This window comes from Chitinophaga sp. 9-1-y, from assembly GCF_059511905.2.
The window spans coordinates 6685172-6800514 of record NZ_CM197955.1 but is presented as its reverse complement, the minus strand read 5'-3'; the positions used below and the strand labels follow the sequence as shown (position 1 = coordinate 6800514).

General features: G+C 45.4%; 89 protein-coding genes and 2 tRNA genes (1 of these 91 cut by a window edge). 48 read left to right on the top strand and 43 right to left on the bottom strand.

Annotated elements, in window-relative coordinates; genetic code table 11:
* From AC5ZC7_RS26900 to AC5ZC7_RS26885, 4 genes are all read left to right on the top strand, one after another.
* Nucleotides 1–11893: the 3' portion of a DUF8696 domain-containing protein gene (locus AC5ZC7_RS26900; RefSeq protein ID WP_511911280.1), read on the top strand. 7295 nt of this gene lie to the left of the window's left edge; the window shows 11893 of its 19188 coding nt (coding positions 7296–19188); its start codon lies beyond the left edge, outside the window; it ends in the stop codon at nucleotides 11891–11893.
* A gap of 142 nt (nucleotides 11894–12035) precedes the next feature.
* Nucleotides 12036–14192 (top strand): carboxypeptidase-like regulatory domain-containing protein, encoded by a 2157-nt coding sequence (locus tag AC5ZC7_RS26895; RefSeq protein ID WP_496162845.1) that lies wholly within the window; start codon nucleotides 12036–12038, stop codon nucleotides 14190–14192.
* An 11-nt stretch (nucleotides 14193–14203) separates the two neighbouring features.
* Nucleotides 14204–14854, top strand: coding sequence for a hypothetical protein (locus AC5ZC7_RS26890; RefSeq protein ID WP_496162846.1), 651 nt, complete (start codon nucleotides 14204–14206; stop codon nucleotides 14852–14854).
* 106 nt (nucleotides 14855–14960) lie between these two features.
* The gene (locus AC5ZC7_RS26885) at nucleotides 14961–15263 is read left to right on the top strand and encodes a transcriptional regulator (protein ID WP_496162847.1); all 303 of its coding nucleotides are present in this window, start codon (nucleotides 14961–14963) and stop codon (nucleotides 15261–15263) included.
* Between the two features lie 122 nt (nucleotides 15264–15385).
* Here the strand turns inward: AC5ZC7_RS26885 and pdxA are convergent, their stop codons facing one another.
* Nucleotides 15386–16447 (bottom strand): 4-hydroxythreonine-4-phosphate dehydrogenase PdxA, encoded by a 1062-nt coding sequence (pdxA, locus tag AC5ZC7_RS26880; protein WP_496162848.1) that lies wholly within the window; start codon nucleotides 16445–16447, stop codon nucleotides 15386–15388.
* Nucleotides 16448–16610: 163 nt separating this feature from the next.
* On the opposite strand from pdxA, the gene rsmA reads away from it, so the two are divergent.
* The 4 genes from rsmA (at nucleotide 16611) to AC5ZC7_RS26860 (ending at nucleotide 19432) form a co-directional block, all read left to right on the top strand.
* Nucleotides 16611–17366, top strand: coding sequence for a 16S rRNA (adenine(1518)-N(6)/adenine(1519)-N(6))-dimethyltransferase RsmA (gene rsmA / locus AC5ZC7_RS26875; protein WP_496162849.1), 756 nt, complete (start codon nucleotides 16611–16613; stop codon nucleotides 17364–17366).
* The gene (locus tag AC5ZC7_RS26870; protein WP_496162850.1) at nucleotides 17363–18292 is read left to right on the top strand and encodes an NAD(P)-dependent oxidoreductase; all 930 of its coding nucleotides are present in this window, start codon (nucleotides 17363–17365) and stop codon (nucleotides 18290–18292) included. Before rsmA ends, AC5ZC7_RS26870 begins: the two co-directional genes overlap by 4 nt.
* A gap of 186 nt (nucleotides 18293–18478) precedes the next feature.
* Nucleotides 18479–18952 carry a transcription elongation factor GreA gene (gene greA, locus AC5ZC7_RS26865; RefSeq protein WP_496162851.1) on the top strand — a complete coding sequence of 158 codons (474 nt, stop codon included), beginning with the start codon at nucleotides 18479–18481 and terminating at the stop codon, nucleotides 18950–18952.
* Nucleotides 18953–19042: 90 nt separating this feature from the next.
* On the top strand, nucleotides 19043–19432 hold the full coding sequence (locus tag AC5ZC7_RS26860) for an HIT domain-containing protein (protein ID WP_496162852.1): 390 nt from the start codon (nucleotides 19043–19045) through the stop codon (nucleotides 19430–19432).
* A gap of 5 nt (nucleotides 19433–19437) precedes the next feature.
* Here AC5ZC7_RS26860 and AC5ZC7_RS26855 read toward each other — a convergent pair whose 3' ends face one another.
* Together AC5ZC7_RS26855 and ruvC are read right to left on the bottom strand one after the other, a co-directional pair.
* A complete protein-coding gene (locus AC5ZC7_RS26855) occupies nucleotides 19438–20139 on the bottom strand; it encodes a response regulator (protein ID WP_496162853.1) in 702 nt (233 codons plus the stop codon).
* Between the two features lie 185 nt (nucleotides 20140–20324).
* Nucleotides 20325–20885 carry a crossover junction endodeoxyribonuclease RuvC gene (gene ruvC / locus AC5ZC7_RS26850; RefSeq protein ID WP_496162854.1) on the bottom strand — a complete coding sequence of 187 codons (561 nt, stop codon included), beginning with the start codon at nucleotides 20883–20885 and terminating at the stop codon, nucleotides 20325–20327.
* Nucleotides 20886–20898: 13 nt separating this feature from the next.
* Here ruvC and AC5ZC7_RS26845 point away from each other — a divergent pair, with 13 nt between their 5' ends.
* From AC5ZC7_RS26845 to AC5ZC7_RS26835, 3 genes are all read left to right on the top strand, one after another.
* Nucleotides 20899–21906, top strand: coding sequence for a lysylphosphatidylglycerol synthase domain-containing protein (locus tag AC5ZC7_RS26845; protein ID WP_496162855.1), 1008 nt, complete (start codon nucleotides 20899–20901; stop codon nucleotides 21904–21906).
* 9 nt (nucleotides 21907–21915) lie between these two features.
* Nucleotides 21916–22707, top strand: coding sequence for a DUF3108 domain-containing protein (locus AC5ZC7_RS26840; RefSeq protein ID WP_496162856.1), 792 nt, complete (start codon nucleotides 21916–21918; stop codon nucleotides 22705–22707).
* Nucleotides 22708–22831: 124 nt separating this feature from the next.
* Entirely contained in the window at nucleotides 22832–23536 is a 705-nt protein-coding gene (locus AC5ZC7_RS26835; protein ID WP_496162857.1) for a response regulator, read from the top strand.
* A gap of 133 nt (nucleotides 23537–23669) precedes the next feature.
* On the opposite strand, the gene ruvB is transcribed toward AC5ZC7_RS26835, so the two are convergent.
* Nucleotides 23670–24698, bottom strand: a complete 1029-nt coding sequence (gene ruvB / locus AC5ZC7_RS26830; protein ID WP_496162858.1) for a Holliday junction branch migration DNA helicase RuvB — start codon at nucleotides 24696–24698, stop codon at nucleotides 23670–23672.
* A gap of 94 nt (nucleotides 24699–24792) precedes the next feature.
* On the opposite strand from ruvB, the gene AC5ZC7_RS26825 reads away from it, so the two are divergent.
* The 3 genes from AC5ZC7_RS26825 (at nucleotide 24793) to AC5ZC7_RS26815 (ending at nucleotide 29433) form a co-directional block, all read left to right on the top strand.
* A complete protein-coding gene (locus tag AC5ZC7_RS26825) occupies nucleotides 24793–27189 on the top strand; it encodes a redoxin domain-containing protein (RefSeq protein WP_496162859.1) in 2397 nt (798 codons plus the stop codon).
* Between the two features lie 7 nt (nucleotides 27190–27196).
* Complete coding sequence (locus AC5ZC7_RS26820) at nucleotides 27197–28516, top strand: M20/M25/M40 family metallo-hydrolase (RefSeq protein WP_496162860.1); 1320 nt, start codon at nucleotides 27197–27199, stop codon at nucleotides 28514–28516.
* Between the two features lie 155 nt (nucleotides 28517–28671).
* Complete coding sequence (locus AC5ZC7_RS26815; RefSeq protein ID WP_496162861.1) at nucleotides 28672–29433, top strand: hypothetical protein; 762 nt, start codon at nucleotides 28672–28674, stop codon at nucleotides 29431–29433.
* 96 nt (nucleotides 29434–29529) lie between these two features.
* Here the strand turns inward: AC5ZC7_RS26815 and AC5ZC7_RS26810 are convergent, their stop codons facing one another.
* Entirely contained in the window at nucleotides 29530–30375 is an 846-nt protein-coding gene (locus AC5ZC7_RS26810) for an endonuclease/exonuclease/phosphatase family protein (RefSeq protein ID WP_496162863.1), read from the bottom strand.
* A gap of 59 nt (nucleotides 30376–30434) precedes the next feature.
* Entirely contained in the window at nucleotides 30435–31046 is a 612-nt protein-coding gene (locus AC5ZC7_RS26805) for a sigma-70 family RNA polymerase sigma factor (RefSeq protein ID WP_496162865.1), read from the bottom strand.
* A 265-nt stretch (nucleotides 31047–31311) separates the two neighbouring features.
* Here AC5ZC7_RS26805 and AC5ZC7_RS26800 point away from each other — a divergent pair, with 265 nt between their 5' ends.
* The 3 genes from AC5ZC7_RS26800 to AC5ZC7_RS26790 are packed head-to-tail and all read left to right on the top strand — an operon-like array spanning nucleotide 31312 to nucleotide 37352.
* Entirely contained in the window at nucleotides 31312–32328 is a 1017-nt protein-coding gene (locus AC5ZC7_RS26800; RefSeq protein WP_496162866.1) for a FecR domain-containing protein, read from the top strand.
* 26 nt (nucleotides 32329–32354) lie between these two features.
* The gene (locus AC5ZC7_RS26795; protein WP_496162867.1) at nucleotides 32355–35933 is read left to right on the top strand and encodes a SusC/RagA family TonB-linked outer membrane protein; all 3579 of its coding nucleotides are present in this window, start codon (nucleotides 32355–32357) and stop codon (nucleotides 35931–35933) included.
* A 24-nt stretch (nucleotides 35934–35957) separates the two neighbouring features.
* Nucleotides 35958–37352 (top strand): RagB/SusD family nutrient uptake outer membrane protein, encoded by a 1395-nt coding sequence (locus tag AC5ZC7_RS26790; RefSeq protein WP_496162868.1) that lies wholly within the window; start codon nucleotides 35958–35960, stop codon nucleotides 37350–37352.
* A gap of 82 nt (nucleotides 37353–37434) precedes the next feature.
* Here AC5ZC7_RS26790 and AC5ZC7_RS26785 read toward each other — a convergent pair whose 3' ends face one another.
* Nucleotides 37435–38121, bottom strand: coding sequence for a peptidoglycan DD-metalloendopeptidase family protein (locus AC5ZC7_RS26785; RefSeq protein ID WP_496162869.1), 687 nt, complete (start codon nucleotides 38119–38121; stop codon nucleotides 37435–37437).
* 64 nt (nucleotides 38122–38185) lie between these two features.
* On the opposite strand from AC5ZC7_RS26785, the gene AC5ZC7_RS26780 reads away from it, so the two are divergent.
* From AC5ZC7_RS26780 to AC5ZC7_RS26765, 4 genes are read left to right on the top strand one after another with little or no spacing between them, the layout of a single operon-like run.
* A complete protein-coding gene (locus AC5ZC7_RS26780; RefSeq protein WP_496162870.1) occupies nucleotides 38186–38944 on the top strand; it encodes a prolipoprotein diacylglyceryl transferase family protein in 759 nt (252 codons plus the stop codon).
* Entirely contained in the window at nucleotides 38937–40346 is a 1410-nt protein-coding gene (locus AC5ZC7_RS26775; protein ID WP_496162871.1) for a radical SAM protein, read from the top strand. The genes AC5ZC7_RS26780 and AC5ZC7_RS26775 overlap by 8 nt, the downstream gene beginning before the upstream one ends.
* 3 nt (nucleotides 40347–40349) lie before the next feature.
* A complete protein-coding gene (locus tag AC5ZC7_RS26770; RefSeq protein ID WP_496162872.1) occupies nucleotides 40350–40625 on the top strand; it encodes a hypothetical protein in 276 nt (91 codons plus the stop codon).
* A 31-nt stretch (nucleotides 40626–40656) separates the two neighbouring features.
* Complete coding sequence (locus AC5ZC7_RS26765; RefSeq protein WP_496162873.1) at nucleotides 40657–40899, top strand: hypothetical protein; 243 nt, start codon at nucleotides 40657–40659, stop codon at nucleotides 40897–40899.
* A 59-nt stretch (nucleotides 40900–40958) separates the two neighbouring features.
* Here the strand turns inward: AC5ZC7_RS26765 and leuS are convergent, their stop codons facing one another.
* A complete protein-coding gene (leuS, locus tag AC5ZC7_RS26760) occupies nucleotides 40959–43724 on the bottom strand; it encodes a leucine--tRNA ligase (RefSeq protein WP_496162874.1) in 2766 nt (921 codons plus the stop codon).
* A 333-nt stretch (nucleotides 43725–44057) separates the two neighbouring features.
* Between leuS and AC5ZC7_RS26755 the strand changes: the two genes are divergently transcribed.
* The 3 genes from AC5ZC7_RS26755 to AC5ZC7_RS26745 all read left to right on the top strand — a co-directional run bounded on the left by AC5ZC7_RS26755 (nucleotide 44058) and on the right by AC5ZC7_RS26745 (nucleotide 46122).
* The gene (locus AC5ZC7_RS26755) at nucleotides 44058–44930 is read left to right on the top strand and encodes a permease-like cell division protein FtsX (protein WP_496162875.1); all 873 of its coding nucleotides are present in this window, start codon (nucleotides 44058–44060) and stop codon (nucleotides 44928–44930) included.
* A gap of 39 nt (nucleotides 44931–44969) precedes the next feature.
* On the top strand, nucleotides 44970–45245 hold the full coding sequence (locus AC5ZC7_RS26750) for a DUF3098 domain-containing protein (protein ID WP_496162876.1): 276 nt from the start codon (nucleotides 44970–44972) through the stop codon (nucleotides 45243–45245).
* A 76-nt stretch (nucleotides 45246–45321) separates the two neighbouring features.
* Complete coding sequence (locus AC5ZC7_RS26745) at nucleotides 45322–46122, top strand: undecaprenyl-diphosphate phosphatase (protein ID WP_496162877.1); 801 nt, start codon at nucleotides 45322–45324, stop codon at nucleotides 46120–46122.
* Between the two features lie 188 nt (nucleotides 46123–46310).
* Here the strand turns inward: AC5ZC7_RS26745 and AC5ZC7_RS26740 are convergent, their stop codons facing one another.
* Nucleotides 46311–47528 (bottom strand): alanine dehydrogenase, encoded by a 1218-nt coding sequence (locus AC5ZC7_RS26740; protein ID WP_079473555.1) that lies wholly within the window; start codon nucleotides 47526–47528, stop codon nucleotides 46311–46313.
* 42 nt (nucleotides 47529–47570) lie between these two features.
* Entirely contained in the window at nucleotides 47571–48008 is a 438-nt protein-coding gene (gene tsaE, locus AC5ZC7_RS26735; RefSeq protein WP_496162878.1) for a tRNA (adenosine(37)-N6)-threonylcarbamoyltransferase complex ATPase subunit type 1 TsaE, read from the bottom strand.
* 191 nt (nucleotides 48009–48199) lie between these two features.
* Between tsaE and AC5ZC7_RS26730 the strand changes: the two genes are divergently transcribed.
* Both AC5ZC7_RS26730 and AC5ZC7_RS26725 read left to right on the top strand, forming a co-directional pair.
* Entirely contained in the window at nucleotides 48200–50305 is a 2106-nt protein-coding gene (locus AC5ZC7_RS26730) for a heavy metal translocating P-type ATPase (RefSeq protein ID WP_496162879.1), read from the top strand.
* A gap of 140 nt (nucleotides 50306–50445) precedes the next feature.
* Nucleotides 50446–52353, top strand: coding sequence for a RecQ family ATP-dependent DNA helicase (locus tag AC5ZC7_RS26725; RefSeq protein WP_496162880.1), 1908 nt, complete (start codon nucleotides 50446–50448; stop codon nucleotides 52351–52353).
* A 56-nt stretch (nucleotides 52354–52409) separates the two neighbouring features.
* Here the strand turns inward: AC5ZC7_RS26725 and AC5ZC7_RS26720 are convergent, their stop codons facing one another.
* Both AC5ZC7_RS26720 and AC5ZC7_RS26715 read right to left on the bottom strand, forming a co-directional pair.
* Nucleotides 52410–53456 carry a Gfo/Idh/MocA family oxidoreductase gene (locus AC5ZC7_RS26720; protein WP_496162881.1) on the bottom strand — a complete coding sequence of 349 codons (1047 nt, stop codon included), beginning with the start codon at nucleotides 53454–53456 and terminating at the stop codon, nucleotides 52410–52412.
* Between the two features lie 54 nt (nucleotides 53457–53510).
* Entirely contained in the window at nucleotides 53511–55061 is a 1551-nt protein-coding gene (locus tag AC5ZC7_RS26715) for a helicase HerA-like domain-containing protein (protein WP_496162882.1), read from the bottom strand.
* 164 nt (nucleotides 55062–55225) lie between these two features.
* On the opposite strand from AC5ZC7_RS26715, the gene AC5ZC7_RS26710 reads away from it, so the two are divergent.
* Nucleotides 55226–55675, top strand: coding sequence for a DUF2975 domain-containing protein (locus AC5ZC7_RS26710; RefSeq protein WP_496162883.1), 450 nt, complete (start codon nucleotides 55226–55228; stop codon nucleotides 55673–55675).
* Between the two features lie 9 nt (nucleotides 55676–55684).
* Nucleotides 55685–55891 (top strand): helix-turn-helix domain-containing protein, encoded by a 207-nt coding sequence (locus AC5ZC7_RS26705; RefSeq protein WP_496162884.1) that lies wholly within the window; start codon nucleotides 55685–55687, stop codon nucleotides 55889–55891.
* A gap of 69 nt (nucleotides 55892–55960) precedes the next feature.
* Here AC5ZC7_RS26705 and AC5ZC7_RS26700 read toward each other — a convergent pair whose 3' ends face one another.
* From AC5ZC7_RS26700 to AC5ZC7_RS26665, 8 genes are all read right to left on the bottom strand, one after another.
* The gene (locus tag AC5ZC7_RS26700) at nucleotides 55961–56341 is read right to left on the bottom strand and encodes a co-chaperone GroES (protein ID WP_496162885.1); all 381 of its coding nucleotides are present in this window, start codon (nucleotides 56339–56341) and stop codon (nucleotides 55961–55963) included.
* A 56-nt stretch (nucleotides 56342–56397) separates the two neighbouring features.
* On the bottom strand, nucleotides 56398–57237 hold the full coding sequence (locus tag AC5ZC7_RS26695; RefSeq protein WP_496162886.1) for an MBL fold metallo-hydrolase: 840 nt from the start codon (nucleotides 57235–57237) through the stop codon (nucleotides 56398–56400).
* Nucleotides 57238–57320: 83 nt separating this feature from the next.
* Nucleotides 57321–58595 (bottom strand): MFS transporter, encoded by a 1275-nt coding sequence (locus AC5ZC7_RS26690; protein ID WP_496162887.1) that lies wholly within the window; start codon nucleotides 58593–58595, stop codon nucleotides 57321–57323.
* A 291-nt stretch (nucleotides 58596–58886) separates the two neighbouring features.
* Nucleotides 58887–59513 (bottom strand): ATP-binding cassette domain-containing protein, encoded by a 627-nt coding sequence (locus tag AC5ZC7_RS26685; RefSeq protein ID WP_496162888.1) that lies wholly within the window; start codon nucleotides 59511–59513, stop codon nucleotides 58887–58889.
* Nucleotides 59497–60300 (bottom strand): acyl-ACP--UDP-N-acetylglucosamine O-acyltransferase, encoded by an 804-nt coding sequence (lpxA, locus tag AC5ZC7_RS26680; protein ID WP_496162889.1) that lies wholly within the window; start codon nucleotides 60298–60300, stop codon nucleotides 59497–59499. The genes AC5ZC7_RS26685 and lpxA overlap by 17 nt, the downstream gene beginning before the upstream one ends.
* A gap of 5 nt (nucleotides 60301–60305) precedes the next feature.
* Nucleotides 60306–61721 (bottom strand): bifunctional UDP-3-O-[3-hydroxymyristoyl] N-acetylglucosamine deacetylase/3-hydroxyacyl-ACP dehydratase, encoded by a 1416-nt coding sequence (locus AC5ZC7_RS26675; RefSeq protein ID WP_496162890.1) that lies wholly within the window; start codon nucleotides 61719–61721, stop codon nucleotides 60306–60308.
* A gap of 40 nt (nucleotides 61722–61761) precedes the next feature.
* Entirely contained in the window at nucleotides 61762–62811 is a 1050-nt protein-coding gene (lpxD, locus tag AC5ZC7_RS26670) for a UDP-3-O-(3-hydroxymyristoyl)glucosamine N-acyltransferase (RefSeq protein ID WP_496162891.1), read from the bottom strand.
* A 68-nt stretch (nucleotides 62812–62879) separates the two neighbouring features.
* Nucleotides 62880–64124 carry an HD domain-containing protein gene (locus tag AC5ZC7_RS26665; RefSeq protein WP_496162892.1) on the bottom strand — a complete coding sequence of 415 codons (1245 nt, stop codon included), beginning with the start codon at nucleotides 64122–64124 and terminating at the stop codon, nucleotides 62880–62882.
* Nucleotides 64125–64472: 348 nt separating this feature from the next.
* On the opposite strand from AC5ZC7_RS26665, the gene porX reads away from it, so the two are divergent.
* The 6 genes from porX to AC5ZC7_RS26635 all read left to right on the top strand — a co-directional run bounded on the left by porX (nucleotide 64473) and on the right by AC5ZC7_RS26635 (nucleotide 70860).
* Nucleotides 64473–66026 (top strand): T9SS response regulator signal transducer PorX, encoded by a 1554-nt coding sequence (porX, locus tag AC5ZC7_RS26660; protein WP_496162894.1) that lies wholly within the window; start codon nucleotides 64473–64475, stop codon nucleotides 66024–66026.
* Nucleotides 66027–66255: 229 nt separating this feature from the next.
* Complete coding sequence (locus tag AC5ZC7_RS26655; RefSeq protein ID WP_496162895.1) at nucleotides 66256–66582, top strand: hypothetical protein; 327 nt, start codon at nucleotides 66256–66258, stop codon at nucleotides 66580–66582.
* 24 nt (nucleotides 66583–66606) lie between these two features.
* Entirely contained in the window at nucleotides 66607–67368 is a 762-nt protein-coding gene (locus AC5ZC7_RS26650; RefSeq protein ID WP_496162896.1) for an MBL fold metallo-hydrolase, read from the top strand.
* Between the two features lie 71 nt (nucleotides 67369–67439).
* Nucleotides 67440–68408, top strand: coding sequence for a helix-hairpin-helix domain-containing protein (locus AC5ZC7_RS26645; protein WP_496162897.1), 969 nt, complete (start codon nucleotides 67440–67442; stop codon nucleotides 68406–68408).
* Between the two features lie 12 nt (nucleotides 68409–68420).
* Nucleotides 68421–69560 carry an acyl-CoA dehydrogenase family protein gene (locus AC5ZC7_RS26640; RefSeq protein ID WP_496162898.1) on the top strand — a complete coding sequence of 380 codons (1140 nt, stop codon included), beginning with the start codon at nucleotides 68421–68423 and terminating at the stop codon, nucleotides 69558–69560.
* Nucleotides 69561–69984: 424 nt separating this feature from the next.
* Nucleotides 69985–70860 (top strand): c-type cytochrome, encoded by an 876-nt coding sequence (locus AC5ZC7_RS26635; protein WP_496162899.1) that lies wholly within the window; start codon nucleotides 69985–69987, stop codon nucleotides 70858–70860.
* 69 nt (nucleotides 70861–70929) lie between these two features.
* Here the strand turns inward: AC5ZC7_RS26635 and AC5ZC7_RS26630 are convergent, their stop codons facing one another.
* The 11 genes from AC5ZC7_RS26630 to AC5ZC7_RS26580 form a co-directional block, all read right to left on the bottom strand.
* Nucleotides 70930–71217: a hypothetical protein gene (locus tag AC5ZC7_RS26630; protein WP_496162900.1), complete on the bottom strand. Its 288-nt coding sequence runs from the start codon at nucleotides 71215–71217 to the stop codon at nucleotides 70930–70932.
* Nucleotides 71218–71272: 55 nt separating this feature from the next.
* Nucleotides 71273–72517 carry an ATP-dependent Clp protease ATP-binding subunit ClpX gene (clpX, locus tag AC5ZC7_RS26625; RefSeq protein WP_496162901.1) on the bottom strand — a complete coding sequence of 415 codons (1245 nt, stop codon included), beginning with the start codon at nucleotides 72515–72517 and terminating at the stop codon, nucleotides 71273–71275.
* Between the two features lie 350 nt (nucleotides 72518–72867).
* Nucleotides 72868–73572 carry an ATP-dependent Clp endopeptidase proteolytic subunit ClpP gene (gene clpP, locus AC5ZC7_RS26620; protein WP_291928596.1) on the bottom strand — a complete coding sequence of 235 codons (705 nt, stop codon included), beginning with the start codon at nucleotides 73570–73572 and terminating at the stop codon, nucleotides 72868–72870.
* On the bottom strand, nucleotides 73562–74941 hold the full coding sequence (tig, locus tag AC5ZC7_RS26615) for a trigger factor (protein WP_496162902.1): 1380 nt from the start codon (nucleotides 74939–74941) through the stop codon (nucleotides 73562–73564). The genes clpP and tig overlap by 11 nt, the downstream gene beginning before the upstream one ends.
* Nucleotides 74942–75452: 511 nt before the next feature.
* Nucleotides 75453–76799 (bottom strand): right-handed parallel beta-helix repeat-containing protein, encoded by a 1347-nt coding sequence (locus AC5ZC7_RS26610; RefSeq protein WP_496162903.1) that lies wholly within the window; start codon nucleotides 76797–76799, stop codon nucleotides 75453–75455.
* Between the two features lie 72 nt (nucleotides 76800–76871).
* On the bottom strand, nucleotides 76872–78170 hold the full coding sequence (locus AC5ZC7_RS26605) for an IPT/TIG domain-containing protein (protein WP_496162904.1): 1299 nt from the start codon (nucleotides 78168–78170) through the stop codon (nucleotides 76872–76874).
* 31 nt (nucleotides 78171–78201) lie between these two features.
* Nucleotides 78202–80031, bottom strand: coding sequence for a RagB/SusD family nutrient uptake outer membrane protein (locus tag AC5ZC7_RS26600; protein ID WP_496162905.1), 1830 nt, complete (start codon nucleotides 80029–80031; stop codon nucleotides 78202–78204).
* A 28-nt stretch (nucleotides 80032–80059) separates the two neighbouring features.
* A complete protein-coding gene (locus tag AC5ZC7_RS26595; RefSeq protein ID WP_496162906.1) occupies nucleotides 80060–83434 on the bottom strand; it encodes a SusC/RagA family TonB-linked outer membrane protein in 3375 nt (1124 codons plus the stop codon).
* 282 nt (nucleotides 83435–83716) lie between these two features.
* Complete coding sequence (locus AC5ZC7_RS26590; protein ID WP_496162907.1) at nucleotides 83717–84712, bottom strand: FecR domain-containing protein; 996 nt, start codon at nucleotides 84710–84712, stop codon at nucleotides 83717–83719.
* A 70-nt stretch (nucleotides 84713–84782) separates the two neighbouring features.
* Complete coding sequence (locus AC5ZC7_RS26585) at nucleotides 84783–85328, bottom strand: sigma-70 family RNA polymerase sigma factor (protein WP_496162908.1); 546 nt, start codon at nucleotides 85326–85328, stop codon at nucleotides 84783–84785.
* 169 nt (nucleotides 85329–85497) lie between these two features.
* Nucleotides 85498–85579, bottom strand: a tRNA-Leu gene (locus tag AC5ZC7_RS26580).
* 205 nt (nucleotides 85580–85784) lie between these two features.
* Here AC5ZC7_RS26580 and AC5ZC7_RS26575 point away from each other — a divergent pair.
* Nucleotides 85785–87008, top strand: coding sequence for an ROK family protein (locus AC5ZC7_RS26575; protein WP_496162910.1), 1224 nt, complete (start codon nucleotides 85785–85787; stop codon nucleotides 87006–87008).
* Nucleotides 87009–87082: 74 nt separating this feature from the next.
* On the top strand, nucleotides 87083–87505 hold the full coding sequence (locus tag AC5ZC7_RS26570; protein WP_496162911.1) for a VOC family protein: 423 nt from the start codon (nucleotides 87083–87085) through the stop codon (nucleotides 87503–87505).
* An 89-nt stretch (nucleotides 87506–87594) separates the two neighbouring features.
* On the opposite strand, the gene AC5ZC7_RS26565 is transcribed toward AC5ZC7_RS26570, so the two are convergent.
* Entirely contained in the window at nucleotides 87595–89883 is a 2289-nt protein-coding gene (locus AC5ZC7_RS26565) for a tetratricopeptide repeat protein (RefSeq protein ID WP_496162912.1), read from the bottom strand.
* Between the two features lie 130 nt (nucleotides 89884–90013).
* On the opposite strand from AC5ZC7_RS26565, the gene AC5ZC7_RS26560 reads away from it, so the two are divergent.
* The gene (locus tag AC5ZC7_RS26560) at nucleotides 90014–91402 is read left to right on the top strand and encodes a S41 family peptidase (protein ID WP_496162913.1); all 1389 of its coding nucleotides are present in this window, start codon (nucleotides 90014–90016) and stop codon (nucleotides 91400–91402) included.
* A gap of 151 nt (nucleotides 91403–91553) precedes the next feature.
* On the opposite strand, the gene AC5ZC7_RS26555 is transcribed toward AC5ZC7_RS26560, so the two are convergent.
* Nucleotides 91554–91955 (bottom strand): response regulator, encoded by a 402-nt coding sequence (locus AC5ZC7_RS26555; protein ID WP_496162914.1) that lies wholly within the window; start codon nucleotides 91953–91955, stop codon nucleotides 91554–91556.
* Nucleotides 91956–92111: 156 nt separating this feature from the next.
* On the opposite strand from AC5ZC7_RS26555, the gene AC5ZC7_RS26550 reads away from it, so the two are divergent.
* From AC5ZC7_RS26550 to AC5ZC7_RS26530, 5 genes are read left to right on the top strand one after another with little or no spacing between them, the layout of a single operon-like run.
* The gene (locus tag AC5ZC7_RS26550; protein WP_496162915.1) at nucleotides 92112–96125 is read left to right on the top strand and encodes a response regulator; all 4014 of its coding nucleotides are present in this window, start codon (nucleotides 92112–92114) and stop codon (nucleotides 96123–96125) included.
* 4 nt (nucleotides 96126–96129) lie between these two features.
* Nucleotides 96130–96504 carry a response regulator gene (locus tag AC5ZC7_RS26545; RefSeq protein WP_496162916.1) on the top strand — a complete coding sequence of 125 codons (375 nt, stop codon included), beginning with the start codon at nucleotides 96130–96132 and terminating at the stop codon, nucleotides 96502–96504.
* A 3-nt stretch (nucleotides 96505–96507) separates the two neighbouring features.
* Nucleotides 96508–97335 (top strand): CheR family methyltransferase, encoded by an 828-nt coding sequence (locus AC5ZC7_RS26540; RefSeq protein ID WP_496162917.1) that lies wholly within the window; start codon nucleotides 96508–96510, stop codon nucleotides 97333–97335.
* A 19-nt stretch (nucleotides 97336–97354) separates the two neighbouring features.
* Nucleotides 97355–97927, top strand: coding sequence for a chemotaxis protein CheB (locus tag AC5ZC7_RS26535; RefSeq protein WP_496162918.1), 573 nt, complete (start codon nucleotides 97355–97357; stop codon nucleotides 97925–97927).
* Between the two features lie 36 nt (nucleotides 97928–97963).
* A complete protein-coding gene (locus AC5ZC7_RS26530; protein ID WP_496162919.1) occupies nucleotides 97964–99226 on the top strand; it encodes a response regulator in 1263 nt (420 codons plus the stop codon).
* Between the two features lie 40 nt (nucleotides 99227–99266).
* On the opposite strand, the gene AC5ZC7_RS26525 is transcribed toward AC5ZC7_RS26530, so the two are convergent.
* The 6 genes from AC5ZC7_RS26525 to AC5ZC7_RS26500 form a co-directional block, all read right to left on the bottom strand.
* Nucleotides 99267–99339, bottom strand: a tRNA-Ala gene (locus AC5ZC7_RS26525).
* A 62-nt stretch (nucleotides 99340–99401) separates the two neighbouring features.
* On the bottom strand, nucleotides 99402–99821 hold the full coding sequence (locus tag AC5ZC7_RS26520; protein ID WP_496162920.1) for a response regulator: 420 nt from the start codon (nucleotides 99819–99821) through the stop codon (nucleotides 99402–99404).
* Nucleotides 99805–100902, bottom strand: a complete 1098-nt coding sequence (locus AC5ZC7_RS26515; protein ID WP_496162921.1) for an ATP-binding protein — start codon at nucleotides 100900–100902, stop codon at nucleotides 99805–99807. Before AC5ZC7_RS26515 ends, AC5ZC7_RS26520 begins: the two co-directional genes overlap by 17 nt.
* 18 nt (nucleotides 100903–100920) lie before the next feature.
* Entirely contained in the window at nucleotides 100921–103050 is a 2130-nt protein-coding gene (locus AC5ZC7_RS26510; protein WP_496162922.1) for a 7TM diverse intracellular signaling domain-containing protein, read from the bottom strand.
* A 78-nt stretch (nucleotides 103051–103128) separates the two neighbouring features.
* Nucleotides 103129–103779, bottom strand: a complete 651-nt coding sequence (locus tag AC5ZC7_RS26505; protein WP_496162923.1) for a hypothetical protein — start codon at nucleotides 103777–103779, stop codon at nucleotides 103129–103131.
* Between the two features lie 86 nt (nucleotides 103780–103865).
* Nucleotides 103866–104963, bottom strand: coding sequence for a ThiF family adenylyltransferase (locus tag AC5ZC7_RS26500; protein ID WP_496162924.1), 1098 nt, complete (start codon nucleotides 104961–104963; stop codon nucleotides 103866–103868).
* Nucleotides 104964–105414: 451 nt separating this feature from the next.
* Here AC5ZC7_RS26500 and AC5ZC7_RS26495 point away from each other — a divergent pair, with 451 nt between their 5' ends.
* Nucleotides 105415–106146: a Fe-Mn family superoxide dismutase gene (locus AC5ZC7_RS26495; protein ID WP_496162925.1), complete on the top strand. Its 732-nt coding sequence runs from the start codon at nucleotides 105415–105417 to the stop codon at nucleotides 106144–106146.
* Between the two features lie 128 nt (nucleotides 106147–106274).
* On the opposite strand, the gene AC5ZC7_RS26490 is transcribed toward AC5ZC7_RS26495, so the two are convergent.
* From AC5ZC7_RS26490 to AC5ZC7_RS26480, 3 genes are all read right to left on the bottom strand, one after another.
* Nucleotides 106275–107897, bottom strand: a complete 1623-nt coding sequence (locus tag AC5ZC7_RS26490) for a glycosyltransferase family 39 protein (protein WP_496162926.1) — start codon at nucleotides 107895–107897, stop codon at nucleotides 106275–106277.
* Between the two features lie 133 nt (nucleotides 107898–108030).
* Entirely contained in the window at nucleotides 108031–108705 is a 675-nt protein-coding gene (locus AC5ZC7_RS26485; protein WP_496162927.1) for a phosphatase PAP2 family protein, read from the bottom strand.
* Nucleotides 108706–108716: 11 nt separating this feature from the next.
* A complete protein-coding gene (locus AC5ZC7_RS26480; protein WP_496162928.1) occupies nucleotides 108717–110147 on the bottom strand; it encodes an LptF/LptG family permease in 1431 nt (476 codons plus the stop codon).
* Nucleotides 110148–110280: 133 nt separating this feature from the next.
* On the opposite strand from AC5ZC7_RS26480, the gene AC5ZC7_RS26475 reads away from it, so the two are divergent.
* Nucleotides 110281–110898 carry a hypothetical protein gene (locus tag AC5ZC7_RS26475; protein ID WP_496162929.1) on the top strand — a complete coding sequence of 206 codons (618 nt, stop codon included), beginning with the start codon at nucleotides 110281–110283 and terminating at the stop codon, nucleotides 110896–110898.
* On the opposite strand, the gene AC5ZC7_RS26470 is transcribed toward AC5ZC7_RS26475, so the two are convergent.
* Entirely contained in the window at nucleotides 110895–111275 is a 381-nt protein-coding gene (locus AC5ZC7_RS26470) for an START-like domain-containing protein (protein WP_291928686.1), read from the bottom strand. The genes AC5ZC7_RS26475 and AC5ZC7_RS26470 overlap by 4 nt on opposite strands.
* 363 nt (nucleotides 111276–111638) lie before the next feature.
* On the opposite strand from AC5ZC7_RS26470, the gene AC5ZC7_RS26465 reads away from it, so the two are divergent.
* The 4 genes from AC5ZC7_RS26465 (at nucleotide 111639) to rimM (ending at nucleotide 115301) form a co-directional block, all read left to right on the top strand.
* Nucleotides 111639–112505, top strand: coding sequence for a sigma-70 family RNA polymerase sigma factor (locus AC5ZC7_RS26465; RefSeq protein ID WP_079473598.1), 867 nt, complete (start codon nucleotides 111639–111641; stop codon nucleotides 112503–112505).
* A gap of 217 nt (nucleotides 112506–112722) precedes the next feature.
* Complete coding sequence (ffh, locus tag AC5ZC7_RS26460) at nucleotides 112723–114048, top strand: signal recognition particle protein (protein WP_496162930.1); 1326 nt, start codon at nucleotides 112723–112725, stop codon at nucleotides 114046–114048.
* A gap of 109 nt (nucleotides 114049–114157) precedes the next feature.
* Nucleotides 114158–114619 carry a 30S ribosomal protein S16 gene (gene rpsP, locus AC5ZC7_RS26455; protein ID WP_145660373.1) on the top strand — a complete coding sequence of 154 codons (462 nt, stop codon included), beginning with the start codon at nucleotides 114158–114160 and terminating at the stop codon, nucleotides 114617–114619.
* A 157-nt stretch (nucleotides 114620–114776) separates the two neighbouring features.
* Nucleotides 114777–115301 (top strand): ribosome maturation factor RimM, encoded by a 525-nt coding sequence (gene rimM, locus AC5ZC7_RS26450; protein ID WP_496162931.1) that lies wholly within the window; start codon nucleotides 114777–114779, stop codon nucleotides 115299–115301.
* Nucleotides 115302–115343: the final 42 nt, after the last annotated feature.

The following is a 115343-nucleotide window of genomic DNA, read 5'->3' as shown; positions in this document are numbered from 1 at the left end:
TAACGTGGTGATACGTGCTGATTTGAACGCAGGCACTCAAAATCATTTATTCGTTACCGTTACCGGAACCATTGCTCCTGACTTTGCAGGTACCTTTATCAATAGTGCCCGTGCAGTGGTGAATAACAGGGACACTTCCCGGAGCGACACCATTGTTACATTGGTTGCCAATAAGCCAGGCATACAGCTAGTGAAAACGGCACCGGATACAGTGGCCGCCGGAGGTATTATTACTTATACACTTACTGCTACCAACATAGGGCCATCTGACGCACCAGTGTTAATGATTACAGATGCCTTACCTGTTTTCGTTAAAAATGTGAACTGGTCGGCAATAGCTGCTGGCAGTGCAACAGTACAAACGGGCGGCGGCACCGGTAATAACGTAGGTGTACAAGGTAGTATTCCTGCGGGCGCCGGTAATATGATTACTGTTACCATTACCGGTACGGTAGATCCGGCATTTACGGGAGATATTAATAACGTGGCGTTGGCTACTCCAGGCGGCCAACCCTCTATATCTTCAAATACTACGATCACTCATGTGGTGAAGAAAATAGCGCTGGCACTGTCTAAATCTGGCCCTTCCCAGGAAGCAGCCGGTCAGCAGATTATTTATCTCATGAACTTGAGTAATAATGGACCTTCTGATGCGCCGGGTGTCCATTTCTTTGATACAGTTCCTGCTGCTATCAGGAATGTTACATGGACGGCTGTTAAAACCGGGGCCGCTGCGGTACTCACCGGTGCCACAGGTACAGGTAACAACGTAGCCGTGACCGGAGATATTCCTGCCGGTGCATCTTCCAATAACATTATTATTGTGGTGAAAGGTGTGATTGACCCGGCATACACCGGGGCACTATTGCAGAACATTGCGTATACATCTTCTACAGACCAACCTATACCGGTAAAGGATACCGCAATTACCAAAGTGCTGAGCCAATCCTTACTGAAACTTAGTAAGAGTGGTCCGGCTGCGTTGTTTGCCGGTGATTCGATAACCTATACCATTCACCTAGAAAATGGCGGACCTTCCGATGCAGTGAATGTACATATCAGCGACGTGATAGATCCTGCTGTACAGAATCCGGCATGGACAGCGGCAGCTACTGGTACAGGTACCAGTATTAATGCCAACAGCGGCACAGGTAACATTAATTTGAATGGAAATATACCCGCTGGTACAGGACATAGCATTGACATAACAGTAACGGGTACATTAAATTCCAATTTTACAGGAGATACCATAGTCAATAATGCAGTGGCCACACTTGCCGGACAGAATCCAATTGTATCTACTGTAAATACATTGGTTAAACGGAGGGCTAATTTAGGCATAGTGAAGAGTGGACCAGGTAACGCTGCCGCCGGTGAAAAAATCAGCTATACTATTACTGTCAATAACTATGGTCCATCTGACGTAACAGGGCTTACTATTACAGATATTATTCCTGCCACTATATTGCAACCCGTGTGGACCGCTACAGCAACGGGTACAGGAAGTACAGTATCTGCCAACAATGGTACCGGTAATATTAATCTTACCGCCAGCTTGCATGCAGGCTCCGCTAATAACATCACCATCATTGTTACCGGCACTATTGATCCATCAGCAACAGATAGCAGTTTCATTTCCAATATAGCTACAGTCGTTCCACCATCTGATTTCGACAACAACGGTCCGGTAAACGCCACAGCTGTTACACTTGTTCGTAAGCAGGCAGATCTGGAAATTGTGAAATCCGGTCCTGCTAATATTGCTGCCGGGCAAAACATCCATTATCAATTGTTAGTCACCAACAGGGGAATTTCGGATGTTAGCAATGCCGTAATTAAAGATGCGGTACCTGCTGGCGTTACCATCAGTAACGTAACGGCTACAACGACCGGAAACGCCAGTGCCGGTAGCCCTGCTGTTGTAAGTAACAACATTACACTGAATGGCAATATTGCTGCTGGTACAGGCAATAGCATAGTAGTGAATATTGATGGTGTTGTAGATCCCGCCGCCACTGGTACTATTACCAACACTGGTACCGTAACACCACCGGCAGATGTGAAGGAAACGAATCCGGCTAATAATACCAGTAGTATTAGTACTGCTATTTCCACCAGTTTGGGACTGCAGATATCAAAATCAGGACCTGCCAGTGTGAATGTGTTGGATAAGATTACTTATACCATGGTATTAACTAACAACGGTATTTCTGACGCGAATGAAGTAACTGTGACGGACGTAGTACCGGCAGATATTACCGGGGTAACGTGGACCGCCACCGCCACTGGCAATGCGGGTGTTATATCTGCTGCTTCCGGAAGTGGTAACAATATTAATTTAACCACAAGAGTGGGAGGCAGCAACTCCGGTACCATCACTATCACGGTTACTGGTACCGTGAGTGCAACCGCTGCTGCTACTATTACAAATACAGTAACCGCCAGTGCTCAGGGCAGCAGTTCCAGTACGGTAGTGACTTCTGTGAATAATTCAGTAGATCTGCGGATTAATAAAACAGCACCTACTACTATCGCAGCTGGTGAGGAAATTACCTATGTAGTTACTGTCACCAATGCGGGTCCGGCAGATGCCATTGGCGCGGCTATTACAGATGCGATGCCTGCGGCAATAGATGTGCAAAATGTTACCTGGACGGCTACTGCTACCGGAGGTGCCAATGTTACGCCTACCAGTGGTACCGGTGCCGCGGGTATTTTCCTGGCAGCAGATATTCCTGCTCATACCGGTGTAGTGACTATCACGATAAAAGGTACGGTGAATCCGGCTACCACGGGCGTAATAGAAAACGCGGCAGCTACTGTTCCCGGTATGGGTCAGGTAGATCCAACACCTGCACAGGTGCTGGTAAGCACTACTGTGACCACCGTGCCAGGCTTGTCTGTCGTGAAATCAGGACCTACCCAGGTGATTGCCGGCGATACGATGAACTATACGCTGCTGATACGGAATAATGGTCCTTCTGATGCTACCGGGGCTACAATTAAAGATACTATACCAGGTGCGGTAACAGGTATCACCTGGTCGGCTACCGCCTCCAACGCTACTATCACAGATCCGGGTACCGGTGTAGGAAATATAGTGGCCATCGTCGGGGATATACCTGCCGGAGGATCGATTACAGTACACATAGCGGGAAAAACAAATCCTGCTTTTGAGGGTAATATGGCCAACCATGCAGTAGTGAGTGGTAATGGACAAACAGTAGTCAGCAATGATGTACGCACACTTGTGCAGAATAAGCCCGGGCTTACTATCCGCAAATCAGGACCAGTAAAGGCTACTGCCGGTGCGCAAATTTCATATGCGATTGCCATTGCCAATAACGGTTTATCTGCCGCTAATGGTATTACAATATCTGACCTGTTACCAGCAAATCTGAAGAATCCTGTTTGGTCAGCTACCGCGGGTGGCAGTGCAGCCATCATTGGTGGAGATATTAGTAATCGTCCGGGAGATGTGGGTTTCAGGGCCAATGTACCTGCCGGAAGTGGCAACACGATTGTAGTAAACATCAGCGGCACCATTGATGCCGCCGCCACGGGCAGCTTAACCAACGTGGCTACAGCTACACTGGCAAACGGCACGCCAATGGCGGATACCGTTGTAACCCAGTTGACTACTCAAACAGGGCTGCGCTTATTGAAAGCTGCTCCGGATACTGCTACTGCAGGAACTACCATTACTTACACCCTGGATGTGTATAACGATGGGCCATCCAATGCACTGAATGTGAATGTGGCGGATGTATTGCCAACACAACTGAAAAACAGTAAATGGTCTGCAACAGCTGCTGGTGCCGCTGTTGTACACGGTGGTAACCTGCAACAACAACCAGGTAATATTGCCTTTGTTGCAGATGTTCCGGCCGGCACCAGCAATGTAATACATGTGGTAATTACAGGTACCTTACAAGCCGATTACACAGGTCCGGTGAATAACCAGGCCACTGCAGCAGCAGGAGGAGTGAACTACCTTTCCAATAAGGTGGTAACACAAGTGGTGAGCAAACCGGGACTGCGCCTTGTTAAGTCGGGCCCGTCCACAGGTATTGCCGGTGATGTGATGAGCTATAGTATCATCTTAACAAACGACGGCCCATCTGATGCAGCTAACATTAAAGTCAGCGATGTATTACCTGCCCAATTACTACAACCTGTATGGTCCGCTACTGCAAGCGGAACCGCTGTTATTACGGGTGGTAATATCACTAATCAGAGTGGCGATGTAAACCTGGTGGCAAGTGTGCCGGCAGGTGCAGGAAATCGTGTAATGATTAACGTTAGTGGTACCATTATGCCTTCCTTCTCCGGAAATATTACTAACATCGCTACGTATTCACTGAATGGAAATACAGTGAATACCCCACCGGTTATTACGCAGGTCACTAAACAGGTGATGGTGAAAGTGAGCAAATCAGCTCCGGACACCGTATCCGCGGGTGGCAAAATCAACTACACGTTGCAGGTAACCAATGAAGGACTATCTGATGTAGATAATATCGTGATCAGTGACCTGGTGCCAGCTACCATTCAGCAGGTGAACTGGAATGCGGTAGCTACGGGCGCCGTTATTACCGGTACCAGCAGTGGCACAGGTAATAACATCAGTGTTCAGGCCAGTATACCGGCAGGTCCGCAACACAATGTACTGATCAATATTAGCGGTGTGGTAGCGCCTGGCACTACCGGTATTGTACAGAACAAGGTAACCGTTAATGATGGTGCAAAAGTAGTGGCCGGGGATTCCGTGAATACGCATATCATTAACAAACCAGGTGTACAATTTACCAAATCCGGTCCGCTTACGGCTGTTGCCGGAAGCGCCATTAATTATACCATCACGTTGGGCAATGCAGGTCCTTCTGATCTGGTAAATGCGAAGGTGACAGATCTTGTGCCGGTGCAGGTAACAAACGTCACCTGGAACATTACCATGAAGGGTAGCGCTACACTGGCAGTGGGCACACCTGTTTCCGGTGCAGATAATCAAATTGCATTCACCGCCAATGTGCCGGCTGGTACAGGTAACCAGGTAGATGTACTGGTATCGGGTATTATTGCACCAGGCTTCGCGGGTGATATTACCAATACTGCCCGGGCTACAGATAACGGTAACGTTTATACGTCGAATGTTAAAACAACCGTACAGAATTCCGCATTATTAACCATTGAAAAAGTTGGCCCTGACACGGTGAGTGCAGGTAGTAGCATCAGCTATGTTATTACTGCGATGAACCAGGGGCCGTCGGACGCCAGTGGCATTAATATTTCGGACCTGGTACCGGCAGACATTACTAATGCTACCTGGACAGCCACCACCTTCGGTAACGCGCAAATTAACGGACCGCTTTCCGGCACCGGTAACAATATTGCGTTGAGTGGAAACATCCCGGCGGGCGCACAAAATAAAATACAGATCGTTGTTGATGGACTGATACCACCGAACGCCATTGCGGAATCTGTAACGAATACGGCTACACTCCGGAAGCCGGATAATACAACGATCACCAGTACGGTGAATACGAAGATCCGTCAGCTTACAGCCCTGACTATCCGGAAAGTTGCACCCGCTACTGCTAATGCAGGCGACAGCCTTCGCTATAATATTACGATCGCTAACAACGGGCCTTCTGATGCGCGGAATATACAGATTACAGACCTGGTAAGCGATACCCTTATTGGAGTTAGCTGGACAGCTACTGCAACTGGTAACGCACAAATTGTGGGCGCTGCGCAGGGAACCGGCAAGAATGTATTACTGCATGCAAATATTGGTACTGACGCAACAGATGCTATCCAGGTGATGGTGGTAGGTAAAATTAACCCGGATTTTGTGGGTAAGATTACCAACACCGCTACGGTTGCCGATGCTACCGGAAAATCCAGCAGCGCTGCGGCCAGCACTACCGTAGGTAGCAAACCAACACTGCATATTACCAAAACCAGTGTGGGTAGTGTGAATGCAGGAGATACCATTCATTATCTCATCACTGCCGCCAATGACGGACCTTCCAACGCTGGAGGCGCATCTATTACAGATAATGTTCCGGCAGCTATCACTAATGTTACCTGGACTGCTACTGCTCATGGTACTTCCCAGGTAATAGGCGCCACCAGTGGCAGTGGAAATAATGTACTGGTGAAAGGTAATATCGCTGCGGGTACAGGCAACACGATTGTAGTCAATATCATGGGTGTGGTTCCTGCTAACACAACAGCAGCATCATTGTCGAACATTGCGAAATTGAATGATTCTATTCCAAGTGATTCTGTCATCACTAATGTAACGAAGAAGCCGAATGTGCATGTAGTGAAAACAGCCGCTGCTACCGCTATAGCAGGGGATAGCCTGAAATACACCATCACCGTAACCAACGATGGCCCATCAGATGCCACGGGCGTGAAGATTAACGATATTGTTTCTGATACGCTCAGTGGTGTTAGCTGGACAGTTACGACTACCGGCACTGCACAAATAGTGGGCAGCAACAGTGGTACCGGTAATGTAGTGCTGATAGGTAATATCTCCGCAGGTACCGGCAACGCTATCAACATACAAATAGCCGGTAAGATAAATCCAGACTTCACCGGTACTATTACCAATACCGTCAGTGCCACAGATGTAAATAACAATACCACTACCGGCACGGCTACCACGCAGGTAACCGGTAAATCAGCATTGAGCATCACCAAAACCAGTGCAGGCAGCGTAAATGCCGGCGATACCATCCGTTATGTGATCACTGCTTCCAACGCCGGTCCATCCGGCGCTAAGAATGTAAGCATTGCCGATGCGGTGCCATCCGCGATTACGAACGTTACCTGGACCGCTACGGCGAATGGTACTTCCCAGGTAATTGGTACGGCCAGTGGCAGTGGCAATAGTGTGTTGGTGAAAGGTAATATAGATGTGGGCGCAGGCAACACCATTGTAGTTAATATCATGGGTGTGGTTCCTGCTAACACAACAGCAGCATCATTGTCGAACATTGCGAAATTGAATGATTCTATTCCAAGTGATTCTGTCATCACCCATGTAACGAAGAAGCCGAATGTACATGTGGTGAAAACAGCCGCTGCTACCGCTATAGCAGGGGATAGCCTGAAGTACACCATCACTGTAACCAATGATGGCCCATCTGATGCCACCGGCGTGAAGATTAATGACATCGTTTCTGATACGCTCAGTGGTGTTAGCTGGACAGCTACGACTACCGGCACTGCACAAATAGTGGGCAGCAACAGCGGCACCGGTAATGTAGTGCTGACAGGTAATATCTCCGCAGGTACCGGCAACGCTATCAACATACAAATAGCCGGTAAGATAAATCCAGACTTCACCGGTACTATCACGAATACCGCCAGTGCCGCAGATGTAAATAACAATATCACTACCGGCACGGCTACCACACAGGTAACCGGTAAATCAGCATTGAGCATCACCAAAACCAGTGCGGGCAACGTAAATGCCGGCGATACCATCCGTTATGTGATCACTGCTACCAACGCCGGTCCATCCGGTGCTAAGAATGTAAGCATTGCCGATGCGGTGCCATCCGCGATTACGAACGTTACCTGGATCGCTACGGCGAATGGTACTTCCCAGGTAATTGGTACGGCCAGTGGTAGTGGCAATAGTGTGTTGGTGAAAGGTAATATAGATGCGGGCGCAGGCAACACGATTGTAGTTAATATCATGGGAGTAGTACCGGCTAACACAACAGCAGCATCATTGTCGAACATTGCGAAATTGAATGATTCTATTCCAAGTGATTCTGTCATCACCCATGTAACGAAGAAGCCGAATGTACATGTGGTGAAAACAGCCGCTGCTACCGCTATAGCAGGGGATAGCCTGAAGTACACCATCACTGTAACCAATGATGGCCCATCTGATGCCACCGGCGTGAAGATTAATGACATCGTTTCTGATACGCTCAGTGGTGTTAGCTGGACAGCTACGACTACCGGCACTGCACAAATAGTGGGCAGCAACAGTGGTACCGGTAATGTAGTGCTGACAGGTAATATCTCCGCAGGTACCGGCAACGCTATCAACATACAAATAGCCGGTAAGATAAATCCAGACTTCACCGGTACTATCACGAATACCGCCAGTGCCACAGATGTAAATAACAATACCACTACCGGCACGGCTACCACGCAGGTAACCGGTAAATCAGCATTGAGCATCACCAAAACCAGTGCGGTCAGCGTAAATGCCGGCGATACCATCCGTTATGTGATCACTGCTACCAACGCCGGTCCATCCGGTGCTAAGAATGTAAGCATTGCCGATGCGGTGCCATCTGCGATTACGAACGTTACCTGGACCGCTACGGCGAATGGTACTTCCCAGGTAATAGGCGCCACCAGTGGTAGTGGAAATAATGTACTGGTGAAAGGTAATATAGATGCGGGCGCAGGCAACACGATTGTAGTTAATATCATGGGAGTAGTACCGGCTAACACAACAGCAGCATCATTGTCGAACATTGCGAAATTGAATGATTCTATTCCAAGTGATTCTGTCATCACTCATGTAACGAAGAAACCGAATGTACATGTGGTGAAAACAGCCGCTGCTACCGCTATAGCAGGTGATAGCCTGAAATATACCATCACTGTAACCAACGATGGCCCATCTGATGCCACCGGCGTGAAGATTAACGATATTGTTTCTGATACGCTCAGTGGTGTTAGCTGGACAGCTACGACTACCGGCGCAGCTCAGATAGTGGGCAGCAACAGTGGCACCGGTAATGTAGTGCTGACAGGTAATATCTCCGCAGGTACCGGCAACGCTATCAACATACAAATAGCCGGTAAGATAAATCCAGACTTCACCGGTACTATCACGAATACCGCCAGTGCCACAGATGTAAATAACAATACCACTACCGGCACTGCTACCACGCAGGTAACCGGTAAATCAGCGTTGAGTATCACTAAAACCAGTGCGGGCAGCGTAAATGCCGGCGATACCATCCGTTATGTGATCACTGCTTCCAACGCCGGTCCATCCGGCGCTAAGAATGTAAGCATTGCCGATGCGGTGCCATCCGCGATTACGAACGTTACCTGGACCGCTACGGCGAATGGTACTTCCCAGGTAATTGGAACGGCCAGTGGCAGTGGTAATAGTGTGTTGGTGAAAGGTAATATAGATGCGGGCGCAGGCAACACCATTGTAGTTAATATCATGGGAGTAGTACCGGCTAACACAACAGCAGCATCATTGTCGAACATTGCGAAATTGAATGATTCTATTCCAAGTGATTCTGTCATCACTCATGTAACGAAGAAACCGAATGTACATGTGGTAAAAACAGCCGCAGCGACAGCTATAGCAGGGGATAGCCTGAAATACACCATCACTGTAACCAACGATGGCCCGTCTGATGCCACCGGCGTGAAGATTAACGATATTGTTTCTGATACGCTCAGTGGTGTTAGCTGGACCGCTACGACTACCGGCACTGCACAAATAGTGGGCAGCAACAGTGGCACCGGTAATGTAGCGCTGACAGGTAATATCTCCGCAGGTACCGGCAACGCTATCAACATACAAATAGCTGGTAAGATAAATCCAGACTTCACCGGTACTATCACGAATACCGCCAGTGCCACAGATGTAAATAACAATACCACTATCGGCACTGCTACCACACAGGTAACCGGTAAATCAGCGTTGAGTATCACTAAAACCAGTGCGGGCAGCGTAAATGCCGGCGATACCATCCGTTATGTGATCACTGCTACCAACGCCGGTCCATCCGGCGCTAAGAATGTAAGCATTGCCGATGCGGTGCCATCCGCGATTACGAACGTTACCTGGACCGCTACGGCGAATGGTACTTCCCAGGTAATTGGAACGGCCAGTGGCAGTGGCAATAGTGTGTTGGTGAAAGGTAATATAGATGCGGGCGCAGGCAACACCATAGTAGTTAATATCATGGGAGTAGTACCGGCTAACGCAACAGCAGCATCATTGTCGAACATTGCGAAATTGAATGATTCTATTCCAAGTGATTCTGTCATCACTAGTGTAACGAAGAAACCGAATGTACATGTGGTGAAAACAGCCGCTGCTACCGCTATAGCAGGGGATAGTCTGAAATACACCATCACTGTAACCAATGATGGCCCGTCTGATGCCACCGGCGTGAAGATTAATGACATCGTTTCAGATACGCTCAGTGGTGTTAGCTGGACCGCTACGACTACCGGCACTGCACAAATAGTGGGCAGCACCAGTGGCACCGGTAATGTAGCGCTGACAGGTAATATCTCCGCAGGTACCGGCAACGCTATCAACATACAAATAGCTGGTAAGATAAATCCAGACTTCACCGGTACTATTACCAATACCGCCAGTGCCACAGATGTGAATAATAATACCACTACAGGTACTGCCACTACGCAGGTAACCGGTAAGTCAGCGTTAAGTATCACTAAAACCGGTAGTGTACGGGTGAATGCAGGCGATACTATCCGCTACGTAGTGACTGCTTCCAATGCGGGTCCGTCAACGGCCACCGGTATTACTATCACTGACCTGGTACCAGTTACGATAACAGGTGTTACATGGACAGCAGTGGCCAATGGTACTTCCCAGTTGACCGGTCCGGCCACGGGCAACGGTAACAATGTGTCTGTGAAAGGTAACCTGGCTGCGGGCAGCAATAATACAATACAGGTGACTATCAAAGGTGTCATTCCGGCGGATGCTACGATTACTTCGGTATCCAATACCGCTACTCTCAACCCGGGTACTGGTACGCCAATTCCATCTGATCCGGTAGAAACAGTAGTAGTGCCTGCAGTGAAAACACTGGATCTCTCTATTACGAAGTCTGGTCCTGCCAGCCTGTTTGTCAATGATTCTATTACATATGAACTCATCGCGCAAAATGCGGGTCCTGCTGCCGGAGATGGTGCTGTTATTACAGATATCCTCCCGGTGGGTATAGAGGGTGCTTATGCAGTAGTGACATCACTTACCGGTGGCGCTGCCAACGTGCAGCTCACGAATACTGGTAATGTGCTGAAAGCCACCATCGGCAGCTTCCCTGCCGGCGCCGCTATCCGGATCATGATACGCGGCAAGGCCACTGGTACCGCGCCATTGCGCAACCAGGCAGTGATTGCAGCACCGGATGGTATAGGAGATAGTCGTCCGGAAAATAACACGAGCGCTACGGTAATAACCACGGTGAAACAGATAGCTATGGCAGATCTCCAGGTACAAAAAGAACTGCTGAACACCACGCCATTGCAGGTAGGTGGCAAGGCCGCATTTGTGATTACGTTGAACAATGCCGGACCAATTACTACCAGTGGTATTACAGTGAAGGATACCTTAAACAGTAACCTCGAAATCGTAAATGGATTTGATGCCAGCATTGGTAACGTTGATTACGATCCGAATACCAGGATAGTGATATGGACACTGGATAGTTTGCAACTCACGCAAACGGCTACACTGAAGTTTACCGCACGTGTCACCAATATTGGCGTAATCGCCAATCGTGCTACCGCCACCGCGCAGGTGCCGGATCCGAATCTGTCAAATAATACCGCCACCAGTAAGGAAGTGACGGTAACTGGCGACGATATCCTCATTCCAAACGTCATCACACCTAATGGAGATGGTAAGAATGATAAGCTCGTGATTATCGGTGTCACCAGGTATCCAAATTCTTCCTTATTCATCTATAACCGTTGGGGTAATATGGTATACCAATCAAAGAATTATCAGAATGAATGGGACGGAAAAGACCTGAATGAGGGTACTTATTACTATATCCTGAAACTAAATACACCTACTGGAGAAAGGTCCTATAAAGGATGGATTGAGTTACTGAGATAAATACTGTGCATAGCCTTTTTTGCCATAAATAAGGATCGTCCCACTGACTTAGTGGGACGATTCCTTTTTAATAGCGTGTTAACAGAATTTTTGGTTTATATAATAAACTAGTTTATATTTGATGGGAAATTAATCCCTGCACATGTCGAAATTCAACCTTTATCTATATTTATTAGTGCTATCGCCATTGTTATCATTTGCCCAGCATAAAGTCAGTGGTAAAGTAACAGATAATAAGAAGCATCCTTTACCAGGTGTAAACATCGCCATAAAAGGCTCCTATGATGGCGCAACTACTGCCGCCGACGGATCATTTTCCTTTACTACCACTGCCACAGGAGATCACCTGTTATCCGCCACGCTGACGGGATTCCAGGTATTGGAACTACAAATAAATACAGATACCGATCAGCAGCTGAATATTGTACTTAAAAGTGCTGTAAATGCGCTTCGGGTAGTAACGATATCTGCCGGTAGTTTTGAAGCCAGCGATGACAAGAAAGGAACGGTATTGAAACCACTGGATATCGTCACTACGGCAGGTGCCGGCGCCGATATTGTAAACGCCATCAAAACCTTGCCCGGTGCACAACAAACCAACGACCGTGAAGGGTTGTTCGTACGCGGGGGAACAGGGTATGAAACCCAAACGCTCATAGATGGTATGTTGGTAAGGAATCCTTTTTCCACGAGCTTACCTGACATCCCGGGCCGCGGCCGTTTTTCGCCTTTCCTTTTTAAAGGGACTACCTTCAGTAGCGGCGGATACTCTGCGCAATACGGGCAGGGATTGTCCTCTGCATTGATCCTGGAGTCGGTGGACTTACCAGAGCGTTCTTCTTCCTCTGTAGGATTATCTGTTATTGGCGCCAGCGCTGGTTTAGATAACCTGTCGAAGGACAAAAAAACTTCTTATGGGGTAGAAGCAGACTATACGAACCTGTCTCCCTATTTCAATATTTTTAAGCCTAAACAAACGCCCAACCTGGGACCAGAGATTATAGGAACCTCCGTTAACTTCCGCCATAAAACATCCAGGACCGGGATGCTTAAATTTTATGGCTATGGTAACTGGACCAAAATGGGATTTGACAAAAACAGCCTGGAGTATCCGGGATATATGGAATCTTTTAAGCTGCATAACCATAACTTTTACACGAATCTCACTTATCGTGAAAACATTGGGCACGACTGGCATCTGTACCTGGGCGCGTCTTTCAGTTCTAACCTGGATAACATAGAGGCGGATACCTTACACAAAAATCTGACGCCTACCCTGATCAGGGGACAGTCGGACCTGAGCCAGACAAAGGTGATGCTCTACAAGAACCTGGGACAATTTTCCGTGATTCGTTTTGGTGGAGAGTATCAGTATGCGATAGAAAAGTCAGCGTTTAATGGCAACAATGCCAATTATGTTGATAACTACACCGCTGCTTTTGCAGAAGGCGATGTCTATTTCACGCCCAGCTTTGTAGGTCGTGTAGGCGGACGTGCAGAGTACACTTCTGTATTGGGAAAAATGAATTTTGCCCCCCGCGTATCGCTGGCTTACAAGATGAATAACTATAGCCAGTTTTCTGTTGCCTATGGCGATTATTACCAGAAGCCGGAACCACAGTATGTTCGCTTTGATCACTATCTCGGCTATATGAAAGCCACGCACTATATTGTAAGCTATCAAAGAGTAGCCACTGATTACACCTTCCGTACAGAGGTGTTTTATAAGAAGTACAGTGACTTGCTGAAAACAGTGCCTGGCTATAACAATAATGGTAGCGGCTATGCACAGGGTATAGAAGTATTCTGGCGTGATCGCAAAACCTTTAAAAATGTGGACTACTGGATTTCTTATTCTTACCTGGATACCAAACGGGATTACCTGAATTACCCGTTCAGGGTGCAGCCCGATTTTGCTGCTACACACACCGCCAGCCTGGTATATAAGCATTACTTTCCGAAGATCACCACCAATCTTGGTTTAACTTACACCTTTGCTACTGGTCGTCCTTATTATGATCCGACCTTGCCGGTGGATAAGTTTATGTCTGAGAAAACGATGACGTATAACGCAGTAGGGGTAAGTGCCAGTTATCTGACCACCATCCGCAAAGCCTTTACCATCTTCGTTATATCAGTTAGCAACGCGCCGGGTAACAAGCAGGTATTTGGCTATCACTATTCTTCCGATGGGCTGCGCCGGGATGAGATTACGCCCAATGTGCCCCGGTTTATTTTCCTGGGTATGTTTATGAACTTTGGTATAGACAGAAGACAGGATGTTATTAATAACCTCTAATCACAATAAATATGAAACGTTTCTTTTTAGCTTTTTTAATTGCGGGTAGTTGTACTACCGCTGCCATGGCCCAAAGCGCCCAGTACGAGGATGCAATGGTTAAACAAACCGCTGACCTGGATAGCGCCAGCACGTTTACTCCTGATGGGTTGCAACAGAAGAGCAATACTTTTGAGCGCATTGCCGATGCAGAGAAAGTACAATGGCTGCCATATTACTATGCCGCTTATATGCAGGTAATGCAGGCTTTTACGCTGAAAGATAAAAGCCAGATAGACCCGCTGGCAGATAAGGCAGAAGCCAACCTGGATAAAGCAGATGCGTTGAGCCCCAAGAACTCAGAAATTGCCTGCATTCGTTCGCTGGTAGCTACTGCCAGACTTACCGTTGATCCCATGACCAGGGGTATGAAGTATGGTATGGAATCAGCTGCTCAGCTGGAAACTGCTAAGGCACTGAATCCTGAAAATCCCCGGGTATACATGTTACAGGGACAATCATTATTATTTACACCGGAACAATTTGGCGGTAGCAAGGCTAAAGCTAAAACTACCCTGGAACTGGCACTGACAAAGTTTGCCGCTTTCAAGCCGGAAACTAATATTGCTCCGCATTGGGGAGAAGCATATACCCGCAAGCTCCTGGATGCTAGTCAGAAATAATTGAAATTTTATTATACAGATATTTAGTTATTTTGTTTCCATTGCACGTAAGTCATTGAATCAAAATAGCTAAATACCTGGATAGGTATCTCAGAAAATCATGCGCATGGACTTTAAAGATCTGGATCCCGTACTACATTCACAATTGCGGCTGGCTATTATGTCGGTATTAATCAGCGAACAGGAAGCAGAGTTTACTTTGCTGAAGGAGAAAACGAATGCCACCGCAGGTAATTTAAGTGTACAGATTAATAAGTTACGTGATGCTGCCTATATTACTGTAGTGAAGCAGTTTAAGGAGAATTATCCTCAAACGATTTGTAAAATAACTGCCGCTGGCAAAAAAGCCTTTGAGAATTATGTGAGTTCTATTCAGGGGTATTTGAATGCCGGGAAGCGGAAAGCATAAAGTATAAAGCAAAAAGCAAAAAGCATAAAGCCATCGAAGCGAATGATCAAAGCGTATTAATTTAATACTCGCTAATGTCATTCGCTTCGATGGCTTTATGCTTTATGCTTTTTGCTTTCCGCTTATTCAGATGCCAATTCAGTTTTCTTTAAAGGGTTCCGCGTATTTTCTGCATAGCGGACCCGTTGTTCGAGTATTTCCAGGCAGGTAAAGATGGCTTGTCTGAAGGAATCAGGATCTGCCACATTTTTGCCGGCGATATCGAAGGCGGTGCCATGGTCTGGTGAAGTGCGTACAATGCCAAGACCTGCAGTATAGTTGATGCCATTGCCGCTGGCCAGTGATTTGAACGGAATGAGGCCCTGGTCGTGGTACATGGCCAGCACACCATCAAATTGTTTAAACATTTCACGGGCAAAAAATGCATCGGCGCTATAGGGTCCGAAACACAGGATGCCATTGCCTTTGGCATGACGGATGGCGGGAACAATCTGTTCTATTTCTTCGCGGCCTATCAGTCCGTCGTCGCCGGCGTGCGGGTTGAGTCCCAATACCGCGATGCGGGGTTGATCTATACCGAAATCTTTTACCAGGCTCTCTTTCATGAGTTGGAGCTTGCCCAGGATGTTTTCCTTGGTTACATATTTGGCCACCTCAGCTAAGGGTACGTGTTCGGTGAGCAGGCCTACACGCATGTTGTCGGCTGTCATGAACATAAGAACATCCTTTGCCTGGAAGGCATCCCGCAGGTAGGGCGTATGACCGGTATAGTTAAAGTTAGCGCTCTGGATATTGTTTTTATGGATAGGAGCGGTTACCAGTCCGCTGATATAGCCATCCTGCATACATTTGATGGCTACTTCGAGTGCACGGGCAGCATATTTACCCCCAGTTTCATTCAGTACCCCTGGAGTGATTTGTACCTCTTCTTCCCAACAGTTATACACATTTACCTGCTTATGATTGAGACGGGTAAAATCCTTGATACTCTGGTAATTGAAGTTGTTTTCATTCATCAGCTTCCGGTAAAAGTTGATGGTTTTGTTAGACGCAAAAATCACTGGTGTACAAAACTCCATCATACGCGTGTCCATAAACGTTTTGATGATAATTTCTGCGCCAATGCTGTTGATATCGCCAATGGTGATACCTATTACCGGTTTATTGATCTGGGTGGTACTCATGTGTATTGCCTCAATGAAGGGCAAATATACACAATTAGCTTTTAGCTTTTAGCAGTTAGCTTTTAGCAAATGCTGAGGAGAACATATTATGTTAATCTTCGCTGCATTTGCTAAAAGCTAACTGCTAAAAGCTAAAAGCTAAATCGCTATCTTTGCTTCCTCCATGTATACACTAAAAAAATCTCTCGGCCAGCATTTCCTGACAGATGAAAATATCTCCAGGAAAATTGTAGAGTCGTTACCTGTAACCGAAGGCCAGCAAGTGCTGGAAGTGGGCCCTGGTGGGGGCGCCATCACAAAATACCTGTTGCAGTTGCCAGGCATTCAATTTAAGGCTATTGAGCTGGACACTGAAAAGGTGCAGTTCCTGGAAAAAACTTACCCCGATATTAAGGGTAAGCTGATCAATGAAAGCATCCTGGATGCCGCATTGCCTTTTGAAGGTCCGTTCCGCCTCATCGGCAACTTCCCCTACAATATTTCTACCCAGATCATGTTCAAAGTGCTCGATTGGCGCAACCAGGTGGATGTGGTGGTAGGTATGTTCCAGAAGGAAGTAGCCCAGCGTATTGCAGCGCCTCATGGCAATAAGGAATATGGTATTCTGAGTGTGTTGTTACAGGCATATTACAAAATCGAATATTTATTTGAAGTACACGAAAACTGCTTCAATCCGCCTCCTAAAGTGAAATCTGCCGTTATTCGCCTCACCCGGCTGGAACAACCCGCAGATATTGCCTCTGAGCGAAAATTTTTTGTATTGGTGAAAACTGCCTTCGGACAACGGCGTAAGCAATTACGTAACCCGCTGAAGACAATGTTCGACAAGGAATTGTTAGCACAGGATCCCATTTTTACAAAAAGAGCGGAAGAGTTGAGTGTGGCTGATTTTGCAGCATTATCCCATAAGATGATATGAGCAGGAAAGTATTAGTTACGGCGAAAACGCACCCGTATTTGATTGATCAGCTGGAAAGTAAAGGATTTGATGTCATTTACCAGCCAGCCATTACCTATGATGAAGTATATAGTACCATTCGTGATTGTGTGGGACTGATTGTGACCACCCGTATCCGGGTAGACAAATACATCCTGGATCACGCCACCTCCCTGCAATGGATAGGGCGTTTGGGTTCCGGGATGGAATTAATAGATGTACCCTATGCTGAAAGTAAGGGTATTCACTGTGTGAGCAGTCCCGAAGGCAACCGGGATGCAGTAGGGGAGCAGGCCGTAGGCATGTTGCTTTGCCTGTTGAATAATGTGCTGAAAAGTAGCCTGGAACTGAGAAATGGTATTTGGGAGCGGGATGGCAACCGGGGTTACGAGCTGAATGGCAAAACCGTGGGGATCATCGGCTATGGTAATACCGGTAGCACCTTTGCGCATAAACTGCAGGGGTTTGATGTGAATATCCTGGCATACGATAAGTATAAAACGGGGTTTGGTACCGCTGCCGTGAAAGAGGCTACTATGGAGGAAATCTTCAGGCATGCCGATGTAGTAAGTGTACATTTGCCATTAACCGCGGAAACAAAGCACCTGGCCAATGCAGCCTTTTTTGCGGCTTTTGCCCGCCCGGTTTGGTTCATGAATACGGCCAGGGGCAAACTGGTGAATACACCAGACCTGATAGCGGCGCTGGAAAACGGTGTGGTAGCAGGGGCTTGCCTGGATGTGTTGGAAAACGAAAAACTCAATACATATACCGAAGTAGAAAAAGCAGAACTGGCGTGGCTGTTGAAGGCGCCTAATGTAGTGGTGACCCCGCATATTGCTGGTTATTCCCATCAGGCGAGTATTAAAATGGCCCGTATTGTATTAGAGAAATTAAACATTTTATAAACCTGTCAAGCAGGTGGTGATTTTCGGGATAAATAGTTGATTTTCAATTTATTTAATCCGGAAATAAGGCCCTTTTTTCTTTATAGGAAATTCATTATATTTGCGATAATACCAGTAAACAACGCTTCTGTGCAAATGGAGGCGTTGATTTTTTTTTCTTATAACCACAAAAAAACACAACAGGTTATGTCTGGCATAAATTACGTTACGAAGGAAACCCTGGATCAGATGATGAGTGAATTGACCCAACTTAAAACCAAGGGTCGGGCTGAAATTGCGCGTGCTATTTCAGAAGCAAGAGAAAAGGGAGACTTGAAGGAAAATGCCGAATATGATGCCGCCAAAGAAGCGCAGGGTTTGCATGAAGCCAAGATTGCCACATTGGAAGGGGCTATAGCCGCTTCACGTATTGTGAGTGCAGATGCGATTGATACCTCTAAAGTATCCATCCTGTGCAAGGTAACTATTACCAATGTAGCTAATAAAAAGACAGTTACTTACCAGATAGTTTCTGAAACAGAGGCCGATCTTAAAGCGGGCAAAATTTCCGTTACTTCCCCTATCGGAAAAGGCTTACTAGGAAAGCATGTAGGAGATGTGGCAGAGGTACAGGCGCCAAACGGGCAGATTAAATTTAAGATTGACAGCATTACTGCATAAGCGGTACTGGTACTTTTTAAGGATATTTGTATGGGTTGCATTCATTTGCAACCCTTTTTATTTTTACATTGGCAATAAGAAATAACGACTATGACCATCTTCACGAAAATCATCAGAGGTGAGATTCCGAGCTATAAAATAGCAGAGAATGAACATTTTTATGCCTTCCTGGATATTTTCCCCCTGGTAAAAGGGCATACCCTGGTAATTCCCAAAGTGGAAACGGATAAGTTTTTTGATGTGTCGGACGATCTGATGAAGGAGTGGCTGTTATTTGCCAAGCCTATTGCACAGGCCATCGAAAAAGTAGTGCCCTGCAATCGTATAGGCGTGAGTGTAGTAGGGCTGGAAGTGCCGCATGCACATATGCATCTCATCCCGATTAACTCGGCAGATGACATGAATTTTTCCCGTAGTAAGCTAAAGCTGTCTGTAGACGAATTTAAGGAGATACAGTCACTGATTGTTGCGGCGTTATAATTGTGTTACCGGGGCGGGGGAACGTTAAACCGGAAGCCCACCCCATGTACCGTTTCCAGTTTGATTTGTGGATCTGACTTGAAATGTTTCCGTAGTTTGGTAATGAAAACATCCATGCTACGTCCGAGGAAGTAGTCGTCCTTTCCCCATACATTGGAAAGAATATCTTCTCTTTTAAGTGTTTTATTGGGATTATTACAGAAGTATTTTAACAGATCCGCTTCTTTCTGTGTCACGGAAATAGACACATCTCCATTGGTAGTAAAGAGGCGAAGGTCGTCGTAATCGAAGGTCAGCAGGCCAATGGCAAACTGGTTAGATTTGTCTTTACTACTACGGCCCATGGTCCGCTTCAGAAACACTTCAATGCGGAGTATAAGCTCCTGCATACTGAAAGGTTTGCTGATATAGTCATCCGCTCCGGTTTGGAGACCGGCTATTCTGTCTTCTTTTTCATTCTTGGAAGTGAGGAATAATATAGGAACATGGTCATTGAGTTCGCGGATTTGCTGCGCCAATTGTAGTCCGTCTTTTTTGGGCATCATCACATCCAGTAAGCAAATATCGAAAGAGCGTAATTGAAACTGCTCCCATGCCGCCTGGCCGTCTATACTGTGCACTACATCATAACCCGCTTCTTCCAATCGTTTTTTCGTAACCGCACCAATATTTTGATCATCTTCCACCAATAGGATTCTTGCTTTCATATCTGCCTGATGCTGATTAATATAAAAAAGCTTGTTATATAACCTGTCAATTACAAATGATGGTCACTTTTCATAGTTAAGCTATGGTCCGGTCTCTGGCCGGTAGCTTTAAATGGGTTGTTGAATTTCAACCAAAGTAACTACAATTTACGGATTTATGAAATAACCTTTTCGCAGGTTTGTTTTTACCGGGTAACCCTTTCAGGGTGTTGTTGCAGGAATTGTTCCCAGCCTTTAGCTTTGCTGAGTCCTGCGAGCGGATTGGTTTCCTGGTAAAAATGACATACGGCTACAGCCAGCGCATCTGTAGCATCAAGGTAATCAGGGCGTTCTGATATACTGAGAATACGCTGCAGCATTAACCAGACTTGCTCTTTATCAGCATTACCATTGCCGGTAACGGATTGTTTTACTTTTTTGGGAGAATATTCAGTCACTGCCAGGCCTCCCTGGATGGCTGCCGCAATGGCTACGCCCTGGGCACGTCCGAGTTTGAGCATACTTTGTACGTTCTTTCCAAAAAAGGGGGCTTCAATAGCAAAACTGGTTGGTTTATGCTCCAAAATGAGTTCCTGTACCCTTGCGTGAATCAGTTGTAGTCTTTCGTAGTGATCTTTGAATTTGGATAGTTTCAGGACATCCATCTCCAGGAGACGGGCTTTTTTCCCTTCTATAAGTATAAGCCCATAGCCCATTACGAGGGTACCGGGGTCAATGCCGAGAATTATTTTTGACTTGTTTGCCAACCACAGTTTATTTTTGCCAAAATTTTACTATCTGAACAAAAGTACCAAAATAATTCTCAATTACTTATTAGGAGCAGGGCTTTTTACCTGGCTGGCCTATTCTATTTATTCACAGTTGAAGCACCGGGATAACCTGCAGGTTTCCGTTCATCATATGTGGGAAACCCTACAGGAGAAAGGCTGGGTGGGTGTTTTCCTCGTGGTGGTACTCATGCTTTTTAACTGGGGGCTGGAAGCCCGTAAATGGCAGAAGTTAGTGGCACCGCTGGAAGCCGTGTCCTTTCCAAGAGCCTTCAGCGCTATTCTTTCAGGGGTATCGTTATCCATTAATACCCCAAATCGTGTAGGCGAGTACGGTGGACGTATCCTTTACCTGCAGAACGATCATAAACTCAAAGCCATAGCAGCTACCATTGTGGGAAGTTTCAGCCAGTTGATTGTGACTATTATTTTTGGGTTAATTGGTTTGCTGTACTATATCAACAACTTCGCGCTGGCAAAGGAGAGTGCGTTCCTGAACCCTTCCCTGTGGCAGAAAATAATCCTCATTGGCGGTATACTTATTTGTGGCCTGACTATATTGTTATATTTTCGGTTACAAATTATTCTGTCTGTATTTGAGAAGGTGCCTTTTTTGCGGAAAGCAAAGCCATTTGTTCAAATTATAGCGCAATACTCATCCGGCGAATTGTGTTACCTGTTGCTGCTTTCAGCCTTCCGGTATATCGTCTTCTCGGCACAGTATTTGATTTTGTTGGACGCACTTGGCATGGAGTTCATGTGGTGGCAGGCCTTCTTACTGAACAGTGTAATTTACCTGGTAATGGCTGGCGTTCCTACTATCGCTATCGCAGAATTGGGGGTACGCGGAAAAGTGAGTATCTTTTTCCTTGGTTTGTTGAGCTCCAATACGATGGCCATTGTTGCTGCCACAGTAGGTATATGGCTGATTAACCTGGTAGTGCCTGCCGTTTTGGGGAGTGTGTTGTTATTAGGAGTAAAAATTTTTAAGGAAAAATAGCTTCCACCAATGAAGTATCTGCTACTATTTATCTTATGGCTCTCCTGTATTCAACGTGTTGAAGCGCAAAACGATTTCTGCTCCATTCGTAATACCAGCTTTAATGCCGGCGAAAGTATCACCCTGAAAGTTTTCTATAATCTTGGTAAAATGTATGTAGGCGCAGGAGAAGCTACTTTTAATGTTGCCCTCGAACGCTTCGCTAACCGCGATGTATACCATGTAGTCGGAGATGGTAAAACCTACCGGGCCTACGATTGGATCTTTAAAGTACGGGATAAATATGAAAGCTATATCGATACCGCTACCCTGCAACCCCTGAAGTTTGTCCGGAATGTAAATGAAGGCGGCTATAAAATCTTTAATAACGTTGTATTCAACCAGGCCGGCCATCAGGCCATCAGTACCAACGGCACCTTTACCGTACCTCCCTGCGTACAGGATGTAATCAGCGCCATTTATTACGCCCGTAATATTAACTTCGATAAATATGTGGCAGGTGATAAAATCCCTTTTGCCATGTTCCTGGATGACCAGGTGTATAATATCTATATCCGGTATATGGGTAAAGAAGAAATCAATACTAAATTCGGGAAGTTCCGCGCTATCAAGTTCAAACCACTCCTGATCAAAGGAACCATCTTCGAAGGCGGGGAAAAAATGACGGTTTGGGTAAGTGATGATGCCAATAAAGTGCCTTTACGCATAGAAAGCCCCATTTCTGTTGGTAACATTGTGGTGGATATGGTGAATTACGGTAACCTCCGTTACCCCTTTACATCGCTGCTGAGCAAGAAATAACCCCCATTCCGGACTTATCATAGTAATAGTTTTAACAATTCATTTGACCGCCGGCCCCTAAATTTTACCGACCTTTCGTGCCGCAGAAAAACTTTATATTTGTTATAATCAATCCTTTATGATTATGGAAGAACGTAAACCGAAAATATTACTGGCTGAGGATGATACCAATCTGGGTATGGTGTTGAAAAACTACCTGGAGCTGAATGACTACGATGTGGAATTGTGCCGCGATGGTATCCTGGCTCTGGCAGCCTTCCGCCGCGAAAAGTTTGACATCTGTCTGCTGGACATTATGATGCCCAATATGGACGGATTTAAGCTGGCGGAAGAAATCCGGGACGTAGATCCTGATATTCCGCTTTTCTTCCTCTCCGCCAAAACCATGAAGGAAGACATCATCCAGGGATATAAACTGGGTGCCGATGATTATATCTCCAAGCCATTCGACAGCGAATTACTGCTGCTGAAAATCAAAGCTATCCTGAAACGTAACCAGGAACTGAACAACAAAGAAGAAGAAGTACACGAGTTTGTAATTGGCTCCTACGCTTTTAACTCCCGCCTGCGTACCCTGGCTCATAACAGTGAAACACACACGCTCTCCCCTAAAGAGAACGAATTACTGCACATGTTATGCGAACATAAAAATGACCTGCTGCCAAGAGAACTGGCACTGAAAAAAATATGGGGTAGCGATACCTACTTCAACGGCCGTAGTATGGATGTATATATCGCCAAACTGCGTAAGTACCTGAAAGACGATCCCAACATCGAAATCGTGAATATCCACGGTAATGGGTTCCGTTTGGTGGTGAAAGAAGCATAAATAATGAAGCTGAAAGCATAAAGCCGAAAGCAAAAAGCTATTAAAGCGAATGACTAGGAGCGAATATTAAATTACTTAATCGCTTTTATCATTCGCTTTAATAGCTTTTTGCTTTCGGCTTTATGCTTTCAGCTCAAAAAAGCAAATTGCTGCCACCTCTGAAGGACGTTTTTCCCAGATGTACATATGCTTTCTCTGTGACTTCTCTTCCCCTTGGCGTACGCTTAATAAAGCCTTCCTGGATCAGGAAAGGCTCATATACTTCTTCCAGCGTACCCGCTTCTTCCCCTACTGCAGTAGCAATGGTGGTAATGCCCACTGGGCCACCCTTGAAGTTTTCGATAATCACATTCAGGATGCGGTTATCCATTTCATCAAGGCCGTATTCATCTACATTCAGGGCTTTTAAGCTGAGCTGGGCTATTTCCATATCAATAACACCAGTACCAATTACCTGGGCAAAGTCACGTACCCGCCGCAGCAGTCCGTTGGCAATACGGGGCGTACCCCTTGAACGCCGGGCTATTTCGTGGGCCGCATCAGAGGTGATTTTGGTATTCAGTAGTCCGGCAGCCCGCCACAGAATTTTTTGTAAGGTAGCCGCACTATAGTATTCCAGCCTGGATTTGATGCCAAAGCGCGACAATAATGGCGCCGTGAGCAACCCGGACCGGGTGGTAGCACCTATCAGGGTAAACGGCTGCAGGTTGATTTGTATAGAACGCGCACTGGGACCCGTATCAATCATAATATCGATACGATAATCTTCCATGGCGGAATACAGGTATTCTTCCACCACGGTACTGAGCCGGTGTATTTCGTCAATAAACAGTACATCTTTATCTTCCAGGTTGGTGAGCAAACCGGCCAGGTCGCCAGGTTTCTCAATCACCGGCCCGGAAGTTTCGCGGATATTTACCCCGAGTTCATTGGCCACAATACGCGACAGCGTGGTTTTCCCCAGCCCCGGAGGACCGTGAAACAACACGTGATCGAGGGCTTCGCCACGCATCTTCGCCGCTTTGATGAATATTTTCAGGTTCTCGATAATTTGATCCTGCCCCGAAAAATCCATGATCTCTTTGGGACGGATACTATTCTCAAACTCTTTGTCTGCGGCACTGAGCTTGGTATCTTCTGGTCTTAAAGGCTGATTGGACATAATTGTATAACCTCAAAAATACGCAAATATTCAAAGGTAGGAGGCAGGTGTTTGTTTATATCGTTATCTTGATCATACTAAATCTATCCCCTATATGTCCAGATTCCCATTGTTGCTTGCTCTGATAATATGGATGAGCAGCGTGCTTACATTAAATGCCCAATCACGGTTTATACCAAAAGAAAGTTGGTTGTACCAGGCAAACTTCGATCTAAATTTTCGTGGTTTCCGGCAGCAGAAGGACCGGGTGTATCGTATAAGAATAATACAGGTAAACAAAGACGGCTCGGCTGATGCAGAAGCGCAATTACTGAGCGTTGCAGGGAGCGGCAATGGCTATCAGTATAACAGTACGGATTCTGCTGCCTATTTAGTAAATATGCTGTCACTCCCCGATATGCAGTTATTGTATCAGCCGCTGAAATTCAAAATATTTCCGAACGACAGCATCGGAGAGCCGGCAAACGTGGATGCGGTGAGCGCGGTTACTTCAGCGGCATTGGGGCTGCCCCTGAATTGGCAGGCAGACAGGGCGAAAGAATGGAAGTCATTGCCATACTTTTTGACCGGTGCAATAGCGCCTTTCCCGGCAAAAGTAATGCCCCACTATAAATGGACCCGGGGGCAATGGACCTATGAAGTGGAGGCGGTGTCTCCGGAAACGGTTACTATTACGGGTGTGGAGAATACCGTTTTTTCCGGTCAATTGCAGCCATCTAGCTGTCTTTCGTATGTACTTTCCCGTAGTACCAAACGGGTAATTGCCTGCACTGGTCATATTGGTCCATCCACAGCAAGCGTAACTGACAGTATCAATAGCAGGTGGTTACCAGCCCCTGCCCAGCCGGCATTGGTGGATACCGCCTATTACAATACACTGGTGCGGCTGAATGAATTAAGCAATACACTCCATGTCAGGGGAGAACTGGATTCTGCCAGGGTGGCTGATTTTCTTGCGTTGAATCGTCCCCGTTATGGCAACCGTTTACCATTTAAACTGGCAATGCTGAATTTAAATGTTGTGCATTCGCAATATATCAGGGAAATATATGAAGATGTGCTGGACAGCATCCCTTCCTATGCTTTGGCCGTTGATCCGAGTGCTGTGTTTAACAAGTTGCAGCATGTTTCCTCTGTAGACGCAGATTCAGCAATGGTATTGATAAGGTTATTGTCCGCTAATAAATTGGTAGCCAATCAATGGGTGGATGAGGTATTTTATCAACACCTTATCGATAGTCCGTTTGATACTGTTGATGCCAGGAGGCAATTTACAGCCGCGGGGATGAGCGAAAAGGCCATTCAGCGGGTGTTTGGAGAAGCAAAAGGGAAATTAGCCACTGCACAAGACATTATTGACCAAATGGTAATGGAAAAAGACAGTGTAATGCAGGCCACCGTAAAACCAATGGCCTGGTGGAATAAAATGAATCATACTACGGATACGGCTATATTAAAAAAATTACTGGACGAAGCAGACAGTTTTGCATCAACAGAAATGATAGTAGGGAAAGCCGCCCGCTATAAACTACTGGTGTACGATATTTTGCGGAAAGCCCATTTACAAAAGGAGGCGGATACTTTGCTCAATAAAACAGTAGCAGACCTGGTGTATAACCAGTCAGATACCGTCGCCTGGGCTGCTTATCTGGATTTCCAGGAAAGGAAATATGCGAACCGGCAACTCCTTGCTCATGCGTATCACCTTAAATACGAACAACTCCTCCCGGGCAACAAGGAGGCCGCCTTGCAATATCTGGCATTAGCGGCGGCCAACGCCCCGAAGAATAACCAGGAGAAAGCGAAGGAGAGTTTTTATGACAGAGATTTCCTAAATGCAAAAGAAGATTACAGCCAGGAGTTCGCAGAAGCATTGGCTGGGATAGGGCGCCCGGAAGAAGCCATAAAAGCACTTTCCAGGCAATTGCTGTCGCAGCCTGCTATGCTGGATAATGCCAGGGTATTATTTGAAAAACAGTTCCCCGGTAAATCATTCCTCGAATATTTTCAAAAAGTGGTCATGAAGGAATGGGAACAGGCCCCTGATTTTGTGCTCAAAGGAGTAAGAGATGAAAAATCGTTCCGGTTGTCGGACTACAAAGGAAAATGGTTGTTGCTGGATTTCTGGGGAGCCTGGTGCATGCCTTGCCGGAGGGATTTACCTCACCTGAGCCAATTGGCTGAAGAAATGAACGCAGGCAAGTATCCGGGTGCTGCGCTGCTCACCATCGCCTGCAGGGAGCCACTGGAAACCACCAGGGATTTCCTGGCTGGAAACACCTACGCTTTCCCCGCCGCTCATTCAGATAATAAAGTAGAAAATTTATATAAAGTGCGCGGTTATCCTACCAAAGTGTTAGTTTCACCTGAAGGGAAAATGCTAGACTTGCAGTTTGGCACTGACTATGCAGCCATCCTTAAAATGTATAGCAATGCATATGAGAAAGCACCACCATCAACAATCAATATAAAAAATAAGAAAAAGGATTAACTGCTTTATGAGGAAATCACTGTTATTATGTTTCGTAGCCGGTACAATGGCAGTTACCGGTTATGCACAGGATATTAAAGAAAAAGAAGTTGCCCGCATCATAGGCACATTGGCAGCAGATGACATGGGTGGGCGCTTACCCGGCACTCCCGGAATTGAAAAAGCCGCGCAATTTATCAGCAGCGAGTTTACCAAATCAGGTCTGCAACCCTTACCTGGTGAAACAAATTTCTTCCAGGAGTTTGGAAAATACCGCATGGAACAAACCAGTGTAGCCCTGACCGTTAATGGACAAACAAAAGACTGGCCTGTTATTCCGGTAGGTGCCGGACGCAGTTTTGACTGGGAAAAAGATGGTAGCTATAATGAGATCCATACGAAAGATCCGGCAGCGCTGATGCAAATCATACGTCATCCGGAGAAACTGGAGAAAAATACGTTGGTATGGCTGGACCCTTCCATGGCGGGCTTTCTGAGCGATTTATCCGCTACTTTTTCAGAACGTAGTTACGATACCAAAGCGGCGCTTGAAGTAGCGGCCGATAAAGCATCAGAAGGGAAGCATATCATTATGGTATATGAGAAAGAACCTGTGGCAGCGGATGCCACCTGGCGTATACATCTCCAGAGAGATATTCATATACAACATTTTGCGAATGTTGCGGGCATGATTAAAGGCAGTGGCAAACCAGATGAATATGTGATCTTTTCCGGCCACTACGATCACCTGGGTACTTTACCCGCTGTAGCTGGTGATAGCATTGCCAATGGCGCAGATGATGATGCTTCCGGTACTACCGCAGTTATTATGTTGTCGAAATATTTTAAGAAACATCCGCCGGTACGCTCCATTATTTTCGTAGCGTTCACCGCTGAAGAAACCGGTGGACACGGCTCCCGCTATTTCTCTGAGAAACAGGATCCCGATAAAGTGGTAGCGATGTTTAATATTGAAATGATTGGGAAGGAATCCAAATTTGGTAGGAACAGCGCTTTCATCACCGGGTTCGAGCGTTCTGATTTCGGACCAATACTACAACGTAACCTCAAAGGCTCTACGTTTAGTTTCCACCCGGATCCATATCCTGAACAAGGTCTATTCTACCGGTCAGATAACGCCACGCTCGCCAGACAAGGGGTGCCCGCACATACTATTTCTACCACGCAGATTGATAAAGACCAGTACTACCATACCGTTGACGACGAGCTGTCTACGCTGGACGTAGGGAATATTACTGATATCATTAATGCGATAGCGATCAGTGCCGGAACTATAGTGAATGGAACGGATACGCCTACACGAATTGAGAAGGCATCCCTGAAGTAAAATAATGTTACCAGCATATAATATATTGATCCGATGGAACGTTGTTCCACCGGATCATTCTTTTTTAATTAACAATGAACTTATTTATTTTCACAAATTCTTTGTTAAATTTACCGGGAGAATTTCCCCATTAGTCATTAAAAACCATATCGATAATGAAAACCGGAATCCTACAATTCTGCGGTGCTGTGGGCATTGCATCCATCCTGCTGTCGTCCTGTTCTAACAAGGACATGGCTGGTCCAGACACACAACAACCAATCAACGACGCTGACGTAGCCAGTGTGAACTACGAAATTTCTGCTGTCAATCCAACTGCCACTTTATCACCTGATGCTTCAGGACGCTTATCTGCCATTACAGGCGATGCTTCTATGGCAAAAGCTGCTTCCGGCGGTTTCGACATCACCTGGGACACTGCTACGGCTCGTTTAAGAGAAATCCGCTTCGATGCCAAACGCGGAAAAGATGAATTGGAATTTAAATTGAAAACAGATCGGCAGATTGATCTGAAGAAAGTACCTACTTTCCTGGGTGCTATCAAAATTCCTAAAGGCACTTACCAACAGGTTAAAGTGTATGCCAGAGTAGAAGGGGATAAGAAAGATCCTGCTGTAAAACTCAAAGGCTTTATTACCTGGGATAGCAAAAAAATCCCGGTAGAAATCCTGCTTTCCGGCCAGATTGAATTAATGGCGAAAGGAAAAGATGTAGTAGTGACAGATACCAAAATCGATTGGAAAGGTTCGCTGAAAATTTCAATGGACCTGATTCTGACCAAACTGCAGATCGGCGACTTCACCGGATCCTTTAACAATGGTAAACTGCAAATCTCTGTTGACATCAATGGTAACCTCCATAACAAGGTGGTAGACGCATTGGAAAACAGTATGTCTGTTGAGCACACGCATGACTAACTGATAAGCAGATGAATGATGAATTTGTGTGAAGTGGTGAATGGAGCTTGCCACAGATCTTCTTCACACAAATTCATCTCCTGTTATCCTGTGCTGTTATTTTAAATCAATCTCCGCATATACCGCAAAGTGATCAGACGCATATCTTCCTTCCCACGCCTCTGATATCGTAGCATGTTTAAGTACATTGAATTTCCCTTTCAGAAAAATATAGTCGATTGGCTGATCTCCTTCTACGCGCCATCCATGAAATGTCCCTACCGGACCAAAGTGTGGCGTTTGGCTGATGGCTTTACTATCGGTTAAATGTAACGGGTCGTTCGCATTCAAAATGATTTGAATAGGCTCGTCAGCCGGGATCGCGTTGAAGTCGCCGGTAATAATAGCGGGGGTATTGCCAGCTAAATGATGCACCTGTTGCAACAGGAACTTAGCACTCTCTCTACGGGCAATTTTCCCCATATGATCAAAATGCGTGTTGAAGTGGAAAAATACTTTGTTTGTTTTTTTATCACGGAATTTACCCCAGGTTACAATGCGTGTACAAGCCCCATCCCAACCTATTTTTCCCGCCACAGTAGGGGTTTCAGATAACCAGAACGTTTCACTTTTTAACAGCTGTAAACGGGTAGTATCATAAAATATCGCGGAATATTCTCCTTTTGTTTTTCCATCGTCTCTACCTACACCAATGCTTTTATAAGCAGGCAGCCGCTGCTGCAAATCCTGCATCTGGTCGTGCAATGCTTCCTGTACGCCTAAGGTGGCAGCGCCGTAGAATAATACTTCAGAAGCTACTTTGTCTTTGCGGTGAGGCCAGGCATTCAGGCTGTCGTCGGGATTATTATACCGGATATTAAACGTCATCACCTTTAATGGCGTCTGTGCAGCCATGCTTCCCATGATCAGGCAGCAAAGGCCTGACAGCAATAGTTTTTTCATTCCCAATAAGTTTTACCGCATAAAAATAATACCTGTTGCGGGAAAACCGAATGAATTAACTATTTCATGATCTCCATACGGAAATTGGCCAGGAGGGTAAGCAATACGGCGGTGGATACCTGCAGGATATCGCGCATGTTCTGTAATGCGCGTGCAGAAAGCTTATAAGCGCCTTTTACAGATAAGTCCATGATGGTCGCAATGCTTTCGTAATCCAGTTCTTCGAAGTAACGCAGGTATAATATTTCTTTTTGCCGGGCATTCAATTGATTGAGTGCATCGAGCAATTGTTGTTGCTGGGCCTGTAATTGCTCTTTTTTTATATAAGCTGATTCGGCAGAGAAGTGTGCGAGAAAATCGTGTTGATCCTGGTCAAATGCTACCAGTGTCACGTTTTTCTTTGGGCGCAACCGGTTATAGATCGTACTGCGCAGGGATACGAGCAGGTATGGGCGTGGATTTACGGTAGTGCTGAGGGTTGCTTTATTCGTCCATAGTTTAATGAAAAGCTCTTGTATGGCGTCTTTTACCAGGTCTTCATTGGGATGTAAACGCATACCATACTCGTACAACCGTTGAAAGTGACGGTCGTAAATGGTGGCAAAGGCTTGCTGACTGCCTTGTTGTAGTGCTTCCCAAAGACTAGTATCGGTAGTTGCAGAAAAATCCATCTCGCTGGTTGATCGGCTAAATGTACAAAAAATAGTTTCCCTGCAAAGGTCAATGGGGGTGGACATATGGAGAATAACAAATATGAAAAATATCTCTGCATATAAAACCAATAAAATCAAGGCATCTATAAGTTGTAAATAAAAAATTATAAAATAATTCAAAAAAAGTGGGGTGTTTTGCGACTTCTTCGTGTTCTGTTCTGGAGCAGCGAGGTTGTTTTACTCTCCTGTGATGATTTTTTTGAGGCGCTAATGGTGATTTTAATTGGATAGCAACTATCAGTTATTTACGAAAGATGATTTCCTGGAAGATGCATTTTTCCTGGAATGGGTGAAGCATGCAACGCCGGCAGCAACGGTGTTCTGGACTGCCTACCGGGATAGTGTGCCTCCGAATTTGATGGAACTGGAACAGGCCATCGCTGCCATGAACGCCATTTTGAGTATGGAACGGATCGTTCCCCCGGCAGCAGTTAAAGCGGCCGTTTGGGCCGGCATTCAGCGTGAATTATCAAAAGAGAATGTAGTGCCGATGAAACGGAAAACGCGCTGGCATTGGGCGGCAGCAGCAGTGTTGGTACCATTGATGGCGGTTTCGGCCTGGTTCCTGTGGCGCCCGGAGAAAATGAATAAAGTAGTTAGCGCCTATGGACAGCAACTGCGTATCACCTTGCCAGATTCCACCGTGGTGGTACTTAATGCGCACTCCGAATTAAGTTATTATAAATGGAAAGATGGAATAAGAGAAGTGTGGTTAACAGGAGAAGCATTATTTGATGTACGCCATCGTACAACCCCGGTTGCCAGCAATTTTACCGTACATGCCGGAGCCGTGCGGGTGGAAGTATTAGGTACCATCTTTAATGTGAAAGAAAGGGACGCGAAAGTAGAAGTATTCCTGAAAGAAGGAAAGGTAAAAGTATCTGCTAAAAACAACGCAGAGGTGCTGGTGCTGCAGCCAGACGAAAAAGCAGAATACCGGGAGGAGAGTAGATTCTTACAAAAAACGCGTGCCAAAAAAGAAGTGGCGCTGGGATGGACAGAAAATAAAATGTCATTGCAACATACCGCTGTCAGCGATATTATTAACACACTACACGATACTTATGGATTTACCATTTTGCTGGAAGATCCTGCTGTAGCTAATCGTAGCATAGATGGCGTACTGCCGTTAAATAATGTGAACAATGTATTGTTTGAATTATCAGCCATCCTGAATGTAAAAATTGAGAAGAACAATGATACGCTGATCTTTAAGAGTACCGGTCAGCGCGGCTATTAAACATATATCATCAAAAACCAAGATCAATGAGGATTTGTATCAGACAAAGCCTGTATGGCTTCCTGTACCTATGTGTGCTGCTACTAACAAGCATCCATACCATTGCACAAGACCGCACCGGTAAGCATCCGGTGGTTGTTTCTGTGAAAGAAGCGTTGGATAAAGTAACCGCTTTGTATGGCACTACTTTTACCTATGAAAGCAGCTTACTGAAGAATAAAACAACACCTGTAGATGTGGCTGGCCTGAAAAACAAGCCCGTGGAAGATGTACTGAAAACTATTCTTTATCCCGGCGAATTGTTGTTTTTGTATGTTGATAAAAACCATTATACCATTGTTGCCCGTCAGAAGAAAGATATACAGATGAGCAACCTGGGAATGCCTGCCGTGATCATGGAAGGCGGCACACAGGTACCAGCCCGCACGGTGAGTGGCGCGGTAACAGATAACAATGGCAGTCCTTTGGCCGGGGTTACGGTGGTAGCAGACGGACAAAAGAGATGGGCTGTTACCGACAACAATGGCACTTTCGTGATTACCATTCCTGCGGATGCCGCCTCTCTGTTATTCTCTTTCGCAGGAATGGAACAGAAGAAAATAACATTGGGTAAACTTCCCGTGGTGAATGTAGTACTGGAAAGTAAAGTACTCAACGAAGTGGTTGTAACCGGTTATCAGACCTTATCTAAAGAGAGAGCTACCGGATCTTTTTCCACAGTGAAAGCCAGCGATCTGCAAAATCGCCGTATTGCCAGCCTATCCCAGGTCCTGGAAGGTAACCTACCCGGACTGGTAAGCTATAAAGGCAATATCAGTATCAGGGGTACCAGTACGTTTGTTGCGAATAGCAGTCCGTTGTATGTTATTGATGGATTCCCGGTCGAAAATCTTGCTTATAATGATGGAGGGACTTTGGTAGATAAAGTACCGGACATTAATCCGGAAGATATTGAAAGTATTACCACCCTTAAAGATGCTGCCGCAGCTTCTATTTACGGCGCCAGAGCTGCTAACGGCGTGATCGTTATTACTACCAAAAAAGCACGGGCAGGTGCTGCCAGGATCAACTTCTCCGGAGATTTTTCTTTTACACCCAAGTATGATCTTTCCTATCTGCATAAAGCAGATGCCAGCGAAATGATAGACCTTACCTATGATTTTTTTGATAACGATCCTAACTTTAAAACAGATCCACTTGGAGAAGCAGCCTATTTGCGCAACGGAAAAGGAATCATCACTCCCGCGTTGGACTACCTGTTGCAGTCGGTAGAAGGAAAAATTACCCGTGCAGAAGCAGATGCGAAGCTGAATGCCTTGCGTGGTAAAAATGGATACAATCAACAGGTACTGGATCACCTGATGCGTACCGCTGCCAATCAGCAATATAACCTGTCTGTATCCAAAGCCAGTGCAGGAAATGCTTTCAACTTTTCCGCCACCTTCAAAAATTCGCAGGGCTATAACCTGAACGACAATACGAAAAATCTGGGATTGAATTTCAGAAACGCGTTATCCGTTAATAAATGGCTGACCGCTGAAACAGGATTTTACCTGAACTATGGCGATGAAACCCGGCCTGGTTCAAGCTCCGGAAAAGAAGGTATTGCAGGTACCTACCTCATCAATAATCAGTTACCTTTTGAGCCGCTTTATGATGATAATGGTCATCCGCTTCCTTTAAGAGAGTCCATGACAGCACAGGAAAAACTCAATGCGCAGAAGTATGATCTTTTTTCTTCGGAAATTATCCCGGAGAAAGAAATGAATTATAACCTCATTAAAGCACGATCTATCAAAACGCGTGTGTATGGAAAGCTGAATGCAAAAATTACTTCCTGGATGAACTATGATATCATGTTCCAGTATGAGAAGAATAGTAGTAAAGCAGAGCAGTTGCTGGACAAAGATTCTTATTACATGCGGAATAAGTTCAACACCTTTTCTGCATTGGATGCAAATAAAAATAAGGTGTATAAATTACCTGTGGGCGACGCTTACCGGAATACAGCAGATTACCTGCGGGGATACACTTTCCGCCAACAGTTGAATATCAACAAAACATTTAATAATCGTCATGAATTGACGGCTATTGCCGGTTCAGAAACGAGAGAGGTGAAGAATAACCGCGATTTCAATGCTTATTTCGGTTATGATCCGTTGACCTTAAATTATCAGCCCATCAATGCGCAGGACCTTGGTAATGCCTTTAATGGCCTGAATCAGGCCCGGGCTCAGTTGTCTGCATCCGATCTGGGATACCAGAGAGAAACGACCAACCGCTATTTTTCTTTTTATGGAAATGCTGGCTATACCTATAATGAAAAGTATATGTTGAGCGGTAGTGTAAGGTACGATCTGTCTAACCTTTTTGGTACGAACCCGGCTTATCAGTACCGCCCATTATGGTCTGCCGGTGCAAGCTGGATCATGAGCAGGGAAAAATTCCTGGAAAATATTTCCTGGCTGGAAATCCTGAAACTACGTGCCTCTTATGGTATTAATGGTAACGTGGCCAGAGATGCAGGGCCATTTATGGTGGCCAATTACAGCAGGAATACACTCACCGGTAACAACAGCGCCAGTATTTATACGCCTCCTAATCCCAACCTGCGTTGGGAAAAAACAACGACAACCAATATCGGTGTTGATTTCAGCGTCATCAAAGGTCGTATATCCGGCTCCGTTGATGTGTATAATAAGACAAGTAATGACCTGCTGACAACGATCACCATCAACCCTGCGCTGGGCTTTGAAACAGCCATGGTGAATAACGGCGCTATGCAGAATAAAGGAGTAGAATTGGCTTTAAAAGCGCAGGTGATCCGGCAGCGTGATTTCGGATGGGATGTCACCATCAACAGTTCTTTCAATAAGAATGAAGTAACGAGGGTAGACTTCATCGCTCAAACTGCTTATGAACTCGTTAATAATTATGGAAGCCGTTATTATAAAGGAAAGCCGTTTAAGAGTTTGTATAGTTATGCCTATGCCGGTTTAAACAACCTTGGTAATCCAACTATCTACAATCAGCAGGGGAAAGCGATTGACGATTACCTGGATCTGCCGGAGCTGGCTCACTATAGCGGCACCTTTGTGCCGACCTTCAGCGGCGCCCTGATTAACAATATCCGGTATAAAAATTTCCTGTTCTCCTGCATGTTTGTGTATAACGCCGGACATGTGATGCGCATGGATGTACCTTATGAGATCTCCAGTTTTCCCAGTGGTTTAACTGGCGCCGGCATTTCAAATGCCTGGAAGAAACCGGGCGATGAACTGATCACCAATATACCGCGTATCTCCTGGAACTATGATGAAACATCTAATAAAAATAATACGGAGTACTACCTGTATGGGAATAATACCATTGTTAGCGCCGCCTATATTAAAGCAAGAAACCTGGCATTAAGCTATTCTTTACCGAAACGCTGGATACAGCATATTAAGCTGGCAGATGTGAAGGTACGTGTGCAGGCGGATAACCTGTTCTATATTGGATTTAACGGAAAGGGTATTGACCCGGAAGCCTCTGGTGTAGATGGTGTTAACCGCACTTTGCCTATTATGCCTACCTATAACGTCGGTTTCAATATTTCACTTTAATTCAACGGAAGAAAAGAATTGTATATGAAAAGAATTATTCAGTTTATACTATGTGGAGCAGTGGTAACGGGTGCAATCAGTTGCAAGAAATACCTGGATATTGTGCCGAAAGGTCAGAAGATTCCGCAAAGTTTTGAAGATTATAAAGCACTCGTGGAAAGCGCAGATGGACATATGTTTGAGTATGAGAGCCAGAACCGGGTAGCTAATGATTTTTATATTGTAAAAAGTCAGCAGGCAGCGGTGACGCTTGCTAACATCAACTACAACTGGCAGGAAGATAAAGACAGGATGCAGTTCCTGGCTGCAGACCGCGGATACAATAATGCCTATAGAGGAATCTTTTTGTACAATGTATTGATCAACAATGTACCAGCTGCCACTACCGGTACTCCAGCAGATAAAAACCGCCTGGTAGCGCAAGCCAGGATTGGCAGAAGTATGTTGTATTTCTACCTGGTGACCAGTTATGCTAAAATGTATAACGCTGCTACCGCTGAACAGGACAGAGGCGTATTGCTGAATACATCAGATAATATGGATGCGTCACTTAAGCAGTTATCAGTAAAAGAGATATACGATTTTATTTTAAACGATGTGAACCAGGCGCTTCCTGATTTGCCCGAAAAAGCAGAAGATGTTTTTTTCGCTAACAAAGCAAGCGGTTATGCTTTCCTGTCGAGAGTAAACCTGTTTATGCAGCGTTATGATCAGGCGGCTGCTTATGCTGATTCGGCGTTAAACAGGAATAACCAGCTTTTTGATTATGTAGACTACTACAACCAGAATAAAGTGGTAGCCGATGGCAACAGTCCTTCTATTAACGTTCCGCGTTTTGAATTTAAGAGTCCTGAAAATTACATTTTTCATTACGGCGGAGATGCGGTGAAGCGGCAGGGATTTTATATCAGCATGCTGCGTCCTGCAGACTCCACTCAGTATGATAAAGGAGACGCCCGCTTTAAAGTGAATTATGCATTGGTGAATTTTGGGGAACAGATATTAGCCTACCGCAGAATGGATGATGTAAATGGCGGTGGTATCCGTACTCCCGAAATGTACTATACTAAAGCAGAGTGTCTGGCACGGGCAGGTAAGTTGCCGGAAGCCATGGAGGTGCTGAATACGGTGCGCCGGAAGCGGATTATTCCTGAATTTTATGCAGATGTAACCGCAAAAACACCGACAGAGGCAATAGCATTGATACGCCGGGAATTAAGATGTGAATACAGAGGTACCGGGCTGGTATACCTGACACTCCGCAGATTTAACAATGATCCGCAATTCAGTGCCACTATTACTAAAACAGAAGGAAGTAAAACTTATAGTATCACGCCGGATTCACACATCTGGATCATGCCTTTTTCCACTACTGCTATTCGCTACAGTAATGGTTTGCTGGTACAAAATTCTAAATAACAAAGATCAAGAAACCAACTATTAATTGAGCGGTTGCCGGTTTATACCGGCAGCCTTTTTTTATGTTTTTATGGAGAGGTAATTAGTGCGTGTACTGGTTCAATTGTAGAATAACATCCGGATCAGGGCAGTTTTGCAGATACTTTTCTCTTTCACTATACCGGCATACACCCGGATAGTCGCCTCGGAAGCCCTGCATGTCTTCTATGAGCTGAAAGTGTAAATGTGGCGGCCAGCCCCCATTTTCGGAGGGTGTACCGAAATGTGCCAGCGCCTGACCTGCCGTAATCGGCATGTTTTCATATAATCCCTGTAGATTGGAGATACTGAGGTGGCCGTATAATGTATAAAAGAGATATCCTTCCAACTGGTGCTGCAGCACAATCGTTGCCCCATAATCCCCGAAATGATCATTGAACCGGAAACTATGTATATGGGCATTCAACGGGGCATAAATTTGGGTACCTACCTCTCCCCATACGTCAATGCCGAGGTGTAGCCTTCTGGGCTCTTCTCCGGCGTCAAAATGAGGACTTACTGCATAAATGGTGCGATGCTCTGCATAGCCGCCGATGCCCAGCCGGCAGCCGCTTTGTGCAAGGGTATTATCGATGTATCTGCTAAACTTATTAATGTCCTGCAGTATGTTCTTGGTGAGCGTAGTGTTATTGGCCGTAAAATCCATTACCAGCAGGGATTCATGATCTCCTAAAAGCGGGATAACCGGCTTGAAGGTGGATTGATGCTTCTTTAAAACCTCCTGTAACATATTTTTGATGCTTGACTTTCGTCTAAATATAAATATTAATTTGTGGATTAAATAATGATCGCCCTTGCAGTTCCCCGTATATATCCACCTGTTTTCCTTACATCTGCCACTGCACGCAGTCACAGAAACATTGGGCATGTTCATCGGTTTTCGCTATTTCCTGTACCTGCGCAAAAAACAGGGGGATCGTATCGAAAGCGGTAATCGCGTTTGGGCCATTATCGGGGCTATTTTCGGTGCATTATTCGGGAGCCGGCTGCTGGGCGTGCTGGAGAATCCGCCCGGTCTCCTGGAGGCGCATAACACGCTGTTATACATCTACCAAAATAAAACTATTGTAGGTGGACTGCTCGGCGGACTGGCAGGGGTAGAGCTGATCAAGAAAGCTATAGGAGAGCGGCATTCTACCGGTGATCTATTCGTTTATCCACTTATACTTGCCATGATCATAGGCCGCATTGGCTGCTTTTCGATGGGCGTGTATGAAGAAACCTATGGCCTTCCCACTTCTTTGCCATGGGGCATAAACCTCGGCGACGGCCTGCTCCGGCATCCCGTATCTCTCTATGAAATTATTTTCCTGGTTATACTCTGGCAACTGCTGGCTTTTACCAGCCAACGCCGGACACTGGTGAGTGGTGGTAAATTCAAACTTTTCATGATCGCCTACCTGTTGTTTCGCTTTCTGCTGGACTTTATCAAGCCAGGCTACCGCTTTTCCTTTGGCCTGGGATCCATACAGCTGGCCTGTTTAGCCGGATTGTGCTATTATTTACCTACTATTCTTTTTCCATCACGACTAATTCAAAAGCAATATGCCTGAAAAAAATTACACCTATTACGACTTCACACTGAGCATCTGTAGTACCTGTTTACGCCGTGTAGACGCCAAGGTGATATTTGAAGATGGAAAAGTATTCATGATCAAACATTGTCCGCATCATGGAAAAGAAAAAGTACTGATTGCCACAGATATCGATTACTATAAAAATACCCGTAACTATAACAAACCTTCTGAAGCTCCGCTTAAAACCAATACCAGTACACATTACGGCTGCCCGTATGATTGCGGTTTATGTGCAGATCATGAGCAACATTCCTGTTTAACCGTTATTGAAGTAACTGACCGTTGTAATCTGACCTGCCCTACCTGTTATGCGATGTCATCGCCACACTACGGCCGGCATCGTACTTTGGAAGAGATAGAGCAGATGCTGGATATCATCGTTGCCAACGAAGGACAACCAGATGTCATACAACTGAGCGGTGGAGAACCCACTATTCATCCCCAGTTTTTTGAAATACTGGATATCGCTAAGCGTAAGCCTATCCGGCATCTGATGATTAATACCAACGGCATACGCATTGCAAAAGACAAAGAGTTTACCGCTCGCCTGGCTACCTATATGCCCGACTTTGAAGTATATCTTCAGTTCGATTCCTTTAAGCCGGAAGTGTTGGAACGTATGCGGGGTAAGGATTTAACAGATGTCCGGCTGCAGGCAATCGCCAACCTGAATGAAGTGAATCTCAGCACCACGTTGGTAGTCACCCTGCAAAAAGGACTGAATGATGATGAAATGGGCGCTATCGTTGATTACGCGGTGAAGCAACCTTGTGTACGTGGCGTTACCTTTCAGCCCGTACAGGTAGCAGGCCGCACAGATGATTTTGATCCGGCCACCGACCGTATTACGCTTACCGAAGTGCGGCAGCGTATCCTGGAGCAATCACCTATCTGGAATGCGAACGACATCATCCCGGTGCCTTGTAATCCTGACGCACTGGCCATGGCTTACGCTTTGAAAATAGATGGGCAGGTATATCCGCTTACTCGTTACGTTGATCCTACGGTGTTATTGAACAACTCCAAAAATACCATCGTATATGAGCAGGACGAAAAACTGCACCAGCATGTGTTGAAGATATTCAGCACCGGTATTTCCACCGATGCGGCGGTGAACGACATGCAGTCTTTACTTTGCTGCCTGCCGCAGGTACAGGCTCCCGGACTCGACTATACGAATTTATTCCGTATTGTGATCATGCGCTTCCTGGATGCGTATGATTTTGATGTGCGTGCCATCAAAAAATCATGTGTGCATATTGTACATAAGGATGGCCGTATTATACCTTTTGAAACAATGAATTTATTTTATAGAGATGATAAAGAGGAGTATTTAAAGGAACTGCAGAAAGAACGTGCATTCACTTCAATTGTTTAGTTTATGAATAAGACATTTAAAGAAGTACTGCTATTTTCCGGCGTGCCGCTGGGAATTTTACTGATGATCTGTTTGGCTGGAGGAGAAGCTATTCTGGGTGCAGGTATACTTATGCTCATAATCGCAGGAGCTTATTTTGTGATTGGGTTAATCATGTTGATTGCTTCCAATCCTCACATGGGCAAAGTATTGTTGTTGTGTTCCGGGATCATTTTGCTGGTAGGGTTTTCCACCTGTGGGCTGATTATGAGCGGTATGGGTGGGATGCGGTTTAATTAAAGAACATCATTTACTGAAACCTATGCCTAAGATGTTTAAGCAAGCATTATTGCTTTCGTTGATTCCGTTGGTAATTATGCTGGTATTGATGTTTGCAGATTTTCAACATGCATTCCTACAGGCTGAAATGGTGGCGTATATTCCGCTTATGTATCTTGTAGCCGGTGGAGTACTATTGTTTAGCCAGTATCAGAAAACAGGTATCATGTTATGGCTGTCAGCAGGAATGACAGTGCTGTTAGCCAGAGTTATTATTTTTATAGTTATTGGATAAAAAAAGGCTGTTCTACTATCAGGTAGAACAGCCTTTATATTTTAAACGATCCGCAATGATTACACCACCACGTTGATCATTTTGCCTTTCACAATAATCACCTTTTTAGGTGCTTTGCCTTCCATCCACTTCTGTACGATCTCGTTAGCCAGTACCGCCTGCTCAATATCAGGAAGCGCTGCATCCAGCGGGAATCCCATTTCAGAGCGGGTTTTGCCGTTTATTGCTACCGGGTAATTGAACGCACTTTCTTTGGTATATTCCTCATTGTATACTGGGTATAATGCATTCAGAATGCTTTCGTTGTTACCCAGGTATTGCCACAATTCTTCGCAGAGGTGCGGCGCATAGGGTGTCAGCAATATCAGCAATGGCTCCAGGATGGCGCGTTTATGACAACGCAGCGTAGCCAATTCATTTACACAGATCATAAACTGACTTACTGCCGTGTTGTAAGAGAAGCCGTTGGTATCATGATCAATTTTCTGAATGGTTTTGTGCAGTATCTTCAGCTCGTCCGGCGTAGGAACCTGCTCATGAACGATGATACCTTTTTGCTCATCGGCAAACAGGCGCCACAGTTTTTTGAGGAAGCGGTGAACGCCTTCTATGCCTTTGGTATCCCATGGTTTGGATTGTTCTACCGGTCCCAGGAACATTTCGTACATGCGGAAAGTATCAGCGCCATATTTCTCTACCAGGTCATTCGGATTAACGGTATTGAATAAACGTTTACTCATTTTTTCCAGCTGTACGCCGCAGATATATTTACCATCTTCCAGGATGAATGTAGCATCTGCGAAATCCGGCTTCCATTTTTTGAAGGCTTCAGTATCCAGTTCAACGCCATCTACAATATTCACATCTACGTGCAGTTCATCGGTTTCATACTGATCTTTCAACCCGTGAGAAACGTATTGGTGGGTGCCGCGAACGCGGTATACCAGCCTGGAGCTACCGCCAATCATACCCTGGTTGATCAGTGATTTGAATGGCTCCTGGAAACCGATATGTCCCAGGTCGTACAGCACTTTGGTCCACATACGGGAATAGAGCAGGTGACCTACAGCATGTTCGGTACCGCCTACGTACACATCTACCTGGTTCCAGTAGTCGGTGGCTTTGCGGTCCGCAAACGTGTGTTTGTTGTGTGGATCCATATAACGCAGGAAATACCAGCTACTGCCGGCATAGCCAGGCATGGTGTTGGTTTCGCGTTTTATGCCGGGTGCTACATTTACCCAGTCGGTGATGTTGGCCAGCGGGCCTTCGCCTTCAGCGCCGGGTTTATAGTTTTCTACGTGTGGCAATTCCAGCGGCAGGTCTTTTTCGTCCATGGCGTAAGGAATACCATCTTTATAGAGAATTGGGAATGGCTCGCCCCAGTAGCGCTGGCGGCTAAAGCCGGCATCCCGCATTTTATAGTTGATTTTGCGTTTGCCGATACCCATTTCCTCCAGCTTGCTGATCACGATGTCAGTAGCGGTTTTCATATCGGTACCATTGAGGAAACCGCTGTTTTGCAGCTTCGCATCTTTGGTAGCATTGGCTTCTTCTCCGTTAAACGCATCGCCAATGATGTTGGTGATGGGGATATTAAAGTGTTTGGCGAAGCCAAAGTCGCGCTGATCGCCACATGGCACGGCCATGATGGCGCCGGTGCCGTAACCTGCCAGCACGTATTCTGCAATCCATACCGGAATTTCGCGGCCATCGAATGGGTTGATAGCGTAGGCGCCGGTAAAGCAGCCGGTAATTTGTTTTACATCCGCCATACGTTCACGTTCAGAGCGACTTTGAACGTATTCAAGGTATTTATCTATTTCACCCTGTTGTTCCGGGGTGGTGATGGATTTTACCAGGTCATGTTCAGGTGCCAGCACCATGAAGTCTACCCCGAAGATGGTATCCGGGCGGGTAGTATATACTTCTACGTGTTCGGCGGAGTTTTTCAGGGCGAATTTGATTTCCGCTCCCTGGCTTTTGCCGATCCAGTTCCGCTGCATTTCTTTCATCGCATCGCTGAAGGATACGGTTTCCAGTCCTTCCAGCAGGCGGTTGGCGTATTCGGTGATACGCAGGAACCACTGGCTCATTTTCTTTTTCACTACCGGGTAGCCACCACGTTCACTTACGCCATTTACTACCTCATCATTAGCCAGTACGGTACCCAGGGCAGCGCACCAGTTCACTTCCGCATGTGCCAGGTAGGCCAGGCGGTATTGCATTAATATATTGCGTTGCTCAGCTTCCCCATAGCTTTTCCACTCGGCAGCGGTGAACTGGATGGTACGATCGCCCGGACAAATATGTCCGGCATTTCCCTTTTGTTCAAAAATGTTGATCAGGGTGCTGATGGGTTCCGCTTTCTGGGTTTCACGGTTATACCAGCTTTCAAAGATTTGCAGGAATATCCATTGTGTCCATTTGTAGTAAGAAGGGTCGCTGGTAGTTACCTGGCGCTCCCAGTCGTAGCAAAAGCCTATATTATTCAGCTGTTCACGGAATGCTTTGATATTTTGTTCGGTGGTGACAGCCGGGTGCTGACCAGTTTCCAGGGCATATTGCTCTGTAGGCAGGCCAAAGGCATCATACCCCATGGTATGTAGCACGTTAAAGCCTTTTAGTCTTTTATAGCGCGCATAGATGTCTGTTGCAATATAGCCCAGGGGGTGTCCTACGTGAAGACCCGCTCCCGAAGGGTAGGGGAACATGTCCAGTACGTAACATTTGGGCTTTGGACTGTCATTGCTAACGCGGTAAGCATGCGATTGCTCCCACTGTTCCTGCCATTTTTTTTCGATTGCCCTGAAATTGTATTCCATATATCGGTTGTAGATGACCTTAATCTGGCCGGATTTCAACAATACATCCGGTTATTAAGGCGTTATCAGTTATAATTTAAAATTTTGTAATAATGCCGGTTCAGCAAAATAATGTTAAATTCATTAATACGCCAATGTCATTCCCCAACATCTCCATATATTGCCGTTTTATTGCCTGGATGAGAGGGTTTCCCCGGTCGGGTTGTGGTTTGATTTAAATTGCTCTTACACATCCTGCCGTGACGGTTTTCTTGTCAATTAGATTTGCCGGGCTGGCAAAATTAAACACATAACTACTAATTTTTATTATTTTCGCCGATAAACTGCAGATTAATGGCGCAATCCGGGAAATCATCAGCAAAGAAGTCGAAACCATCCTACCTGTACTCCATCATTGGTGTAGCACTGGTATTGTTTTTACTGGGCACATTGGGTCTGGTGGTCATACATGCCAATAAATTGAGCGTGTATTTTAAGGAAAGCATTGAGGTACAGGTGATTCTGAGAGATAATGTAAAAGAAAGCCAGGCACTCGCCCTGCGCGACTCTATGGCCCACAAACCATACATCAAGTCTATTGAGTATGTGTCGAAAGACATGGCCGCCCAACGTTTTAAGAAGGATTTCGGGGAGGACTTTATCACCCTGTTACAATACAATCCGCTTTACAGCAGCATTAACATAAAGGCTAACGCCAATTATGTAAACAATGATAGTTTGAAGATTATTGAAAATAATCTCTCCCAGCAAAGCATTGTAAGGGAAATCTCCTATCAGCGGATGCTGGTAAGCAAGTTGAATGAAAACGTAAACAGGATTGGCCTGATCATCCTTATCATCAGCGGGTTATTATGCCTCGTGGTGATATTCCTGATCGATAATACCATCCGCCTGGCGATGTTCAGCAACCGCTTCCTCATTAAAACCATGCAAATGGTGGGAGCTACCCGATGGTTTATTGCCAAGCCATTCGATTTACGCAGTATTGCCAATGGCGCTATTGCTGCGTTGATTGCTATTGCAGGTCTGATAGGCATCATGTCGGTGGCAGATAAACTGCTGCCGGAACTGGCGGGCTTACGCGACAACGTCATGATTGCACTGTTGTTTGTAGGAATGATCCTGATCGGTATCTGTATTTCCCTGGTGAGTACCCATCGCTCTGTGATGAAGTACCTGCGCCTGAAACTGGACGATCTTTATTAATTTTAGACATCTTTAACTGAAGATATAATACCAAACACTATGGCTAAAACTAGCACAAACCCGGCATCAAATGATGCATTGGCCAACAGCCGCCCTATTTTCCCGAAAGAGAATTACAAATTTATGCTGGCAGGTCTTGTGGTGATTGTACTGGGTTTTCTCCTGATGATGGGAGGAGATGCCAGCGATCCTAACAGCTTTAAACCGGAGGAAGTATATAGCTTCCGCAGAATTACCCTGGCGCCTATCGTGATAGTACTGGGCTTACTGGTGGAAGTATATGCCATTATGCGCCGTCCAAAAGCAAATGCATAATTGGTTCCTATAAAAGTATTCTTACAGCGATGAGCAATCATCGCTTTTTTTTTCACTTTTAACCATATTAAATTCGATGAACGTTTTTCAGGCTATTATCATTGCCATCGTAGAGGGACTTACAGAATTTCTGCCCATTTCCTCCACCGGCCACATGATCATTGTGAGCGCACTGCTGGGAATTGGTAAGGATGAATTTACCAAGTTGTTTGAAGTTGTTATTCAGCTGGGAGCCATCCTGGCCGTAGTGGTATTCTATTGGAAGAAATTTTTCGTGTTCGATAAAAACCGTCTCAACTTTTACCTGAAACTGGCGGTAGCCGTTATCCCGGCGCTGATATTGGGTTTCCTGTTCAGTAAAAAAATAGATGCCCTGCTGGAAAGCCCGCTTACCGTAGGCGTCACCTTGCTGGTGGGTGGTATTGTATTGCTGTTTGTGGACAACTGGTTTAAAGAACCTACCATCCTCACGGAAGAGAAAATAGACATCTTTACCGCTTTGCGCATTGGATTTTACCAATGTTTGGCCCTGATTCCGGGTACCAGCCGTAGTGCAGCCTCTATTGTGGGAGGTATGCAACAAAAGCTGTCCCGCAGTGTAGCCGCAGAGTTTTCGTTTTTCCTGGCCGTGCCTACCATGGCTGCTGCCACCGGTTATAAATTGCTGAAAGGAAAAGAATTGCTGCTGGCGCATCCGGAGAACCTGAAACTGTTGCTGATTGGTAACGTGGTAGCATTTATAGTAGCCCTGTTAGCCATTAAATTCTTTATCGGCGCTGTGAAGAAGTACGGATTTAGGATGTGGGGTTATTACAGGATCGTAGTGGGAATTATTATTATAGCTGCTATATTGATGGGGTATACCCTGGAGGTATAGTTTGTCTTTTTCAGGATTAAACTGATTAGGCTGATTTTATTTTTTGATTTTATTAAGATAAAAAATTAGGGAAGATTTAGGCAGATATGTTATCCGCTTATATCTTCCCTAATTTTTTACATTCAGTAAAATCAAAAAAAATAAAATCAGCCTAATCAGTTTAATCCTGAAAAAGACAAAAAATCGTGTTATCCTTTCACCGCCAGCAGCAGTTCCAGGTCGGTATATTTCAGTTTAAATTTCTCACTTAAGTGGTAGTTGGTGAGGGCTCCTTTGTACAGGTAGATGCCATTACGCACACCCCGTTTAATCCATACCAGGTTTTCAAACCCACCATCATCGGCTGCTTCCACCAGTAAAGGCATCAGTACATTACTGATTGCTTCAGAAGCCGTGCGGGCAAATCCGGAAGGAATATTAGGTACGCAGTAGTGTACTACATCGTACTTTTTAAACACCGGGTTTTCGTGGGTGGTGATTTCGGAGGTTTCAAAACAGCCTCCGCGATCAATGCTCACGTCTACAATCACAGAGCCGGCTTTCATATTGCTGACCATAGATTCACTCACCACAATAGGAGTACGGCCACTTTGCGATGACAACGCGCCTACCGCTACATCTGCATTGCGTAGTTGTTCTGCCAGTACTTTGGGCTGGATAACGGAAGTGAATACACGTACGCCAATATTATTTTGCAGCCGTTTCAGCTTGTAGATGTTATTATCGAATACTTTTACGGAAGATCCCAGTGCCAGGGCGGTGCGGGCGGCAAATTCCCCTACAATGCCTGCGCCAATGATCACTACTTTGGTAGGAGGGATCCCGGTAATTCCTCCCAGCAGGATGCCTTTCCCTTTATTGTCGTTGCTGAGGTATTGCCCCGCAATGAGCATACAGGCGCCTCCGGCAATTTCGCTCATGGCCCTAACAATAGGATAGGTCCCGGCATCATCCTTCAGGTTCTCGAAAGATAACAGCGTGATGCGCTTGTCCATCATTTTCTCTACCTGTGGCGCTTTCAGGGCAGCCAGGTGAATAGGGGAAATGACAATCTGGTGAGGGTGGAGTAATTCTATTTCTTCATCGTTCAGGGGGGCGGATTTCACGATGATCTCCGCTTTGAACACTTCTTTTTTATCATATACTATTTCTGCGCCGGCTTCTGAATAGTCGGTGTCATAGTAATGTGATCCGTCACCCGCTTTATGCTCCACCACAATATGATGTCCGTGGGCGGCTAAAATGCTGACTGCATCGGGGGTAAGGGCGATCCGGTTTTCCTGGAAAGAGGTTTCCTTTGGAATACCTATAAATAACCGGGAATTTTTCTGTGGAATATCCAGTGTCTCTTCCAGCGGTGAATAGGTAAAGCCAGCACTTACTACAGGTTTTTGCCTCTGCTCCATATGCTTGTTCTAGTTTTTTATATCGTAGTATTCAAAGATACGTTATTTGGGAGAGGAAGCGATTTCACGCAGGATCCTTTTTTGGTCCGGCTGTACTTCCAGTTGCAGGTGTATGGTATCGGGTGGTAGCATATGCGCCACTACCTCCGGCCATTCCACAAAACTGATGGCATCCTGGTAGAGCGTATCCTCTACACCCGCGCTGATGGCGTCGTCCTCATCCTTCAGCCGGTAGAGGTCCAGGTGAAAAATGCGGCGTGGTTGCCCCTGCTTATCCAAGTAGGCGTATTCATTGATGATGGAAAAAGTGGGACTGGCAGTAGCGTCTTCTACTCCTTTGGCAGCGCATAATGCCTTTACCAGTGTGGTTTTGCCGGCGCCCATAGGGCCGTCCAACGTAAATACCTGTTTGTCCTCAAAATGTTCCCAGAATTGCCGGGCCGTTTCAGGCAATTGATCCAGTGTAAATGTCCATTGCATCCTCAAAAATAAGGATAAAGCAGAAAGGATAAAGCAAAAAGCTATTGTAGCAAACAACTGGTGTGGGTACCAGTGAAATACCCGCTCCCATCGGCCCTTTCAATAGCTTTTTGCTTTGAGCTTTACGCTTTCTGCTTCGCTGTTGCATTAATATTTATCCGGCCTATCCGATCATCGGGTACCTTTGTAAAATGACATCAATAAGTTGCAAGGTAGAAGGAATGCATTGCACTAGTTGTGCACTCAATGTATCCAAATACCTGGAGAAAAAAGGTATGCAGGATGTAAATGTCAGCTTCGCCACAGAAGAAGTTCACTTTACTGCGCCTGCCGGAGCCGATTCAAAAGAAGTACTGAATGGTATTGCCCAGATGGGCTACCGGGTAGTATTGCCGGAAGATGCACCTACCCAACAGCCCATATATACGACACTTACATTCAAATTTATTTTTTGTGCCATATTTACGGCCCCCCTGTTATTGCATATGTGGGTAAGCTGGCCCTGGCTACATCAGCCATGGGTACAATTTGCGCTGACTTTGCCCGTATACCTCATGGGTATGTGGCATTTCGGACTCAGTGCAGCCCGGGCACTCATGAACCGTATGGCTAATATGGACGTGCTGGTAACCCTGGGCGCCAGCGCTGCTTTTGTATACAGCTTTGTAGGTACCGTAATATATGGCAACACAGATTATATGTTTTACGAAACTACTGCCGCCATTATTACCCTGGTATTCCTGGGCAATATGCTGGAGGAGAAATCCGTGAAACAAACCACCAGCGCCATTGCAGACCTGGCACGGATGCAAATCACCACTGCCAGACTCATTAATACAGACCATGGTCATGAACACATCCATGAAGTAGATAATCGTACCCTCCGTACCGGCGACTGTGTACTGGTAAATACAGGCGATAAAATCCCCATGGATGGCACCATTTACTGGGGAAGCGGCCATGCTAATGAAGCCATGATCACCGGTGAAAGCGCCCCTGTCAGCAAAAAGGAAAAGGATAAGGTAATAGGCGGAACGATTTTGGAAGATGGCAGCATCAAAGTATATATTACCGCTACGGGCAAGGATACCGTGCTTTCCTATATCATTGAACTGGTAAAACAGGCCCAGGCCGATAAGCCACCCATGCAGAAGCTGGCGGACCGCATTAGTGCCATATTTGTGCCCCTGGTATTGAGTATTGCAGTGGTAACCTTCCTGGGTTGGTATTTCATTGGGCATACCACCTTTGCTACGGCCATGATGCGGAGTGTAGCAGTGCTGGTGATTGCCTGCCCCTGCGCAATGGGACTGGCCACGCCAGCCGCAGTAATGGTAGGATTGGGCCGCGCTGCCCGCAATGGTATCCTCATTAAAGGAGGCCATACCCTGGAAATGTTTAAAAATATCCGGCAGGTAGTATTTGATAAAACCGGAACCCTTACCACCGGTAAATTACAGCTGGGCGAATACCAGTTTTTTGATATGCCGGAAGAAGCCTTTAAACAGGTAGTATACAGCCTGGAAAAATATTCTTCCCATCCCATTGCCCGCGCTATTGCCGCCACCTGGAAAACGTTTGGGGAACTACCTTTACAGCAGGTCCGGGAACACAAAGGGCTGGGTATGCGGGCCCACGATAAAGCCGGTAACGAATGGCAATTAGGCTCCTTCCGTATGACAGCCGGCATAACGGAAGATGACAGTCATAACCTGTACCTTGTGAAAAACGGACAGTTAGCCGGCTGGATTGACTTTACAGATGAAATCAGGCCGGAAGCGGCTACCGTGGTAACACAGCTGCGCCAGGCCGGTATTAAATCCATTCTGCTGAGTGGTGATACCACCCGCAAATGCCGGGAGCTGGCTGAAAAGCTGGGTATTACCGAAATATACGCAGAACAATCGCCGGAACAGAAGCTGCAGAAAATAGATGCGCTCATGCAAACCGCCCCTACCGCCATGGTAGGCGACGGCATCAACGATGCACCGGCGCTGGCCAAAGCCACCATTGGTATTTCTCTCAGCGATGCTACCCAGGTAGCCATGCAGAGTGCCAACGTAGTATTACTCAACAATAACCTGGGCAGCCTGCCACTGGCGCTGGGCCTGGGAAAACATACCTATCTCACCATTCAGCAGAATCTCTTCTGGGCATTTATTTACAACGTTGTGGCGATACCGGTAGCTGCCCTTGGATTCCTGAATCCTATTGTGGGCGCAGGTATTATGGGATTGTCAGATGTAGTACTCGCCATCAATTCTGTTCGGCTGCGATATAAGAACGTGATGAACTAATATTTTTGCCCTCACCAGGATTAGACTGATTAAACTGATTTTCTATGCTGATATCGTCAAAAAATAAGAATCAGTTTAATCAGTCTAATCCTGGTAAAGACAATTTCCGCGTATCTTCGCGTTAACCATTAAATTTTTATTTGAATACACCCGTAGCCATATTACAGCAATACTGGGGATACCACCAGTTCCGGCCACTTCAGGAAGATATTGTAAATGCTATACTGGCAGGACAGGATACACTGGCCCTGTTGCCTACGGGTGGAGGGAAATCTATTTGTTTCCAGGTACCAGCCATGATGAAACCAGGATTATGCCTGGTAGTAACACCCCTGATTGCCCTGATGAAAGACCAGGTGGCCAATCTCCGGAAAAAAGAGATTACGGCATATTCTATCTACTCCGGGATGCAATACAAAGAAGTGGAAAGAATCCTGGAAGCCGCCCGCCGCGGTGGATGCAAGTTTCTGTATGTATCTCCCGAAAGACTTCAAAGCAAGCTTTTTCAAACCTATTGCGATGGTTTACCGGTAAATATGATAGCGGTAGATGAGGCACACTGCATTTCTCAATGGGGCTACGACTTCCGTCCGGCCTATCTGCAGGTGGCGGATATACGTAGCTTCTTCCCCGATGCACCGGTGTTGGCACTTACTGCTTCTGCTACGCCCCGCGTACAAACAGATATCTGTGATAAGCTGCTGATGAAAGACGCCAAAGTATTTACCAAAAGCTTTGCGCGGGCCAACCTTTCTTATAGTGTGTTGGAAGAAACCACTAAAATTGATAAAGTAAAACATATACTGGACCGGGTGCCTGGCTGCGGTATCGTTTATTGCCGCAACCGTAAACGAACCCGGGAAATAGCGTCCCTGCTGGAATTACAAGGTATTTCCGCCAGTTACTATCATGCTGGATTACCACAGGCCGAACGCGCTGCCCGGCAGGAAGCGTGGATCAACAACGAAACCAGCATCATGGTATGCACCAACGCCTTTGGTATGGGTATCGACAAGCCAGATGTGCGCGTGGTAGTGCATTATGATATGCCCGATAGCCTGGAAGCCTACTACCAGGAAGCCGGGCGCGCCGGCCGGAACGAGGAAAAAGCCTATGCCGTGCTGCTGTATAATGAAGACGAGCTGGCTGAAATGCAGGAACGCATTGCCCTGCAATTTCCCACACTGGAAGAAATCAGGGAAGTATACCAGGCCATCGTCAACTATTTACAGGTACCGGTAGGCAGCGCAGAGGGCGTGTATTTTGATTTCGATATCAACGACTTTGCCCGCACCTTCCAACTCAACCTGACGATTACTTACAGTGCCGTGAAGCTCCTGGAACAGGAAGGTGTATTACAACTGAGCGAAAGCGTATTCCTGCCTTCCCGTGCGGAATTCGTGACCAATAAAGAATCCCTTTACGAGTTTGAAAACGCCTACCCGGCACTTGAAGAAATTATTAAAACTTTGCTGCGCACCTATGAAGGTATCTTCGATACCGCCGTCCCCATCTACGAAAGACAAATAGGACGCATTATGTTGATGGAAGATGATGACATCGCCGCACAACTGCAACAGCTGCATCAATACGGTATATTGAAATATCAACCCCGCCGTGATGAACCACAGCTATGCTTTTTACAGGAACGTGTGTCTTCGCAAAACCTGCGCATTAACATGGCCCGTGTAGAGGTACGGAAAAAAGTATATACCGACAGACTGGATGCCATGTTTGCGTATGTGCGTAATCGTGATACCTGCCGCACACAGCAAATTGTACAATACTTTGGCGAAAAAGACGCGGAGCCCTGCGGCATATGCGATACCTGTTTAAAGAAGAAAGCCCAGCCTATGGATGCTGCTGCTTTTAAACGTATATCCGATACCGTTATTAGTTTCTTACGGGAACAACCCTTGCTGTTTAGCCTGCTTCAAAACAAAATGCCGGATGTAAAACGCAGTGACCTTATGGATGTACTACAATTCCTCAATGAAGAAGGCCTGGTGGTACGAGATGACGCAGGCCGACTGTCAGTAGCAGGATAAAAAAAGCGTGTATCACACAGTGATACACGCCGGTAATATTTATCAAAAAGACATATTTATAACGTCACAACTTTCCCTTCTTTGCTGCTTTCAAAAGCAGCTTCAATCACACGAATTACTTTAATCGCATCCTGTGGAGGTACCGGGTTAGCGGCTTTGTTGACCAATGCCTCATAGATGCCATTGTAATAATCCATGTAGTTACCGCTGCCGCCTGGTATGAATTGTTTAATTACTTTACCATCGGCTTCGGTGTGCAATAAACCCCACTCATGTGGCGCTTCTGCGCCCCAGTCGGGACTATTGGGAAACAATCCCCTTTGCAGCTGGGCTTCCTGGATATCAGATTTTGTTTTGATAAAGGAGCCGATGCGGCCATGCAGTTGGTAGGCAGGCAATGCTTCGCGCACCAGGTAATTGCATTTAACGCGGGCACGCAGGTTATCATAGTAGAGAATCAATTCAAAGTAATCGTCTACAATCGAGTCTTTGCGGATGACGCGGATATCTCCAAATACCGCCTTAGGCATGCCAAACAAGGTAATGGCCTGGTCAATCAGGTGAGAGCCGAGATCGTAGAGGGCGCCGGTGCCGGGACCACCAAGTTCTTTATGCTTTTTATAGCTCAGTTCTTCCTTGAAGCGATCGTAGTGTATTTCAGCTTCGAGTACATCACCCAGCTGACCGGATTGCAGTACCTGTTTTACTACTTTGTAATCGCTGTCATACCTGCGGTTGTGGTATACACTTAACAATAAGCCTTTCTCTGCGGCCAGTGCAGCAAGGGTTTCCCCCTCTTTGGCGTGAACGGTAAAAGGTTTTTCCACAATCACGTTCTTACCTGCTTCCAATGCTGCTTTGACATAGTCGAAGTGTGTGTAGTTGGGTGTATTGACTACAATCAGCTCCAGGTCTTTGTCTGCCAGCATATCTTCCACGCTCGTATATACTTTTACGTTAGGATAGCGTTGTTGTGCCAGGTGTTTACTTCTTTCTACTACTGCTGTAAATTCAAATCCAGGATTCACGTGTAGGAACGGGGCATGGAAAATTTGCCCGGACATGCCATACGAGCATACGCCCGTTTTGATAATTCTACTCATACGCTTTATAATATATGGATGTAAGCTGGCAGCCGATAGCTGCCGGTTGCATAATTAAAACCAGCTTTTGCTTTTGCTGCTGCGGCCACCGAGGCCGAGTGCACCCAGTAAGCTACGGGTAATAACACTGGCGGCGGTACGCCCGGCCTGCTTCACGGCGGAGCTTTCCATCACCTGTTCCAGTAAACCTTTTTCTTCTTTTTGCTTGCCGGCTTTCGGCGCTGCTTCCTGGGCGGCTGTTTTATCAGCCGCTTCCTGCAGTTTGGCCGTGAGTATTTCGTAGGCGCTTTCGCTATCAATTTCCGCTGCGTATTTTTTCACCAGTTTGGAATTGGCCACGAGGGCGTCAATTTCTGCCGGCGTTAACACATCCATGCGGGATCTTGGTGATACCAGCATGGTGGCGGCGAGAGGAGTAGGTACCCCTTTCTCATTCAGGCAGGTGATCAGTGCTTCCCCGATACCTATCTGGGTAATGAGGTCGTCTGTTTTATAGAAGTCCGACAGCGGATAGTTCTCCGCTGTTTGCTTGATGGTTTTACGATCATTGGCCGTAAAGGCGCGGAGGGCATGTTGTACTTTCAGCCCCAGCTGACCCAATACGGAAGCCGGGACATCCATCGGGTTTTGGGTACAGAAAAAGATACCCACTCCTTTGGAACGGATTAGTTTTATGATGGTGTCTATTTGTTTGAGCAGCGCATCACTGGCTTCGTTGAAGATCAGATGGGCTTCATCAATAAACATTACCAGCTTGGGTTTGTCCAAATCCCCTTCTTCCGGCAGGGTGGCATATAATTCTGCCAGGAGGCTGAGCATGAAGGTGGAGAAGAGTTTCGGACGATCCTGTATATCACTTACACGCAAAATGGAAACGATACCACGGCCATCATCACTGATGCGCATGAGGTCATCCACTTCAAACGACTTCTCCCCAAAAAACTGGGCAGCACCTTGTTGCTCCAGTTCTATCACTTTACGCAATACGGTACCGGTGGAAGTGGTAGATATTTTACCGTAGTCTTTTTCCAGGTCCGCTTTGCCTTCATCGCTGGCGTATTGTAATACCTTTTTAAAGTCTTTTAAATCCAGTAAAGGCAGTTTATTATCATCGCAGTATTTGAATAACATGGCTACCAGTCCGGCTTGCGTGTCATTCAATTCTAAAATTTTGGACAGCAGGATAGGGCCAAATTCGCTGGTGGTGGCACGTAACCGCACCCCTTTTTCCTGGCTGAGCGACAGTAGTTCCGATGGATAAGCCGCCGGGCTCCAGGTGCCGCCAATTTTTTGATAACGTTCGGTAATCTTGGGATTGGAGGTGCCTGCGGCGGCAATGCCACTGAGGTCTCCTTTAATATCCATCAGTAATACCGGTACGCTGGCATCGCTGAGTCCCTCCGCAATTACCTGCAGGGTTTTGGTTTTACCGGTTCCGGTAGCCCCTGCAATGAGTCCGTGCCGATTGAGGGTTTTTAAGGGAAGAAATACATCCGCGCCGGGTACTACTTCGCCGTTTAACATGGCACATCCGAGTTTGAAGTGCTCGCCTTGAAACGTATAACCGCTTTTGATGTAATCCAGAAATGCATCCTGATTGGCCATGACCTGTTTTTTTTATGAAGATAATAAAAAGCAATTAGCGGTTGAGCCTCAAATTGTTATCAATCTTATTTATACTGTTTATCGTTTAATATTTATTGATAATCGATAAATAAATTTTGATTTTCGATAAGGATGGTATAGCTTTATTGTATTAAATCATTGATATGAAAAGCAAATTTTCCGTGGTTTCTCTAAAGGCGCTCATCATTACCGCAGTATTGATCGGTATTTGTTTTGGTTTAGTGATATTATATCGCATACAGACACCTGTTACCTTGTTGATGTTTCTTGGAATGGGAGCACCTGCGCTTGTAATAGCCTTTCAACTCTATAAGTTGGTTAGCAATAGCCAGGGTACGGCAATCATTTCCCGTGAAAATTTGATGAGAGTAAGACGTATTCAGCATGTGTTATTGCTTATGCTGCTGATTAAAGCAATGGTGGCGGTATTATCCAGTCTGCACTTTATTGGTTTCCTTACTATACTATTGCTGCCATTTGGGATATTATGCTCTTCCTGGGAGCTGTTGGTAGGGATATTGATTATCTATGTCCTGGCCAATGTATTTGAACGGGCTATTATTTTGAAAGAAGAAGAAGCACTCACTATATAAAAGAGGATCATGGCAATAATCGTTAATCTGGATGTGATGCTGGCTAAAAGGAAAATGTCGTTGACAGAATTGAGTGTACAAGTGGGTATCACCATGGCTAATCTTAGTATCCTCAAAAGCGGCAAAGCAAAAGCAGTGCGTTTTTCCACGTTGGATGAAATATGCAGGGTATTACAGTGTCAGCCGGCAGATATCCTGGAGTATAAGGAAGCATAAAGCGAAAAGCTATTGAAGCGGATGATCCCATTCGCTTCAATAGCTTTTCGCTTTATGTTTTCGTTTTTTCTACAAATCTTCTTCCCGCTCCAGCATTAAAATAGCTCCTTGCGGCACTATATAATAGGTTTCATCTTCGTATACTACCTCTGTAGACCCACTGAGTAAAAAGATGGCTAAATCGCCTTCTTTTACCTGTAAAGGGATATATTTTACCTTCTCTTCCTCCGGCTTCCAGGATTCTTCTGATTCTGCCGGTACCGGAATCGCGTAACCCGGCCCCGTTTTTATCACATATCCGCGTTGTACTTTTTCCCTTTCCTGCACACCGGGAGGCAGGTATAATCCGCTGCTGGTGCGTTCGTGGGGAGTGGCAGGCTTTATCAGCACGCGGTCGCCCACAACGATCAGTTTTTTCAATTTATTATCTGTTGTTATGTGTATAGCCATACCCTATGCTATCAAATATAGTGCAGGCCGCAAAATAGTGACAGACTGACAGGGAATTACAGGTTGCTTAATGTAAAAATTTCACCTGCCCGGATACCCTTTTCTGTTTGCTGTAATACACAGCATTCATTGACAGGGTCATGCTCAAAGAACAGCACGTATTGTTGATCCAGGGCTTCCTGTAAAAAGCTTTTTTTCTCCTGCAACGTTTTCAGCGGAAACATATCATAAGCCATCACATAAGGTAGCGGAATATGACCAACAGAAGGCAGCAGGTCGGCCATATAAATAATGGTTTTGCCTTTGTAGCTGATCTGCGGTAACATCATGGCATCAGTATGACCATTGGCAAACCGGATGGAGATGTTGTCCGCAAAGGATACCCCTTCCAGGTGGTTCACAAATTGCAGCTGTCCGCTTTCCTGTATGGGAAGAATATTTTCTTTGAGGAAGGAGGCCTTTTCCCGTTCATTAGGCTGGGTAGCCCATTTCCAGTGGTCTTCATTACTCCAGTAAGTAGCATTTTTAAAGGCAGGTACCAGTTTATCGCCCTGCCGTACAATACCGCCGCCGCAATGGTCAAAGTGAAGATGGGTCAGGAATACGTCGGTAATATCATCCCGGTGAAAACCGTGTGCCGCAAGAGAGCTGTCCAGCGTGGCAGTACCGTGGGGTTGGTAGTGACTGAAAAATTTAGCGTCCTGTTTGTCGCCCAAACCGTTATCTATTAAGATCAGCCGGTTCCCATCTTCTATCAGCAGGCAACGCAGTGCCCAGGTACACAGGTTGTTTTCGTCCGCAGGGTTTAATTTATTCCAGATGGTTTTAGGTACTACGCCAAACATGGCGCCACCATCCAGTTTGAAAAAACCTGTGTCGATAGTATATAATTTCATAGTGCAGTTATTTACTTTTTTTGAAGACAGAAAGTTACCCAATTCTGCGCACCCAATCAGTAAATAACTGCATTATTTCGTGGTTATACTGTTTGCCGTTGCTTGCGCAGTGCGGAAATAATAAATACCAGCCCGATCACGAAAAACACTACCAACGCCAGTACGGAGTTACGCATGTCTTCAGTGAGGTCGTCTATATACGCAAAGGAAAACATACCAATCACGATGGATATTTTTTCCGTTACATCATAATAACTGAAGAAGGAAGTGGTGTCTTGTGTTTCGGGCATCAGCTTGGCATAGGTAGAGCGGCTGAGTGATTGGATACCACCCATTACCAACCCTACAGCGGTAGCCAGCAAATAGAAATGCATAGCTGTTTGCATTTTATAACCAGCGATGCAAATACCTATCCAGAGCAGTATAACGCCAATTATTACACGTAGATTTCCAAACCGGGTGGAAAGACGGGCCATACTCCAGGCGCCGGCAATCGCCACAATCTGGATAATCACCACCGTCACAATCAACATGGAAGCTTCCAGGTGCAATACCTTGCTACCAAAAATAGTAGCGGCCATCATGACGGTTTGCACGCCCATGCTGTAAAAGAAGAAGCCACGCAGGAATCTTTTCAACACAGGCAACTGTTTTACCTGTGCATATACTTTGCGTAACTCGGAGAATCCTTCTGTTAATGCACCGGCGCTATGTTTACTCATGGTAGCGATGCTTTCAGGAAGCCGTGCAAAGGTGATCAGCGCAAAACCAAACCACCATACACCTACCAGCAAAAAGGTTAACCTTACCGGCAGGCTCTCATCCATGCCCAGTTTAGGACCCAATACCACCAGGGCAAAGCCAATCAGTTGTAACAGCACACTACCTATATATCCCATGCTGAAGCCTCTCGCACTGATTCTGTCCCTGTCTTCCGGGGCGGCAATTTCGGGGAGATAAGAATTGTAAAATACCAATCCGCCGCAATACCCTACGGTCGATAGCATAAAACACACTACCCCCAGCAGGAGATTGTTGCTGTTAAAGAAAAAAAGCAAACTGCAGGACAGCGATCCCAGGATGGTAAAGAAACGCAGGAAGTTCTTTTTATTTCCCCTGGTATCTGCAATAGAAGATAGGATAGGAGAGGTAATGGCCACCAGCAGATAGGCAGCTGCCATGGTGTAATTGTACAAAGCGGAATTGACGAAATTCATGCCCAGGAAGGAAACATGCTCTTTGGTCACCGCTAGAAAATAGATAGGGAAAAAAGTAGTAGTGATCACGAGGTTGTACACTGAGTTGGCCCAGTCGTACATAGCCCAGCCATTGATCACTTTTTTACTGGCAGTCTTCATATAGCGTATTTAGCTTTGTACGAAGATAATTGTCATAGAGCAGAAAGCATAAAGCAGAAAACAAAAAGCTTTTGAATTGGATGATTAGAGCGGATTTTGTCTTTGTACAGGATTAGACTGATTAAACTGATTATATTTTAAAGATTTAAAAAGATAATGGAGATAAAAACGGATATATCCGCTAAAATCTTCTCTCATCTTTTAAAATAAAAAATAAAAAATCAGCCTAATCAGTCTAATCCTGTACAAAGACAAAATCCGCTCTGATCAGCTGCTTTAGTAGCTTTCTCCTTATGCTTGCTGCTTATAATCCTGGATGTGAATATGTTCTTTGCACATGAAATACTCCTGTTCATCATTAGAGCTGACAATGATCAGGCGGTTGCCACCATATTCGGTAATGAGTTGCTGGTATACGGCAATACCGGCGGCATCGAGGTTAGTGCAGGGTTCATCGAGCAGCAATACTGGTACATCAGAAAGGATGGCCAGCGCCAGCTTAATACGTTGTTTCATCCCGGAGGAGAAGTTGCGTATTTGTTTATTGGCAGCTTTTTCCAGTCCTACCATTTGCATGGCTTTCGCTGGTGTGATGCCGGGAAGGAAATTCTTGAACTGTAGATGAAACTGAATAATTTCTGTGAGGGTAAACTCTTCGATCAGCTCGAGGTAAGGAGCTGCGATGGAGCAGTACCGGAAAAACGCATCAGGAGCGATGGGTTTTTCCGGTGTGCTATAAGTAACGGTGCCTTCATTGTGTTGAATGGCGCCGCTGATAACTTGTAATAATGTTGACTTTCCTGAACCATTGGGTCCCAGTATGGCGTAACGTTGTCCTTCACTAAAGGTGAGGGTTACACGCCGGAAGATCCAGTCGTAGTTAAAACGCTTACCTGCCTGGTTAAGAGATATCATCATTGTTGGTGCGGGAAGTATAGCCTCTCATAATACCACGTCCTGATTCACGGATGAACGACAGGATTTCATCTCTTTCATCGGTGGCAGGGAATTCTGCTTCAATGATGTTAACCGCTTTGGATAATTTAAAGCCTTTTACAAAGATGACGCGATAGATATCCAGGATAGAGTTGATTTTTTCCAGGGAAAATCCTCTTCTCTTTAATCCAACGGAGTTAACGCCTACATATGATAATGGTTCGCGGGCAGCTTTTACAAAGGGAGGCACATCTTTACGCACCATGGAACCACCGGTTACAAAGGCGTGATCACCTACTTTACAAAATTGCTGGATGGCTACCATTCCGGCCAGTACTACGTGATCGCCCACTGTGATGTGACCGGCCAGCGTAGTGTTATTGGAAAATACGCAGTAGTTACCTACTTCGCAATCGTGTGCAATGTGGCTGTAAGCCATGATCAGGCAGTTGCTGCCAATCACGGTTTTCCATTTGTCTTTGGTACCGCGGTTAATAGTTACGTATTCACGGATAGTGGTGTTGTCACCTATTTCCACGGTTGTTTCTTCACCCGCATATTTTAAATCCTGAGGGATGGCAGAAATAACAGCACCTGGAAAAATACGGCAATTTCTGCCGATGCGGGCTCCTTCCATAATAGTTACGTTGGAACCTATCCAGGTACCATCACCGATTTCTACATTTTTATGTATAACGGTAAATGGATCAATTTTTACATTAGGCGCAACTTTGGCGTCCGGATGTATGTATGTTAGCGGGTGGATCATTGCTATTATTTGCCTTCTCTTGTTTTTATAATTTGTGCGATCATGTCGGCCTCAGTAGCTACCTTATTACCGATAAATACTGTCCCCCGCATTTCTACAAGACCTCTCCGGATTGGGCTGAGCAGTTCCATTTTCAGGATCATGGTGTCACCTGGCACAACCTTCGACTTAAATTTACAGTTATCTATTTTCAGGAAATAGGTATCATAATTTTCCGGATCCGGTACACGGTTCAGTGCCAGGATACCGCCTACCTGTGCCAATGCTTCCAGTTGCAACACACCGGGCATTACCGGGTTACCCGGGAAGTGACCCTGGAAGAAGCCTTCGTTGAAGGTAACGTTCTTGACACCTACTACTTTTTCTTCACCCAGTTCAATGATCTTATCTACCAACAGCATCGGGTAACGGTGCGGCAGCGTTCTTTCGATACGTGGGGTATCGAACACTGGTGGCTGATTTGGATCGTAAACAGGTACGTCTTTATTGTGCTTGTTCTTTTTGATATACGCTTTGATCTTCCGGGCAAACTCCACGTTGGAGGCGTGTCCCGGACGGTTAGCGATGATGTGCGCATTAATTGGATAACCAATCAGCGCCAGGTCTCCTACCACGTCCAGCAGCTTGTGGCGTGCCGGTTCGTTCGGGAAACGTAATTCAATATTGTTCAGGATACCTTCTTTCTGTACAGAAATGGTTTCCCGGTTAAATACTTTGGCCAAACGGCTCAGTTCTTCTTCTGTTACTGGTTTGTCAACTACTACAATAGCATTGTTGATATCGCCGCCTTTGATCAGGTTGAGCGACAGCTGGTATTCCAGTTCATGTAAGAAGCAGAAGGTACGGCAAGGTGCAATCTCTGTTCTGAACTCTTCAATACCCTTCATTTTAGCATGCTGGGTACCCAGTACAGGGGAGTTGAAGTCGATCAAACAGGTGATACGATAGTCTACCGCTGGCATAGCCACCATTTCTACCTTTTTCTTTTCATCATAATAACTGATGTTGGTATCAATAGTATAGTATACTTTTTTAGCATCCTGGTTCTGCAGGCCAATGTTTTCAATGGCTTCAATAAATGCGTAAGCACTACCGTCCATGATAGGAATTTCGCCTCCATCCAGCTCTATCAATACGTTATCCACACCTGTTCCTGCCAGAGCAGCCATGATATGTTCTACGGTACTCACCCTGGCGCCATTGTGCTCCAGTGTGGTGCTACGGGTGGTTTCTACTACGTAATCCACATCGGCTTTAACGATCGGTTGTCCGGGCAGGTCTACACGTTGAAATTTAATCCCATGACCGGGCGTTGCCGGCTTGAGTGTCATATTAACATAGGCACCTGTATGCAAGCCAATACCCGACAAGGTAATTTCGCCTTTCAGGGTATGTTGGTATTGCAACTGTTGATTTTCCATAATAAGCTAACTAATATGTAACTATTTGACCAGTAATCAATTATACACCTGCTCTTTCCTGCAGCAGCTGTTTTACCATCTCTTCCAGCTCCTTCACGCGCTTTTCAAGGTCCGGCAAATTTCTAAAAATTGCCTGACTTTTCAGCGAACTTTTATAGTCGTACGCCGGAGAACCTGTGAGAGAGGTGTTAGGGACAGTAATAGACTTGGACAAACCACTCTGTGCATTGATTTTGGTACTATCAGCAATGTGGATATGGCCTACCATACCTACCTGCCCGCCTATTACGCAGTTCTGGCCTATTTTGGTACTGCCGGAAACACCGGTTTGCGCGGCAATAACGGTATTGGTACCAATGTCTACGTTGTGGGCTACCTGGATCAAATTATCCAGTTTCACGCCCTGACGGATCACGGTACTGCCCATGGTGGCTCTGTCGATAGTCGTGTTGGCGCCTATTTCCACGTCGTCATGAATAACTACGTTACCGATTTGGGGTACTTTCTTATAAGAACTGTCCGGTTGAGGGGCAAAGCCGAAGCCATCGCCACCAATTACGCAACCCGCATGCAGCATTACGCGGCTGCCTACAATACAGTTGTCATATACTTTTACGCCGGGATACAGGATGGAATCGTTGTTAACGATCACATTATCACCCAGGTATACGCCAGGATAGATCTTTACGTTGTTACCCAGCACCACGTTTTCGCCCAGGTAGGCGAAAGCGCCCACAAACACGTTTTCTCCCATTTTTACCGAAGCGGGAACATGAGATGGCTGTTGGATACCCGATTTGTTGCCGGTCAGATACCTGTACTGCTCCAGTAACAGGGCAAAGCTGCTGTAGGCATCTTTTACCCGGATCAGTGTCGACTTAATCGGACGCTCTATTACCAGGCTCTCATTCACAATCAGAATGGACGCGTTGGTAGTATATATGAATTCTTCATATTTAGGATTGGCAATGAAACTGAGCATGCCCTCGCCGGCTTCTTCAATTTTGGCGATGTTGCTCACCTTTACGTCCGGATTTCCCTCCAGCTTACCATCTAACATGGTAGCTAATTGTAATGCGCTAAACTGCATAGTTTAAAATTGTAATGTTTTCCAGGCTACACCGGATAGTATGAACTTATTCTTTAACATTTTATTCCTCATAAAACGTTGTTAGCCTGAATTTTTGGATGACAAATGTAGAATTTTTTTACCGGTATCGCCAGAGTATGGCTAATCAGTGCATTGTCGATGGAGGAAATGTCTTTTACAGTTCCGTCTTTAAATAGGATATTAATCTTCTCATCATTAACGTTATAAGCCCTCAGCGTGGCCGCTCCGGAAAAAACAAAGTAGTCCAGGTCGGCGCCTTCTATGCCCCATTTCTGTTTTACCTGTTCCTGCAATAATTGCTCCGCACTGCCATCGAATGCCTGGTTACTTAATACTACTTTTAGTAAAGTCCTGTTTATCAGCCATTTACACAAAAGAGACAATACCTTGTCCTCATGTGTAGCCCAAACTTTGATCGCGCCCATAATATCATAGTCGTCCAACAGGCAAAATAACCGCAAACAATCCGGCTCGCGCTCGAAATTATCTTTGGTTACCGTGTTATACAGAAAATAAGACAATGCCGGTGAACAAAACAGCTGCCGTCCTGCCTGTGCCAACGCCTTGGCCCTGCTCAGAATTTTTACCAGCATGTTTTCCGCACTCAGTACCGTTTTATGCAGGTATACCTGCCAGTACATCAGCCGCCGGGCTATGATAAACTTCTCAATAGAATAAATCCCCTTTTCTTCCACCATCAGCTCTCCGTGGTGAACAATCAGCATTTTGATAATACGATCGTACCCGATGGTGCCTTCGGCCACACCAGTAAAGAAGCTGTCCCTGTTCAGGTAATCCATCCTGTCCACATCCAGTTGGCTCGACACCAGCTGGTGCAGGAATTTTTTATGATATCGTCCGTTAAAAATGTCCAGTGTAAGTGTCAGCGCGCCATTCATCTCCCTGTTCAGGTCTTCCATCAACCACTGGGAAATCTCTTCGTGAGATACCCCTTCAATAATGCCATTCTCCAGGGCATGGGAATAAGGCCCATGTCCAATATCATGTAGTAAAATGGCCATCTTCGCGGCTACCTCTTCTTCCGGGGTAATCTCCGTCCCCTTGCTCCTGAGTTCCTGCAAGGCCATACACATCAGGTGATAAGCACCCAGGCTATGATGAAATCGCGTATGCATAGCACCAGGATACACCAGTTGCGCCAGCGCCATCTGATGTATGCGGCGAAGCCGCTGGTAATATGGATGTGAAATGAGGTTAAAAATCAACGGGTGATCTATGGTAATAAAGCCATACACCGGATCATTAACAATTTTTCGCTTGCGTTCGGTCATTGCATTTAATTATACCTTTCAAACAAGGGGTATCCAAGCTTGAAATCCCTGGTGCGGGTATGCAAAACTACACCATGAATTACATTATATGTATTTTTTTTACTTATATAATGACGCTCTCCGTCCACGAAACCCCTATGACAGTAAAAAACAATTGGTAGGTTACAGGTAATTAAATGTTATGGATGCGAAGGTAAATAACTTTATCAGCCCGTTCGCTTTTTACTGCCATCATTTTACCGTGTTCAATCGTTTTTAACATATAATTACCGGCAAATGATGGGCAGGGAACGATTTTTGCCAAAAAATAGGGGTAAATTTCTTTTTTATGGAACCTTAAATCTTACTATGAGTCAGATAAATATACTATGGGTAGACGATGAAATAGAGTCGCTTAAATCGCAGATTATTTTTTTAGAAAGCAAAGGCTATAAAGTATCTGCCCTCACAAATGGGTACGATGCCATTGAATTTCTGAAAGAACAGGTAGTAGACGTGGTATTGCTCGATGAATCCATGCCCGGTATTACCGGCTTGGAAACCCTGGGTAAGATCAAGGAAATAGACCAGCAAATCCCCGTAGTCATGATCACCAAAAATGAGGCGGAAGACGTGATGGACGACGCCATCGGCTCACAGATCACCGACTACCTCATCAAACCGGTAAATCCTAACCAGGTATTATTATCTCTCAAAAAAATAATAGATAACAAAAGACTGGTGGCAGAAAAAACCACCAACGCGTACCAGCAGGAGTTCCGCAGCCTTTTTATGGCCCTCAGCTCCAACCCGGATTACAATGAATGGATGGACATCTACAAAAAACTGGTGTACTGGGAAATGGAGATGACCAAAGCCAACAGCCCGGAAATGCTGGAAGTATTCAATGCCCAGAAAACGGAAGCCAACAACGAATTCTCCAAGTTTATCAGCCGTAACTACAGCGACTGGCTCCATCCCAAAGCAAAAGAGGCCCCGGTAATGTCGCACACGCTGTTCCGGGATAAAGTAGTGCCGAACCTGGATCCCAATGTTCCCAACGTATTTCTCCTCATTGATAACCTGCGCTACGACCAGTGGAAGGCGATTATGCCCATTTTCCAGGAGTCGTTCCGCCTGGTAGAGGAGGAGTCTTTCTACAGCATTTTGCCCACCAGCACCCAATACAGCCGCAACGCCATCTTTGCCGGCCTGCTGCCCATAGATATTGAACACCGATTCCCCCAGGAATGGAAGAACGACGACGAGGAAGGCGGGAAAAATATGTATGAAGAACATTTTTTTGCAGCCCAGCTGAAGCAACTGAAAATGGATCCCCGGTTTTCATACACCAAGGTAACCAACCACGCAGACGCACAAACTATGCTCAACAATATCCATAACATGTTGGATTATCCGCTGAGCGTAATTGTATACAACTTTGTGGATATGCTCAGTCACGCCCGCACCGAAATGGAAGTATTAAAAGAACTGGCCGGTGATGAAGCATCTTACCGCTCTATTACTGCCAGCTGGTTCGAACACAGCCCGCTACACCAGGCCCTGAAGCGCATCAGCGATAAAAAAATAAACCTGATCATTGCTACTGACCATGGCAGCGTACGGGTAAAAACACCGGTCAAAGTAATCGGCGATAAACAAACCACCACCAATCTTCGCTATAAACACGGCCGTAACCTGAATTATGAAGCCAAAGAAGTATTGGCCTTCAGAGATCCCCGCGATGCCGGCTTACCTAAGCCTAACGTCAATTCATCCTATATTTTTGCCAAGGGAGATGGGTACCTCTGTTATCCCAACAACTACAATTACTTTGTCAACTACTACCGTAATACCTTCCAGCATGGCGGCATTTCCCTGGAGGAAATGATTGTGCCGTTTGCAAGAATGGTCACTAAGTAGCAAGAAAGTGATTGACCAGTGCGGATTTTGTCTTTTTCAGGATTAGGCTGATTATACTGATTTTATTTTAGGAGATTATGAAGAATAGCAAAGACCTGCCGGTAATCCCTTCAAATCAAAAAACAAAATCAGTATAATCAGCCTAATCCTGAAAGAGACAAAATCCGCTTAGCTCTCCGGGACAATACCTTTTTGCTTTCCGCTTTCTGCTTTTTGCTATTTTTGCTGCATGAACATAAAGATTACTCCAAACAACCTGACCAAGCTGGAAAAGATTTTTGAAGAAGCCAAATATGTGCTGCGCTTCGAAAAAGGTAGTTTCCTTTCTGGTTACTGCATCCTGGAACATAAGAAGGTGGTAGTGATCAATAAATTTCTGAACCTGGAAGGTCGTATCAATACCCTCATTGATATTTTAACCACATTACCACTCGACGAAGAAATCCTGACAGCGGAGTCACACAAGCTGTACAAGCAGATTCAGTCCAGCAAACCGATCCCCGAAGCTGGAACAGATGAGCCGGAAGCTCCGGAAGCCGAACAAACAGCAGAATAGATTAAACAGTCAAATGATTTTTGGATGAAAGTTACATTCTTAGGTACAGGTACATCACAGGGAGTTCCCGTAATAGCTTGTGGTTGCGAAGTTTGCGCCTCTTCAGATAAAAAAGATAAACGTTTAAGAAGTAGTATCCTGGTGACTGCGCCCGCAGGCAATATTGTAGTGGATACCACACCCGATTTCCGTTACCAGATGCTCCGCGAAAAAGTAGGACATCTCGAAGCTATACTCATTACCCATTCTCATAAAGATCATATTGCCGGCATGGATGATATCCGCGCCTTTAATTATTTCCAGCAAACCGCTATTAATATATACGCCACAGAGTTTTCGCAAAGTGTGATCAAACGGGAGTTTGCCTATGCATTTGCGGATTTTAAATATCCCGGCATCCCGGAAATAAACCTGCGAACCATTACCAGCGACCCTTTTGATATCAATGGCCTTACCATCACGCCCGTGCAGGTGATGCATCATAAAATGCCCGTGATTGGTTTCCGCATCCATGATTTCACCTATATCACGGATGCCAATTACATTGCCCCCGAAGAAAAAGAAAAAATCCGGGGCTCAAAAATATTGGTGCTAAATGCCCTGCGTAAAGAAAAACACATCTCCCATTTTACGCTGGAAGAAGCCATAGCATTAGGTAAAGAGCTGGAAGTACCCAACGTATACTTTACACATATCAGCCACCAGTTAGGGCTACACGAAGAAGTGTCTAAAGAGCTGCCGGAAGGCATGGCCCTGGCATATGATGGACTCACCCTGGATATTTAATTCCATTCTATTTTTATTAACAGAAGAGCAACGCCTGTAACATAGCTTTGCGGCAAAATGATTGTTAACCCATGTGGAAATCTTTTGTCCGCGGATACCTGCGTTTTTCACGCCGGGAGCGGTATGGCATATTCCTGCTGATAGGACTGATGGTATTGACGTGTTACACCCCCGACCTGCTTTTTTATTTTCAACGGCGCCTGCCGGTAGGCGATAGCAGCGACTTAAAGGCCGCCGTACTGGCTTTCGAGACAGATAGCTCCGGAAATACGCCCGCCACCCTGTTTTATTTTGACCCCAACACCTTATCTGTAGCCGGATGGCAGCAACTGGGAGTACCCGAACGAACCGTGCTAACGATCACAAAATTCCTCTCCCATGGTGGCTATTTCCGCAAAGCAACAGACCTGAACCGGATTTATAGCTTACCGCCCGCACTATGCGAGCGACTGATACCTTATGTGCAGATAGTGGAGAACAAGGAGGAAAGGATTTGGGAGAGACGGGAACGCCCGGGTGGATACCGGCACTACGGATCTTACCAGGGACCTTCTTCTTTTCCCGTTAAGCGCGATTCAACCAGGTGGCATGATAAAGAAGGTACATCGTTTACCCATTATCGTAAGAAAGGCCCTCCAGCAGTGATTGATATTAATAAGGCAGATACCGTGGTCTGGCAAACCTTACCGGGTATAGGACCGGGCTTTGCACGAAGGATAGTTGCCTTCCGGGACCACCTGGGAGGCTTTTATGCCGTGGCCCAGGTAGCTGAGTGCTACGGATTGGCAGACTCAGTATTTCAAAAAATTCAACCTTTTTTACAGATCGGTAATAGTTCTCTAATAAAACTAGACCTCAACCTCACAGATGAAAAATCTTTGGCGGCTCACCCATACATACGCTACAGATTGGCGCGGTTAATAGTGCAGTATCGTAGTGCCCATGCGGGTTTCAAGGCAGTGAGTGAGCTACGCGCACTGCCGTTGGTGGATGAGATTATTTATCGTAAAATTGAACCTTACATTGAAATCAAACCTTAAAGCCACACGTTTATGAATTTTGAGCCTACGGAAATGCAACAACAGATTGCACAAATGATCCGGGATTTCGGAAAAACAAATATTCAGCCGCACGTGTTGGAATGGGATGAACACCAGGAATTTCCACTACAGGTATTTAAAAAACTGGGAGAACTGGGGCTCATGGGCGTACTGGTACCACAGGAATACGGTGGCAGCGGTTTGGGATACCTGGAATATGTAACGGTAGTGAGTGAAATATCCCGCATTTGTGGGGCCATTGGATTAAGTGTGGCGGCGCATAATTCCTTGTGTACCGGTCATACACTCCAGTTCGGCAATGAAGCGCAGAAACAGCGTTATCTGCCCAAGCTGGCTAGTGCGGAGTGGATTGGCGCCTGGGGATTAACGGAACCCAATACCGGCTCCGATGCGATGAATATGAAATGTGTGGCGAAGAAGGATGGAAACGATTGGATCATTAACGGTACCAAATGCTGGATTACACATGGTAAAAGCTGCGATGTAGCCGTGGTGATAGTCCGTACCGGTGATGTGCGCGATAGTCATGGTATGAGCGCTTTCATTGTAGAAAAGGGCACGCCTGGTTTCAGTGGCGGTAAGAAAGAAAATAAACTGGGAATGCGGGCTTCTGAAACGGCAGAAATGATATTTGACAATTGCCGTGTTCCGGCAGAAAATATGCTGGGAGCGGAAGGGGATGGCTTTATCCAATCAATGAAAGTATTGGATGGTGGCCGTATTTCTATTGCCGCCTTATCATTGGGTATTGCCAAAGGAGCAATGGATGCGGCGCTGAAATACTCCAAAGAACGGCATCAGTTCGACCAGCCTATTGCCAGCTTCCAGGGCATTTCCTTTAAATTGGCAGATATGGCTACGGAAATAGAGGCAGCTGAATTATTAACCATGCAGGCGGCCGACATGAAAAACCGTAAGGTAAAAATGACACAACAGGCCGCCATGGCTAAGTATTATGCTTCTGAAGTAGCGGTAAGAGTGGCCAATGACGCGGTGCAGATATTTGGTGGTTATGGCTATACAAAGGATTTTCCGGTGGAAAAATTTTATCGTGATGCAAAATTATGTACCATAGGAGAGGGCACGTCAGAGATTCAAAAGATCGTAATTGCCCGGGAAGCACTGAGATAGAATAACGATTTTGCTATTGATTCTGATTAAATTGAAGTAGCGGTATTTTTTTAATTTAATAAAAGACAACTTATAAGCCGTTCATCATTTTTTAAAATTAATTTAATATTACCCCTTTAGTGTTATTGTATATTGCAAAAGGAACGTTAAATTTGGGTTAATTCATCACTCTTTACCGTTTATCAACCTTAACACACAAAATCAGGAAAGATTTGAAACACTTTTACGCAATGAGAAGCACCCTGTAATACGGGTGCTTTTCTATACCGGGTCTGGCTGGTTTATCCCATGTGAAGACGCTTCGTAAAGTAAAAGAGATAAAGCCTGTAATCCACGTTATGATTCTTCCATAAATTCAGTAGTTCTACTGAAGCGGGTAATATTTATCCCTATTACTTTTGCTTACTAAATTACCCCAATTGCTATGTTCTCTAAAGTACTGAAATGGGCCGGCGGTATATTGCTTGGCCTGGTGTTAATCTGTGCATTAACCTATGCAGTTTTTGCTTTTCTTTTCCGCCAACACGTGAATAAGTCCTACGCGATACAGGTACGTGATATCCCCATACCGGAAGATTCGGCTGCCATTGCTGCCGGTAAGCATCTTTATGAAATTAAAGGCTGCGGGGAGTGTCATGGTGCCGATTTAAGGGGAAAGGTTTTCGTAGATGATCCGGCTATAGGCCGTATTGCAGGTACCAATTTGACTTATGGCAAAGGGGGCCTTCCGGCAAACTTCGACAATAAGGCCTGGCTAAGGGCCATGCGGCATGGTTTAAATGCCGAAAACAAGACTTTATTGCTCATGCCCTCAGAGGAGTTCGCCAGGCTGGATGATCACGATATAGCGGCTATAATTGCGTTTTGTAAAGCACAGCCGAAAATCGATGCACCTACCATTCCGGTGAAGATGGGACCCATGGGTAAAATACTGTCTGTAATGGGCAAAATTCCGCTGTTCCCGGCAGAAATGATAGATCATAGCCATCAGCAGCCGGTATTGGTTGCCAGGGCGCCTACAGCCGATTATGGCAAATATTTATCCGCTTCCTGCACCGGTTGTCATAAGCCTGCTTTAACAGGTGGAGATAATCCCGTTCCGGGTGGAGCGCCGGTAGCTGATATTACCAGCACAGGCAATGTGGGTAAATGGTCGCAGGCCGACTTTATTGCTGCCCTCCGTACCGGGAAAACGCCGGAAGGGAAGCAGCTCCAGGCAAAAGACATGCCCTGGCCAATGACCGCTCAATATACGGACGAGGAATTAACGGCTTTATATCTTTATCTGAAAACACGGTAGCAAAAGAAAAGGCTTTTCCGGTGGTGGTCAACCATCAGAAAAGCCTTCTGTTCCCTGTTACGGGAATGATTACTTTTTATCCTTGTTGAAGAAGTCGGATACTTTGTCCTTCGCTTCTTCTGCCCAATCTTCTGCCTTATCTTTTACATTATCCAGAAAATCACCTGCCTGATCCATCAGACCCGCCTTTTTTTCTCCGGCTTTCTCTGACATTCCTGCAAACCAGTTATCTACTGTACCTGCAATAAAAGGAGGTAATTTGCCTTTCACATATTCCTTGATCACATCAATGGATTGTGCTGCCTGTTCGGCGGTCAACCCGGCTTTTTCCTGTAATTGCTGAATGAGTTCCTGCATAAATAGAGGTTTTATGATTAGAGATAGTGTTGTCATACCGGTATTCCGGTCATGGTTATGCCACTTTCAGTTTCACAAGGGTAGACTGCTCCAGTTTTGACTGTGCATATTCCCTGGTAAGATGGAACGTTGTTTCACTGGCAGAAGGCAACTCATACATCGCATCGCTCAGTACTACTTCGCAGATGGAGCGTAATCCACGCGCACCCAGCTTGTATTCCATGGCTTTGTCTACGATGTAGTCGATCGCTTCTGCTTCTACCTGCAAATCAATATTTTCCACCTTGAACAACTTCTTGTACTGTTTTACCAGTGCATTTTTAGGCTCTGTTAAGATCGCTTTCAGGGTATCTCTATCCAGTGAATTCAGATAGGTTACCACTGGCAAACGGCCCAGTAATTCAGGGATCAGACCGAAAGATTTCAGGTCCTGGGAGTTGATGTAACGCAGGATCTGTTTTCTGTTTTCCTCTTCTTTTTCCTTGTTAACGGTAAAGCCGATGGAATGGGTCTGTATTCTTCTGCTGATAATTCTTTCCACACCATCAAATGCACCGCCGCAGATGAAGAGAATGTTTTGTGTGTTCAGTTTGATCAGTTTCTGTTCCGGATGTTTACGACCGCCCTGTGGAGGTACCAGTACTTCTGTACCTTCCAGTAATTTCAGGAGACCTTGCTGCACGCCTTCACCACTCACATCGCGGGTGATGGAAGGATTATCGCTTTTACGGGCAATTTTATCGATCTCATCAATGTAAACGATACCACGTTCAGCAGCTTCCACATCGTAGTTACATACCTGTAACAGGCGGCTGAGGATACTTTCCACGTCTTCACCCACATAACCGGCTTCTGTAAATACGGTTGCATCTACAATGGCAAACGGCACGTTTAGTTGTTTGGCGATGGATTTAGCCAGGAGGGTTTTACCGGTACCGGTTTCTCCTACCATGATGATATTGGATTTTTCAATTTCCACTTCATCATCACCTATTTGTTGATTGAGCCTTTTGTAGTGGTTATATACTGCTACGGCCAATATTTTCTTGGCATCATCCTGTCCGATCACGTATTCGTCCAGGAATTTTTTCATGTCCATTGGTTTGGACACTTTGGGCGCGAAGTGCGGCGCCGCTGCCGAAGGAGCTTTCTTGCCAGGAGGAAACAGTTCCTGGTCAATTATTTCCTGCGCATTGGCTACACAGTTTTCACAAATGTGTCCTTCCGCGCCAGCTATCAATATCTGCACTTCTTCTTTAGAGCGGCTGCAAAAGGAACAACGAATTTTTGATTCTTTCATTTCGGAATAGATTATTTTTCTACGAAACTATCTTGCCTGCCTTCATAATGCAGGGTTACAAATTTACATTAAATAGCGTAAAGCATAAAGCCGGAAGCCCAAAGTTAGCATAAGCATAAAGGCAAAGGGTTTCGTAGCAACAGGTATGGAAAAAATACCATATCATTTCAGCGTTTAGCGGTTGGCTATCAGCATTTAACGATGTTGGAATATGTTCTTTTTTTGCAAAAAAGTCTAAAATTTTAAAAGCTCAAAACTATTGTAGCGAATGATAGTAGCGACATGTACTAAAAAACCGCTATATCATTCGCTACAATAGCTTTGAGCTTTATGCTTTAAGCCTTATCGCTCTACTGTGGTGTATCCAGATTTTTCTTTGGATTCTTCTGCAGAACGTCATCAATGATGCCGTATTCTTTAGCTTCATCCGCGGTCATCCAGTAATCACGGTCAGAATCTTTTTCCACTTTTTTCACTGGCTGTCCGCAGTGGCTGGCAATGATTTCGTTCAGTTCCTTTTTCAGTTTCACGAACTCACGTGCAGTGATTTCGATGTCTGAAGTTTGGCCTTCTGCACCGCCGTGAGGCTGGTGAATCATTACGCGGGCGTGCTTCAGCGCAGTACGTTTTCCTTTAGCGCCGGCTACCAGCAATACAGCGCCGAAAGAGGCGGCCATACCGGTACAGATAGTAGCGATTTCAGGAGAAACTACCTGCATGGTATCGTAGATACCTAAACCAGCATACACACTACCTCCGGGGCTGTTAATGTACATCTGGATATCGCGGGTACGGTCGGAAGACTCCAGGAACAGCAACTGCGCAGTAATTACGTTTGCTACGTAGTCGTTTACCGGATCTCCGAGGAAAATAATACGATCAGCCATCAACCTGGAGAAAACGTCCATCTGTTGCATATTCAACTGACGCTCTTCAAGGATGTAGGGAGTCAGGCTGTTGAACTGGTTGTGGCTTTTAGCGTAACTGTCTACTACCAGGCTGCTGATTCCCCGATGCTGGATGGCATATTTTCTGAATTCATTATTAATGTTCATGATGGTGATGTTTATGAGGTAAATTAACAAAATCTTCTGCTTTGATTTCCTCTTCTTTCACGTTCACCTTTGCTTCAGCCCAGTCAAATAACTTGGCAGTGATCATTTCACGGTAAGTCTGGTCTACAAATTTCTCATCCTGTAACAGGCGATCCAGGTAGCTGTCTAACCATTCTGCTCCATCAGCAGCGGCGCCGCCATAGTAGCCTAATACTTTTTGTTTGGCATTTTCTTTCAGTTCTTCGAAAGAAACTTCCAGTTTATTTTCTTTAACCAGTTTATCGCTGATCAGTGTCCAACGTAATTGGTGGTCGAAACCAGGGAATTCTTTTTCTGCTTCATCCGCAGTTTTAGGTTTTTCACCACCTACCTGCAGCCAGCGTTTGAGGAAATCCTTAGGTAAATCCATCGGCGTTTCATGTACCAGTACTTCAAACAGGTCGTTGTGAAGGTGGTTACGGCTTTCAGAATCCCAGTATTTGCCGATTTCTTCTTTCAGTTTAGCGCGGAAAGCTTCTTCAGTAGTGATTTCTTCTCCCGGATAAACTTCTTTGAAGAACTCTTCATTCAGTTCTCTTTTTTCAATCAGACCAACTTTGGTAATGGTCAGTTTGAAATATTTGTTGGCTGCTTCTTTATCTGTTGTTTCGAAGCCCAGATCTTTCAGGATCCAGCCTAAACGTTGCTCATCAAAAGAAGTAGCTAATTGGAATACAATGCTGTCATCGTTCTTTTTACCCTGCAGCTCTGCCTGGATAGCAGGTGAGAAGTATTTAACCAGTAAAGCGTTTTCTTTTACAATACCGCCTTCTACGACATTGCCTTTTGCATCCGCTTCTTCGAATTTAACGTTAATCACGTTATCTTCTGAAGTAATTGTTTCTGGTTCGGTTGTTTTACCACCTTTCAACTGTAAACGCTGTACTTCGTCATTTACCATTTCGTCGGTAACAGCTACTTTATATTTGGTAAGGGTGGTTTTGTTGTTTTCCAGTGGAGTAATCGCGAAGCTGGGTTTCAGACCTACTTCAAATTCGAAGGCATAATCAGCAGGCTTGTTGAAGTCAAGATCTTTTGCCTGTTTTTCCAGAGATAACGGCTGGCCAAAGATTTCCAGCTTCTCTGTCTGTACATAACCCATCAACTCTCTTTCAACAGTTTTCAGGATTTCGTCACCAAAGATAGCCTGACCGTGCATTTTCTTTACCATACCTGCAGGGACCATTCCTTTACGGAAGCCAGGTATGTTTGCATTCTTGCTGAATTGCTTTACTGCTTTGTCAAAATTAGGAAGGTAGTCTTCCTGGCTCACTTTCACAGTGATCTTATCGTTCAATAAACCAATGTTTTCTCTCGTAACGGTTGCCATAATTGAATTGTATAAAAGTGTTCTTTAAGAAGCAATAATGATTCCTTGTTTATTTTTCTGCCATGAAGTCACAACGGCAAGTAGGAATGGCAGAGAACTCTTTTGGAATAAAATCAGGTGAAACTGTGTCTGAACAGGACTACAGTGACAATGAAAGTGAGGGAGAGCATAGCATTATCACGTTGCCATATTGACGCATTGCCACATAACATTATATGTACGGCTGGGAGGAACGCATGCTGTGAAGCAACAGATCCAATCGCCAGCCCATCTGCTGGCTTATCCACATCCGCGCGTTTTCGTACCTATTTCCTAATTGAACCTTTTTCAAATATAAACAACTGATTTTTAAATAGTTGTAAATATCGGTCAACTTTATGATCGCGCGAAGATAGCTATTTTTATTCTGTTTTGTGGGAAATCTGACCCAAAGACATCGGGAACCAGATTTTTAAAAGAAAGGCAGGCCCCTTCCGGAAAAGAGGCCTGCCAGGGACATTATTTTCATCTTTTACTTCCGGCGGATTGCCGCTTTCGCATCACATTGACAGGCCGCCTGCCAGTCGGCCAGCTTCGTATATACCTGCCCGTTCCAGATCCATTGCCCGGTCCCCCGGATATAATACCGGTTATCATCAATAAGGTTATCATGACCACTGCTGCTGTATTTGTGAATAAATACATCGCTGGTATCCCGGGCGTAAATACGGTTGCCCCGGATTGTGTTCCGGATACAATTCTCTGTCAGCCGGATTTCGCCCTCCGTTTCGCCGTTATGTCCCCTCACCTTGTTGTTGTACCGCAGGGTATTATTCTCAATCGTATTGCCTTCAGCCCTGCCATTGTTGTAACCTACATAGCCACCCATGTCTATCCCGGCCAGCCAGCAATTGTATACCAGGTTATCCCTGACAATGCAATTCATACTGGGGAACTGCTGGTTTTCGCTGGCCAGGCTGATCCCGCGATCACTATTGTAGATTTTGTTTCTTTCAATCGTGATATTTCTTGCCCCATCCACATAAATGCCAATAGCCCCATGCATATCACCAGAAGGACGGATAGGCCCAATGGAGGCATCTACATTAAACAACTCATTATCACTGATCACCCCATTACGGGCAAAATTCACTGCCGGATCCGGATTGGCGTAATAGCCCCCGGCCGCATCAATGCCAATGTTTTCGCAATTGTATATTTTATTGTGCCGGATGAAAAACGTATCTACGTAACCGTTAATAGTCAGATTTTCACTATAGCCGGTTTGGCAATCGTGTATGATGTTGCCGGTAATCGTCAGCTGTGTAATGGGGGAGGGGCTGTTACCCAGCACAGAAATAGCATGTGCGCTCCGGCCTTTTTCCGGTGCTACGGCATGCGCAATGTCATGTATTTCATTGTTTCTAACAATAATATGGCTGCCGGCGCCTTTTATCACGATCCCATCCGGATAAGCGTTTCCGGAGATGCTTTTAAAATTACTTACCTCGAAACCGTCCAGGATTACCCAGCTCACATTGTTAATGGTAACCAGTCCGTCAAATCCATTTACGGGTAGTGTATTCCCGTTGATGACCGGCTTTTCTCCCGCATAGGCCTGGAGGGTAATGTATTGTCCGTCGCTGCCTGAGCGGGGAAATACTACTTTCTCCGCATAGTCACCAGCCCTTACCAGTACCAGATCTCCGGGCATGGCTTTACTTAAGGCATAGCTGATAGTTTGCAGGGGAGATTGTTTGCTGCCGGAGTTTTGATTGTTTCCATTATTGGCTACATAATAAGTAGCTGGCGGAGCGCCGTAAGAGAGTGTGGAAGCAGCCAGAAACAGGGCTGTCCACAGTGTTTTAAATAGTTGCATGATATGAATCCGTTCGTAATAATCTTTAAAGGCAGACCTGACAGGTATTATCGCCCGTCAGGTCTGTTGAGATCAGCGGGAAACTATTTTCCTGATGCGATAGTTAACTGCATCTATCACGTAAACGACGCCGTTGTCGCCTACGGTCAGCCCTACTGGCACATTGAATAACGACAGACTGGCAAGGCCATCTGCATACCCTTTTGAAGAATTGCCGGCATAAGTGGATACATTCCAGGTATTGGCTTCAATGAAACGAACACATTGATTCGTGTTATTGTCGCCACCACCATAGGCAGCACCGCCGTTACCGCCGATATAGAGGTTATCGTTTTTATCGATAGCAATGCCCCAGGGGTGATCAAATTTGGCGGCAGCGCCAGGGCCATCTACCAAACCAGTTTGCCCCATGATGCCGGCAATAATGGTCATTTGTTTAGTGGTAGCATCTACCCGGCCAATAAAGGAACGGCTGTTATCTACCCCATAAAAATTCCCTTTGCTGTCTATTTCAATGGCGCTCAGGTTCTGGAAGCCACTGGCTACTTCGGTGAGGCTGCCATCTGTGGGGTTGACTTCCAGGATTTTACCGGGACCAAACTGGGCTACATATAACTTACCATTGCGTTTATCAATCGCTACATCAACGATGTCGCCTACACCAGCAACGGCGGTAACCATTCCATCTGCGGAAATTTTGCGTAACTGGCCATTCCAGGTATCGGCTACATAGATGTTGTTGTCTTTATCGATTTCTATGCCGTAAGGGTGATTGAACGTGGCTTCGGCTACCGGCCCGTTCCAGGAGCCACCGCTTGTATTGCTACCGGCTACGGTAGTCACTTTGCCGTCGGGTGTTATTTTGCGGATATTGTTGTTGGCGCCATCTGTTACATACAGGTTACCGGCGGCGTCGTGTGTCATTCCCTGGCCGTACTGGAAGTTGAATTTGGCATTGGCGCTGTCACCGTCTTTGTAGCCGGCTATTCCGGATCCTGTCATGGTACTTACATATTGCGCGGGCAGGTAATTGAAGTCCTGTGTACTGGTAACGCTGGTGCCGTTAATTGTAATGGTGACTTTCCCGGAACCTGCGCCGTCTGGTACGAGGAATATCAGGCGGTTGGCTACGGTACCGGTTACCACGGCTCTTACCCCGTTTACCAACACGGTTACGCCGGTGGTATCGTTGTTAAAATTATCTCCATATACCAGTATTTCTGTGCCGGTGCCACCTTTCATCGGAGAAAATTTTTCAATGACAATAGGGGCGCCGTTGTTGTGTCCCTGCACCTTATCTTTTTTGCAGCTTGCAAAGAGTAAAGGCAATCCGAGTAACAGCAACAAACGATATTTTATGATAGCGTTCATATGTTTTTCTTTTTAGGAATAAATAATACTATTACCAGCCTGGGTTCTGCACCAGGGCAGTGTCACGAACAATTTCAGATTGTGAAATAGGGAAGAGATACATCTTCTTATCGAACTGACGTGTTTGTAACAGGGTACGTTGATAGAAGCCTGTAAATCCAAATCCCTGATCGTTATCATCGGCCTCGAAATTCATTCCGTATACTTTCTTAAAATCGTCGTTGTCCATGTCTTTCCGGCGCGCGCGTGTCCACCAGTGGTCGCCACGTTCAAAGGCCATTTCAATCATGCGCTCACGGAGTATGTGTTTGCGCATTTCCTTCTGGTTGCCTATTGCAGCCGGGTATACCTGTTCTATAGGAGGTACGCCCGAACGTGCGCGGATTTTGTTCAGGTAAAGCGTAATATCGCTGTTGCCAGGATCTGATTCATTCAGGGCTTCTACATAATCGAGTAAAATGCCCGCGTAGCGGGTGATGATGAAAGGCCGGTAAGGGCTTGACCATGCGTATGCGTTGCCAGCAGGGCTTACGCCTTTAGCAATAAGATAGCCGGGGAAAGCATATCCCAGTGCCCTGCGTCCGCCGGTGCCACGGTAGTAGAATTCAATTCTTCCCTGTCCGTTTTTGTTGCCATCAGAAGAGTAACGGTTGCGGTCATCTGCTGTAGGGGCGGCAATTACCGGTCTTTTGTTATAACAGATACTAGCATAAAAGCGCGGTTCGCGATTGGCGTACATGTTCCAGTCGCCGGCAGCGTGGCCCCAGCTTTTATTATTAGCATCACCCGTGGGCGCAAAGCCGGTTTCCTGGTAGCTGGAAGTAGGATCGGTAATCCATTTCCCATTGTTCATGTAGTAGGCATCCACTGCATTTTGTGTAGCCGCAAATAGCTGGAAACCGCCCGGATAGGCTGTACAGTCGTGGTCCCAGTAGTGGGGGTTCCAGTTGGCGCAGGAGAAAATAATTTCATTATTCCATGGCGTCAGGAAAACACCGGTGTATGATTTGAAAGGATCAAATGTTTCCCCGTCATCTTCATTGGTATATAATTTATAAACACCCAGGTCTATCACTGCTTTGGCAGCGCTGGCGGCTGTAGCCCATTTGGAGGCATCCGCTTGGGTAGGTGCCAGCGGATTTCCTTGCTTGTCGCGGAAGTTGTTAAAGTCGGGATTGCCATTCCAGAGCGGACTGGCAGCCCATAAAGCCGCTTCTGCTTTAATAGCAAGGCAAGCACCTTTGGTCGGTTTGCCATACCAGGTAGAAGACCAGCTAAGGGGTAAGCCTGCTGCTGCTTCATCCATGAGCTGATTCACATAATTGATGCATACGTCAAAAGATGCGCGTGGATAGTTATTAAAATCGTCATTCAGGCCCAGTGTATTATCGAGTTTGATAAAGGGGCCGTAGCGCTTCAACAGGTTCCAGTAATAGTATCCACGGAGGAATTTAACTTCTGCTTTATATTGTTTTTTCAGATCATCGCTGAGTTCCTGTGTGGGTACTTTATCGATATTGTTTTCAAATACAAACGAGGAGCGGATGGCCGTATAGCAGCCACCCCAAATATCCCACATGGTGGTGGAAGGGCTCCAGTTGCCATCATTTATTTTACGGGCGTTTGTTCCGGGGATGGTAATGTAGCTGTCTTCCGTGATGCCCAGCATATAAGCGCCTTCATTTTCTCCAAACATCATATAGCCGTATATGGTGTATAGATAAGATTCTGCTTGTTTCCTGGTTTTCCATACCAGGTCTTCTGATAAAAGACTATCCGGCTGCTTGTCCAGGTAGTGGCAGGAAAGAAAAGCGCTGAAAAGTGGTAATATCAATAATAGCTTACAAATATTTTTCTTCATGATACTGCTGTTTGTGACTCAAAGCCGGTTAGAAATTTGTTTTGATACCGAAATTGATAGAGCGTAATGGCGGGTAACCGGTACCGTTAGCCTGGTTGAGTTCCGGATCCCACATTTTGAACCTGGAGAAAGTAAGCAGGTTTTGGCCGGCAGTATATACATATAAAGTCTGGAGTCCTATTCTTTTCAATAGTTCCGGGCGGAAGCTATAACCAAACTGTACATTTTTCAGGCGTATATAGTCTGCATGACGCAGCCACCAGGTACTGTATTGGTAGTTGTTATCGCCAGGAGTGGCAATGCTGAGTCTTGGATAGATAACATCCTGGCGTGGATTATCTACTGTCCATCTGTTGGTTACTTCTGTATAGAGATTGGCAGAAGTAAGACCACCCATGAAAGGAACGATGCCTCTTGCATTGTTATCCAATGCGCCGGTACTGGCAATGAGCATGATATCTACCTTGGCGGCACCCTGGAAGAAGCCTTCGAGATGGAAGCCATGAAAGTCCAATGCCAGGCCCGCACCATACATGATTTTAGGAGCGGTAGTATTGCCTATAGGTACCATGTCATTGGCATCAATTACGCCATCGTTGTTGATATCTTTGTATTTGATATCACCCGGACGAACAGTACCAAACTTCTGTACTGCATGTTTATTAATATCGGCGTCATCTGTAAATAATCCTTCAGACACCAGCCCTCTCAACTGATTAAATTGCTGCCCCTTATTGGAAAGCCATGGGTACAAGGGTACTGGTTCGTCATTCTCAATAATTTTATTGGTGGCATAAGTAAAGGTGCCATAAACATTGAACCGCAAGCCACCTATTTTATCCGTGTAATCCAGTGTACCGTCTATACCCTTGTTGTTCATGACTCCCAGGTTTGCATAAACTGGTGCGGTGTTACCCAGGAATCCAGGGAGAGAAAGCCGGTTAATTAAAATCTTCTCTCTCCGTTCTTTGAAGAGGTCTACTGTCAGGTTCAGTTTGTTGAATAGTTCAAGGTCTACTCCAATGTTTTGTTTGGTGGCAATTTCCCAGGAAAGGCCCTGTACTCCTATTTTGTTTTGATAAATGCCGCTATAGAAGCTAGGGGTATAACCAAAAGAAATACCGCCACCACCGGCATAAGAAGTGATGTAAGGGAAACGGTCGTTATTGACACTACCAATTCTATCATTTCCTACTTTACCCCAGGAGGCTCTTACTTTCAACATGCTGATAGCATGTTTTAAATTCGCAAAGAAATCTTCCTGGCTGATTACCCAGCCGGCAGATACGGATGGAAACGCGCCGAAACGGCGACCTTTCTCGAAGTTTTCAGAACCGGTGGCGCCCATATTTACCTCCGCCAGGTATTTGTCTTTGTAGCCGTAAGTCAATCTTGCTGCGAGGCCCTGGTTACGGTAAGGAATACCGCCAATGGCATCTCCGGCGGATCCATTTGTCTTTTCCCGCATATTGTACAATAACAGACCGCCTATGCGATGTTTACCATCAAACAAACGATCATAGGCGATGTTGGTTTCGAGGTACATGGTGCGTTGTACGCTGCCTGTGCCGGACTGGAAGCCCATAAAGTTATCGCCGTAGTTGGTTTGTATGTATACCAGGTTGCCCTGGGCATCGCGGCGATAAGCCTGCCAGGTATCTATATTTTTAGTTCTGCGCAGGTCTGTTTCACTATAGGAGTCAAAAGAGAAACGGGCCGTAGCAGAAAGACCTTCTGTGATGGCGTCCAGCTTCTGATTCAGTGAAAAAACCGATTGCATAGTGGGCTTAAATTCACGGGCATATCCGCTGTTTTGCAACGAATTCACCGGGTTTACGCCCTGGTTGGTAATAGGCCCCGCCCATTTGCCATCAGGGTACCTGATAGGAAACAGGGTAGGTGGCTGCATCATGGCCTGGTACCAGGCCGTTTGCGCAGAAACGCCCGGGTAGTTGGCATTCACCAGCATGGCACCGAGGCTGAGACCCAGCGTGGTGCTTTTACTGAGGTTCATGTCTATATTAGAGCGGAAGTCGAAACGATTGTAGCCTACATTCGAATTGTAAGGATTATCGGGGTTCATCCGATAGTTGCCTTTTTGGTTAAAATAAGAACCGGAAACATAGTAACGGGCGAAAGCACCACCACCATTGGCACTCAGGTTTACATTGGCGCCTGGAGGGGACCAATCCTTATACATGGCGTCTACCCAGTTTACATCCGGGTACAGGTAAGGATCTACACGACTCCTGGTTTTTTCTATCTGGTCAGCGCTGAATTGTTCTTTGCCCAGGGCTTCGTTGTATAACGTCATCCAGGTGGCGCCATCTACAAACTTAGGTGTCTGGGTAAGGCCATTGATGCCACTTTCTACTTTTGCTGCGATACGTGGTTTACCCGCTACGCCTCTTTTAGTGGTGATCAGCACTACACCGTTGGCGCCTCTGGCGCCATATATCGCGGTGGCGGAAGCATCTTTCAGGAAAGAAACACTTTCAATGTCTTCGGGATCTATATTGCTCCAGGAAGAGGTTTGGTCGTCACGTTGTACGCCGTCTACCAGCACCATTGGGCTGGGGTCTCCGGTAAAGGTACTTACACCGCGGATGTTGAACGTGTTGGGCTCATCGTAACCAGGTTCGCCTCTGGACTGTTGCATGAGTACACCAGCTACACGGCCTCCCAGCGAATTAGCCAGGGAACGGGCAGGCGTTTTCAGTTGATCTACTTTAACCGTAGATACAGCGCCGGTTACACTGATCTTCTTTTGTGTACCATAACCCACTACCACCAGCTCATTCATTTTGGATACGTTGAAGTCCATCGTGATTTTCAGGGCTTGTTTCCCTTTCACTACTAGAAACTCAGGCGTCATTCCCATCATGGTGAAATGAAGGGAGTCGCCGGATTTGGCCAGGATAGTAAACGTACCCAGTTCATCGGATTGGGTATTTTTACCGGTTGATTTATTGACGATCGTTACACCAATCAATGCCTGGCCTTTTGTATCCCATATCTGTCCTTTTACGGGTGCTGGTTGTTCCTGTTGCACAGCGGGAACAACTACTGGCTTCTTCTCCGGCGGCTGTTTAGCAATATAAATTTGATTGCCTTCTGCATCAAAAGCAAGTCCCAAAGGCTGGAGCAGGTCTCCAAGTACTTCCCGGAGCGTTTTGTTGTCGGCTTTTACAGACACTACTGATTCTTTGATCAGGTTAGTACCTGCGTAATAAAATTTGACATTCATCCTGCCTGCGATCGTAGTGAGGGCATCGGGCAGCTTTACATGGGAGAGGTGCAAGGTCATGCGGGTATCCAGCTCATGCTGTCCGTAACCTTTTGCACAATACGCTACCATAACGGTGGATAACAGGCATCCTAATACCAGCGTGGATATCCTCATAAACCTGATGAATAAAGAAAGTTGAAAGTGTAGTCCTCTTTTCATAGATTTGATAGTGAAAAATGATTAAGAAAATCCTGTTACTGCATCAAGGTTCCTACGCCCTGCAGTAATCGGATAAACAGACTTGACATTTTTTTCCAGGGGCTGATAATTCCTCTTTCAGCCCCTTTTTAATTTTGGTTGACCTATCCTGGCATAACATGGTTTTTGCTGATGAACGAATTCCCGGAAAGCCTCACTGTTAGCTATTCCGAATCATTAACCCTTTTGTTTTTTACATTATTTTCCAGCTTTCATTAACGTGTACTTGTTCCCTGTTTTAGTATATTTAAGGGACAGTGTTTTCGTGATTTTTTTAATAGCTTCTTCAGGTGATATATCTGCGAGATCGGCGAAGATGGTCATCTTTTCTATCTCCGCCGGCATTTCTAAAGTGATATCATATTTGTGTGACAGTTGCAGGGCTACGGCCGACATAGGCACATCGCGGAAAATCAGTTTCCCTTCTTTCCACGTCATGTCATCAGCGGCTGCCGTTACTAATTCTTTTTTATAGCTATGTGCCTGTTTGTTATAAGTAAGTTGCTCATTGGCCCGTAACAACGCAAAGGATGCGGTATCCTGTGCAACAGATATTTTCACTGCCCCGGTTAATACGGTAAGTGTAAAGAGGTTGTAATCCGCATAGGCGTTCACATTAAAGCTGGTCCCCAATACGTGGGTAGTCATGCCGGCGGCATTTACCGCAAAGGGATGCATACTGTTAGGTGTAATCTCAAAATAAGCTTCCCCTTCCAGGCTTACCTGTCGCGGTCCCCGCTTGAATACTTTTGGATATACCAGTTTGGAATCCGCATTCAGCCAAATAACGGAACCATCGGATAATGCTACCCGGGCTTTTTCTCCTTTGCCGGTTACTTTTTGGGTGAGCTGTTCCGGGTCGAGTGCATTCATCAATGCAGTCCATTTCAGGGAAACTCCGTAACCCAGCAGTGCCGCCACCATAGCGGCGGCAGCCAACCGGATAAAGATGATCCGCTTATTGCTGGTTGGTGCAGGAAGTGGATCCGCTACACTTATTTGCGCCAGGATGGCACTTTTCATTTCCTGTTCCAGCTGTACTTTATCTGTTGCATTAAAGGAGTCCAGTACGTTGGCTTCTTTTTCAAAATACTGGTAATACTCCCAAAGAAAACCAGCTTCTTCGGGGGTAGTTTTTCCCTGTAAATACTTTTTAGCGAGCGCTGAAAATGCAGATTTTTTATCCTGGTCCATATCGGAAATGCCCCTTTATGGTATATGTACTGAAAACGGGTAAATCTCCCACGCGGGATAAAAAATTATTTTAAACAAGCAGGGTAAAGAGATGGGTAAGGCGGGCGCGCAGATGCTGTACTGCTTTGCCCAGTTGGTTTTGAACAGTTTTTTGGGAGATATTTAGGTGGATGGCAATATCACGGGTATTCATTTTCTCCTCGTAATATAGTTGGAAAATTTCCCGGCGTTTTTCAGGCATGGTATTAATCCAGGCATGTATCACTTGCTGGGTTTCTTTTTCGGCTAATTGGTTATCGGCTGCATAAGGAGAGGTGGCAATTTTTTCAAATAATTCCATGAAAGCAGGACCAGTGGCTTGTTTGGCAACCAGTTTATATACCTGGTAATGAACTGCCATGTGAAGGTAGCCACTTACGTTATCTATACTCAACTCACTTTTCCTGCGCCAAAGGTCAGCAAAGATGTCTTGTAGCAAATCCCTGCATTGTTCCCTGTTGCGTAAACGCTTATAGGCTGCATTGTACATAGATTCCCAGTAACGATGGTATAGCTCCTCAAAAGCGGAGACATCATCGTTCCTGATCAATAACAGCAGTTCCAGGTCACTCAGCATGATAAATTGATAACATCGCAATTATAAGGCACTCGGTATCTAAGATGGTTGGTCCCGAAATATAAGAAGGAATATAAGATTTTCAAAATGAACCGGTAAATGGTGTTTACCTTTTTAGAGAGAAAGAAGAAAATCCAGGAGATTTATAAATAACTGAAAATCAAAAAAGTGCGGATGAAGGGACTCGAACCCCCATGCCTCGCGGCACCAGATCCTAAGTCTGGCATGTCTACCAATTTCATCACATCCGCAAAAAAAGTAAGATCTTTCCTGTGTGAGCCGGTTTTTGCCGTAGGCTAAAATACCTGCTTATTTAGCTCAAAAAGGATTGCAAAGGTATTGTTTTTTGCGAATTAACAAAATCATTTATAAGAGAACTTCTGCCCCGATTTTAAAAATAATTAGAATTAGCGGCTTAAATTGGAGATCAATTATTGTATAAGTCTATCTGATGCTATGGCTAAAACCTTTTTTGAAGAATTAAACAGTGCCGGTGCTACTGGTGTAGCCTACAAGAATATCAACCTGAAAAAGGCTGCCCTGGCCTATTTCGCGAATTCCGGCAATGCTACTATTGCGGATTTGTGTAAAGAACTGAACCTGAGTACCCCCAAGGTGACCAACCTCGTCAACGACCTGATAACAGATGGGTTGGTGATGGATTATGGTAAAATAGAGTCTACCGGCGGCCGTAAGCCCAACTTGTATGGGCTGGTACCAGATTCTGCTTTTTTCATCGGTGTGGATGTAAAACAGGACCATCTCAATCTGGGCTTGTCTGACCTGCATAAAAACCTGGTGACTACCGTAGAAGGGCTGCCTTATGAACTGGACAACACAGAAGCTTCACTGGAGCAATTATGCCAGTTGATCAACAACTTTATTAATGGTCTTTCTGTACCGAAGGAAAAAATCCTTGGTATTGGCATCAATATCGCCGGGCGTATCAACTACGCTACCGGTTATAACTATAGCCTGTTTTACTTCGATGATAAGCCGCTCAGCGAGGTGATTGCCTCCAAAGTGGGGATCCGCGTATTCCTGGAGAACGACTCGCGGGCGATGGCCTACGGAGAGTTTTGCTCTGACCTGGTAAACGGGGAACGCAATGTATTATTCCTTAACCTCGATTATGGTATAGGAATGGGCGTACTGATAAATGGAGAACTGTACTACGGCAAATCCGGCTATAGTGGAGAAGTAGGGCATATTCCGATGTTTGATAATGAAATTATTTGCCATTGTGGGAAGAAGGGATGTCTCGAAACAGCCGCTTCCGGCTGGGCTTTGGTAAGCATGTTCCGCGAAAAACTGGCCGCCGGGTCTTCTTCCATGCTGTCTCGTACGCATCAATCGCCGGACGATATTCATCTGCACGACATTATCGAAGCTGCTAACAACGACGATATGCTGGCTATTGAACTGATTGCAAAAGTAGGAGAGAACCTGGGCAGGGGCGTAGCCTTACTGATGAATATCTTCAACCCGGAATTGGTTATTCTTGGTGGAGCGCTGGCGGCTACCCAGGATCATATCCGCTTGCCTATAAAGAGTGCAATGAAGAAATACTCCCTGAGCCTGGTGAGCAATGATTCCAAATTGAAAATGTCCAGCCTGGGTGAGCGTGCCGGCATTATCGGCGCCTGCCTGCTGGTTAGAAATAAGGTATTGATAAGTTAATTTGAATAAGGCCGGGTTTTAAGTAACTTTATAGACTTACCTGAATTCCATTTTCTTACCCAAAAAGATTTGTTATGTCGAACACATTAACGTCCTACCTCATTTTTAACAACAATTGTCGGGAAGCGATGACTTACTATCATGATGTCCTGGGTGGCGACCTCAAAGTAATGACCATGGCAGATTCTCCCATGAAAGACCAGGTTCCTCCCGGCGCTGAAAATTTGGTGATGCATGCTTTTTTACAGGCAGATGGATTTGCCATCATGGCTTCTGATGGTATGGTGGGAGCACCTCCTGTAAATGGTGATTCGGTGCAACTGGCGCTGGGCGTAAACTCCAATGAAGACGCAGATAGCATCTTCGGTAAACTGGCCGCTGGTGGCTCTATTGAAATGCCAATCCAGGAAACTTTTTGGGCACATCGTTATGGCCAGCTGACCGATAAATTCGGTATTCACTGGATGGTGAGCTATAATAAGCCAATGCCGATGTAGCTTTTAGCCATTAGCTTTTAGCTTTTAGAAAAAATGCAGCGAAGATGATGTGATGTCAATCTTCGCTGCATTTTTTCTAAAAGCTATTTCTACTTCCGCTTCCTGAAAAAGGAAAATATTCCTCCTCCTCTCAGTTGATTTTTTTTCTCTGCTGCCGGTTGAAATCCGGGATCATTTAACACAATCAGATCGATTAATTTTTTGCAGGATCCGGTATCTCCTTTTCCTTCAAAAGCCAGCGCCATGGTATATCGTATAGAAGATGCCTCAGTATCCCATGACCAGTTATTGGCAGCATAAATATTCACACATTGCATGGCATAGTTAATACATTCATCGTATTCCTTTTCTCCCAACCAGGCTTCTGCCATAAAAGCGTATACCCCAAACCGGTAGTTCGGTGAATTGTCGTTGGCATCGCCGGTAGCCATGATATCCAGCGTGTGCTGTAAATCAGCCAGGGCAGTTTGATAACGGCCCAGCTTCAGCGCGGCCTTACCTCTGAAGTAGTAAATTTTCATTTGTGAGATGACCGGCAATTGCGGGATACCACCAATGGAAATACGGTTATTGATAGCGCCAATGCAGTGTTCATACTGGGCATTATCGAAGTAAAGATACATCAGGTTGAAATAGGCATCACTGTCGTCCGGCTTCTCTACCAGGTGGCTTTCCAGCGCCAGGATACGTTCCGACAGGTCATCTGCGCTATCGGTTCTGATAAAGGCACGCCCGGTTTTTATACGGTCAATATTGTAGGTAATTGTATTGCGGTCATACTCTTCTAGTTCCTGCATGTCGCGGGCAATCCAGCTGTTGTATTCCGAGAGAATTTTTTCATAGAGATCCAGTGCTTCTGCATGCCGTTCCAGGGAACAGAGGTCGTCGATCATGCGTTCGTGAATAGACACATAATACGTAAGTGGCAGGGCTTCTGTGAAATTCTCCAGGATGGTTTGGCGGTCATCGATGGCTTCTGCCAGTTTCCCCATGCTGTGATACGCATCTGCTCTTGATTCGAGCTGTTCCCAGAAGGGCGACATATTATAACCCACGGTATGTACATGTGCTGCTTCCACAAAAATGCCTCCTTCGTATAAGGTGATGCCATAGTTATTACAACACATGGCAAAATGATGGGGATGTCCGGCGTAAGAGGTGCCTTTGTTTTCATACCAGTAAGCATGATAAATATCAAAGGCTTGTTTGTAAAGAAACCGCTTTAATGGCAGCGCTAATTGTTTGGCGGAAGGGTCTTTTTCCAGTTGAATGATTTCGCTGAAAATAACGCCGGCAGCGTACCAGTCGTACGGTACCGGGTGTGTTATTTCCCGCCATTTCTCCGGGAATTGACCGGTTACTTTATAGCTGGTGTAATACCATCTAACCATGCTGAATGGGTAAGGACGGATAGCCAGCGATTTTTCATACCAGGGAAGTGCTTCCTGGTAGCTGCCAATGTTAAAGAACGCATTGGCGGTGTAGTGATAGAAGTAGGCTTCTTCCGGATATTGGGAAATGTATCTTTTACCGGTAGAAATCTGTTCCAGCGTGCCTTCATCATGGTCATCCCCGTAAAACTGTTGCCAGAATTCGGTAGTGCCTTTGCAGAATTCCCGGGCCAGTCCGGCATGGCGTACGCCATCTGCCAGCAGTTGTTGCACATGTTTCAGCAGGCGTAACATATCTTCCCGGGTATTTTCTCCGGAACTAACAAGGATTTGCAGCATCGTGGCAGCAAAGTCATAGTCAGCCATGTCGAGTGCAAACCAGGTAGTAGATAGCAACCGGTTATTATACACGGTGCATTCAAAAGCCTGTTTATAATATTCCAGTGCGGCGGGCCGGTTATCGGTATGGTAATATACATCGCCGATGCGGGTGTAGCATTGAAAGCGGGCTACGTTGAGCTGTGGCAGATCATCTGCGTACAGCGACTCGTACACCTGCAGGTTCCGGCGCATATCGGCCAGTGCCTTTTCTGTTTCATTTTTCAGTACCCATACCTGGAACCGGTATAACAATGCTTTGGTAATCAGTTCTTCATCACCGGCGGCAATCAGGATATCGCAGTCATTAATGGTTTCGTCACTTTTATCGGTCATTACGTTGGCGCCCATGTAGGCGCGGTGTACCCGGGCCTGCTGATGAGCAGGATCCAGTGCCAATACCTGGCTGAAAGCTTCGTAAGCGGCTTCATACATCGCGTTGACCAGGTCATTGTTATCGGTGGCCTTGGCGTTTTCGAGCTGCGACAAGCCGAGCAGCTGCCAGCCCCGGACTTCGCCGGGATGGTCCTGTAAATATATTTCCAGCTTCGTTATTGCTTCGGTATATGCCTGCTCATTATACAGCCTTTCCAGTTCGTCTAAATGCATATGCGCTTAATTAGGACGTGTAATTTATTAATAAAGGGCCACGATGATAAATAAAATCTGAATAGTTCCGTCCGAAGATTTATATTTAAAGACCATTTTTTATCAACCAGAAACATCCAAATCCTTTGCCATGAAAGCAATAACTGTATTGTTATTACTCCTGTGCAATACTGTCGCGTATGCGCAGGAATGCGATTGCCGGAAGAAATTTGACAGCGTACAGGTCTATCTCAGAAAAAACTATGTAGGATTTATTGACAAGGTCACCCCGGCCACCCAGCAAGCCTACACCACCATGGTAGGCAAATTGCAATTGCAGGCGGCCACCATCAAAGGTGCTACGCATTGCCTCTTGCTGGTGAACCGTTACCTACGTTTTTTTAAAGATCAGCACCTGGCGCTCCATATCGGTTATACACCGGTAAAAGAGAAAATTGCCCTTAACCAACAGCAACTGGATCAGTTGCAGCAACAACCTGTTACAGCCGTGGCAGGTGTTTACCAGGCCGACAGCCTGTTTAAAATTGCCCTGGTGAAAAATGCACGGGGACTACGCAGTTATGCCGCAGTAGTCCTGGAATCGGCGGTACCCGACTGGCAACCGGGAGAGGTGATTTTTGAACTCGCCGCCAACGGAGGCGATAAGTTTGATGTAATCAGTTATCAGCATCACCAGGTTGATTTTGATACTGTTACCATTAACAGGCAGCGGGATGGTTTATCCCTGTTGGGTTGGCAACGGCCCGGCGCCCATCGTCCGGCACCACCTAAAGAAGTTCCTGCATTTGAAGATGCGCCGGCTGCCGCTTTCTTTTTCAGGCAGATAAACGATAGTACCGGCTATCTGCGCATCGGTAGTTTCGACGCAGGGCAGTATTACCTGGCCGATTCCGTACTCAATGCCAATGATGAGTATCTCCGGAAAAATACGAACCTGGTCATAGATGTGCGTGGCAACGGATTGGGTGCAGATAAACTCACAGAGCGTCTCCGCCCACTACTATATACCCAGCCCGTACGGATTATCGGGGCCGATTTTTATGCAACGCCCGATAATATCAAGTCATGGAGCCACCTCCTGGACGAGCAGGCAGGTAAATTACCGGAAGAATATGTGGAGCAACTCAGAAACCTGATCCACCAGGGCGATGGCTTGCAGGGACGTTTAGTAAGCATGGGACCAGATGAAAACATGATCCTGCCTTCACCGTTACCTATTCCCGCTAAAATAGGCATTATCATGAATGGCCGGTGTAGCAATACAACTGAGCAATTCTTGCTGGAAGCCGTGCAGAGTAAAAAGGTAAAACTGCTCGGTACCCCGTCTTTGGGGGCACTTGATTATGCAAATGTCAACACCGTGAAATTTACCGCGCCTGACTTTAGGATCGATTACCCGGTAACCCGCTCCCGCCGGGTGGCTGCCGGACAAGGTATTGATAATAAAGGCCTACAGCCGGAAGTGAAGCTGGATTTCTATCATCCGGGATGGATGGGAGAGGTCGTGAAAAACTTATAATGCTGTAGTCATTAAGGATGGATTAACACTTGACCGCACATTATTAACCACCTTTACCTCAACAAAGCATATGCTCAATGCATATATGAGGGTTTAAAAATAGTAACAATGGTAGAAAAGCCGCCTCACAATTCTTTGTGAGGCTTTTTCTTTAAAATACCTTTTGCTGGAGTATATCAGCGAGTATATGTGTTAGTTCATGCAAGCTGTTAGGCTTTGTCAGAAAATAAGCCGCACCCAGTTCCCGGGTCTCTTTCTTATCTGACTCGTGCGAAGAAGTAGTATAAATGATAACAGGAATGTGTTTTAAATGATCCAGCTGCTGTATTTCAGCGAGGAATTGCTTCCCGTCAACCCTGGGCATATTCAGGTCCAGGAATATCAAATCAGGGATAGGGTGGTTACTGAGCTTAATTAATGCATCTTCCCCATTGGTAGCTTCCTGGTAAATAATATCCGGTGCCAATTCTTTTAATACTTCACCAAATATCATCCTGTCATCTATATCATCATCAATTAAAAGTACAGAGGTATATTTACAACTATCAGCCATATCATTTTGAATAGGGACAAATCTATGATTTTGTTATTATTTTATTATCATTATAATTCAGTTTTGCCCGCCGTTTGGAATGAAATGTGCTTGAACCCGGTAAGCAATGCTGCTGACGAATAATACCAGCATTTAAAACTAAACAAGCTCAGGCAGATGAAGAAATTTTTTATGCAACTTCCATTGCCCAGGAAGTTGATGCTAATAGCTGTAATACCACTGATTTGTCTCATCTATTTTGGCGTAGCCGTATTTAATAAACAAAATGCAGATATTGACACCATCGATAACCTGGTCCGGAAAGTCACTACGGCTACGGCTATCATGAAAGTAGCTGACGAAATACATATGGAACGCAGGAACAGCGTGAACTATGTATTACAAACCGGTAGCCTGAACGATCTGTTGACACAACGTGCTAAAACAGATCTCGCCATTGAAGCCGTAAAAGGCCGGTTGCTGGCAAGTGATAGCCGTTTCTTCCAGTACTCACTGTTGAATACGCTCCCCAAAAAGCGTAAGGACATCGACAACAAGACGATGCCCCAGCGGGAAGTATTGGATTATTATTCCAATCTTATTTTCCGTTTGAATGACCTGGCCAACACCAATACACCGGATATCCCGGTACTGAAAGGGTTGCAACAGGATATGAATGCCCAGTACTTGCTGGCTCAGATGTCGGCCTACCAGGGCATGATACGGATGGATATCTATTACTTCATGCTGAAAAAGGAAGTATGGCCGGAAGACTTTGCCCGTATCGAAAACAATACGGATATGTATAATTCCCTCCGTGCGGAACTGGTAGATAAAGCCTCGCCAGAGGTAGTGAAGGATTTTCAGAAGATGGAAACGACGAATGAGTATACCATCACCACTAATTTCATTAACAGCACCATCACCGCCCGTAAAATTGATACCCTCTTCAATGCAGATTCCTGGTGGGACAATTCTTCCCTGGCAGTAGACCAGATCAAACAACTGCAACGTACTATCATCGATAAAGTAGCCAGGGATGCCAAAACCATTTCCCAGAAAGAAAATGATCTGAAAACCCGCTATCTCGTTGCCCTGGTGCTGATAGTGGTATTGGTGATTGTGTTTGTTACCATCACTATAAAAAGCATTACAGATAGCCTGGAACTATTGAGAACGGCTGCCGGCAACATTGCCAAAGGGATTCCGGGAACAGTCCCGGAAATGCATAGCCGCGACGCTATCGGCAGTTTGGCCCGCTCTTTTGGAGCCATCGATCAAACCAGCCAGGAACTGTCCGCAGCAGCCGACAGCATCGGTAAGGGGAATTTTAATATTGATGTAAAGCCCCGCAGTAATGATGATGTGCTGGGACATGCCATTGTACAAATGGCGGCTGATCTTAAACAATTCCGCTACCAGAATGACCAGAAAATATGGATTCAAACCGGGTTGAATAATATCAGTGAAACCTTATTGGGAGAAAAAGACCTGGTGACGCTCAGCCAGGATGCTTTAAATGATATGGTACAGTATACCGGCGCACAAACCGGTGTGTTGTATGTCCGGTATGCAGTGGAATTACACCTGTCTGCCGGCTATGCGCTGTCTCCGGAACACCCGGCGCCACCTGTAATTGAGTTGGGCAAAACCTTGCTGGGACAGCAGGTATTGGAGAAGAAACCACTTTATCTCGAAAAGGCGCCTAATGACTTTCTGCATATTGCCGGCGGCACCGCTGCCGCGCAACCCGGTTATGTATTGATTATTCCGTTAGTACATGCCGGGGTTACGGAAGGGGTGATAGAAATGGGCTCCCTCTATCCGTTCAGCGAAAACGTAATCGATTTTGCAAAACAAGCATCCGTAAATATTGCTATTGCCCTGCAAAGTACCCGAAGCCGCACCCGGCTGCAGGAATTGCTGGAAGAAACACAGGCACAGGCAGAAGAATTGCAGACCCAGCACAGTGAACTGGAAAGCATGAACGTAGAACTGGAATCACAGGCCCAGAAGCTACAGGTATCAGAAGAAGAGCTGAAAGTACAACAGGAAGAACTGATGCAATCCAACGCGGAGCTGGAAGAAAGAAGCCGCCTGCTGGAAGAAAAAAATCAGATCATCGTAGAACGTAACCTGGATATACATAAGAAAGCAGAAGAGCTGGCCCTCAGCACCCGTTATAAATCAGAGTTCCTGGCTAATATGTCGCATGAACTGCGCACACCGCTGAACTCTATCCTGCTATTATCAAGATTGCTATCCGAAAATCACGACCTCAACCTCAATAGCGACCAGGTAGAATATGCACAGGTGATTAATAGCTCCGGTAAAGGTTTGCTCACACTGATTGATGAAATACTGGACCTGTCGAAAATAGAATCCGGTAAAATGGAGCTGGAATACGGAGACGTTTCCGTGGCGGATATTTGTTCCAATATGCAGGCATTGTTTGAGCCTATGGCCAAAGAAAAAGGACTACAGCTGATATTGCATACAGCTGTCGGTGCGCCCGCTACGATTGAAACAGACCAGGTAAGACTGGAGCAGATTCTGAAAAACCTGTTGTCCAATGCCCTGAAGTTTACGGCACGAGGTAGCGTACGACTGGAAGTGCAAACAACGGAAACGCCGCAGGAGATTCGCTTTGCGGTAAAAGATACAGGTATTGGTATTCCGGAAGATAAGCAACAGGTAATCTTTGAAGCCTTTCAGCAGGCAGATGGTTCTACCCGTCGCAAGTATGGTGGTACCGGGCTGGGACTTTCTATCAGCCGGGAACTGGCTAAATTACTGGGCGGAGAACTGGGAGTGAGCAGTGTGAGCAATGAAGGCAGTGAATTCTATATCAGTATTCCTGTTACCCGTAAAGCAGCTACCCCCGCCAACGATCCTTTCGTACTGCCGCCACCGGTAGTAGAAGCGCCAGTTGGCACGCCAGATAAACAACGTTTCCTGTCGCCCACTATTCCGGAAGGGATTAATGATGATCGTGGCCTCATTAAAAAAGGAGAACCAGTAATATTGATTGTAGAAGATGATACGAATTATGCGAAAGCGTTGTTGAGTTTTACGCATACGAGAGGGTATAAGGGTATTGTGTGTGTACGGGGAGATGAAGCGGCAGAAATGGCACGTATTTACAAGCCTATCGGCATTTTGCTGGATATTCAGCTGCCGGTAAAAGACGGTTGGCAGGTGATGGAAGAATTGAAAAATGATCCACAAACCAGGCCGATACCGGTGCATATTATGTCTTCCATGGAAGTTAAAAAAGAAAGCCTGCTGAAAGGAGCGGTAGACTTTATCAGCAAGCCGGTAGACATGGAAAGTATGCAACTCATTTTTGAAAAAATGGAGTTTGTATTGCAGCGGTCTACCAAAAAAGTGCTGATATTGGAAGAAAATGCCAAACATGCCAAAGCATTGGCTTACTTCCTCAGCAACTATGAAGTAAGTTCCGAAATCAGCGATAATGTGGCAGATGGTGTATCGCTGCTGCAGCAAAAAGATGTTGATTGCGTAATCCTGGACATGGGTATTCCGGACGAAAAAGCTTACGAAGCGCTGGAAATGGTGAAGGAAATAAAGGGCCTGGAAAATCTGCCCATCATCATTTTTACAGGTAAAAGCTTGTCAAAATCGGAAGAACAACGTATTCGTCAATATGCGGATTCCATTGTGATAAAAACCGCGCATTCCTATCAGCGTATGCTCGATGAGGTGTCGTTATTCCTGCACCTGGTTTCAGAGAATGCGCCGGCAGCTGCTGGCGGCAATGGTAAGATGGGGATGTTGAATGAAGTATTGAAAGATAAGACAGTGTTGATAGCAGATGATGATGTACGCAATATTTTCTCATTAACAAAAGCACTGGAGAAGCACCAGATGAAGGTATTGTCGGCCATAGATGGGAAGGAAGCGCTGCAACAACTCAAAGAGCACCCGGCAGACATTGTGCTCATGGATATGATGATGCCTGAAATGGACGGGTACGATGCCATTGCTACTATACGGAAACAACCGCAATGGAGAAACCTGCCGATTATCGCCGTTACTGCCAAAGCCATGATGGGCGACCGGGAGAAATGTTTGCAGGCCGGCGCCTCCGATTATATTTCCAAACCAGTGGATGTGGATCAGTTACTGTCGCTCCTACGGGTATGGTTATACGATAAAGCCATGAAATAGTTGTATGGAACAGAAACAGGTATTAATAGTAGATGATGATATGCGCAATATTTTTGCGCTCAAAGCGGTGTTGAAATCGAGATCTATTCCTTGTTTATCAGCCGCTACCAGCGCAGAAGCGTTACAGTTGTTATCCGCCAATCATCACATAGGTGTGGTGCTAATGGATATTATGATGCCAGATATGGATGGATATGAAACAATTGCGGCCTTGCGGGCCATGCCCTGGAATCGTAGCCTGCCAGTGATTGCCGTCACGGCCAAAGCCATGGTAGGCGATCGTGAAAAGTGCCTGGAGGCAGGAGCCGATAACTATATTTCCAAACCCATTGATGTAGATGAATTACTCTTGCAGCTACAACAATATTTATCCATATAAAAATTGAGCAGGAACCCGATAAGTGAGCCAGAAGTTAATTTGTTGCTGAACGATGTACTGGAACGGTACGGCTACGATTTTACAGCATATGCACCCGCTTCTATTAACCGGCGGGTGAATCACCTGTATGTGACAGACAGGTTTCCCAGTTTCGCGGAATACCGCTACCGCATCATTTCCGATCCAACTTACGCCCTGCGCTTTGTAGAAGAGATTACCGTCAATGTGACGGAGATGTTCCGGGATCCTTCTTTTTACCAGGCCTTACGTACACAGGTGTTGCCTGTACTGGCTACCTATCCGTTTATCCGGGTCTGGCACGCTGGCTGTTCTACCGGAGAAGAAGTATATTCTTTTGCCATCCTGCTGAAAGAAGCGAAACTGCTTCATAAAGCAGTGATCTATGCTACCGATATCAATGCCAGTGTACTGGAGAAAGGACGAAAGGGCATATTCCGGCTGTCCCAGATGCAGCAATATTCCCGTAATTACATGGAGTCAGGCGGGAGGGAAGATTTCTCTGCTTACTATACCGCTAATTATGAATACGCTAAATTCCGGGAAGACCTCGGGGAGAAGATCATCTTCTCCCCGCATAACCTGGTAACAGATGGATCTTTTAATGAGTTCCAGCTTATCATATGTCGTAATGTATTGATTTACTTTAATAAACAATTGCAAGACCGGGTATTGACTTTGTTTAGTGACAGCCTTGAGCAGCTTGGGTTTCTGGCATTAGGGAGTAAGGAAACACTTAACTTTACCAGTGTAACCGGGAAGTTCAGGCAACTGGAAAGCAGGGAAAAAATCTGGCGGAAAATGCAACTGTAATGACGAAACAAAAGTCCTTATGACAACAGCGCCGTATTTAATTGTAATTGGTGGTTCCGCCGGCGGGCTACAACCTATTTTAACATTGCTGCCCGCATTGACTCATGCTCTCAATGCCGCTGTTATCATTGTTTTACACCGGCAAAGCCACTACGAATCGGTATTAACAGAATTGTTGTCCGCCAAATCATTATTGCCGGTGAAAGAAGCCGCTGAAAAGGAATTGTTGCTGCCAGGAGTAATTTATATTGCGCCAGCCGATTATCACCTGTTGATTGAACGGGATCATACCTTATCACTGGATGATTCAGAAAAAGTGAATTTCAGCCGCCCGAGTATAGACGTTACTTTCTCTTCCGCCGCGCTGGCCTATCGCAGCAATATGGCGGCCCTGCTGCTATCGGGAGCCAACAACGATGGTACAGAGGGCCTAAGAGACGTACACGAAGCAGGTGGCACCACCGCTGTGCAGGACCCCTCCACCGCAGAAGTAGATTATATGCCCCGCCACGCGATAGAGCTGGCGCCGGTAGATATTATCCTGCAGCCGGGCGAGATGGCTGGCTTTATTAATGAGATAGCAGGTATATAGCAGGCGTGTTATGACCATTTTAAACAAGTTTGACGTATGATTTTAATTGTAGATGATAAGCCGGAGAACATACTGTCTATCAGGAAAACACTCGAACTGTACCAGTTTGAAGTAGACACCGCGTTGTCCGGAGAGGAGGCGCTCAGGAAAATATTAAAACACAATTATACCCTCATCATCCTGGATGTGCAAATGCCCAGTATGGACGGCTTTGAAGTAGCGGAAGCGCTTTCCGGCCACAGTAAAGCAAAAGATATTCCCATTATATTTTTATCTGCCGTTAATAAAGACAAACGATTCATCGTAAAAGGATATGATTCCGGCGGAATAGATTATATCACAAAACCAGTAGATCCGGATATCCTGCTGATGAAGGTGAAAACTTTCTCCCGGCTCTATCAGCAATCCCAGGAGCTGAAGCAAATGCATCAGTCGCTCAAAGAAGAAGTAGAAGTAAGGAAGCTGGCTCAGGAGGCACTGATAGCCCATCAGCAGCAGGTCAATGAAATGCTGGAACAAAAAGTCCGGGAAAGAACCGAGGAATTGCGGGAGATCAATAAATCACTGGAAGCCAGCAACCATGATCTGCAGCAATTTGCTTCGGTGGCCTCTCATGACCTGAAAGAACCCCTGCGTAAAATACAGCTGTTTGGCGCCATTTTAAGGGATAAGTTTTTACAGATGGACCCCAGCGGCTTGTCGTATATGGAGCGCATTGTAGGATCGTCAGAACGCATGGCAAAGCTGATTAACGATCTGCTGAATTATTCCCGTTTATCCGTTACCAGTATATACGAAGTAACAGACTTCAACCAGGTGGTAAATGAAATTCTCAGCGACCTGGAATTAATGATCACCGAACGGAATGCTGTGATATCTGTAGGTCCCATGCCGCCTATTGAAGCGGTACCCGGACAAATACGGCAGGTATTCCAGAACATTATCAGCAATGCGCTCAAGTTTTCTCAAAAGGATACTCCCCCGGTAGTTGATATCAGCGCCGAATTGGTGACTGATTTAAACCCCGGCAGTGCAGCCTTTGTTGGCGGTCAGTATTGCAGGATCACCATCCGTGACAACGGAATAGGATTTAACGAAAAATATCTCTCGAAAATATTTACCATATTCCAGCGGCTGCATGCCTCCGAGTTGTATGAAGGAACCGGCATCGGGTTGGCCATCGCCAAAAAAGTAATCGATAAGCATCATGGGATTATTACGGCGCGGAGTAAAGAAGGGGAGGGGGCTACTTTTGTAATGGTATTGCCATTACGGCAGGGGAAAAATAACGGAGCATAAAAAAAGCCTGTAAATCTTACGATCTACAGGCTTTATACAGTGGAGGATAGCGGGCTCGAACCGCTCACCTCAAACATGCCATGCTTGCGCTCTACCAGATGAGCTAATCCCCCGTATGTCAAACTTCCCCTTGCGGGAGTGCAAAAATATATTTTTTCTTGTAAACACCAACATTTTATAAAAAATCTTTGAAAATTCCTTCTACGGTTTCTTTAAGATCCTTTAGCAGTAAGGGTTTTCGGAGTAATTTTACGACCATCGGATTGGCGTTGGTACGGGTAATATCGCTATAATCCAGGGTAGACGACACCATTACAACGTGGCATTGCGATTTAACTTTATGTGGATAAGCATCAAAAGCCTGGAGAAATTCGAATCCGTCCATCTCCGGCATTTGTATGTCCAGCAGAATTACGGTAGGGGGTATTTTGGGTAAAGCGATATTGGAAGATAGAAATTCAAGGGCCTTGTTGGCATTAGCAAATGAAAGTACCGTTCTGCTGATCTGTTGAAATCCAATCAACTTCTCATGCAGCAATAAATCAATCTCATTGTCATCTATCAATATGACGCGCAGGTCAGGTATCGAATTCATTTCTGTTGGGGATGGTAATTTCAAATTGGGTGCCTTCACCATATTTAGATTCTACATTGATGGTTCCACCGATTTTACTGAGCGCTTCTTTTACAATGTATAAACCGATGCCACTACCAGGTTTATTATTGTTTTTGGATCGGAAAAACATCTTGAAGATGTTATTCAGGTGCTCACTCAAAATTCCGATGCCATTATCACGTATGCAAATGGTGGCTTTGTGTGGCTCTACTTTCACTGCCAGGTTCACCATCGGATTGGTTTCTTCCGGTTTTTGGTACTTAACAGCATTAGAAATCAGATTGTTTAAAATAACACTGATTCGGAAGGTATCTCCCCGGAATTCTACTGCCTGATCTACCTGGGTCTGGAAGCGAATGTCGGTATTCTGCGGCTTGAAAGCAGTGATACAGTCATTTAACAGGTTATTGAAATCAATTTTTTCATATTCTACCTCCAGGCGGGAATTACGGTAGTATTCTATGATCTTTTGTATAAAATCATCCAGCTTCAACACACAACTTTCGACCATGTTCACATAACCGTTGGGGTCTACAACTGAATTATCGAGCCTGGAGAGGTTGATGATGCCAAGCACCGACATTAATGGTGAACGCAGGTCATGAGAGGTAGAGTAGATGAAGCGGTTTAACTCATCATTGGTTTTTTCCAGTTCCTCTATCTTTTCCCGCAGTTGCTTACGTGTACGGTAAATCTCGTAGGCGTTGTTGATGGTTTTATGCAACTCATTCTCATCCCATGGCTTTTTGATGTAGGAATAGATGTGACCTTTGTTGATGGCATCAATGATATCTTCCACATCTGTATAACCGGTCAATAAAATGCGCATCGGGTCCGGCAGGATATCTTTTATTTCATTAAAAAATTCCACACCAGTAGATACGGGCATTTTCTGATCGGCAATAATGATATGTACCATGATCTCTTTCAGCAACAGTTTTCCTTCCTGCGCCGAGGTGGCCGTATAGATTTCATAACTTCTGCGGAAACTCGCCTTGAATGCGTTGAGGTTATGAATCTCATCATCTATGTATAATATTCTAATGCGGTTTTCTCTCATTGAAAGACCTTATGGTTATTACGATAAATGGTTTGATAAGTCCAGTGGTAAATATATAATAAATTCTGCTCCTTCTCCCGGGGCGGAGTTTACGATAATTTTACCTTTATGCTTCTCTATGATACTGAACACGATCGATAATCCCAACCCGGTGCCTTCGCCTACATCTTTAGTAGTAAAGAACGGATCAAAGATCTTTTCTCTTACTGCTTCCGACATACCAATACCGGTATCTTTAATCGTAATCACAATAGAGGAATTTTCCTGTGCTGTTTTTATAGAGATGAATTCGTTATGATGTTCTTTCTTGGTTTTAATAGCATTCAATGCATTGGAAAAAATGTTCATGAATACCTGGTTTATTTTCCCTGCATAACATTCTATTTTAGGCAGGCTGGCGTAATCCTTAACAATATTTACGTAAGGCGGAATCGCATTACGCAGCAGTACCAGTGTGGAATCCAGTCCTTCGTGAATGTCGATGGACTTCACATCGCTTTCATCCAGCCTACTGAAGGTACGTAATCCTTTTACGATTTCTGCGGTGCGGGCTGCTCCATCTTCGATGCCTTTGATCAGGGAAGAAATCTCTTCGTGTATATAATCGATGTCAATTTCTTTTTTGAACTGGGCGATATCGGCCAGTGTTTTAGGCACGTCGCTGCTGGTAGGCAGGTCGTCGTAACGGTTCAACAGCTCTTTCAGGTCGGCGATATCCAGTTTCAATGGTTTGATATTGGACGTCACAAAGTTAATTGGGTTGTTGATTTCATGGGCAATACCGGCTGTCAGCTGACCCAGTGATGCCATTTTCTCTTTCTCTACCAGCCGGGTTTGTGCATCTTTCAGGTTAGTCAGGGCCGTATTCAATTCCAGGTTAGTGGCTTGCAGGTCTTCTGTTCTGTCTTTTACTTTGGTTTCCAGTATGATATTTTGTTCTCTTACCAGTCTTTCATTTTCCTGTGAAATAGCCAGGGCCATTTGTTGGGAAGCCTCTTTTTCTGCTTTGAAAACGTTGATCTTATGAGCCAGGGCGAAGGAGAGTAGCAGTACTTCACAACCGGAGCCTATTTGCAGCGCATAATAAGTAAAGTTATTATACGGCAGCATATTGAAATTACGCAATACAAATATGAAGATGCTGATCAGGAAAACCGACCAGGCCAGCAGGAAGAACCGAGCAGCATTCACTCCTTTCAGACTGATACGATAAGCCACAATAAAGGCCATTACAGCAGCCAGGAAAGCAGCCATTTGTACCAGTATCTGCGCATAGTTATATTGATCCAGGAAAGTAGGAACGAAGCAAAGCAGGTATAGCCCAATCACCACATTTAACAGCTTATGCCCAAGTGGGTAATTTGTTTTGGTAGACAGGAACTTCTGAATGAATACCACGGCTGTCAGTCCATTGAAGATGGGCACCAGCACAGTGGCATGCATCGCCAGCCAGGGACTATTGGGATACAGGAAACGGAAAGAGTAACCCTGTAGCGTAACCTGGGTCAGCCCTACGCAAATAATGTAGCTTACATAAATGAGGTAGCTATTGTCGCGGGTAGAAATGTAAATGAAAAGGTTATAACAGGCCATGGCGATAATAACGCCCACGTATATACCAAAAATGAGTTCCCGTTTGTTGTTTTTCTCGTATACTGTTTCAGGAGTACCGAGATAAACCGGTAGCTGCAATTGCTCACCTGCTCTTACTTTCAGGTAGTACTCCCTTGTTTCGTTAGGAGGCACCTGGATTTGAAACTGGTAATTCTGATGATCGTACCCCCTGTTTTTATAGGTAGTGAATTCTCCCAGGCGGGTACTTTTGGTACTGCCGTCCGGTAATATTTCGTAGAGGGTAATATCATCAATAATGGGATATTCTACTTCCAGCAACAGCTGCGGTGAATGGGTCCGGTTAAGGATGGAAAACTTTGCCCACTGTGTATAAGGAGTAATCTGAAGGTTAGGAACTTCCTGCCCGGAAGGTTTAAATTGTTGGTGCCGGGCGCTGTCTAAAGTCAGTACATTATCCTTGTCTGTATACAACGAAAGATAGCCGCCTATCTGCACCAATGCCTTACTGTTATTGTACACAACGGGTTGGGCTGTTGCCGGGAACAGGAATAACAGGGTGAAGATTGACCACAAAACAACAATCTTAGACAACATCACTTTAAGGAGATTAGTTATGAGGCTTTAATTTAAATTATTTTTTTTAATGTTTGTTCAGATAGTAGCCTGTGCGTGGGTAGGGATTTTCAGGCTATAGTTTACCTCATAAGAGCCCTTGGGTCCTACTTCAATTTTTGATTGAATGGGATTTTCCCTTAAATCAGCGATCAGCAGCTTTTCTTTAGGATCTGCGTAGGGCAGTTCATAAGGGTCGGTGATGATCATAGCGGTCGCCAGGAAGTCGTCTTTAGGATAAAAGAACGTACCATTATTTCCCAATGATTCGTCAATAACAAAGCCAACACGTTTGCCCACCCGGGTAGTGATTGGCGCGCACAATACATGGTAGGTATCTATCGGTAACTGGGCACCCAGCACTACGCCTACTCTGGCCAGTACCTGGCTGCCAATTCCCATCCCTGCTACTTCTTTTGAATTCCACATGCCACAAATCTCAGCACTTCCTTTTTTTACGTAAGAGTAGATTTTTTCGTCATATTTGCCAATCGCTGTTTCAATAGGGAGTGGTAATACGCCGTCTGCAATCTGAACACGGGCTCCCCCATATGTTTTGGTACGCGTTTCGTCCTCAACAATGATCACTATTGTGTTTTCGTGTTGCATCCAGTCAGCGCTGCCGGAGGTTACCTGGGCAATACCAAAATAAATTTCCAGCAACTTGAGGTGACCGGTATAAAATCTCATACAAGCCTCAGGATCATCCGGAGCCCTAAATACCCTTACATTAATCATGACATTGCGAAATAGCGCTTATACAAGGCATAAGTATGTTAAACAATCAACTGCTCAAAATCTATGTAATACCTGCCTGAGCTTTTTAGCTGATCCAGGGCGATTCGTCGACATGTATCGGCCACCAGGGCGCCTCCCAATACTACGGAAGAAGCCAGCTGTGGCCAGGTTGTAATGGTTTTACCAATTTCACCCAGAGAAAATTTCATTCTGGCGGAAGCATTTTCCAGGGCCAGCATAGGACTGAAGATGGGGAGTTTTTCCGCATCTGTGAGCCCTTTTAGCGTAGCGATGTCTACTTCCGGAATCAGCCCATGCATCAATGGCCGATCTGGTTCCAGGTCAAAGCGTTCAATATCAATCATTCCCCGGTCATTCATCTCCATCACCACCGGAATTCTTAATTCCTTCGCCTTTATTCTGCTTAATATTTTGATATCTACGCCGTCACATTCTTCCACAAAAATATCCAATACCCCGCCTGCTGTAAAGAAATCATCCATATTGGCTTCCGTCATCCCGTCGCCATAGATCTTTACCTTGATGAAAGGGTCAAGTTCTGCTATTTCCCGGGCCGCAATCACCACTTTGGAGGTTTGTAAGTTATGTACCCCACAGCGAATCCTGTTCATATTGGTCAGCTCCAGGGTATCGAAGTCAGCCAGTCGCAACTCTCCACAGATTCTTTCCATTACCAGCGTTAATGCGATCGATTGCCCTACTGATAAACCGACAATGCCAATCTTCTTTTTCGACAGTACCGCAATTTCCGCTGCCGTGATTTTATGCTGATTCCGGCTGGTACGCAGTTCAATAAAATCAGCCTCATCTACCAGGTGTACCAGGCGGTCTATCCAGGAATAATATACCCATACGCCAAAATGGTCGATGGGTATTTCACCCAGGTAAGCCTGTATTTGTTCGTCGGATTCGGCTGCTGTTAAGCGTTTAGTAGGATTCCTGATTTTCATCAGCTCCTTCAGCTGGGAATAAATATTATCGTTAATTCTGATGTGTGGACGGGATTTCAAAAGGGCTTCAAAAGCCTGAAGATCTTGTGCATGCTTTAAATCATAAAAAACAGGCTGGTAGTCACTACGCTCATCCTGTTGTAGCCTGATGTACTCTTGTATCATGTTTCCTGCTTTATCGCGGTAGTGCTCGGTTTTGCTCGCACTAGATTAGTTATATCCTTGTGAACAGCAAGCAACTCTCATTGCCCAATAGTTTGCTTCTTATTCTATATATTTATGTAGTCGGTTATTACGTTGGCGTATTGGCGGGTTAATGAACAGGCGATGTATTTACCTGCCAGGCCCGGGATAAATATGTCTGGCAATCATAAAGTTAACTACAAAGAACCCATGTAATCAAGATATGAATGTAAGGTAAAATAGTAATTTAATATGAAAACTACCCAAAAGTTTTCCTTTAATTTGATATTAAATTCCTGTTTTTATACTTTTATCTTAGTTTTAATATCACTTTCCATCTCTTCCCACCAATGAGATTTGGTTTAATATTTGAGGCCTTTTGCGCCTGACTTCGATCTTTATTACACTCTAATATATATTAAAAATAGTAAATATGGATAAGAGAGAATTTCTCAAGCTTACCAGTCTTGCCGGCGCCGCCATTTTGAGCGGGCCATTGAGCAGCCTGGCCTCTTCCTCAGTATCCGGCCAGCCGGCTTTTGCCGATCCTAAAGCACCCTTTGTTCTTCCTGCTTTACCCTATGGATACGATGCACTGGAACCCAACATCGACAAACTGACGATGGAAATCCATCACGATAAGCACCATGCTGCTTATGTGAAAAATCTGAATGACGCCATTGCAGGCAGCACATTTGCCAGCCTCACACTGGAAGAAATACTCAGGAAAGTAACGGACAAGGATAAACCCGCCATCCGCAACAACGCCGGAGGACACTATAACCACTCTCTTTTCTGGACGCTGCTGTCACCTACCAAACAAACGCCTTCTGAGAAAATGAAAGCAGTGATTTCGAAAGACTTTGGCAGCTGGGAAGCATTTCAGACCCAATTCAACGACGCCGCCAAAACCGTTTTTGGATCCGGTTGGGCGTGGCTCATTGTAACGCCTGGTAAAAAACTGGCGGTCATCAAAACACCTAACCAGGACAATCCGCTGATGCACAACCTCGTGAAAGATAAAGGCACGCCTATCCTGGCACTGGATGTGTGGGAACATGCCTATTATCTCAAACATCAGAACAAACGCCCGGAATATATTGAAGCATTCTGGAATGCTATAAACTGGGATGAAGTAGAAAAGCGCTATAACGCCGCTTCGTAGAAGCGGAAAGCATAAAGAGTAAAGCAAAAAGCTATTGAGGCGAATGATCATTGCGGATATTATTCGCTTTAATCATTCGCCTCAATAGCTTTTTGCTTTACGCTTTATGCTTTCCGCTAATCTGGCGGTTACTTTCGTTTCAGGAACACAAACCCATTTTTCTCTCCGATCACCTGCAGGTTAGGATGCTGGCGATAGGGCTCACTATCGGTAATGCGACATATGAAATACGCCGGTTTATCTATCTGCCCATTTAATAACCAATCCAGGTTATAATAATTCTTGTTAGCATGTGGTTGTTCGCGGGAATAGTAATGCTGTGCATAACTGTGATACCCCAACGCTTTTACGTACACATCTTTACCCTGCAGTGATATGAAATAGTCAATAGCAGCCCGTTGGGAATATGCCTCTATTTTGGGTACAAAATGCACAACGGTAACCTGTATCACTACAATCGTACTGAGAAACAGGCAGAGCAGGCCTTTGGTAATCTGTTTACGCATCAGTAACACGCCACTGATGATCACCAAAATCATATATCCTATACCATAAGCACACTCGATAACCGACCAGGGTACCGCCGCCTGCAGGTTGGCCAGCGCAAATTTATCACCAATGTAAGGAAGGAGCATGTCTTTATATACACCCACCAGCGGAAGCAGCGCTATGGCCAGCCCCAGCACCAGGCCGATGAAAAAGATAAGGGCAATGTTCCAGCCTTTTAATAGTTGCCTGCCTTCTGCAATTTTATATACCTGCCATGCCGCCAGGAAAGAAAGCGGGAAATAACAAAGAGAGGAATAGTGTACAATTTTCGTTTTAACGATAGAAAACAGGATCAGCACTACCCAGAATAATACCCACATCCAGACTTTAAAGTCCTTCATTTCTGTGGCTGCAGGAGTGGAGTAGATGGTTTTCTTTCTCCGTTGTAAATAAGGGAAAAGGAAGGTACTGGCTGGGAAACAGCCTATCAGCAGCACTATCCAGTGATAAAAGAAGGGCCCTCCATGACCAGCATCTTCGGTTGTCAGCAAACGGATCTGGTAAGCCACAAACTCATTGACAAACCACCAGCCATGCGCTACAATTTCATAACCGAACCACAGGAGGGTGGTGAGGCTGGCAAATAAGGCGATCAGCCCGAGGTGGGCAAAGCCGATACTGATTTTGCCTTTGTTCCAGAGCCAGTATACCAGCAGTGTAAGCAGGGCCACCAGGATGGCCACCGGCCCCTTCGTTAATACGGCGAGTCCCAGGAATAAGCCACTGAGTATCGCCATTCTGAAGGGCTTACTATTATACGCAATACGATAGGCAAAGTAGATGGAAAGGAAAATGAAGAAATTAAAAGTAGGGTCAATGATACCCGACTTGAAATAAAAATGCGGTAACCAGGAGCCGGCATATACCAATGCCCACCAGAAACCGAGTTTCTCGTCTACCATTTTTTTGCCAATAGCAAACAGGCTCACAATGGTAGCAATACCAATAATGGCGTTTGGAAAGCGTGCAGCGAAGTCGTTTACGCCGAAAAGCATCATACTGCCTACCTGCATCCAAATGAATAAGGGTGGCTTTTCCCAGAACGGACGGAAGTCGATTTGCACCTGGCTATAGTTGTGACTTACTATCATCTCCCTGGCGGCTTCCGCAAAATTAATTTCGTCCCAGTCAAACAAGTGTACAGCGCCCAGGAATGGTATAAATAGCAAAGCCGCTACCAGGCCAATCAATAGATATTTCATTAACAGTTTTTATAGTTGGCATACCAGGAGTATGCTACAAATACAACGGATTTGCAAATAGATGCAGCGAGTCAAATTATCGCTACTTATCTATCCGCAAATCCGTCATCAGTAACGCGTACCTGTAATTTCTTTAGGTGGTTGTGTTGGTCTGTAATACAGCCTCAGCACATACTTCAGGCGATGACGATGTATCCCTGAATTTAAAAAATCCATATACGGTAATCGTGCTCAGCGTACCCACGATACTTCCTACGTATACATCAGCGAAGAAATGCTGCGCCAGATAAATACGGGAATAGGCCGCACATAGCGCCATTCCTATTAACAGTAATCCCAGCTTTTTATTGCGTGATATTACCGCTAGGAAGCTAAACATCCCGAATGCGGCAGCAGAGTGTCCGGAAGGGAAACTACAACTGCTATGCACGGTTACCCATTTTACAGTATGTACAAGGGTAGCGGTCTCATCGCCAAAATAGCTGATGGGCCTGGGTGCATTAAAATAATGTTTGGCTACCTGCACAACGAGGGTTACCAGCAGTAATACTGCCAGTCCAATGAAAAATAGCCTGAATCTCTGTGTCACCAGCATCAGAAACAAAACTATTCCAAACATAATACCGTCGCCGAGGTAAGTCAGTCCTGTGACAATCACATCCGCCCAGTTGGAATGTTCGCCGTTAATACTCAGGAACAATTCTCTTTGGCTGTACGTTGCCAGCAACACTCCGCCTACTATGACCCATAGTAAGAAGGGCAGAAAGAAGTATGCATTCTTTCTGAACAGTGTAAACAGCGTTTTCAATTCTGTAGGTTTTAAATTGTAGGTTGTTTTTTAAATCTTCGTAAGAACTTCTTTACTTGTTGAATAACGCGAAAATAATACTCTTTATTAAAAAGCTGTGAATCATTCATCGCTTTAACAATTAGGAAACCTGCAATAGGCAACAGCACTATGTTAGATAACCACATGCCCGACCATGTAAACATCACACCACTTTTCGCCATCTTCTCGCCGACCATGAAAAATACGTTAAAAATCACAAAGAAAATCACGGCAAACACCAGGGGGGTGCCCAATCCTCCTTTCCTGATAATAGAGCCCAGGGGGGCGCCTATCAGGAACATCACCACACAGGCGGCTGCCAGGGTGAATTTGCGCTGCCATTCTACCTTATGCTGGACGATAAGATTGTGCTTATCTTCATACTCCAGGGTTGGCTGTTCCAGCGCACTCAATGTTTCCCGTATATTTTGTTCTGATCTTTCCAATACAGCGCGACGGTTTTTCTCCGGCACTATTTCTTCAAAACGCTTCACTTTCAGCGGTGGTGCGGTAGCGGCCCAGGCGCTGTCTTTCCATTTGAAAAACGGGTACCGCACGGTTACATACGCATTCACCGTTTTACTGAACTGTACTTCGGCTTTTTGCATGGAGTCGATGGCCATATCCAGCTGGCGTACGTTCAGCATTTGCTGGTTAGAGGCAAACAGGTCCATGTTGAGCCGGTTGAAGGCAAAAGAACTGAGGTCAAATGCTTTGCTATATTTTTTAAATCCTTGTCTTATCATGTCACCGGGAACGGTATATCCACGGTTTCCCCTTTCCTCGTAGCGCCAGCCATTTTCCAGTACAAAGTACAGGAAACGTTTGTTGGCGGTAAGCACCATTTGTCCTTTTTCCGCCAGGATCACGGCATTCCCGTTTTTATGATCAATGATCATTACCTGGTGGATGGTTTGGTTGTCTTTATCTTTCTGTGCTACTTTGATGGTGTAGTCGGGAATATCTTTATAAAAAACGCCGGCTTTGATGTTAAATGCCGGTTTGGAGTTGGTGATATCGTATAATAAAGATTTGGCCTGCAGGTTGGCTACGGGGATTACATAGTTGGCAAACAGGAAGGCGAGGACGGCAATAACGGTGCAAACAAACAGCAATGGGCGTATAAAGCGCAGCAGGGATATGCCGGAAGATTTCAGGGCCACCAGCTCAAAGCTTTCGCCGAGGTTACCGAAGGTCATGATAGACGACAATAATACCGCCAGCGGAAGGGCAAGGGTTACCAGCGTGGCGCTGGTATAGGAAATCAGCTGAATAATTACACCGGTATCCAGGCCTTTACCCACCAGGTCATCCACATATTTCCAGAGGAACTGCATTACCAGCACGAATAAGGTGACAAAGAAGGTGGCAACAAAAGGACCCAGAAATGTTTTGATGATGAGTTTGTCGAGTTTTTTCACTGATAATGCGGTATTAAAAAAATTGGAATCCCGATATTCGTATTTTACTATTTCAGGATGCTACTAAATGGTAAAGTTAGCACGATTTCACAAAGGAGTGTTAAGCCCTACCTGAAAATACCGTTAAAATTATATGGAAAATTTTGATTTAACGCCGGAAGAGGCTTCAGTTATAGGTAGTGCGCACTTTATTCAATTGAAAAACAGCGCAATAGATAAAGTGATGGGGCTGATGGGGAACCTGGAACGGGCGTTAACAGCATACGACCGGGACACTGATTTTCCTTTTCAGCCGGAGTGGTTATTGCAGGGAGGGAAAATTTCGAAGGGGGAGCAGTATAAAGGTTTGCCATGGGTAATGCTGGATTATCCCCGTTTTTTCCATAAAACGGGCATTTTTGCATTTCGTACCATGTTCTGGTGGGGGCATTATTTCAGCGCTACCCTGCACCTGGCGGGTAATGTAAAAGTGCATTTCAGCACTGCCTTAATGAATGCATATTCGAAGCTGGCGGAAGCCGGGTTTCAGGTATACGTGCAGGAAAATCCCTGGGAGCATGATTTCGAAAATGGGAATTACTGTTTCATAGACACGTTTAGTTTAGATGAGTGGGAAACGCTGGTTAGCCAGAATGATTTTATTAAGTTGGCTAAACCCTTCGTGCTCAGTCATTGGGGCGAAATAATTACTGATGTAGTGGAGGCCTATGCTACGCTACTCAATGTACTTGACAATCAACGCGGTATTTAACTGCCGATGCGGTGGAAGAGATCTTTCACCTGGTATCCCCATAGTTGACTTTGGTCCTTAATTTCTTTCTTTTCTGCGAAATCTTTTACTACCAGGATAGTTTCATTCGTAACTTCAGAAATTTGTATACGGAACTCAAAATATTCGTCTTTGGGAGCATGCGTCCAGTGCAGCCGGATGTACTCGTCTTCCTCTTGTTCCAGGACTTCCGCTTCTTCAGCAGTACCATTCCAGGAGAAGGAAAAAACATTATCCCTGAAATCAACTCTATCTGCAAACCACTCCTGTAAACCAGCGGGTGTAGATAAGAATTCATACAGGATACCGGGTGAGCACCGTACCGGAAATTCTAACTCATAAAGCACTTTCTTAGACATCTCTCAAATAATTAGTAAATCAATATCATCCAGTTGCAATTATAGAAAATATTTTACTCTGTCAAAATAATTTACGGTTTTTTTTTAAAGAATGCATAAAAAGTTTATACGCCTTAATAAAACTATATATATTATCGTTTTAATAAATATTAAAAAATGACATATGGGAATGCTCAGGGTTTTGCCTCCATAGTGGCGAATTTCCTCGAGAATTGCAAGCCCTTAATGATCAATCGATTTTATTTATAAATGATCTAAAAAGATCAGATTTTTTTTGGTTGCTTTCTAAAAAAAGTTATTTTTGTCAGGCATTCATCAAATCTTAACTTTTTCTTAACCTGTAACTGTTCCGACTCTATGTCAATGCGCCAACTTAAAATCACTAAATCCATTACCAACAGGGAGTCTCAATCCCTGGAAAAGTATTTACAGGAGATTGGGAAAGTGGATTTAATTACGCCGGAAGAAGAGGTAAACCTGGCTATCCGGATCAAGCAGGGCGATCAGAGAGCGTTGGAAAAGCTTACCAAAGCCAATCTTCGCTTTGTGGTATCTGTTGCGAAACAGTACCAGAACCAGGGCTTGTCGCTCAGTGACCTGATCAACGAGGGGAACCTCGGGTTAATTAAAGCTGCTCAACGTTTTGATGAAACGCGCGGTTTTAAATTCATTTCTTACGCAGTATGGTGGATTCGCCAGTCGATCCTGCAGGCTTTGGCAGAACAATCGAGGATTGTTCGCCTTCCACTGAATAAAGTGGGCCTGAGTAACAAGATCAGCAAGGCATATTCCCAACTGGAACAGGAATATGAAAGAGAGCCATCTCCCGATGAATTAGCCACCATACTGGAAATTAACACGGAAGAAGTGGAAGCCACCCTTGGTGTAGCTGCCCGCCACGTGTCCATGGATGCGCCGTTTATTGACGGAGAAGATAACTCCCTGCTGGATGTACTCGAAAATCCGAACGCTGTCAGCGCCGATGAAGAACTGGACCACCACGATTCACTCCGCCGCGAAATAGAACGTTCCCTTTCCACGTTAACGGACCGTCAGAAGGATGTCATCATGCTATACTTCGGTATCGCGGTAGAACATCCAATGTCCCTCGAAGATATTGGCGAAAAATTTGGCCTCACCCGCGAACGCGTACGCCAGATCAAAGACAAAGCCATCACTAAACTGAGAACTACTTCCAGAAGTAAATTGCTCCGCAACTACCTCGGATAGCGGATGCTGTCTTTCTCAGGATTATACTGATTAAGCTGATTTTTTTAGTTGATATAAGAATTTTTAAGATTAGCGAAGACCGCTGCAGACATCCGCAGTGGTCTTCGCTAATCCTTTTTTAAGACATCACAAGTAAATCAGTTTAATCAGTATAATCCTGAGAAAGACAAAATCCGGTAAAAAAATATACTTTTGCAATCCGTTTAAAATACCAACAATGTTTGAATCATTATCAGAGAGACTCGATTCCGCGTTTAAACAGCTTAAAGGGGAAGGTCGGATTTCCGAAATAAATATAGCCACTACTGTTAAAGAGATCCGTCGTGCACTGGTAGATGCGGACGTGAACTATAAAATAGCCAAGGAATTTACTGATAAGGTAAAGGATAAAGCGCTGGGTGAGAAGGTATTAACTTCCATTTCTCCCGGACAGCTGATGGTGAAAATTGTAAAAGACGAACTGGCAGAACTGATGGGTGGTACTGAGGCAGAATTTGACCTCAAAACCAATCCTACCGTTGTGCTGATAGCAGGTTTGCAGGGTTCCGGTAAAACCACGTTTTCCGGTAAACTGGCCAGTTTCCTTAAATCCAAGAAAAATAAAAAGCCTTTACTGGTAGCAGCAGATATTTACCGCCCTGCGGCGATTGATCAGCTGAAAGTACTGGGAGAGCAGATCGGTGTAGAAGTATACAGCGAACCGGAAAATAAAAATGCGGTGCAGATTGCTGAAAACGCAATCAAACACGCAAAAGCCAATAATAACAACGTAATCATCATCGATACTGCCGGTCGTTTAGCGATCGATGAGGCGATGATGACCGAGGTAGCAGCGGTAAAAGCAGCGGTGAAACCACAGGAAATCCTGTTTGTGGTGGATTCCATGACCGGCCAGGATGCGGTAAACACCGCCAAAGCGTTTAACGAACGCCTGGACTTCACCGGGGTGGTACTGACCAAACTGGATGGTGATACCCGCGGTGGTGCTGCATTAACCATCAAATACACGGTAGCGAAGCCTATCAAGTTCGTGAGCATGGGTGAAAAACTCGATACCCTCGATGTTTTCTACCCTGAGCGTATGGCACAACGTATCCTGGGCATGGGTGATATCACCACCCTGGTAGAACGTGCACAGGCGCAGTTCAATGAAGAGCAGGCCAAGAAACTCGAAAAGAAAATCCGTCAGAACCAGTTCGATTTCGACGATTTCAAAGAACAGTTACAGCAGATCAAGAAAATGGGTAACCTGAAAGATCTGATGGGCATGATCCCTGGCGTTGGGAAGGCAGTAAAAGACCTGGATATCAGCGATGATGCTTTTAAGGGCATTGAGGCCATGATCAACTCCATGACGAAGGCAGAGCGTGCCGACCCCGATATGATCGACGGAAGCCGCCGCAAACGCATCGCAAAAGGAGCCGGAAAGAACATCCAGGACGTAAACCAGTTTATGAAGCAGTTTGAGCAAATGCGCCAAATGATGAAGATGATGAATAAATTTGGTGGTGGTGGTAAGGGTTTGAAAGGAATGATGCGTTAATACGATCAAATTGACATAAATTTTTTTTGCAAATATCAACTTAGTGGTTACATTTGCATCCCTAATTAAACAATATTTCCTAACTCGCAAAAAATAACTCGACTTATTTATGCCAGTAAAAATCAGACTGCAGAGACATGGCGCGAAAAAAAGGCCTTTCTATTTTATCGTAGTAGCCGACGCGCGCGCACCAAGAGATGGTAAATTCATCCAGAAAATTGGTACTTACAATCCTTTAACAGTTCCAGCTTCTATCAACATCGATACCGAAAAGGCATTGCGTTGGTTACAGAAAGGTGCACAACCTACTGATACTGTTAGAAGAATCTTGTCATTTAAAGGTGTATTGTATTTGAAACACCTGTTAAGAGGTGTTACTTTGAACCTGTTCGACGAGCCTACTGCTTACCAAAAGTTCGCACAATGGCAAGCTGAACACGAACAAAAAGTTTCTGCCCGCCGTGACGGTCACAAAAAAGCTCGTATGGCTGCTCCAATCGTAAGAAAGGTAGAAGACACTCCAGCTCCAGCGACTGAAGCACCAGCAGAAGGAGAAGGTACAGAAGCATAAAACGGCAACGTTTTAACAATACCTGAAAAAGGAAATATTTGCAACCGCAAATATTTCCTTTTTTAATTTTTGTGGAATCGATTGGCTATTAGTAATGAAGGCGTTAACAGCGCCACCAGGAGCTAATGGCTAACTCCCGAAGGACTAACAGCAACTAATGGCGAACAACTATTTCAGTATCGGTAAACTCGCATCAGCGCATGGTTTGCAGGGCGACCTGGTGTTAAGGCACAGCCTGGGCAAGAAATCCACGTTGAAAGGAGTAACCGTTATTTTCCTGGAAGAGCGGAAAAACAGTTTTATTCCTTATTTCGTTCAGCAGGTAACTGTAAAGGACAGTGAAAGCGTGTATATCAAGCTGGAAGGCATTGATACCAAGGAAGCCGCGCATAAACTGATGCCGGCACAGGTATTTTTGCAGGAAGCCGACTTTAAGGAGCAAACGGCTTCCTCTGCCCCCCTGGCATTGCTGGGATTTGCCGTGGAAGATCAGCAGTATGGTCCTTTAGGTACTATTGATGAGGTGATTGAAATGCCCATGCAGGTGCTTGTAAAAGTATTTATCAAGGGCAAAGAAGCACTTTTACCAGTGAATGAACAGTCGCTGGTGAAAATAGACAAGAAGAAACAGACCGTATTCCTGAATTTACCGGATGGTTTGATCGAGTTATACACTGAATAAGCTATTGGCTTTTAGCAGTTAGCTTTTAGTGACTCGCTAAAA

Bases quoted from the DNA above. Each gene is read 5' to 3' on its own strand.
- AC5ZC7_RS26595 (WP_496162906.1), bottom strand. From the start codon at position 83,434: ATGAGGATATCCACGCTGGTATTAGGATGCCTGTTATCCACCGTTATG.
- AC5ZC7_RS26795 (WP_496162867.1), top strand. From the start codon at position 32,355: ATGAGGATTTGTATCAGACAAAGCCTGTATGGCTTCCTGTACCTATGT.
- AC5ZC7_RS26610 (WP_496162903.1), bottom strand. From the start codon at position 76,799: ATGCAACTATTTAAAACACTGTGGACAGCCCTGTTTCTGGCTGCTTCC.
- AC5ZC7_RS26585 (WP_496162908.1), bottom strand. From the start codon at position 85,328: ATGCTGAGTGACCTGGAACTGCTGTTATTGATCAGGAACGATGATGTC.
- AC5ZC7_RS26720 (WP_496162881.1), bottom strand. From the start codon at position 53,456: ATGAGTAGAATTATCAAAACGGGCGTATGCTCGTATGGCATGTCCGGG.
- AC5ZC7_RS26710 (WP_496162883.1), top strand. From the start codon at position 55,226: ATGAAAAGCAAATTTTCCGTGGTTTCTCTAAAGGCGCTCATCATTACC.
- AC5ZC7_RS26605 (WP_496162904.1), bottom strand. From the start codon at position 78,170: ATGAACGCTATCATAAAATATCGTTTGTTGCTGTTACTCGGATTGCCT.
- AC5ZC7_RS26685 (WP_496162888.1), bottom strand. From the start codon at position 59,513: ATGATGATATCTCTTAACCAGGCAGGTAAGCGTTTTAACTACGACTGG.
- AC5ZC7_RS26810 (WP_496162863.1), bottom strand. From the start codon at position 30,375: ATGAAAAAACTATTGCTGTCAGGCCTTTGCTGCCTGATCATGGGAAGC.
- pdxA (WP_496162848.1), bottom strand. From the start codon at position 16,447: ATGAGTACCACCCAGATCAATAAACCGGTAATAGGTATCACCATTGGC.
- lpxA (WP_496162889.1), bottom strand. From the start codon at position 60,300: ATGATCCACCCGCTAACATACATACATCCGGACGCCAAAGTTGCGCCT.
- ruvB (WP_496162858.1), bottom strand. From the start codon at position 24,698: ATGTCCAATCAGCCTTTAAGACCAGAAGATACCAAGCTCAGTGCCGCA.
- AC5ZC7_RS26630 (WP_496162900.1), bottom strand. From the start codon at position 71,217: ATGCAGGAACTCATTCAGCAATTACAGGAAAAAGCCGGGTTGACCGCC.
- AC5ZC7_RS26775 (WP_496162871.1), top strand. From the start codon at position 38,937: ATGCCTGAAAAAAATTACACCTATTACGACTTCACACTGAGCATCTGT.
- AC5ZC7_RS26695 (WP_496162886.1), bottom strand. From the start codon at position 57,237: ATGAAATTATATACTATCGACACAGGTTTTTTCAAACTGGATGGTGGC.
- AC5ZC7_RS26825 (WP_496162859.1), top strand. From the start codon at position 24,793: ATGTCCAGATTCCCATTGTTGCTTGCTCTGATAATATGGATGAGCAGC.
- AC5ZC7_RS26770 (WP_496162872.1), top strand. From the start codon at position 40,350: ATGAATAAGACATTTAAAGAAGTACTGCTATTTTCCGGCGTGCCGCTG.
- AC5ZC7_RS26815 (WP_496162861.1), top strand. From the start codon at position 28,672: ATGAAAACCGGAATCCTACAATTCTGCGGTGCTGTGGGCATTGCATCC.
- AC5ZC7_RS26885 (WP_496162847.1), top strand. From the start codon at position 14,961: ATGGACTTTAAAGATCTGGATCCCGTACTACATTCACAATTGCGGCTG.
- AC5ZC7_RS26550 (WP_496162915.1), top strand. From the start codon at position 92,112: ATGAAGAAATTTTTTATGCAACTTCCATTGCCCAGGAAGTTGATGCTA.
- tsaE (WP_496162878.1), bottom strand. From the start codon at position 48,008: ATGCAATGGACATTTACACTGGATCAATTGCCTGAAACGGCCCGGCAA.
- AC5ZC7_RS26690 (WP_496162887.1), bottom strand. From the start codon at position 58,595: ATGAAGACTGCCAGTAAAAAAGTGATCAATGGCTGGGCTATGTACGAC.
- AC5ZC7_RS26515 (WP_496162921.1), bottom strand. From the start codon at position 100,902: ATGAGAGAAAACCGCATTAGAATATTATACATAGATGATGAGATTCAT.
- AC5ZC7_RS26730 (WP_496162879.1), top strand. From the start codon at position 48,200: ATGACATCAATAAGTTGCAAGGTAGAAGGAATGCATTGCACTAGTTGT.
- AC5ZC7_RS26505 (WP_496162923.1), bottom strand. From the start codon at position 103,779: ATGAGATTTTATACCGGTCACCTCAAGTTGCTGGAAATTTATTTTGGT.
- AC5ZC7_RS26570 (WP_496162911.1), top strand. From the start codon at position 87,083: ATGTCGAACACATTAACGTCCTACCTCATTTTTAACAACAATTGTCGG.
- AC5ZC7_RS26805 (WP_496162865.1), bottom strand. From the start codon at position 31,046: ATGGATTTTTCTGCAACTACCGATACTAGTCTTTGGGAAGCACTACAA.
- AC5ZC7_RS26555 (WP_496162914.1), bottom strand. From the start codon at position 91,955: ATGGCTGATAGTTGTAAATATACCTCTGTACTTTTAATTGATGATGAT.
- AC5ZC7_RS26545 (WP_496162916.1), top strand. From the start codon at position 96,130: ATGGAACAGAAACAGGTATTAATAGTAGATGATGATATGCGCAATATT.
- AC5ZC7_RS26645 (WP_496162897.1), top strand. From the start codon at position 67,440: ATGTGGAAATCTTTTGTCCGCGGATACCTGCGTTTTTCACGCCGGGAG.
- AC5ZC7_RS26640 (WP_496162898.1), top strand. From the start codon at position 68,421: ATGAATTTTGAGCCTACGGAAATGCAACAACAGATTGCACAAATGATC.
- AC5ZC7_RS26895 (WP_496162845.1), top strand. From the start codon at position 12,036: ATGTCGAAATTCAACCTTTATCTATATTTATTAGTGCTATCGCCATTG.
- AC5ZC7_RS26890 (WP_496162846.1), top strand. From the start codon at position 14,204: ATGAAACGTTTCTTTTTAGCTTTTTTAATTGCGGGTAGTTGTACTACC.
- AC5ZC7_RS26655 (WP_496162895.1), top strand. From the start codon at position 66,256: ATGAACATAAAGATTACTCCAAACAACCTGACCAAGCTGGAAAAGATT.
- AC5ZC7_RS26700 (WP_496162885.1), bottom strand. From the start codon at position 56,341: ATGGCTATACACATAACAACAGATAATAAATTGAAAAAACTGATCGTT.
- AC5ZC7_RS26575 (WP_496162910.1), top strand. From the start codon at position 85,785: ATGGCTAAAACCTTTTTTGAAGAATTAAACAGTGCCGGTGCTACTGGT.
- AC5ZC7_RS26500 (WP_496162924.1), bottom strand. From the start codon at position 104,963: ATGATACAAGAGTACATCAGGCTACAACAGGATGAGCGTAGTGACTAC.
- AC5ZC7_RS26560 (WP_496162913.1), top strand. From the start codon at position 90,014: ATGAAAGCAATAACTGTATTGTTATTACTCCTGTGCAATACTGTCGCG.
- AC5ZC7_RS26650 (WP_496162896.1), top strand. From the start codon at position 66,607: ATGAAAGTTACATTCTTAGGTACAGGTACATCACAGGGAGTTCCCGTA.
- AC5ZC7_RS26490 (WP_496162926.1), bottom strand. From the start codon at position 107,897: ATGAAATATCTATTGATTGGCCTGGTAGCGGCTTTGCTATTTATACCA.
- AC5ZC7_RS26520 (WP_496162920.1), bottom strand. From the start codon at position 99,821: ATGAATTCGATACCTGACCTGCGCGTCATATTGATAGATGACAATGAG.
- porX (WP_496162894.1), top strand. From the start codon at position 64,473: ATGAGTCAGATAAATATACTATGGGTAGACGATGAAATAGAGTCGCTT.
- AC5ZC7_RS26870 (WP_496162850.1), top strand. From the start codon at position 17,363: ATGAGCAGGAAAGTATTAGTTACGGCGAAAACGCACCCGTATTTGATT.
- AC5ZC7_RS26785 (WP_496162869.1), bottom strand. From the start codon at position 38,121: ATGTTACAGGAGGTTTTAAAGAAGCATCAATCCACCTTCAAGCCGGTT.
- clpX (WP_496162901.1), bottom strand. From the start codon at position 72,517: ATGAAAGAATCAAAAATTCGTTGTTCCTTTTGCAGCCGCTCTAAAGAA.
- AC5ZC7_RS26535 (WP_496162918.1), top strand. From the start codon at position 97,355: ATGACAACAGCGCCGTATTTAATTGTAATTGGTGGTTCCGCCGGCGGG.
- AC5ZC7_RS26530 (WP_496162919.1), top strand. From the start codon at position 97,964: ATGATTTTAATTGTAGATGATAAGCCGGAGAACATACTGTCTATCAGG.
- ffh (WP_496162930.1), top strand. From the start codon at position 112,723: ATGTTTGAATCATTATCAGAGAGACTCGATTCCGCGTTTAAACAGCTT.
- AC5ZC7_RS26765 (WP_496162873.1), top strand. From the start codon at position 40,657: ATGTTTAAGCAAGCATTATTGCTTTCGTTGATTCCGTTGGTAATTATG.
- AC5ZC7_RS26475 (WP_496162929.1), top strand. From the start codon at position 110,281: ATGGAAAATTTTGATTTAACGCCGGAAGAGGCTTCAGTTATAGGTAGT.
- AC5ZC7_RS26840 (WP_496162856.1), top strand. From the start codon at position 21,916: ATGAAGTATCTGCTACTATTTATCTTATGGCTCTCCTGTATTCAACGT.
- AC5ZC7_RS26675 (WP_496162890.1), bottom strand. From the start codon at position 61,721: ATGGAAAATCAACAGTTGCAATACCAACATACCCTGAAAGGCGAAATT.
- AC5ZC7_RS26860 (WP_496162852.1), top strand. From the start codon at position 19,043: ATGACCATCTTCACGAAAATCATCAGAGGTGAGATTCCGAGCTATAAA.
- AC5ZC7_RS26750 (WP_496162876.1), top strand. From the start codon at position 44,970: ATGGCTAAAACTAGCACAAACCCGGCATCAAATGATGCATTGGCCAAC.
- tig (WP_496162902.1), bottom strand. From the start codon at position 74,941: ATGGCAACCGTTACGAGAGAAAACATTGGTTTATTGAACGATAAGATC.
- greA (WP_496162851.1), top strand. From the start codon at position 18,479: ATGTCTGGCATAAATTACGTTACGAAGGAAACCCTGGATCAGATGATG.
- AC5ZC7_RS26715 (WP_496162882.1), bottom strand. From the start codon at position 55,061: ATGGCCAATCAGGATGCATTTCTGGATTACATCAAAAGCGGTTATACG.
- leuS (WP_496162874.1), bottom strand. From the start codon at position 43,724: ATGGAATACAATTTCAGGGCAATCGAAAAAAAATGGCAGGAACAGTGG.
- AC5ZC7_RS26790 (WP_496162868.1), top strand. From the start codon at position 35,958: ATGAAAAGAATTATTCAGTTTATACTATGTGGAGCAGTGGTAACGGGT.
- AC5ZC7_RS26590 (WP_496162907.1), bottom strand. From the start codon at position 84,712: ATGGACCAGGATAAAAAATCTGCATTTTCAGCGCTCGCTAAAAAGTAT.
- AC5ZC7_RS26470 (WP_291928686.1), bottom strand. From the start codon at position 111,275: ATGTCTAAGAAAGTGCTTTATGAGTTAGAATTTCCGGTACGGTGCTCA.
- AC5ZC7_RS26635 (WP_496162899.1), top strand. From the start codon at position 69,985: ATGTTCTCTAAAGTACTGAAATGGGCCGGCGGTATATTGCTTGGCCTG.
- lpxD (WP_496162891.1), bottom strand. From the start codon at position 62,811: ATGCAGTTTAGCGCATTACAATTAGCTACCATGTTAGATGGTAAGCTG.
- AC5ZC7_RS26565 (WP_496162912.1), bottom strand. From the start codon at position 89,883: ATGCATTTAGACGAACTGGAAAGGCTGTATAATGAGCAGGCATATACC.
- rimM (WP_496162931.1), top strand. From the start codon at position 114,777: ATGGCGAACAACTATTTCAGTATCGGTAAACTCGCATCAGCGCATGGT.
- AC5ZC7_RS26740 (WP_079473555.1), bottom strand. From the start codon at position 47,528: ATGGAGCAGAGGCAAAAACCTGTAGTAAGTGCTGGCTTTACCTATTCA.
- AC5ZC7_RS26755 (WP_496162875.1), top strand. From the start codon at position 44,058: ATGGCGCAATCCGGGAAATCATCAGCAAAGAAGTCGAAACCATCCTAC.
- rsmA (WP_496162849.1), top strand. From the start codon at position 16,611: ATGTATACACTAAAAAAATCTCTCGGCCAGCATTTCCTGACAGATGAA.
- AC5ZC7_RS26665 (WP_496162892.1), bottom strand. From the start codon at position 64,124: ATGACCGAACGCAAGCGAAAAATTGTTAATGATCCGGTGTATGGCTTT.
- clpP (WP_291928596.1), bottom strand. From the start codon at position 73,572: ATGAACATTAATAATGAATTCAGAAAATATGCCATCCAGCATCGGGGA.
- AC5ZC7_RS26745 (WP_496162877.1), top strand. From the start codon at position 45,322: ATGAACGTTTTTCAGGCTATTATCATTGCCATCGTAGAGGGACTTACA.
- rpsP (WP_145660373.1), top strand. From the start codon at position 114,158: ATGCCAGTAAAAATCAGACTGCAGAGACATGGCGCGAAAAAAAGGCCT.
- AC5ZC7_RS26495 (WP_496162925.1), top strand. From the start codon at position 105,415: ATGGATAAGAGAGAATTTCTCAAGCTTACCAGTCTTGCCGGCGCCGCC.
- AC5ZC7_RS26465 (WP_079473598.1), top strand. From the start codon at position 111,639: ATGCGCCAACTTAAAATCACTAAATCCATTACCAACAGGGAGTCTCAA.
- AC5ZC7_RS26835 (WP_496162857.1), top strand. From the start codon at position 22,832: ATGGAAGAACGTAAACCGAAAATATTACTGGCTGAGGATGATACCAAT.
- AC5ZC7_RS26600 (WP_496162905.1), bottom strand. From the start codon at position 80,031: ATGAAGAAAAATATTTGTAAGCTATTATTGATATTACCACTTTTCAGC.
- AC5ZC7_RS26705 (WP_496162884.1), top strand. From the start codon at position 55,685: ATGGCAATAATCGTTAATCTGGATGTGATGCTGGCTAAAAGGAAAATG.
- AC5ZC7_RS26855 (WP_496162853.1), bottom strand. From the start codon at position 20,139: ATGAAAGCAAGAATCCTATTGGTGGAAGATGATCAAAATATTGGTGCG.
- AC5ZC7_RS26820 (WP_496162860.1), top strand. From the start codon at position 27,197: ATGAGGAAATCACTGTTATTATGTTTCGTAGCCGGTACAATGGCAGTT.